Raw genomic sequence first — 115,343 nt, 5'->3', positions numbered from 1 at the left:
TATTCCCGCACCGACACCGTCGCTTTCCCGGCCGCGCCACACACGACGACTGCACGCACCGCCCCGGCCCGGTCGAATTTCAGCTTCGTGCCGACGGCGGCGCTGCGCAGCGCTTCCAGTTCCTCGATCCGTGCCACGGCGAGCTTGCGCACCGCGCCGGACACATAGACCGGCAGGAACACCAGTGCAATGAAGATCGACACCGCGTCCTTCGACACGCTGTCGAGCATCGGCTGACCCGACAAGACGAGCGACAGCGACGTCGCCGAGACGAAGATCGCGAGGACGGTCGCGCCCACGCCGAGCGACGAGAACCGCTCGGCTGTCTTCTTCGTGCGCGCCTTCACGAGCGCTCGCGTCGTCGGGGAGCTTATGAGCCATTCGTGTTGCGCGCCGTGGAACCCGGCGAAGCCGAGGGACAGCGTCGCGGCCGCACTGATGGCGATGCCGCTGTACAGCGCATCGACCATGACGCAGACAAATTCGAGCACGAACACGACGACCAGCGGCACCAGCAGCAAACGGAACGAATAGCCGTCGCGGCCGTGCCCGCGGATCCACCATTTCATCGGCGGCCACCGCCAGAAGCGGCTTTCCCTGTCAAACGAACGTTCTTCGTCGTCGCTCATTTCTTCACCTGTGGCGTTCTGTGCCGTTGCCCCGAACCGTCGGCCGCTCGCGCATTTTCCCAGATACGCGCGGCCTCGACGACGGGGCCCCGGAGAACGACGGCCGCGCGTCGTCGCCGGTTTCCCTTTCCCGCCCTCCATCGAATCTCCATCTTTCCGCATAAAAAAATCCATCGGGCGCACGCAGACTGCGAACCGAAAATGCGGGCCGTCGGGTGCCCGCGTCCGATGGAGTCCACATGAAGAATCAGAAACGATGCTGCCACGGCGCCGTCTGCGCGCTGGTGGCGGCGATGCTGGCGGGTTGCGGGCCCGCCGAGCAACCGGCTGCCGCACCGCCCACGCCGGTGGCGGCGATGACGCTGACCGCCTCGCGCCTCGACGTGACCGAAGACCTGCCGGGCCGCGTCGCGGCCGTGCGGATCGCCGAGATCCGGCCGCAGGTGAGCGGCATCGTCCAGCGCCGACTGTTCGAGCAAGGTACCGAAGTCCGTATCGGGCAGCCGCTGTTCCAGATCAATCCCGCGCCGTTCAAAGCCGAAATGGACACCGCCGCCGCATCGCTGCAGCGCGCGCAGGCCGCGCTTGACCGCGCAAAGGTGCAGACGGCGCGCTTCAAGCCGCTCGTCGAGGCCGATGCGATCAGCCGCCAGGTGTACGACGACGCCGTATCGCAACGCGACCAGGCCGCGGCCGACGTCGCGCAGGCCCGCGCGACGCTCGCGCGCCGCCAGCTCGACCTGAAGTTCGCGACCGTCGAAGCGCCGATCGCCGGCCGCATCGACCAGGCGCTCGTGACCGAAGGTGCGCTGGTGTCGAGCAGCGACAGCCAGCCGATGGCGCGCATCCAGCAGATCGACCAGGTCTACGTGGACGTGCGCCAGCCGGCCGCGTCGCTCGACGCGCTGCGCGGCGCGCTCGCGGCGCAGCCGCAAGCGTCGGACGCCAATGGCGTGCCGGTCGACGTGCTGCGCGCCGACGACTCGCGCTACGACGTGAAGGGCCGCATGCTGTTCTCGGGCGTCAACGTCGATCCCGGCACCGGCGACGTGCTCGTGCGCGTGCTCGTCGACAACCCGAGGCGCGAGCTTCTGCCGGGCATGTACGTGCGTGCCCGCATCCCGCGCGCGCACTACGACCACGCGCTGACCGTACCGCAGCAGGCAATCGTCCGCGCCGGCGGCAAGCCGCAGGTCTGGGTGCTCGACGCCAAGGGTACGGCCCACCTGAAGGCCGTCGAAGTCGGCGAACTGTCGAACCGCAATTACCGCATCAAGTCGGGGCTGCAGGCCGGACAGAAGGTCGTGGTCGAAGGCATGGAGCGCCTGAGCGAAGGCGCGCCCGTCGCGGCGAGCCCGTGGCAGGCGCCCACGGCGGTCACGACCGCCTCGTCGCACTGAGTCACGCGGAGCATCCAGTCATGTCTCAATTCTTCATCCGACGGCCGGTGTTCGCATGGGTGATCGCCCTGTTCATCATCCTGCTCGGCCTGATCGCGATCCCCGAGTTGCCGGTCGCGCGCTATCCGTCGGTCGCGCCGCCGACCGTCACCATTACCGCCACCTATCCGGGCGCCACGCCGCAGACGATGAGCGACAGCGTGCTGAGCCTCATCGAGCGCGAGCTGTCCGGTGTGCGCAACCTGCTGTACTTCGAATCGTCGGCCGATACCTCCGGTCAGGCGCAGATCACCGTCACCTTCAAGCCGGGCACCGATCCGGCGATGGCGCAGGTCGACGTGCAGAACAAGCTCAAGTCGGTCGAGCCGCGCCTGCCGCCCGTCGTGCGGCAGAACGGCGTGATCGTGCAATCGGCCGCCACCGGATTCCTGTTGTTCGTCGGCCTGAAGTCGGAGAGCGGCCGCTACGACGAGAACGCACTCGCGGACTACATGGCGCGCAACGTCGTCGAGGACCTGCGCCGCGTCGAGGGCGTCGGCAAGGTCCAGCTGTTCGGCTCCGAACAGGCGATGCGCATCTGGGTCGATCCGCAGAAGCTGATCACCTACGGCCTGTCGATGAACGACCTGACGACGGCCGTCAGCCAGCAGAACGTGCAGATCGCGCCGGGCAGCCTCGGTGCGGCGCCCGCGCTGCCCGGCCAGCGCGTGACGGTGCCGCTCACCGCGCAAGGCCAGCTGACGACGCCCGAGCAGTTCGCGAAGATCGTGCTGCGCGCGAACGCGAACGGCTCGAAGGTCGTGCTTGGCGATGTCGCGCGCGTCGAACTCGGCCCGCAGTCGTTCACCTTCGTCAACAGCGAAAACGGCAAACCCGCCACCTTCGCGGGCGTGCAGCTCGCGCCGGGCGCCAACGCGGTGAAGACCGCGCAGGCCGTGCGCGACCAGCTGGACATGATCGCGAAGACGATGCCGGCCGGCATGACCTACTCGATTCCGTTCGACACCGCGCCGTTCGTGAAGATCTCGATCGAGAAGGTCGTGCACACGCTGCTCGAGGCAATGGTGCTCGTGTTCCTGGTGATGTACCTGTTCCTGCAGAACGTGCGCTACACGCTGATCCCGGCGATCGTCGCGCCGGTCGCGATGCTCGGCACCTTCACGGTCATGCTGCTGACCGGCTTCTCGATCAACGTGCTGACGATGTTCGGCATGGTGCTCGCGATCGGCATCATCGTCGACGATGCGATCGTCGTGGTCGAGAACGTCGAACGCCTGATGGTGGAAGAAGGCTTGTCGCCGAAGGACGCGACGCTCAAGGCCATGAAGGAAATCACCGGCGCAATCATCGGCATCACGCTGGTGCTGACGGCCGTGTTCCTGCCGATGGCAATGTCGAGCGGCTCGGTCGGCGTGATCTATCAGCAGTTCACGCTGTCGATGGCCGTGTCGATCCTGTTCTCCGCCCTGCTCGCGCTGACGCTGACGCCGGCCCTGTGCGCAACGATGCTCAAGCCGATCGAGCATGGGCACCATGAGAAACGCGGCTTCTTCGGCTGGTTCAACCGTCGCTTCGATCGCCTGACGCAATGGTACGAGACGCGCGTCGGCCGCCTGGTCGGTCGCACCGGTCGCGTGATGCTGCTGTTCGTTGCGATCTCGATTGCGCTGGTGTTCGGCTTCCGCATGCTGCCGTCGTCGTTCCTGCCCGAGGAAGACCAGGGCTACTTCATGACCGGCTTCCTGCTGCCGGCCGATTCGACCGTCGAGCGCACGGGTGATGTGGTCAAGACGCTCGAAAAGCATCTCGCGTCGCGTCCGGCGATCCAGTCGAGCATCTCGATCATCGGCTACGGCTTCTCCGGCCTCGGTCCGAACGCGGCGCTGAACTACGCGGTGCTCAAGGACTGGAACAAGCGCGAGGGCTCGTCCTCGACCGAAGAAGCGATGCGCGCGCAGGCCGCGATGGGTGGCGTGACCGAAGGCACGGTCATGAGCCTGTTGCCGCCGGCGATCGACGAGCTCGGCACCAGTTCGGGATTCACGATGCGCCTGCAGGATCGCGCGAACCAGGGCTACGCCGCACTCAAGGCAGCCGAGGCGAAGCTGCTCGAACTCGCCGCGCAAAGCAAGGTCGTGACGGGCGTCTATCCGGACAGCCTGCCGGCCGGCACGAGCGTGAAGCTGGAGATCGACCGCGACAAGGCCGAAGCGCTCGGCGTGTCGTTCACGACCATCAGCGACACGTTGTCGGCCGCGATGGGCTCGACCTATGTGAACGACTTCCCGAACGCGGGCCGCATGCAGCAGGTGATCATCCAGGCCGATGCGCCGGCCCGCATGCAGATCGACAACGTGATGAAGCTCTATGTGCGCAATGCGGCCGGCGGCATGGTGCCGCTGTCGGAAGTCGTGCATCCGGTCTGGTCGGAGACGCCGCTCCAACTGGTGCGTTTCCAGGGCTACCCGTCCGCGCGGATCTCCGGCGGCGCCGCGCCCGGCCACTCGAGCGGCGCGGCGATGGCCGAGATGGAACGTCTGGCCGCGCAGTTGCCGCCCGGCTTCACGGTCGCGTGGACCGGCCAGTCGCTGCAGGAGCGCGAATCGGCCTCGCAGGCGCCGATGCTGATGGCGCTGTCGATGGTCGTCGTGTTCCTGGTGCTGGCGGCGCTCTACGAGAGCTGGGCGATTCCGTTGTCGGTGATGCTCGTGGTGCCGCTCGGGCTGATCGGCGCACTCGCCGCGGTGATGCTGCGCGGCCTGCCGAACGACGTGTTCTTCAAGGTCGGGATGATCACCGTGATCGGTCTGTCGGCCAAGAACGCGATCCTGATCGTCGAATTCGCAAAGCAGTTGCGCGAGGAAGGCAAGGGGCTGATCGAGGCGGCCGTGCAGTCGTCGAAGCTGCGCCTGCGCCCGATCCTGATGACCTCGCTCGCGTTCGGGCTCGGCGTGGTGCCGCTCGTCATCGCCTCCGGCGCGAGCTCGGAGACGCAGCACGCGATCGGCACCGGCGTGCTGGGCGGCATGATCGCCGCCACCGTGCTGGCCATTTTCTTCGTTCCGGTGTTCTTCGTGTTCGTGATGAGCGTGCAGGAACGTCTCTCGGCATGGCTCGCATCGGGCAGGAAGCGCGCCGCCGCCACCCACGAACAGGAAGGTTGATGTGATGCGACTGCTTATTCTCTCCGCTGCGGTGTCCGCCGCCCTCGCGCTGTCGGCGTGCTCGATCGCGCCGAAGCTGGTCAGGCCGGCGATGCCGGTGCCGGGCACCTATACGGCCGCGACCGCGGCCGCCACCGCGCAGCATGCGAACGCAGCCGACCTCGGCTGGCGCACGATGTTCGGCGATCGCCGCCTGCAGCGCCTGATCGAGCTCGCGCTCGACAACAACCGCGACCTGCGCCTCGCTGCGCTGAACGTCCAGGCGGCCGAGGCGCAGTACGGCATTCAGCGCTCGGCGCGCCTGCCGTCCGTCGGCGCCGGTGCGAGCTTCACGCGCCAGCGCACGCCGGCCAACGCCGACATGAACCCGCCCGTGCCCGAGTCGATGCAGACGCAGTACGGCGTGAACGTCGGAATCAGCGCGTTCGAGATCGACCTGTTCGGTCGCGTGAAATCACTGTCCGATGCGGCGTTCGCGCGCTACCTCGCGACCGATCACGGCCGCCGCGCCGTGCAGATCGCGCTCGTCGGTTCCGTCGCCAATGCGTACTTCGCCGAGCGCCTCGCGCAGGAACAGCGCGCGCTGTCGGAACGGACACTGAACGACTGGCGGCAATCACTCGATCTCGCACGCCGGCTCAAGCAGGCGAATCAGGCCAGCGGCGTGGACATCGCGCAGGCCGAAGGCCAGGTCGCGAGCGCCACGGCCGATCTCGAGGCGCGCTCGCGCGCCGTCGAGCAGGCGCGCAACGCGCTGCGGCTGCTGGTCGGCACCGAACTGCCGAAGGACCTGCCCGAGCCGCTGTCGCTCGAGCGCCAGCCGGTGCCGACGCAGCTGCCGGCCGGGCTGCCGTCGGAACTGCTGTACCGCCGCCCGGACATCCAGCAGGCCGAACAGGCGCTCGTCGCGGCCAACGCCGACATCGGCGCGGCGCGCGCGGCGTTCTTCCCGCGCCTGTCGCTGACGTCGACGATCGGCTTCCTGAGCCCGGCGATGGGCAGCCTGTTCGCCGGCGATCACCGTACCTGGGCGTTCGCGCCGCAGATCACGGTGCCGATCTTCGAAGGCGGCCGGCTGCGCGCCGAGCTGCGGCTGGCCGAGGTCCGCAAGTCCAGTGCGGTCGCCGAATACGAGCGCGCAATCCAGACGGCGTTCCGCGAAGTGGCCGACGGCCTCGCCGGACGCGAAACCTTCAGCCGCCAGATCGAGGCACAACGCGACGTCGTCAGGAGCGCGGAGCGCCGCACCGACCTGGTGAACCTGCGCTATCGCGCCGGCATCGAGGATCGCCTGGAGCTGCTCGATTCGCAGCGGCAACTGTATGCCGCGCGCCAGGCCTTGCTCGACCTGCGCAGCGCCGAGCTGAGCAACGCGGTCGCGCTCTACAAGGCGCTCGGTGGCGGACTGGTCGACACCGATGTCGGCCCCGCCGCCGGCGCGGCCAAGGGCTGAACGCGCGATCGTCGCCGGTGCGCCGGCGGCGACCGCGCCCGCCATACCGGCCGTGCCCGCCCGGCATCGTCCGCTCATCCACCGGTCTCCCCTTCGAGTGACGCCGATGAACCCTTTGATCCTCATTGCCGACGACGAGCCGGAAATCGCCGAGATCCTCGACGCCTATCTCGCTCATGACGGCTTTCGCACCTGCTGCGTCGGCAGCGGGCAGGCCGTGCTCGACGTGCAACCCGTGCTGAAGCCCGACCTGATCCTGCTCGATATCCGGATGCCGCAGAAGGACGGCTGGGAAGTGCTGGTCGAACTGCGCCGCCGCGGCAACACGCCGGTCGTGCTGCTCACCGCGCTCGACCGCGAAATCGATCGCTTGCAGGGGCTGCGCTTCGGCGCCGACGACTACATCACAAAGCCGTTCAACCCGGCCGAAGTAGTGGCGCGCATCCGCACGATCCTGCGCCGGCTGGACGCGGTCACGCCCGGACGCGTCATGAAGGTCGGCAACCTGGAAATCGACGCGGAGAGCTACCTCGTCAGGGTCCGCACCGAAGCCGGGGAAACCGGCGTCGCGCTGACGCTGACCGAATTCAGGCTGCTCGCGCACATGGCCGGCGCGCCGAGCCGCGTGTTTACGCGCGGCGAACTCGGCGACGCATGCCTCGCCGATGCCGACGCGCTGGAGCGCACGATCGACAGCCATATCAGCCGGCTGCGCAAGAAGCTCGAATGCGCCGGCGCGACCGGCATGCCGGAAGTGATGCGCGGCGTCGGCTATCGGCTGCGGAGTGCCCGGTGAATGCGCGTGATGAAGCGCTGCCGGGCGTTGCGCGAAGCGTCGGACTCCTGGCGAGCGCGATGGCGCTGACGATCGCGACCGGATGGTTCGTCGTCCATGGACTGATCGTCGTTGCTTCGTCTCGCGCCATCGACTCCCCGATCGCGGAGGTGATCCATGCGACGCCGAGCTACCTGCTCCTCGCCACCCTGCTGCTCGCCCGGCTGGGCTGCACGATCGTCGCGCTCGTCAAAGCGGTTCGCCGGGACGTGTCGTAATCCGTTTCGCTGCGTGCGCCGAAACTGCCGCGCGCCTGCTTCCCGGAGCAAACCGCGGCGCGCTGCATGTCAAGGCGCGCCGCTTCATGCTGCCTGCGTCATCACGCACGCGCCTTATTCCCGCGTCCAGCCGTTCTGAAAAAGCTGCCCGGCCAGCACACCGAGGCGCGACGCGAGAATATAGTTCTCGCCGTCCTCGATCAGCGCCGATCGCACGTCGCGGAACAGCTTCTCGATCGGGAATTCGCGCGTGGTCCCGTTACCGCCGAACAGCTGGAACGCCTCGTGGGTAATCTTCATCGCTTCTTCCGTCACGCTCACCTTGGCCTGCGCGGTCGCGTACGGGTGGCTCTGCGGCGACATCCGCGAGAACGCCAGACTGCGGCGTGCGATCGCGCGCGCCATTTCGAGCCGGCGCAACATCTCGCCGATGCGCAGGTGCGTCATCTGATGATCCATCAGCAGCGCGCCGCCCTGCCTGCGCTCGTGGCAATACGCGAGCGCGAGTTCGAACGCCGCGCGCGCGACGCCGACGAACACCTGGCACATGTGCGTACCCGCATACGACCACGTCGAGGCGAGATTGCCGAGATAGTCGTCCTTCAGCGCAATCGCGAAGCGCTTCGGCACCTTCACGTTGTCGAAATAGATCTCGCCCTGCGGCAGCGAGCGCTGACCGATCTTGTCGAGCGGCTTGCCGCGCGACACGCCCGGCAGGTCGAGCGGCAGGATCATCGCGATGCCGTGGGTGAACTGGCTGCGCTCGCCTTCGCCGTAGAAGCCGTCGCCATAGTCGGCCGCCATGTACGCGAGCGCGACCTGCGCAACCGAGCCGTTCGAGATCCACGCCGAACTCTGTCCGTTGATCACGATCTCGTCCGCGCCGACCTTCGCGGTCACGTTGCCGACCGGCTGCCGGCCGCGCGCGTCGAGTTCCTGCCGATACAGGATCGCCGCGTCCGACCCGCGATCGGGCTGCGTGTTCATCCAGCAGCCGACCTTGCCCGCGCACATCTCGATCAACTCCCGATTGCCGACCGTCTGCGCCATCATCAGCGGCATCGTTGCCGCACCGATCGACACCGCGAGGCCCGCGTCGCCCCAGCCGAGTTCCTCGCCGATCAACGACTCGATGCGCACCGCCGTGTCAGGCGGAAACTGCGCGATCAGCTGCGGATCGAGCCCGAGCTTCGCGCTCTCGACGATCGCCGCCCAGTACGGCGACCCGGGAGCAATCACCTCCTCCGGCGTCATTCGGTCGAGCTCGCGACCGATCGGCCGCAGCACGTCGCGCGCAAAACGGTGAACCGTATGCTGGATCGCGCTTTCCTCTTCGCCCAGCGGCGTCTCGAAGCCGGTCAGGCCGACCGCGGGCAGCGCCGCGGACTTGTTCAGACGAATCATTTCCGTTCTCCTCCTGCACTCCAGTCACGTCGACCAGGCAACAGACCCACCCGGCCGTCCCATACCTAGTAACACATACCAAACATAGGTCATCATGACAAACACAGGAAGCAAAAAAAAGACAGGGTATTCCCCTGTCTCCATGCGCGTGGCCGCTGCGGGCGCGCGCTTACTTGCCGGCCGGAACCAGCGTGCCGTACGCGATCGCGCGCGACGTCGCCGCGAAATACGCGTCGAGCGCCTGCGTGTGCCGTCCGAGGGTGCCGTACTGCATCGCGAGGCCGTCGGCCAGCGCGATGAGCATCGTGGCCGCATGCCGGCTGTCGGCCGCGCTGAAGGCGGGCGTAAGCGCACGCACCAGCTGCGCGAGGTCGCGCGTGAGCGCCGAATACCATTCGTCGCACAGCTTCATGCATTCGGCGTCGGTCGCCGCGAACGACAGGAAATGCCGGAACAGTGCGTTGTACTTCTTGTCCTTCGCATCGGTAACCGAGCGCAGGATGATCTCTTCGAACACGTCGCGCGGCGATGCATCGCTGCTGATCGCGCGCTTCATGTCGTCGAGATACGCCACGATGACCGGCTCGACGACGGCTCGCAGCACGGCGATCCGGGTCGGGAAGTAATACTGGAGATTGCTGACGCTGATCCCGGCGGCAGCGGCGACCGCGCGCTGCGAGAATTCCAGCGGGCCGCCTTCGAGCAGCAACTTGCGCGCGACGCGAATGATCGTGTTGCGTGTGCGCAGGCCCTGCGCCCGCAAACCGTCGGGGTTGCTCGCTGCTGCGGTGGCAGTCGAAGTGCGCCGCTTTCTCGTGCTGCGCTGCTCGTTGGACACTGTCATCGTGTTCGTCGTGAAGATAGCGTTTCGGCTTCGTCGAAATGGTGCTCCGTACCTTACGGAGCACCAACGACTATACCCGATGCGAGCCTCATTTTCCATCGAGGCGCCTCTCTGCCGGGCGGCCCGGCCGAATGCGCGTTCCCGCGTCGTGACGAGCGCGCGTGCCGCTACATCGACTTCGCCTTGCGGTTCACGCGCTCGTCGAGCAGGTTCGCGACGCCGAGCATCGCGCTCATCGCACACCAGCGCAGCGGCTCCGGCGGCACCGACGGCGTGCGGTGCGTCAGCGCATCGAGCAGCGGCGATCGCCCGTCGTGAATCCGCTCGGCCAGCACGCGTCCGATCAGCGACTGCGTACCGACGCCGTGCCCCGAGCAGCCGGCCGTAAAGAACACATTGCCGTGCGCGCCGCCCGCGCCGACCACCGGCAGCGCGTCGCCCGCGAACGAGATGTAGCCGCTCCAGCATGCGCGCACCGGCACGTTGCCCAGCTGCGGAAAGCGCGTCTGCAGCGCCTTGGCGAGCGCACGATACGCGTCGTCGTCGGGCACGTTGGGCGTCCGGGAACCGTACACGTAGTGCAGCCGCTTGGTGGTCAGCAACAGCGTGTTGCGCGCCGTGAGGCGGTGGCTTTCCATCGTCAGGTGCGAGGTCACGATCCCTTCGCGGTTCGGCCAGCCCAGTGCGTCGAGCTGCGCATCGGACAGCGGCTCGGTTTCGAGCGCGGACACGCGCAACGGCATAACCTTGTCGCCGAGCAGGCCGAGTTGCGGTGTATACGCATTGGTCGCGAGCACCAGCGTCGACGCGCTCGCAGTGCCGCGCGCGGTACGCACGCGCACCGTCGGGCCTTCGTCGAAGCCGAGCACCGCGGTGTTCTCGTAGAGCCTCACGCCGGCCGCAAGCGCCGCGCGCCGCAGCCCTGTCACGTACTTGCCGGGGTCGAGCGTACCGCCGCCCGGCACGTACGCGCCGAACAGGAACGCCGGCGGAATCCCGCGCGCGCGCATCGCAGCGCCGTCGAGAAACTCGGCGGGCGAGCCGAGCTCGATGCCGGTCTCCATGCTTTCGCGCAGCCGCTTCTCCTGCGACGGATGCACGCCCGCGCGGATGATGCCCGATGCACGGTAGTCGCAGTCGATCGCGTATTCGGCGAGCTTGTGCTCGACATACGCCACGCCTTCGTCGTAGAAGCCGACGATCCGCTTCGCCTGCTCGCGGCCGACGCGCTTGACGAACAGTTCGTACTCGAGTCCCTGGCCTCCAGCGAGATAGCCGGCATTGCGGCCGCTCGCGCCGAAGCCCGCGAACTCGCGTTCGAGCACGACGACGCTGGCCCCGCGCGCGGTCAGTTCCAGCGCGGTGGACAGGCCGGCAAAGCCGGCGCCGACCACGACCACGTCCGCATGCACGTCGCCCTCGAGCGGCGGCTGCACGTCGGCCGGCGCTTCGATCCAGCCACCAATCGGACGATATTTCTGCAACGCGGCGTCCGCACGGAATTCGTCGCCCCATCGCGCGAACGGGCCCGCGTCGGTCCCGGCCGCCTGCATCGACGCCGCCGCGCCGCCGGCTGCGTGCGCCGTGCTCCCCGCCGGTCCGGCCGTCGTCGTGCCATATGCGTCGCTCATGTCAGCCTCCGTCAGTTCTTGCTGAGAATGTGAATGGCCAGCGCCGCTTCCTCGATGCCCTGCAGGCCGCCGCCGTTTTCCTGGATCGCATGCCGCGCGCCCTGCACCTGACGCGCACCGGCTTCGCCGCGCAATTGCGTGACGAGTTCGTACAGTTGTCCGATGCCGGTTGCGCCGAGCGGATGGCCCTTCGATTCGAGTCCGCCCGACGTGTTGATCGGAATCCGTCCGCCGAGCGTGAACTCGCCGCGCTCCGCGGCCGGGCCGCCTTCGCCGAGCGGCACGAAGCCGAGGTTCTCCGCCTGGATGATCTCGCCCATCGCCGATGCGTCGTGCACTTCGGCGACGTCCATGTCCTCCGGCCCGAGGCCCGCCTGCTCGTACGCCTGCAGCGCAGCGAGCCGGCCGATGTGCTTGTACGGCTCGTCGATGCGACGGCGCGTGAAGCTTCGGATCACGCTCGCGGCAATCCGGATGCAGCGGCTGCGATCGGCGCCGATGCGCGCGAGCCCTTCCTCGGTACAGAGAATCGCCGCGGCCGCACCGTCGGACAGCGGCGCGCACATCGGCAGCGTGATCGGATACGTGATCGGCGGCGCCGCCAGCACCTCGTCGATCGTGAACGGCTGGCGAAACTGCGAGTACGGGTTGTGCACCGAGTGCCCATGGTTCTTCGCGGACACGGCCGCGATCTGCCGCTGCGTCGTCCCGTACGTGCGCATGTGATGCCGGCACATCGCCGCGTAGATCTTCATGAAGCGACTGTACGGACGTCCGGATTCGGAGCCGGGCGGCGGCTCGATCCCTTCGCCGAGCCGCGCGAGCGTCGCGAAGTTCTCGTCGACGCGCGCGACGTCCCAGCCGGCCTCGAACAGCGCGAACGACTTCGCCTTGTCCGCGACGTTCATCTTCTCCGCGCCGAGCGCGAGCGCGACGTCGCACGCGCCCGACTGCAGTTCGCGCACGGCCAGGTGCACGGCCGTGCTGCCGGATGCGCACGCATTCTCGACGTTGAACATCGGAATGCCGTCGAGGCCGATCTTGCTGAACACGACTTGGCCGGGAATCGACAGCTGCCCTTGCAGCGCGCCGTTGGTGATGCCGGAGTAGAACGCGGCGCGGATCGCGTCGGCATGACAACCGGCGTCGCGCAACGCACGCTGCAGCGCTTCGCGCGCGAGGTCGTCGACGCTGCGGTCGGGATGCTTGCCGAACACGGTCATCGCAATGCCGGCGATGTAGAGCTTGGTCATCGTCTGAAATCCCTGTCGATCGCGTTCAGATCCTGCGCGCCTGGCCTCGCCAGTACCGTTCGCGCAAGTCCTTCTTCAGCACCTTGCCCGCCGTGCTGCGCGGCAGCGCGGCGATGAAGTCCACGCTCTTCGGCGCCTTCACCGAGCCGAGCTGCGCCTTGCACAGCGCGATCAGTTCGTCCGCGCTCACCTGCTGGCCCGCATTGAGCTCGACGACGGCCTTCACGGCCTCGCCCCACTTCTCGTCGGGCACGCCGATCACCGCACAGTCCTGCACCGCCGGATGCGACCAGATCACCTGCTCGACTTCGCTCGGATAGACGTTGAAGCCGCCGCTGATGATCATGTCCTTCTTGCGGTCGGTGATGTGCAGATAGCCGTCGCGATCGAGGTGGCCGATGTCGCCGGTATGCAGCCAGCCGTCGACGATCGTCTCGGCCGTCTTGTCCGGCGCGCGGTAATAGCCCTTCATCACGAGGTCGCCGCGCACGCAGATCTCGCCGGTCTCGCCCTGTTTCAGCACCTCGCCGCGCTCGCCGACGATCTCGACGCGCACCAGCGGATTCGGGCGGCCGACCGATGCCAGCCGTTCGTCCGGCGCCAGCGCACCGTCGACGAAATGCTCGGCCGGCGTCAGGTACGAGATCGATGCGGGCGCTTCGGTCTGGCCGTAGCCGCCCGTCATCACCGGGCCGAATACGGCGATCGCGCGCTTGAGCTTCTCGACCGACATCGGCGCGGCGCCGTACAGGAAGTAGCGCAGCGACGAGAAGTCGACTGTCTCGATGCCGGGGATGTCGAGCAGCCGATAGATCACGGTCGGCGGCAGGAAGAACTCGGTCACGCGATGCTTGACGATCGCGCCGAGCAGCAGCGCCGGGTCGGGTTTCGGCAGCACGACGACCGTGCCGCCGCGCGCGGTGCACGGCAGCGACATCATGCCGGCGGTATGCGTCATCGGTGCCGCGGCGAGATTCACCGGCCGCGCGTTGCCGTACGACATCGCGATCATGAAGTTCGCGAAATACGTCTGGAACGAGCGGTGCGTGTTCATCACGCCCTTCGGCAAGCCGGTCGTGCCGCCGGTGGCCGACAGCGTGACGACATCGTCCATCGCATAGTCGACGACCGGCGGCGTGGCCGGCTGCCCTTCGCTCCACGTCGCCAGCGATGGCGCCCACGGCAGGTCGGCGTCGATGCAGACCCACAGCCGCACCTTCGGCAGGCTCGACCGCAGCGCATCGATCGCAGCCGCGAACGCGTGATGGAAGAACAGCACCTCGCAGTCGAACGCGTCGAGCGCGTACTGGTTCTCGGCCGGCGCATTGCGCCCGTTGACCGGGATATACGCGAGCCCTGCTCGCCACATGCCGAGCGCGCAGCACCACCCGGTTACGTCGTTGTCCGCCCACACCGCCGCCTTCGCTTCCTTTGCGAAGCCGGCGGCGAGCAGTCCGTTCGCGATGCGGCACGACAGCTCGCCGATTTCCTGAAACGTGTAGCTGCGCTCGTCCTGGATGTATGCGATGCCGTCGGGATTGATGCGCCACCCGCGGTCGTAGAAATCGATAATGGCCATGTCAGGTGTTCCGTTGAATGGGGTTCGGCACCGCGGTCGCCGTCACAGTTGCGTGATGGTCGCGCGTGCGAGCCCGCGCTGTTCGAGGAAGCCGAGCAGGTAGCGATGGCCGAACGCCTTCGAGCCCGATGCGAAGCCCGTGCGCGCGACATCGCCGTCGAGCAACTTGAGCACGCCGGCCGTATGGATCGCACCGGTCGAGATGTACGGCGTGATGCCATGCACGGTCGCGCGCACCGAGGCGAGCTGGCCGCGGCCGATCGCGAAGTCGACGCTGCGCTGGATCGTCGTGCGCTCGCGCGGCGGCATCGTCGGCGTGGTCGACGCGACGACCTGCTTCAGCACCTCGTCCTGCTGCTCGCGCGGCAGGTGCTTGTATTCGGCCTCCCACTTCTGCCCGAACTGGTGCACGAGCTTCATCACGTTGTTGTCGTAGAAGCCCACGCAGGAGATGCAGCTGCGCACGCGCGGATCGCGCTCGAAGTAGACGGGCAGCGAGGTGCCGCCCCACGGCAGGCAGAACACCGGCTGCATGAGTTCGGGCGTCGCGACCGTGAACGACGCGTCCGGCGCGTGCGGCACGAGCGCCTTCTCCCACAGGTAGCAGGACTCGTGGCGCGCACCGTCGAAGATTGTCGCGGTCGAACCGATGCTCACGCCGGCCGCACCGCGTGGCCCGCGGGTCAGCGTGGCCGTCTCCAGCGCGTCGATGCCCGGCGTTTCGAGCGCGAGTTCCGCGGCGATCTCGGCGAACGTGTACATGTACGCATTCGACGACGACACCAGCAACCCGGCCTGGCGATACAACTCGCCGAACTGGTCGCGCACCTGCCGGATGTACGACTGCTCGCCGGTCGTATCGAGATGGTGGCAGCCGGCCTTCAACGCGGCCTCGACGCCGACGAGCCCGAAGCTCGAGAACGGCCCGACGGTGTTGCAGACCACCTTCGCGCCGCGAAACGCGTTCACGAGTGCATCGACGTCGTGCTCGGCTTCGATGAGTTCGTATTGCGCGGATTCGAGGCGCACGACGCGCTGCGCCATCATTTCCTTCGCGCGGCCCGCGTTGCGCGCGACCGCCGTGAACGGGATGTTCTGGTCGATCAGCCAGTCCATGATCAACATGCCGGTGTAACCGCTTGCGCCATAAACGACGACGGGATGCTTGGCCATGCTTGTCTCCTGAAACGTAAGTTGTCGAAAATCGGTTCGGCCGGCCGGCCACTACTGCTGCTTCACACTCGCGTACTCTTTATAGAACACGTTACCAATCTTAGGTCACTATGACAAAGTAGTGAGCAAAGAAAAAGGCAGGGTATTCCCGGCCCCGACATGCCGTCCGCATCATCGGGACGAGCCGCCTGTGCCGCCCGCGCCGTCCGGCGACAGGGCGGCCAGATAGTGCGCAATCGCGCGCCGGTCGTCGCCCGACAGCGTCGCGACCACGCCGTTCATCGCGCCGGTCGGATCGTGGCGCCGGCCCGAGCCGAATGCCGCCAGCTGGGTCTCCAGGTAAAGCTGACCCTGACCCGCGAGGCGAGGCACGTGATCCTTGCCCTCCAATGTCGCACCGTGGCAGGCCTGGCAACTTCGCGCGGCGACCAGCGCCATCCCGCGCCTGGCAAGCGCCTCGTCCGCCGGCACCGCCTCGTTGCGTGCGGGCGCCTGCCGCGCGAAATAGGTCGCCAGTGCGTCGATCTTCGCGTCGTCGAGTTCGCGCGCGAGCGGCCCCATGTACGCATTGGGGCGCGTGTCGTTCGCGAACGCGCGCAGCTGCGCGGCGATATAGCTTGCGGGCTGCCCCGACAGCGACGGATACCACGCGTTGCGCGACTGCCCGCGAGGGCCATGGCAGAACGCGCAGGTCTCCTGCGGTTGCGGCCACGCGCCGCCATTGGTTCTGTCCGCGTCGCCGATCGCGGCCATCGCCTTCTGATAGCGCATGCCGTCGAGCAGATCGGGACCGTACATCGTGCCGGCCGTCGCGACGCCCGCGATCACCACCACCGCGCCGATCACCCAGGTTCGTTTCATTCAGGCCTCCGCGCCGCGCCCGGCCAGCTTGCCGAGCGCCTGCAGTGCCGCGCGATGCCCCGAACGCACCGCACCGTCCATCGCGCCGGCCCACAGATCGGCCGTCTCGGTGCCCGACCAGATCAACCGGCCGGCCGCCGGACGCAGGAACTTGCCCCATTTCGTCCAGAAGCCGGGTGGCAGCGGATGGATGCACTGAAGTGTCCAGGGATCGACGCGGCCCCAGTCGTAGTCGTGGAACTGGGTCGGATGCAGCGCCTTGTCGCCGAGCGCGCGTGCGAACACGGCCGAGAGCGCCCGTTCGGCAGCCTTCGGCTCCGCGGGCAGCGCGCCCGGTGCGACGAACGCGGCGAGCACGCCGACCGAACCGTCCGGCGGCGAATTGTCGTACGCCATGAAGACCGGACCGCCCACCTCGAAGATCTGGCCGTTATAGCCGTCGTCGCGCCAGAACGGCCGGTCATAGACATGCACCGTCTTGCGCATCGGCGCATTCGCGGGCCAGTTGCGCTGCAGTTGCGCGCGGCCGGCCGGCAGCGGCGGATCGAACACGATCTGCTCGCAGAGCGCCGGGTTGAGCGCGACAATCACGCGTCGTGCGCGGAACACGCCGCGATCGGTCTGCACGTCGACGACGTCGCGATTCCAGCCCGAGATCCTGCGCACCGGGCAGGACAGGCGCACCTTCGTGCCGAGCTCGCTCGCCATGCGCAGGCTCAACACCTGCGAACCGCCGACGAAGCGCGTTTCCTGTGCACCGCCCTTGGTCGACTCGAGCTTCGCGTAGTCGCAGTCCGCACTGTTGATCATCGACAGGTAGTGCAGCAGCCCGAGCTGCGCCGGTGCGCCGCCGAGCGACAGCTTCGCCGCAAGGCCGAGGAAGTAGCCATCTTCGTAGGTCACGCCCTGTCGCAGCAGCCAGTCGCCGTAAGTCAGCTTGTCGAGTTCGGCCGCGTGCTGCGCAGTCCACGGCTCGCGCGACGGCACGCCGCGCGCGAGCGCGCCGAGCTTCGCGCCGATCGCGTCGTCGCCGCCGGAGCCGCCGTGGAAATCCTGCGCGACACGCGTGTCGCCGGCGAGCACGACCGTCCTGCCTTCGTAGAAGGTGGGGAACGTGTCGACACCGAGTTCCCTCGCCAGGTCGGCAATCGCCGTCTGACCGGGGCCGATCCACTGGCCGCCGGCTTCCGAGACGACACCGTGCCCGAGGTCGTGGTTGTAGGTACGCCCGCCGACGCGGTCGCGCGCCTCGACGACGACGAACGCGTCGCAGCCGGCGCGCGTCAGGTCGCGTGCGGCGGTGAGCCCCGCGAGCCCGGCGCCGACGATCACGACGTCGAGCACGCCGCCCGCGGCTGCGGCAGCGGTCGCACCTTGCGCGAACGGGATCTCTGCGGCCGCGAGCGATGCGGCGCCCGCCGCCGCGACACGCAATATCTGGCGCCTGGCCTGCGGATCCGGCCGGTGCTTGCTGTTCATGTCGAACGCTCCATCTTTCGTTGCTCTTTCAGTCGCAGATTCATTTCATCGTGCAGCCAGCACGCCATCCTGCGAAAACAGGATCGGCTTGCCGCGCGCGTCGATCAGTGCGGCGGTCAGCGTCGCGCGATCCTCGCGCTGCGCCACCTCGACCGGACCGCCGGCAACGCGCTGCGCGAGTGTCAGCCCGTCGAGCCCGACGCCGACCAGCCCGCCGCCGGTCGCGACGAGATCGGTGATCGAGCTGCGCGTGCCCGTGTTCAGGGCGGCCCACGTCGCACCGCCGTCGCGGCTCTCGAACAGGCTGCCGAGCAGGCCGCCGACCACGAGCCGGCCGTCGGGCATCGCAACCCCGGACCACAACGTGCCTTTGCCGCCGGTCGGCAGATAGGACCAGTTCGCGCCGGCATCGACGGACTTGAGCACCATCCCCTGTTCCGACACGATGTAGAGCGCATGCGCGGCATCGGCGAACACGTGGTAGAGGTTGCGGTCGGCCTTGCCGCCGCCGGGCGGCTTCGGCAGCGTCGTACGCGTCCAGGTCCGGCCGCCGTCGTGGGTCTGCAGCATCAGCGACCACAGTCCGACGGCGATGCCGTCCTGCGCGCTCGTGAACAGCACGGAGAACAGCGGCTGGTCGACCGACGTATCGAGCCGTTGCGTGACCCACGTATCGCCGCCGTCGTCGGTCGCGAGAATCGCGCCCCACTGGCCGACGGCCCAGCCGCGCTTCGCGTCGACGAACGACACGGCCGACAGCGTCGCCGACACCGGCACGCGCCGCGCCTGGCGCCAGGTGTTGCCGTCGTCGTCCGACAGCAGCACGATGCCGTGCTCGCCGACCGCGACGATCCGCGCACCGGCGCGCGTCGCGTCCGTCAGCATCATGTGCGTCGGCACGGCCCATGCATGGGCGGGCTTCGCGGCCCAGGCCGCGACGGTACCTTCCGGTGGTTGCGCGAACGCCGCCGCGGCAGCGCAGAGCGCGGTACAGGCAACGAGCATCTTGATCATGGTGAGTCCCTGTGGTGGTGTATGCGGACGTCAGTGATTGAACAGATCCGACCAGCCGGCATGCGCTACGCCGAGCACCACGATGGGCGGCGTGTCGGCAGCCTGCCGCTCCGCGCTGCCGTCGTTCGGCAACGGGGCACGTTCCGGTTCGGCGGCCGTGGCGTGATGCACGACGACGCGTCCGGCATCGGTCGCGAATGCCCGAGCCGGCGCAGGCCGGCCCGCGACCGATGCGGAAAATCGCGGAACGGCAATCGCCGCGATGCCGAGTACGGCGCAGACAGCGAGCGTCTTGACCATGGCTGAATCTCCGTCGGAATGTTCGTGCGCGTCAGTGACTGAACAGGCCTGGTGCGCGCGCGGGCTTGCGACGCGGGAACCAGCGTTCGAGCAGCGACGCGAGCGCGGGCAACGCGGTCATCGCCATCACGAGGTTCACGACGAACATGAACGCGAGCAGCTTGCCCATGTCGGCCTGGAACTTGAGCGCGGAGAAACTCCACGTTGCGACGCCGATCGCCAGCGTGATCGCCGTGAAGATCGTCGCGACGCCCACTTCGAGCATGGCGTGCCGGACGGCCTCCACGATGTCCTGCCCGCCCGCGAGATGCACCTGCAGCCGGTTGTAGATGTAGAACGCGTAGTCGACGCCGATGCCGACGGCGAGCACCATAACCGGCAACGTTGCGACGGTCAGCCCGATCTGCAGTTCCTTCATGAACCAGTAGCCGATGAAGGTCGCGACCGACAGCGGCACGCAGCAGGCGAGCATCGCGCGCCAGTCGCGATAGGCGAGAAACACGAGGATCAGGATCGCCGCGTACACGTAGAGCATCATCGGCAGCTCGCTCTTCGCGACTTCGTCGTTCGTGGCAGCCAGCACGCCCGCGTTGCCGGCCGCGAGCCGGATCGTGATGCCCGGGAACGAATGCGTCGCGCGGTACTGCTTCACGTCGTCGAGGATCCGGTTGATCGTCGTCGCCTTGTGGTCGGTCAGGAACAGGTGCACGGCCGTCATCCCGCAGTCGCGGCTCATGAAGCCTTTCACGCGCGACACATCGACCGACACCGCGCCGTAGTTCTCCGCATCGATCGGCACGACGTTCATCTTCGGGTAGTCCTCGTTGTAGCCCTGGTTGTAGGTGCGCAGCATCGCCGAGTACGACTGCACCGACACCACGCCCGGCTCGGTGCGCATCGCGGCCGAGAAGTCGTCCTCGTAGAGGCCGACCGCCGGGTTGTCGCATGCCTTGCCGCTCGATTCGATCGCGGCCGTCAGCCAGTCGAGGCCCATGTCGTAGTGGCCGGCGATCGACGTCGCGTCGCGGTTGAAGCGTGCGTCGGCGCGCAGCTCCGGCGCGCCCGGCTGCAGCGTGCCGATCACGCGATCGCGGCTCTGCCATGCGGCGAGCGCGAAGATCGCGACGGTCAGCGCGACGGTCAGGCCCGCGTACCGCGGCTCGGCCACCCGCGCCAGCGCGCGCAGCGGCTTCGCGCGCTGCTGCGCGCGCTTCAGCGCGTTGTCCGCATAGGCCTTCGTGAAGTTGAAGCAGGAGGCCGCGACCGGCAACAGGATCAGGTTCGTGACGATCTTGTATGCGACGCCGAGCGACGCCGTGATCGCGAGCTCGCGCACCATCGGGATCGGAATCAGCAGCAGCGTGACGAACGACACGAACGCGGTGACCAGCGCGAGCACGCCGGGGATCAGCAAGCCGTTGAAGCTGTGGCGCGCCGCATCGAACGAACTCTGCCCGTGCGCGATCTCGCGCACGATGAAGTTCACCTGCTGCACGCCGTGCGACACGCCAATCGCGAATACGAGGAACGGCACCAGCACCGCAAGCGGATCGAGGCCGAAGCCGAGCAGCTTCAGCGTGCCGAACTGCCACACGAGCGACGTCAGCGAACACGCGATCAGCAGCACGGTGAAGCGCACCGAATGGCAGTACCAGTACACCGCGAGCGTGGTCAGCAGCAGCGCGACCGCGCAGAAGCCGAGCACGGCCGTCGCGCCGTCGGCGATGTCGCCGATCTGCTTCGCGAAGCCGATGATCTGGATCTCGTAGCCGGCATCCTCGAACGGCTTGCGCACCTTCTGTTCGAGCAGATGGTTGAACGCGACGTAGTCGAGCACCTTGCCGGCGCTGTCGCGCTCGTTCAGCTCCGCCGTGATCATCGCGCTGTCTTCGTTGTGCGACACGAGCGTGCCGACGTAGCCGCCGAGCGTGGTCGCGCGGCGCACGGCGGCGACGACGCCCGGCGTCAGCTGGTCGGGCGTGACCATGCCGGGAATGATCGGCTCCGCGCGAAAGCCTTCGTCGGTCACTTCGTTGACGAACGCGTTCGGCGTCCACAGCGAACGCACGCCGATGCGGTCGACGTTCGGCAGATACGTGACGGCCTGCGTGACGTCGTACAGCCGCGTCAGCCCTTGCTTCGTCCAGATCGACCCGCGTTTGGCCCGCACGACCACGGTGACCCGGTTCGCGCCGAGCAGGTCGTTGCGATACTGCTGGAACGTGCGGATGTACTCGTGTCCGATCGGCATCTGCTTTTCGAAGCCGGCGTCCATGCGCAGCTGTACCGCGAACACGGCCATCGCGACGGTAAACAGGGCGATCGCCGCGAGCACGATCGCGCGATGACCGAAAAAGAGCCTTTCCAGGCGGCTGACCAGACGATTGAGCACGACATAACCCCTTGATGATTGGCGGCGGCGCACGGCGCGCGCCGCCCGTAAGCACATCGGCATCAGAAATTCCGCGTGACGAACAGCCCGACGAAATTCCGGTCCGCGTACGGCTGCCCCACCGTGTTGTGGCCGCCGAAGAACGCGGTGAAGTTGATGCCCGCCTGCCAGTTCGGCGGGTTCTGGTTGAACAGCACGTAGACGTTCACCGACTTGGCGCCCTGCATGTAGTTCGCGGTGAAGGTCGGCGTGTAGCCGTACAGGCCGTCCGAGAAGGTCACGCCAGGCGTGACCTGCCAGCCCGGAATCAGCGTGCCGTCATAGGTCCAGTTGAAATCGATCGTCGCGCCGACCGAGCTCGCGGTGCCCTGGCCCATCCCGATCGGATAGCCGAGCGCAGAGCCGTTGTTCAGCCACGGCAGGTAGCCGGCCTGCGGCACCTGGGTAACGGTCTGCCCGTCGATCGTGCGCGTGACGCCGCTCGCGCTCAGTCCGGGGTAGTAGATCCAGGTGAGTTCCCACGTGAGCGCGGCCGAATCGGCGCCGAGCCACTTCAGGAACGGATACTCGCTGCGCGTGAGGGCGAGCAGCCCGTTGATGTCGTACTGGAATTTCTTCTTGTCGACCCACTGCGAACAATTGATGCCCGCCACGCCGTTCGTATTGACGTCGAGCGGGCCGCCCGCGCCATAGCAGCTGGACAGCGCGACGGCGTCGCGCGGCCGGTACGACAGCTCCGTGCCGATCGCCCACGGGCCCAGCCCGAAGTTCGCGCTGACGCCGAACAGCTGGCGCCGGCCGAGATACGACCATTGCTCGGTGCCGTTCGCGAGCGACGCGAGCACCGGGGATTTGTCGGTGTAGTTCAGGTAGTAGAACGCGAAGTTCGCGTCGAACGAGCGCGGCGAATAATTGAACTTCACGCCGAACTGCGGCCGGTATTTCGCCGGCAGGTTCGTGACCGACGGCAGGCCGATGTCGTTGAAGGGCGGCCCCGCGTAGTCGCCGTTCACGAGGCCGTTCTTGATCGCGTTCAGCGTGCCCTGATTGCCTGCCGCCGCGCCGCCGCCGATCGCGTTGGCGATCGAGCCCGCACTCGGTCCCGTCACGTTCAGGTTGCCCGTGTTCAGCGTGAACGGCTCCGCGCCGCGACCGAAGCCGTTCGTCACCGACCAGTACGAGCCGACCGGCGGATAGCGGTTGCCGTTCCACTGAAACTGGTAGTAGGCCTCGGTGCTGAACCCGTGCGACAGATCGGCCGCCATGCTCACCATCGGCGCGGGCAGCAGCGCCTGCTTGAGCTGCGAGCCGGGAATCAGCAGCTTCTGCACGTCGACCGAGTTGGTCGCGTTGATCCCGCTCTGCGCGAACATGCTCTCGCCCCAGTTGATCACCTGGTTGCCGAGCCGCACGTGCGCGTTGCGCCCGGCGATCGTGAAATCCTTCTGCGCCCACAGGTCGAGCAGCTGCGCGTTGTAGACCACCTGGGCCGAGGCGGTGCTCGACAGCGGCGTTCTCGCCGTATTGCCGGCGAGGAAGTCGTACATGCCGGTGCCGCGCACCATGAACTTCAACCCTTCGCTCGGCATCTTCAGCAGCAGTTCGCTGGTCGCGCTGACGTAGGTGCTGAACGGCTGGCCCTTGCGGTAGTTCAGGTCGCCGTTGTCCGCGTAGCCCCACTGGTTCGTGTTCGCGGCCGCGCCGCAGCCGTAGGCGTTCGGGTCGCCGGTGAGCGAGCAGCTCGGGCTCTTGGTGCGGATGCCGGCGCCTGCCGTCAGGTTCGTCACCCACGATCCCTGCAGGTCGCCGATGCCCGTCGTGAAGTCGTAAGCGTACGCACCCGATGTCGCGGCGCCCGCGAGCGCGATCGACATCGTAGTATTCCTGATCAACCTTGCCGATTCCATGGTCCGTCTCCTCCCCTGTCCGACGCCGGCGCACGTTCGTTGCGCACGCCGGTCCGTTGACGTTCAGCCTGCGGCGCTCACCGTTCGCTCACCGAGCGCAGCGATTCGGCCGTGTAGAAGTCCTGCCTGAAGCGCGGATCGTCGGCCTGCTCGAGCCAGCGGACATCCTTGCCCTGACCGATCGACGACGCGTCGAACACGTAGCGGCCGTTGTTCATGTCGTACTGCGCGAGCGGTTCGTTGTCGCAGGTGCCGCCCAGTTCCCACACGGGAATCGGGTAGCTTTCCCGCACCTTCCAGAGCTTGCCCTGCGCGTCGTAGTCCTCGCCGACGAGCGCGAGCCAGCTGTCCTCGTCGAGATAGAACACCTTCTTCGACGCGACATGCCGCGCGCTCGGCTTCAGCGACGCCTCGACGACCCATACGCGGTGCGTCTCGTAGCGCCGGTTCGCAGCCGCGATGCCGTCCGGCGTCGCGACGTCGTGCAGCTTGCTCTTGAACCGGTACATGCCGAACGCGTTGTACGGGACGATCATTTCCTTCTTGCCGACGAGCTTCCAGTTGAAGCGATCGAGCGAACCGTTGATCATGTTCCCTTCGTCGATCAGGTACTGGTTTTCGAAGCCGATCAGCGGCGCGTCGTGCGTGTACGCCGGCATGCGTCGCACGCGGCGCTGGCCCGGGAAGTAGTAATACGTCTCCGACGGCTTGTCGAAGTACTGGCGCTGCACGAACGCCTGGCCGGCCAGCGCGGCCGGCGAGTTCATCTGGAAGTAGACGGCTGCGCTGAGCTGGTCGACGTCCTGCGGAGAGCGCTTGCCGAGCTTGCCCGACGGGAAATAGAGCGTCTGCGGGCCGACCGCGTCGATCCATTCGCTGCTGCCCGGACGCGGCGACACGGTCGTCGCGACCTGCGCCCAGTCGACGCCTTCGCCGCGATAGCGCATCTCGTAGTTCAGGATCGCCTCGATCCCGCTCTTCGGCTGCGGAAACGGCACGCCCGGCAGCACGGCCGCCGCGAGCGCGTCGCCGGCCGAGCCGAGCTTCGCGGCCGTCTGGTTCGCCTTCGAGTTCTGCTCGACGACGTCCGGCAGCTGGCACTCGCGATGGGATGGATAGACGTCCATCCGGTAGCCCTTCTTCTGCTTGATCAGCGCGACCTGCCCAGGCGACAGCTTGTCCTCGTACTTGTCGACGTTCGCCGCATCGATCGAGTACAGCGGTTTCTCGTTGCGATGCTTCCAGAAGTCGGCGCGCACCTTGCCCCACTCCCAGCCGGCGTCGGGCGCCTGTTTGCCGGCGTAGGCCGGCACCGCGCCGTCCTTGCTCGCCGAGCGGTCGGCGCCGGCCGGCGTCAGGTCGTCCGCCGCGACGGCGGTGCCGATCGCGAGACATGCCGCGGCCGCGAGTGCGGACACGGTCCAGATTCGATGCTTGCTCATCATGGTTCTCCTTCCCACCGCGCGTTCGATCGCCCGTCATGGGCTTCGCGCCATCACTTCGTCCGCTTTCGTCGCACGACGATCGCGTCGCTCCCTGAGAGCGGCCGTCCGCAGCGACGGCCGGCCGCCTGCCCGTTTCGATACCCTTTCGTCATTCGATCAGGACTGCGATTCGTCAAGGACGCTGATCCGGAACGAACGACGCACCACCGCCTCGCTCAGTCCTTGCCCGAGCCGGCCACCGCCACCGCGCGCACCTCGACGCACAGCCCCGGCACCGCCAGCTGCGACACGCCGACTGCCGTCCACGACGGGTAGCGGTTCGGGAAATACGCGTCCTTGACCGCCGCGAAATCCTGCGTCTCGTGCTGAAGGTTCGTGTGGAAGGTCGTCAGTTCGACGACGTCGGCAAGGCTCGCGCCGGCCGCTTCCAGGATCATCTTCAGGCTCTCGAATGCGATCCGCGCCTGCGCCGCCACGCCGTCGGCCGGCTGCATCTGCGCGTCGAGACCGACCTGGCCCGACACCCAGATCGTGTCGCCGACGCGCGTGGCCGGCGAGAAGTGGTACGCGTCGTACCAGGGCTGGAACGGTGGCGGAACGATGGACTGCCGCTTCGGGGTAGCTGACATGATTGACGACTCCTTGCTCAGACGAGTTGACGAAAACATGGCGCACGGAACGGGTCGCCGGCCTTCAGCCCGGCGAGTTCCTCGACGAACAGCACGCCGGCCGGCGTGAAGCCCGAGCGGCTTTGATCGGGCAGCGGGCTGAACGTCGCGTCGTCGCCGAAGAAGCGCAGCACCAGCGTGTGGCGGTCGGGGAACGCGGCATCGACGGCGCCGCCGCCGTGCAGCACGCCCGGATGCAGCAGCAGCACGTCGCCCGGCTTCGTTTCCCACGACACGATGTCGTATGCATCGGGCGCCGTCCGGCGCTCCGCTTCGATATTCGGCAGTCGCGGCCACACGTCGCCGCCGTGCAGCGGGTCGGTCGGATCGTCGGCGTTCTGGAACGTGGTGCCGTCGTGGCGCACGCCGCGATGCGAGCCGCGCACGATCTCCAGCGCGTTGCGTTTCGGCACGTGCTCGAAGCTGATCCACGCATTGCCGAAGTGCATGCCTTCCCACGGCAGGTAGGACGTGTCCTGATGCCACGGCGAGCGCGCGCTCTTGCCGCCGGCCTTCATGAACAGCTCCTCCGCGAAATACCACACGTGCTTCGAGCCCCACAGATCGGCGAACAGCCTGCCGAACGGCAGCGTCGCGACCAGGTCGTCGAGCCGCGCCTTCGCGTAAGGGTTCGCGTTGTCGTTGTGCGACCGGTACTCGGTGCCGTCGAGCAGCGTCGTCGACATCGGGCCGGGGTTTTCCATCCCCCAGTCGAACACGGCACGGCATTGCGCGAGCTGCGCCGGATCGAGTACGCCTTCGACGAGAACCGCGCCGTCCTCGAAGAAGGCCTTGCGCTTGAGTGCATCCATTCTGGATCTCCTGATTCGTCCAACCACTGCCGGCCGCGATCGGTCACTGCCGGCGCCTCAGTAGAACATAGTGACAATGTTAGGTCATCATGACAAAAATACGGAAAAGAAAAAGACGAGGTATTCCCTGTTTCGTCTGCATGTTCGAACCTGCGTCGCGACGATTTGCCGGTTTGCCATGACAAGCCGCTTTCAGCTTTCATACAGCCGGGCGACGACACCCGGCCGCAGCGTTGCCGCTACGTCATCCACGGTCGCGATCGAACAGCGTATGCGCGAGGAAACCGACCAGCACCGCATCGGCCAACGTGTCCGCGCCGCTGCGCGCGTGCGCCGCGCAGCACGACTGCACACCGTCGCACAACGCGGTCAGGCCGAACGCCAGCACGTGCGCGGGCAGCCGCAGCGACACGCCGGTGCGCGCTGCGAATGCGTCGATGCACGCGGCCGCGAGCGCCTGCCGCTCGCGCAGGAACGCATCGAATTGCGCGCGGAACCGCGCATCGCGCGCCGCCTGCAACTGGGCATCCAGCCATATCAGTCGCGACGCGTGTCGCGCGGCACGCCCACGCCAGTAAGCGAGCATCGCGCGCTGAGCGTCGGCGGCGGAACCCGCCGGCATGCCGGTGATCCGCTGCAGCGCCGTCGCGGCATCGGCGTGATCGCGCCGCAACAGCTCGAACAGCATCTCCGTCTTGCTGCGGAAGTTCGAATAGAACGCGCCGCGCGTATGCCCGGCCGCCGCCGCGACGTCCTCGATGCTCGCGGCCGCATAGCCCTTCTCCGCGAAGACGGCGCGCGCCGCGTCGAGCAGGCGCTCGCATGTCGCCTCGCGCCGCCGGGTGCGAGTCGGGCGGACCGTACTCATTCGCGTGCGCCGCGACCGTTCACCGACTCATGAGCATGACTACTCATTTCGAATACGACAATGTGCTCGCGTTCGCGGTACCGCGTCCGGCGTCGTGCTCCAGTGCGCCATACGCGTAATAGAGCGTGGCGGTCAGGTACGACCAGGTGAGCAGCGCCAGCACGTAGAAGTTGAAAACGACGTTGGTTTCGTCGCCCGGGATCTTGTAGAAGTCGTAGATGCACGCGATCGCCTGCGAAGCGACGAGCGCGATCGTCGTCGTCAGTGCGTGGAGCGCGTGGCCCGCACGCACGAGCCGCAGCACGAAGCCGGCGAGATAGATCGACATCAGCGTCCACATCGCCACGTAGAAGTACGGCAGCGCGTTCTGCAACACGCCGGCCACGAGCGCGACCGTCCCGAGCGTCGCGAGCACGAACAGCATCACGTCCTGCCACATCGACGGCCGGTAGCCGCGCGTGACGGCCATCAGTCCGGCGACCGCGATCACCGGCATCCCGAAGCCGCGCGAGAACGCGTCGAGGAAGTGCGAGATGGCATACGACACCGGCGATTCGGTCGCGAAGAAGATCACCGCATTGGATGCGGAGATCGTCACGATCCACCACTCGAAGCCGAGCAGGAAATTGCGCTTGCGAACGAACTTGAAGCCGTACACGCCCGTCGTCGCCGCGAGCGTCGCGCTGGAAAGACAAAGTGCAAGTGATCTGTGATCCATGGTTCGAACTCCCGAGGTCGATTGCTGCCGTTGATTTACTGCCTGACCGGGCGAAGGCTGGCGAGATAGGTCGCCACCGCTGCCCGATCGTCCGCCGACATCGCCTGCGCAATGCGCTGCATCGTGCCGGTCGGCTCGCTGCGCGCGCCATTCGCGAACGCGTCGAGCTGCGCGCGCAGGTACGCGTGCCCCTGCCCGGCCAGCCGCGGAAACTGCGCCTGGCCCGTCAGCTGCGTGCCGTGGCAGGCAACGCATGCGCCGCCCGTCACAAGTTGCTCGCCCTTCGCGCGCAGTTGCGCGTCCGGCTTGAAATAGCGATTCCCGGATGGCGCCTGCTTCGCGTAATAAGCCGCCACGCGCGCGATCTCGGCTTCGCTCATGGTCATCGCGAGCGGCCCCATCGTCGGGTTCGCGCGCTGCCCGCTCGCGAAGGCGTGAAGCTGTGCGGCCACGTATTGCGCGGGCTGGCCGGCGAGGCTCGGATACGCGTCGTTCAGCGAGTTGCCCTTCACGCCGTGGCAGCCCATGCACACGTCGGTTGTGCGCGGCCACGGGCCGCCGTCGGCGTCGTCCGCCTGCGCCGTCTCGTCGACATGGCGCTGCAGGCGATAGAAACCGAGCAGCGTGGGGCCGTAGACGGCGAGGAGCGCGCCGGCGACCACCAGCACGGCGAGCAGCAACATGCGTTTCTTCATCTCGAGTCCCCTATGCGCGGCGCAGTGCATTGAGCGCCTGAAGCGCGGCCTGATGGCCCGAGCGGACCGCGCCGTCCATGTAGCCGGCCCAGATGCTGGCGGTCTCGGTGCCCGACCAGATCAGGTTGCCGCACGGCGCGCGCAGCGCTTCGCCGTGTGCGGTCCAGAAGCCCGGCGGAATCGCCGAGACGCATGTGATCGTCCATGGGTCGGCGAGCCCCCAGTCGCGATCGTGGTACGACACCGGCGCACGTGCGTCGTCGCCCCAGGCCTGCGCATAGAGGTCCATGTGCATCTGCTTCGCGGCCTGCGGGTCGGAAGGCATCAGCGCATTGCGCACGAACGCGTTGATCACGCCGATCTCGCCGCCCGGCGGCGAATTGTCGTAAGCCCAGAAGATCGGGCCGTCGGTCTGGATGATGTGGCCGTTCAGCCCCTTGCCGCGCCAGAACGGGCGGCGATAGACCATCGCCGTCTTGCGCGCCGGCGAATGCGCGGGCCACGCGCGCTGCAGTGCGTCGCGCTTGTCCGGCAGCGGCGGATCGAACCGGACCTGGTGGCAGAGCGCCGGATGCAGCGCCATCACGACCTTGCGCGCGCGCACCGTGCCGCCGTCCGTGTGCAGCGTGACGACGTCGCGATCCCAGCCGACGATCCGGCGCACCGGCGACGACAGCCGCACCTTGTCGCCGAGCTGTTGCGCAATCCGGATGCTGAGGATCTGCGAGCCGCCGACGAAGCGCGTTTCCTGGGCGCTGTGCCGGATCGAGTCGAGCTGTTCGTAATCGCAGTCCGCCGAATTGATCATCGACAGGAAATGCAGCAGCCCCATCTTGGCGGGTGCAACGCCGCCGGACAGCGAGATCGATGCATTCCAGCCCATCCGGTCCTCGGGCTTGATCCCTTGCTGCGCGAGCCAGTCGCCGACCGACAATCGGTCGAGTTCGGCCGCCTTCGGCGACGTCCAGGGCGCGCCCGACGGCACGTCGCGCGACAGTCGGCTCAGCTTCGCGGCGACCGTCTCGTCGGTGCCGAAGGTGCCATGCAGGTCGATCTCGACGCGCCCGTCGCCGCCGAGGATCACCGTCTTGCCCGTGTAATAGCTCGGGAACGTGCCGACGTCGAGCTCGCGCGCAAGGTCCGCGACAGCCGTTTGACCCGGGCCGATCCATTGACCGCCGACTTCGGTCACGTAGCCGCCGCCGACGTCGTAGTTCAGCGTGCGGCCGCCGACCCGGTCGCGCGCTTCGAGCACGACGAACGACTCGCAGCCGGCGTAGCGCAGGTCACGCGCGGCCGTCAGGCCGGCCAGCCCTGCGCCGACGATCGCGACATCGAGCACATCGCCGTCGTTGCCGGCGGCAGGCGCCGTATCGGCACTCGCCCGCGCTGCGCCGAGTGCAAGGCCGCCTGCGGCAATCGACGCACCCGCCACCTTGAGCAGATGCCGGCGCTGCAGGTCGGCCGTTCCGTTGATGGATGACTTCCTGGACATGATGTGTGGTAACCGTCTGCAAATGACGCGAGCGGCGGCGGCCCCGAAGGCTCGTTGCCATCGCTCGCGCGGAGTTTGACGACTGGACGCGACCTCGAATCGCTGCACCTCTCTCGCCGGCGCGCCGCGATAAGCTTGGCGAATCCGCTTCGCATTCCTGCCTGTACGCGGCCGTATTGCCTTGTACCGGCGAGGGTTTTCCGGCCTCCGTAATTAGTACATGCTGCAAAAGATAGGTCATAATACATAACACGCGAGCAAAATAAAAAGACAGGGTATTCCCCTGTCATGCAGCATCTTGCAGCTCGAAAGCTTGTGGAAAGAAAAGGATCGCTGGCCGGCGTCACGCAGGCGGCGCAGCTGACGCGCCGACCATCCTGTGCCGCGCACGTGCTTGATAGCGCCGACGCCGAAAGGCACGCGCGAATCGACCGATTTGTTTGCGCTTAACCCACCGCGGGGTTGGGTCGATCATCCGGGAACACGACCGGGCTGGACGTTCCCGCGCCGAACCGGTCGACCACAAATTCAGTAAAACTACGCAGCTTCGGCGACTTCTGCCGCTCCTGCAAATACAGCAGGCTCATCGACCGTTCCGGAGCGGCAAAGTCCGGCATGATCTCGACGAGACGCCCCGCGCGAATGTCCTCGCGGATCAGCATGGAAGGGAGCATCGCGATGCCCAGTCCTCTCAATGCCGCCCGGCGCAATGCTTCCGCGCTGTCGATTTTCAGCCTGCCCTCGACGGAAATGTGCAGCGGCCCGTCCGGTCCTTCCAGCACCCATCGAGATTGCGCGGTGTGCCATTCCGATCGCGGCGGATAGGCATACGTGAGGCATTGATGTTGGCCAAGCGCGTGCGGCGTAGTCGGTGCGCCATGTTCGTCGACGTAAGCGGGTGACGCACACAGCACCAGTCGATATGGCGCCAGCGGACGCGCCACCACATCGGGGCTGGACAGGACACCGATGCGAATGGCTGCCTCGAACCCTTCGTCGAACAGATCGGCGAGCGAGTCGGTGGCGACGATATCGAGCTTGACCTCGGGGTAGCGCCGGTAATAATCCGCGAGCGCGGGAATCAGGCACTCGTTCGTAAACACGACGGGCGCGGTCACGCGCAGACGTCCGCGCGGCTGCTTCAGATGATCGAGCGCCAGCCGCTCGGCGTCGTCGACCAGACCGAGGACTTCGACACATCGCTCGTAGTAGGCCTGACCGAATGCGCTGACTTTCTGTCTGCGGGTCGTGCGGTGAATGAGGACCGTACCGAGCCGACTCTCCAACGCCTGAAGATGGTTGCCGACCATGGTCGGCGACAGATTGCACGCCTGCGCCGCCGCCGTCAGGCTACCCGTTTCCACGATGCGGACGAATACGGTCATCGCCTTGAGGAGATCCATTGCGCAATGGTACTGGATTCTGTTTCAAGGCGCGGCGCGTTTATCCGCCGCCGATTTGGCAATACCTTGCGACAGGCGAGCGAAAGGAGGACAGACATGCTGTACGAATTCACGACGTTGTCGTGCCCGCTTCTGGAGCAGGACAAGGTGTCCGGCGGTGCGCATCGCTGGGTATCGGATGCCGACGCGGGCGGGCGGCTGCTCGGCGCCTGGCGCACGGAAATTGGCGAGCTATCGCGGGTTGTCGTGCTGCGCGGCTTCGAGACGATGGACGAGCTGCAGCACGAACGCAATCGGGCATTGCGCGCCGAGCAACCGTTCGGAATCGAAAGCGCGTCCGTTCGATTGAGCATGGAAGGCCACGCGCTTTTTCCTTTTCTGCCCGACATCGAACCCGGCGCATTCGGCGACTTCTACGAAATCCGCCGCTATTGGCTGAAGGCGGGCGGACTTGCGCCGACCCTTGCCGCTTGGGAACGCGCGGTGGGACCGGCCGAGGCCTACACCTCGCATCTCGTTGGCAACATGTACGCGCTCGACGGGCCGCCGCGCATCACGCACATCTGGGGATTTGCCAGTCTGGAACAACGCATGGCCTTGAGAAAGCGGCACTACGCGGAAGGCCTCTGGCCGCCGAAAGGCGGTCCGGAACAGATCGACAGGGCGACGTCGACGATCGGCTTGCCGGAGATGTGGTCGCCCTTGCGTTGAATGCACTGCCGGCGCGCCCCTCGTCGAGCGAATCGCGCATGCCGCTGCACCGTGACGGGGCGCTACTGCTCCGGCCATCCGAGTTCCTGCGCGCGGTCGAGCGAGGCGCGCACGACGAGGCGATGGAAAGGCGCGATCACGCCAAGATAGGCGCGACCCAACGGACGATTGTAGAAAACGACGGTCGTGACGGTCAGTCGCCGAGGCAGGCCATCGGATGCAGGCTGCACGAGAACCGAGACGCGGAAATCGAGATGCCGGTCGTCCTCGCCGAGAATGATCTCGTCGTGATGTCGTTCGAACACACGAAAAATACTGATTCGGTCGCCCTTCGCGGCCTTCAGTTCGACCGTTCCCTTCAGGCCGAGCGGCCACACGGCCAGATCCCGGACTCGCTGCAGCAGCGCGATCCATCCGGGCTGGCCGGTAAAGACGTGTCGGGCGAGAGACGCCGCGTCGTTGCAGGCGGTCGCCGGCAAGGCCACCGAAAATGCGTCGGCAAAATCGGCCCTGTCGTATGACCGGCTCAACCTGGAGTTCGCCGGGAGGCCGACCCGTTCGGCTTTCTTCGAATTCGCCTGCATGCCAGTTTTCCACGCCTTCACGGTGTCCGGTTAGCCCTGCGCAGCGTCGCGAGAACGGTGGGCCTGCTCATCCTGCGGAAGCGGCGCAGCGCTGCACGCTGACCTCTGCCAGCGCCTCGAATACGGCCGCCGAACGTTCCAGACGAGCGATCGTTCGAGCGCCTTCCAGCGCGGCGACCAGCGCGGCCGCAGTGGAGGAGGCGCGCGCCGCAGCGAAACCGCACTCCCTGAAATGCGCCGCAATGATCCCGGTCGAATCGGCAAATCCGCGCGCCACCCGCTGGGTCAACTCGGCGTCGAGCGCGGGCAATTCGTTCGCGAGGTTCTGCATGAGGCATCCGTACTGGAAATCGGTGGCGACCATTTCGGCCGCGAAGGTGCTGAAGATCTGCCGGACGAAATCCAGTGCACTACCCGTCGTATCGGCCGAGATATTCCTCAGGATAGCGATTCGCTGCGTAACGTAACGATCGATCGCTTCCTCCGCGAGCTGTGCCTTGCCGCGTGGAAAGTGAAAGTAGAACGATCCTTTGGGCGCACCGCTTTCTTCGAGGATCTGGGTCAATCCGGTCGCGGTGTAGCCCTGGATGCGAAACAGCCGTTCGGCCGTGGCAATCGCGCGATCGCGCGCGTCAGTCTTGCGTGTCATGGCGAAAAAGTATCACGTTTGGCTTGACCCGACTATGGTGACCGCCATACTATGGTGATCACCATATTCCGGAGTTCGTCGATGCCCGCGGACAAAAGCCAGCCCTCGTCGTCGCGACGAACCGTCCTGGCGATGGGCGCGGCCGGTCTGGTCGCCGCCGTGCTTCGGCCTGCCCGCGCAACCCCTACGGGAGGAAGTGATTTGGCCGCGCCAACCTATGCCGAAGGAACGCTTCCCGCGGGGATCCGTTCGCGCATGATCCACGGGGTGAACGGCCTCGATGTCCATATTCTCGAGGCCGGTCATGAAAGCCCCGGCCGGCCGCTCGTGTTGCTTCTGCACGGCTTCCCGGATCTGGCTTATGGCTGGCGGCATGTCATCCCGATCCTGGCCGACGCGGGATACCACGTGGTGGCGCCCGACCAGCGGGGTTTCGGACGCACTATCGGTGGGTCGAACGACTACGACGCGCCGCTCGCGCCTTTCAGCCTCTTGAACATGACGCGCGACGCCCTCGCGCTGGTTTCGGCGTTGGGGTATCGGCGTACGGCAATGCTGGCGGGACACGACCTCGGCTCGCCGGTGGCGGCGTATTGCGCGCTGGCGCGACCCGACGTGTTTCCATCTGTCTTACTGATGAGTGCGCCGTTCCCCGGTCCGCCGGCGCTGCCGTTCGACACGGCGCAAAGCGAGCCATCGCCGGCTCGACCGAGCAGTGAAGGTCGAAAGCTGGCGGCGGCGCTTGCCGCGCTCGATCCACCGAGAGCCTATTACCAGCAGTACTTAGGCACACGGAAGGCCAACCATGACATGTGGCGCCCTCCGCAAGGTCTGCATGCGTTTCTTCGCGCATTTTTCCACGTCAAGAGCGCCGACTGGCCCGGAAACACGCCGCATCCGCTGAAGGCGCTCACTGCCGCCGAGCTTGCGCAAATGCCGACGTACTACGTCATGGAGCTCGGCAAGACGATGCCCGAAACCGTCGCTCCGTTCGAGCCTTCCGCCGCCGAGGTCCTCGCCTGCAAGTGGCTTACCGACGCGGAGCTCGCCGTGTACACGGCAGAGTACGGCCGCACCGGATTTCAAGGCGCCCTTCAGGCTTATCGCGTCCTTTCCGATCCCGACCTGAACGCCGAGCTGCGCCTGTTTTCGGGCAGGACGATCGACGTCCCGTCGCTCTTCATCGGCGGAAAGAGCGATTGGGGCACCTATGCGGCGCCGGGCGCACTTGAACTGATGAGAACGAAGGCGACGACGAGAATGCGCGGCATCGAGCTGATCGACGGCGCAGGTCACTGGATCCAGCAGGAGCAACCGGACAGACTCGGCGCGTTGCTGCTTGCTTTCATGAGGCAGTGAAGCGGCGCAAGCCGCTCGCTCGTCGTCGCAGGCATCGTGGCCGAACGCCCCGCCCTCGAACGAAGCCGCCCCGTCCTTGCGCCATTCACTTCGCGACGAGGTCGCGCGCCATCCGCCCGATCAACGAAACGAGGCCGGCGCGAACGACCGTCGTCAGTAGCCGCCGCGGGCCCAGAACAGCGACGCCCGCGAGCACCACCGCAACCGCCGCGCCGGTCGACCCGCCGAGGCTCGGCAGCCGCATCGGCGCATGTACCGCAGTGCTGCCGCGGGAAATTCTCCCGGTCATTCCGATGACGTGGTTCGACGCAGACAGTTCAGCCCGCGTCGCCGCCATCCGCGCGAGCAACGCACGTCGCTGCGTTTCCGGCGCATCGGCCGGCGCTCGTGCCTTCATCTCAGGCTCTCCTTGATGGTCTGGACGTCGCGCTGCAATTCCTCTCTCAATATCGACAGGGTGCCGCGTCGCGCGCTGACGCGCACGGCGATGAAGGAACCGATGGACGCGAGTATCCAGAAAGCGGCGACCGCCCATGCAGTCTCGGTGAGATAGGGCGTCCTTGCTGCCGTGACGATCGCCGCCATGCACGCGAATGCGAGGCCGAACGTCGCGCTCAGTCCGACGACCGCATAAAGGACCATGTCGCGCAGGAAGGACTTCCGTGCGACCTCCAGCTCGATCGCCGCGAGCGTGGCGTAATCGACCAGACGCGACGCCGAGAAGTGGGCGATGTTCTGCCATCTCCTGATTCTCGAAAACAAACCCATGACATGCTCCCGTGACGACTCCCGCGCGCGCCTGCCGCTTCTCTACGGACGATCAACGCTTCGACCACAGCGTGCCGATCAGGAAGCCCACTGCCGCAACCGCCGCGAGCGTCGCGATCGGGTTGCGCGATGTCACGTCGCGCAGTTGCTCAAGCGCTTCGCCGTAGGATTCCTGCACGCCGCCGATCACCTGGCGAGCCATCCCGTCGAACTGCATCCCGGTGCTGTCGGTGACGTCCCCTACCGCTTCCTGTGCCTTTCCCGCCATCTTCTGCACCGTGCCTGCCGTCTTTTCAAACATGATCGACCTCCTGGTTTATTTAGGATTACCGCATACATGGACGCGATCGGCTCGTTCCGTCGTGGAAGCCAATCGCTATCCCGTATCGCAGTGTAAAGACCTCCGCGCCCGCTGCGTCATGTTCAAATGCGCCAGCGCAATTAGTGCATTTGCATGATCGCCGCCGCCCCTTCGGCGAGCACTACGGCGGTCTTTGACGGAGTAGAAGGAGGTGAAACGGTGCAATCCAGCCCGCAACTTTCCGGGCAGTTCGGGCAGCGGCCCGCGGAGCCGCTGCCCGAGACACGACGTTCGCTGCATCGTCGGCAGTTCTGCAGCCGACGAGAAGCTGCCCGTTACTTTGCCTGTTCCGCCGTGTTCGTAATCGCCTTACCGCCAGCCGAGACATCCTGGCCCGCACCAGCGATCGTATTGCAGCCCGTCAACACAACGGTCAGAGCCAATGCCAACATTGCGATTCTTGCCATTTTCCTCTCCATGTCAGGATGATTTGCACGTCGTACTGCACGCGCCTGCTTCGGCCTCTTCGCAGCATGACGATGCGTCGCTGCCGCAGCACGCGATTCCATGCCGCGACCGACGACAGGGCAGCCTAAGCCCGGACTACCGTACCTGTCGGGCATTCGGCCGCCTACGCCGAACGACCACCATCACACGAAACATCGCCATGCCACCGGTCCCTGCACGTACTTTCGTTGTCCTCCTCAAATGCACGCGCGACCGGAAGGCCGCGTCATTTATATCACATCGACCGGACGCCAATATCTGAACAATAATTCCCGGCATTATTTAATTTCGGCAGCGAGACTCCATTCTCACCACAATCGGACATCAATCCTCTCGCATTCGCCGCGCGCAATCGCGGCAACGCATTCGACACACCTCCGTCGTGCGCATCCGATTTGAATATCAACGAAATCGCATTGATACGCGACTCTGGTACGAGCGCGCCGGCCTTGGCTCCGCGTACCGACGATACAAGACTTCGACCCATCACATTTCGGTCCGGGCTGCATAGTTACCTAGTGCATTTGTAGGTGTTTCCCGCAAGCCAGGCCATGTATATTCAATCAGCTTTCATCCAAATAGGGGTTATCCCACAACCCGATTCAAGGAGAGCTGCGCATGGCAAAGATAGCCAAGAGTCGATCCGATACACGTTCCAATAAGAACAACGAAAACGGCGACAGCCATTTCGGCACGGGAGACGAATTGCATCAGACGGCCGGCGGCAAGCATCCCCCTCTGACGTCCAATCAGGGCGTTCCGGTCTCGGACAATCAGAACTCCCTTCGCGCCACGCCGCGCGGTCCGACCTTGCTGGAGGACTTCATCCTCCGCGAGAAGATCACGCACTTCGATCATGAGCGGATTCCGGAGCGCATCGTGCATGCGCGCGGATCGGCGGCCCACGGCTACTTCGAGCTGACCCGCTCGCTGAGCCGCTACACCACCGCCAAACTATTTACCGAAACCGACCGCAAGACGCCGGTGTTCACGCGCTTCTCCACCGTCGCGGGCGGTGCCGGTTCGATTGATACGCCGCGCGACGTGCGCGGTTTCGCGGTCAAGTTCTATACGACGGAAGGCAACTTCGATCTCGTCGGGAACAACATTCCCGTGTTCTTCATCCAGGACGCGATGAAGTTCCCCGACCTCGTCCATGCAGTCAAGATGGAACCGGACCGAGGCTTCCCGCAGGCGGCCAGCGCGCACGATACGTTCTGGGATTTCATCTCGCTGACGCCCGAGTCGATGCACATGATCATGTGGGCGATGTCGGATCGCGCGATCCCGCGCTCGCTTCGCATGATCGAGGGATTCGGCATCCACAGCTTCCGGCTGATCAACGCCAAGGGCGAATCGACGTTCGTGAAGTTCCATTGGCGTCCGAAGCTCGGACTGCAGTCCACCGTGTGGGACGAGGCCGTGAAGATCGCCGGCGCCGATCCGGATTTCCATCGGCGCGACTTGTTCGAGGCGATCCAGCGGGGCGATTATCCGGAATGGGAGCTCGCGGTGCAGTTGTTCACCGAAGAAGACGCCGCCAAATTCCCGTTCGACCATCTCGATCCGACCAAGCTGATTCCGGAAGAACTCGTGCCGCTGACCGTCATCGGGCGCATGGTGCTGGACCGCTGGCCGGACAACTTCTTCGCCGAGACCGAACAGGTCGCGTTCTGCCCGGCCAATATCGTGCCCGGCATCGACTTCAGCAACGACCCGCTGCTGCAGGGGCGACTCTTTTCCTACCTCGACACGCAGCTGTCGCGGCTCGGCTCGCCGAACTTCCATCAGATCCCGATCAACGCGCCCAAGTGCCCGTTCGCCAACCTGCAGCGGGACGGCCACATGCAGGTCCACGTGCCCAAGGGCCGTGTGAACTACGAGCCGAGTTCGCTGATGCCCGACAGTCCGCGCGAAACGCCCGAAGGCTTTCGCAGTTTCCCGCAGCCGGCGGACGATGGCGCCAAGGGCCGCGTGCGCGCGGAAAGCTTCGCCGACCACTACAGCCAGGCCCGGTTGTTCTATCGCAGCCAGACGGCGCCGGAGCAGGCGCATCTCGCTTCGGCACTGGTGTTCGAACTGTCGAAGGTCGAGACCGAACACGTGCGCACGGCCGTGGTCGGCCATCTTCGACATATCGACGAGAGCCTGGCGAAACGGGTCGCCGCCGGACTGGGACTGGACGCCTTGCCGCCCGCGCCGCCCGCTGCCGTGCAGCCGATCGATATGCCGCCGTCGCCTGCGCTGCAACTGATCGGCAAGTCGAAGCCCACGCTGCAGGGCCGCTGCGTCGGTGTGCTGGTCGACGACGGAAGCGACGCCGCGACGCTGCGTGCACTGCGCAAGGCGGTCGAAACGGCCGGCGCGGCGATCAAGATCGTCGCTCCCAAGGTGGGCGGCGCCAAGCTCAGCGACGGTCGTCGAATCGCCGCGGACGGACAACTCGCCGGCACGCCGTCGGTGGTGTTCGACGCGGTCGCGGTGCTGCTGTCCGCCGATGCGGGGAAGCAACTCGCGAAAGAGGCGGCAGCCGTCGACTGGGTGCGCGACGCATACGGCCACCTCAAGGCGATCGCCAGCGACGAGGGCGGTCAGGCGCTTCTCACCGCCGGCAGCATAGCCAAGGACGCCGGCGTAGTCATGGCAAGCGACACGCGAGCATTCCTCGAAGCCGCCGCGACGCGTCAATGGGAACGCGAACCGAAGCTTCGGCTGCTGGCGTGATGTCGATGTCGAGGCTCCTTCGGGAGCCTCGTCCCGTGAATCAGATAAAGGGTCTCGTATGGCGGAAACGATATTCGACGCGCTGCGCGAAAGTCACGAAATCCAGCGCTCGCTGATGCGCCGCTTGTTGCGGTCGCAGCCCGGTGAAGTGCGCGGCGCGCTGTTCGAACAGTTGCGCATCGAACTCGGCGCCCACGAAGCGGCCGAGGAGCGCTTCCTGTATGTGCCGATGCTGATGGACGATCGCGGCCTCCACCCTTCCCGGGACGCGCTCGCGGATCATCACCGGATGGATGAAATCGTCGAAGACCTGCGCGGCCGCGATCCGGGTTCGCGCGGGTGGCTCGCGACCGTCAGGAAACTGTCCGCCGAATTGCACGATCACCTGAAGGAAGAGGAGAAGATCTTCTTCCAGATCTCGGGAAAGATTCTGCGGGCATCCGACAAGACGGCGCTCGCGAAACATTACCGGACCGACTACCTTCGCATGCATGCGACGCTCGCCGACGCATAGCGGTCGCGCCGCTTTGTCGCGGCGCGGGATGACCACCGCATTCATTTACGCTGACCGCTCACATGAAAACCTTCCATTGCAGCCGATGTTCGCAACTGGTGTTCTTCGAGAACACGAAATGCGAGCGCTGCGACGCGTTGCTCGGCTATCTGCCGGACGTCGGCGAGATCGGGGCATTCGAACCGGTCGGCGACGGCAGGTGGCGCAGCCTGCATCCGGCGGCGGCCGGGCGTCTTTATCGGCAATGCCGCAATTACGCGATCGAACAGGTTTGCAACTGGATGATTCCGGACGCATGCGGCGATGCCCTCTGCCAGGCATGCGCGCTGACCGAGACGATACCGAACCTGGCGTCTCCCGATAACCGGCTGCTCTGGTATCGGCTCGAATCGGCGAAGCGACGGCTGCTATACACGCTGCTCGTACTGGGCCTGCCGGTCGAATCGCGAGCGGCCCATCCGGAGCGCGGGATCAGCTTTGCGTTCAAGGCGTCCACGCCCGCCGAAGCCGTGATGACGGGCCACGCGAACGGTCTCATCACCGTCAACCTGGCCGAGGCGGACGACGTGGCGCGCGAACGGATCCGTTCCGAGATGCGCGAGCCGTATCGCACGCTGCTCGGCCATTTCAGGCACGAGATCGGTCATTACTATTTCGAGCGCCTGGTGAGCGGCACACGATGGATCGAACCGTTTCGCCACTGCTTCGGCGACGAGCGTTCCGACTACCAGGCGGCGCTCGACGCGCACTACGCGAACGGCTCGCCCGAAGGCTGGGAGAACGCATACGTCAGCGAATACGCGACGATGCATCCGTTCGAGGACTGGGCGGAGACGTGGGCACATTATCTGCACATCGTCGATACGCTCGATACGGCGACCGCGTGCGGCCTGGTGCTCGCGCCCGACGACGCGAGCCTGCCGACCCTGTCGGACCAGACCTCCGTCGACGAGGCGAGCTTCGGCAACCTGATGCGGCGCTGGTTCCCGCTGACCTATGCGCTCAACAGCCTGAATCGCAGCATGGGCATGCCGGATGCGTATCCGTTCGTGCTGGCGCCGGCCGTCGTCACGAAGCTGCGCTTCGTTCACGACCTCGTGAGCGCATCGCGCGATGAAACATCCGGGTCGTCGCTCGTCGCGCATCCGGCCGGGAGCACTGCAGGCCCGGAGTCGCCGCAGTCGCGATAGGCCGCGCAGCCGAGTGCGCAAATATGCAGGCGGCTGGGCCCGCACCGGCAGGAGATGGCTGTTGTTTGTGATTTTTGATAAACGCCTGCGCGGGATCGGCTCGCGCGGGAAACCTCTTTATAAGGTGTATTGACGATGAAGATCCTTTCGATTGCAGCAGCGAGTGTCATCCTGATCGCCGCATCCTTTTCTGCACAGGCAGCGGGATGTTTGAAAGGCGCGGCAGTGGGCGGCGTCGCGGGCCATGTCGCAGGTCATCACGGCGCAGTGGGCGCGGCGGCAGGCTGCGCGATCGGCCATCATCATGCAGCGAAGAAGGCCAAGGCGGCGAGCGCGGCGGCCGCGTCGGGGCAGTGACGGCGTAAGGCCGGGATGCCGGTCGCCGGTTTCCCGGCCCGAGAAACCGGTCGGCCGCGGCGCGCGATGCTTCAGCGACCGTGACGGTTGCCTCGCCTCAGCGCGCCAGCATCTTCTTCATTGACGGCGAGAGGTGCGGCACATACTGCTCTCGCTCATAGAACGGGATCGCCTCCGGCCGCGCGTCGAGGAATATCGCGGTCATGCCGCGAGCACGCGCGTCGATTTCCGCATATTCCATCAACGATCGTCCCACGCCGCTGCCTCGGCCCGTCGCGTCGACCACGAGATCGTCGATATGAAGATGCGCGCCGCGCGCCAACGTGTGAACGGGCCTCATGCCCATCACGCCGATGATCTTTCCATCCCGGAAAGCCGCCACCAGCTCGTAGCCCGAATACGATTGCCGGCGGACCCGCTCCAGGAATTCCGCTTCGTCGAGCGCCCGGAGTTGAGCGACGACCGGGTAGGCACGTGCCCATTCGGGCGGCGCCAATCTTCTGATGTCGAAGCTGTTGTGGCGATGTTCAGTCATGGCTGAAATCGATCCATCCTCGCATGAAAGCCACGATTATTGCATGGCGCCGCGTCGCGAGAATCCTTGATGGGCCGTGCGGCGCCTTGGTCCTCCACGCCAGCTTCCGCAAGCGACCTTGCCCTTCCCAAAACCAGCGGCACGCGTTTCTCGCCTTTGCAAACCCTCCGTCGAGCAGGCACGAGACTTGCGCTCGTAACAAACCCGAAGGGAGGAACGCATCATGCGCGATACCAAGATTGACGAGTCCGGTCCGATCGAAACGGACCCGAGCGCCACCTCGTGGCTCCGGCGCCTCGGGCCGGGGCTCGTCACCGGCGCCGCCGACGACGATCCGTCCGGCATCGGCACGTACTCGCAGGCAGGCGCGCAGTTCGGCTTCGAACTGTTGTGGACGCTGTTGCTGACCTACCCGCTGATGACGGCCATCCAGCTCGTCAGTGCGCGCATCGGCCGCGTGACGGGCAAGGGCCTCGCGTCGAACATGCGCGCCCACTATCCGCCCTGGCTGCTCTACGCCACCGTGGTGCTGCTGATCGTTGCGAACGTGATCAATATCGCGGCCGACCTGTCGGCGATGGGCGCGGCGGTCGACCTGCTGCTGCACGGCCCGCAGCAGCTCTACGTCGTGTGTCTCGGCGGCATCTCGGCGGCGCTGCAGATCTTCGTGCCGTACGACCGCTACGCCCGCCTGCTCAAATGGACCGCGCTGGTTCTGCTCGCGTACGTCGCGGTCGCACTTATCGTGCCCGTCCCGTGGAGCGAGGTCGGGCGGGCGATCGTGCGACCGCACATCCAGCTCTCTGCCGCCTACCTCACCACGGTGATCGCCGTGCTCGGCACCACGATCAGCCCGTATCTGTTCTTCTGGCAGGCATCGCAGGAAGTCGAGGAACTGCGCGCCGTGCCGGAGCAGCGCTCGCTGCGCGGCGCGCCGCACCAGGCGCCCGCACAGCTGCGCCGGATCAGCTTCGATACGTGGGTCGGGATGGGCGTATCGAACGTGATCGCATTCTTCATCACGCTCACGGCGGCCGCCACGCTGAACCTGCATCACATCGACGTGAAGACGTCGGCGGACGCCGCGCGGGCGCTCGAGCCGATCGGCGGCCACTTCGCATACGTGCTGTTCGCGCTCGGCATCATCGGCACCGGCCTGCTGGCGTTGCCGGTGCTCGCGGGCTCGGCCGCCTATGCCGCCGCGGGCACCTTCCGCTGGCGCAACAGTCTCGCGCTGCAGTTCGGCGTCGCGCGCGAATTCTATGCGGTCATCGCGCTGGCGATCATCGGCGGCGTCGCGATCACGTTCATGCATTTCGATCCGATCCGCGCGCTCTACTGGAGTGCGGTCATCAACGGCGTGACCGCGGTGCCGATCATGGTCGTGATGATGCTGATGGCCGGCAGCGGGCGCATCATGGGCAAGTTCGCCGTCACCGGCGCGCTGGCCTGGGGCGGCTGGCTCGCGACGTTGGCGATGGCGATCGCGGCAATGGGCGTGTTCGTGCCGGGTTGAACCCGCTCCGCTTCGCCGTCGCGACGACGCCGCTCCGAAGCAAGGTCGCCGATCAGAAGGAGAACCTATCGTGGCAAGCAAAACATCGGGATCGGCACGGCTGCCGTCCAGCGAGCAGCGCGCACATATTCTCGCGAACCTTCGCAGCCGCAAGATGGCGCGCTCGATCCACTCGTACACGCGCGGCAGCGCCGAGCGCTTCTACGCATGGCTGGCGGACCACCGCGCCGGCACGCTGCCCGACGGCCCCGCGATATGGATCGGCGGCGACTGTCATCTCGGCAATCTCGGGCCGGTCGCGGCAAAGACCGGCGAAGTGGCCGTGCAGATTCGCGATCTCGACCAGAGCGTGATCGGCAATCCCGTTCACGACGTGCTGCGTCTCGGCTTCTCGCTCGCGACCGCGGCGCGCAGCTCCGATCTGCCGGGCGTGATCACGTGGCGGATGATCGAAGCGCTGATCGACGGATACGAGCGCGCGTTCGACAGCCGGCGCCGCGCCGAGCTCGACCGCATGCCGCGCCCGACCGCCGTGAAGATCGCGATAAAGGCCGCGCTGCACCGATCGTGGCGCAAGCTGGACCGGCAGACGATCCGCAACGCCACGCCGCACATTCCGCTGGGCAAGCGCTTCTGGCCGCTGTCCGAACCGGAGCGGAGCGCCATCCATACGCTGTTCGAATCGACGCCGGTTTCCCCGATCGGCGCGGCACTCAGCCGTGCGACGCGCAGCGACGCCAGGATGAAGGTGCTCGACGCCGCCTATTGGGTGAAGGGCTGCAGCTCGCTCGGCCGGCGCCGCTTCGCGGTCATGCTCGATATCGACGACGCCTGCTCCGACGGCCATCCGCCCTACCTGATCGACATCAAGGAGGCCGCGCCCGCCAAGGCGCCGAAGCATCCGGGCGTGCGCATGCCGCGCGATCCCGCACAACGGGTCCTCGAAGGCGCCCGGCACTTGTCGCCGATGCTCGGCAGCCGGATGTGCGCGGCACGCCTCGACGGGCGATCCGTCGTCATGCGCGAACTGATGCCGCAGGATCTTAAGCTGGAAGCGGAACGGCTGTCGGAAGCCGACGCGGTCGCAGTCGCGCGCTATCTGGCGCTGGTGATCGGCCGTGCGCATGCCGCGCAGATGGACCGCGCGACGCAACGTGCGTGGCGCACCGAGTTGCGCAGCCAGCGGCCGAAGACGGTCGACGCGCCGTCATGGCTGTGGCGCAGCATCATCGAACTGATCGTCGCGCACGAGGAGGCGTATCTCGAACATTGCCGACGCCATCTGCTCGGCAGCGCCGACCGTTGAAGCCGCCGCGTCCTGCGACCTTTTTTGCAATGTCCGTCGAACGAGTCACACCCTCGCGCAGACATGCGGCACCAGCGCGCAGACGGGCTGCACCAGCAAAACGACGTTCAGCACGCAAATGACGACCATCGCGCCGATCGCGGCCCAGTGCGTCGCACGCCCGTTCGCGAATGCGCCCATGATGTCCCGGCGTCCGGTGAAGTAGACCAGCGCAAGCATCGGCACGGGCAGCACGAACGACAGCACGACCTGGCTGATCACGAGCGCCTGCGTCGAATCGACGCCAAGCGCGACGACGACGAACGCCGGCACCATCGTCACGAGCCGGCGCAGCCAGACGGGAATCCGGAAACCGACGAAGCCCTGCATGATCATCTGCCCCGCCATCGTGCCGACGACCGAGCTCGACAGGCCGGAGCTCATCAACGACACCAGGAAGAACGCGGCGGCGGCGGTACCCAGCAGCGGCGTCAGCGTCCGGTACGCAGTCCCGATCTCGGCGACATCGCGATAGCCGGCATGAAACGCCGCGCTCGCCATCACGACCATCGCCATGTTGACGAGGCCGGCAACCGACAACGCAACGACGACTTCGCAGTTGGAAAAACGCACCATGAGCCGGCGCTGCGCCGCGTCGAGTCCCGCCACGCGCCGCTGCGTGAGCCCGGAATGCAGATACAGCGCATGCGGCATGATGGTTGCGCCGACGATGCCCACGGCGATCGTCAGCGCCTCGCCGCGCGGCCAGGCCGGCACGACAGCATGCCGCCCGACCTCGGCCCATGCGACCGGTGCGATGAACATCTCGGCCAGATAGCACAGCCCGATGACGCCGACCAGCACGCCCACCGCGATCTCCATCGGCCGGAAGCCGTTGCGGTCGGCCAGCAGGATGCCGTAGGTCGCGACGGCCATCACGCCCATGCCGGCGAGCGTCGGCCGATCGAACAGCAGCGACAGCGCAATCGCCCCGCCGAGAAATTCCGCGAGCTCGGTCGCCATCGCGGCAAACTCGCTCACGATCCACATGCCGACGACCACCGGCTGCGGGAAATACGCGCGGCAGAGTTCGGCGAGATTCCGGCCGGTCGCGATCCCGAGCTTCGCCGACAGCGCCTGGAACAGCATCGCGATGACGTTCGCCAGCAACACGACCCACAGCAGCGCATAGCCGAACTGCGCGCCGGCCCGGATGTTCGTCGCGAAATTGCCGGGATCCATATAGGCGACCGACGCGATGATCGCCGGGCCGGCGAACAGGAACGCCGCCCCCGGTCCGCGGCTTCTGCCGGCAAAGACGTCGCGCATGCCGGTTGCGGTTCGCTCCGTCAACGCATTCCTGTCGAGCGTCGCCATCCGCCCTCCCTCGAGAAATCGGCGTTGCGCGCGGCGCCGCCGATGCAGCCAAAATGACAAACCCTTGTAAGCCCGGCAATCCGCGCCGCGGTCCGGCCGCCGTCGAGCGGCCGCTGGCCGGACGCGTCGCCGCGACGAGTACATCGACGCGCCGGGGCAGCGCGACGCCGGCACCGACTGGTTTCCGCCGCAGCCGACGACGCCACCGCAAACGTGATGATCGTCGTGGCGGCCTCGACGACGAGCCGCCCCGCATCCGAATGAGCGCCGATCCTCGGACAGCCGACCTTGCCTTCACGGCAGCAGCCGACACGAATGCGCGCGACGACCAGCGCGACCCCCGAGCATCGCCCATGCCCGACACCGCCCCTCATCCGTCCACTGTGGGATCGCTTCGTGCTGTTTCGCCACCGCGAATGTCGCGCAACCCTTTCCACGGAGGTGACATGTTCATCCACAACACACGGCTTCAGTACACGGTGCGCGTCGATGCACCGAATCCCGGCCTTGCGAACCTGCTGCTCGAACAGTTCGGCGGACCGCAGGGCGAACTTGCCGCCGCGATGCGTTACTTCACGCAGGCCGTCACCGAGGAGGATCCGGGCCGCAAGGACATGCTGTTCGACATCGCGACCGAGGAACTGAGCCACCTCGAGGTGATCGGCTCGCTCGTCGCGATGCTGAACCGCGGCGCGAAGGGCGAGCTCGCCGAAGCGGTCGACGAGCAGGCCGAGCTGTACCGCAAGCTGCACGGCGCCGGGAACGACAGCCACGTAACCCAGGTACTGTACGGCGCCGGCTCGCCGCTGATCAACTCCGGGGGCGTGCCATGGTCGGCCGCCTATATCGACACGATCGGCGAACCGACTGCCGACCTGCGTTCGAACATCGCCGCCGAGGCGCGCGCGAAGATCATTTACGAGCGGCTGATCAACGTGACCGACGATCCGGGCATTCGCGACGCGCTGGGTTTCCTGATGACCCGCGAGGTGTCGCACCAGAAGTCGTTCGAGAAGGCCCTGTATGCGATCACCGCCAACTTCCCGCCGGGCAAGCTGCCGCCGGTCGAGCCCTACGATCGCGTCTACTTCCGGATGCAGCCGGACGCGGAACCGCTGCCCGGGCCGTGGAATCGCGGCGACGACCTCGAAATCCGCTCGGCCGAACCGGCGGTCGACGGCGGCACCGGCATTCCGGAGGGCATGCTCGAACCCGAACAGGCCGAGGCAATCGACGCGATGTCGCGGCGGCTCGCATCGGATCCGGACAGCGATCCGATGACCGGCGCGGAGCTCGGCGCCGGCGCGCCGGTCCCGCAAGACGCCGGCGAACGCAAGCCGGACGGTGCATGACCGCTGCCTGACAGGCGTCCGCTCCGGGAGCCGGACGCCGCGTCGCGCCGAACGGAGAATCCGCGTCCGGCCGTGATCGATGGCCCGCTTCGCTTGTCGCGGAGCGGGCTTTCCTTGTGCCGCGCGCGCTCCCGGCGCCGGCCTGCGAGGGGCCGCCCGTTACGGTCGCCCGTCGTCGTCGGTCGGATCGGGCAACGACGCCGCAACGCGTCCGCGCCTCACCGCCTGATCGACAGCAACTGACGGGCCGAAGTCGTCAGACGCGACCACGGCCCCGCGCGCCGCTCGGTCGCCTGTTCGGCGCAACCGCCGAGCGCGGCCTTCATCATCGCGAGCTCGCTCGCCAGCACCGCATCGCACCCGAAGCTGCCTGCCGCCGCGAGATCGACGATGCGTATCGCCTGATCGACGCACGCCTGCGCATGCGTCATCCCGGGCCCGGTGCCGGCGCGCGCGCTCAGCGTCGCCTCGGCGAGCTTGCTCGCCCATAGCGCGAGCGCATCGACCGGCGCGTTGCCGTCGCGCACCAGCGACTTGCCGACCTCCATCGCGGCAAGATGGACATCGTCTTCCAGAAGCGGCGGCGCGTAATCGCGCACCGCGCGGTTCCGGTGCGCGGCGCGCATCGACGGCGTCAGTCCGGTCAGGTTCGCGATCCACGCCTCGGCTGCGCGCAGGTACGCATGCGAGCGGATGGCCAGGTCGCAATCGAACACCGCGTCCGCATGCGTCGTCGCATGCCGCATCGCGAGCAGCCAGCAGCCGAGAAACGCGCGATACGACGAAGCCGGCCCGACATAGGCCACGTGTGCATTGAAGAATTCCGCGCAGCGATCGACGGTCCGGTCGCCGACGCATGGAAAGTCGTCGGGTAGATCGATGCGCAGCCCGGCAATCACGCGTTCGGCAGCCGGCACGCTGCGGCTGCATGCGAGCGCGAGAAACGGCAGTGCGATGCCGTGCGCATCGCGCTGCATGACGAACCGGTCGCGACAGGATTGCCACTGCACGAGCGGATTGCGCGCGACGACGACATGCACGACATCCGGAAACGTGCGGCGCATCCAGGCGAGGCGGCCGAGCGATTCGCCGAACCGGAATACCGGCAGGCGGTCGCGATCGAAGGCCTGCGCCATCAGCATGCGCAGGAAGTATTCGATGTCGCTCGCGTATTCGGGCGTCGCATCTTCGAACTGGTTCGCCGAAAACGCCAGCTCGACGAGCGACAGGCCGAGTGCGTCGCGCCGCAGCGAATCGGCGATGTCCGGATGCGGCAGCGGCGCTGCGGCCGCGTCCACGCCGGCGACGCCGTTGGCCGGGCCGCCTTCGTCGTCGTGGGAAGCGACCATCGCGCGCAGCGGTTCGTCATAGGCGGTCACGCCGTCGAGATCCCGGAGGCAGGACCAGAGCCAGCCGTCGGCCGCGCCGTATCCGGCATGCAGAAACACCGCTTGTGTCGAGTTCATCGGAGCCGTGAGATCGTTGCGTTGAGATGCATCCATCACATCGGTTCAGTGTAGGTTCCGGCCGGATTACCGGCGTTACACGAACCGTTACCGCGATTTACCGCGGTGCGCGAACGCAAGGCACACGTGCCGCGCACGCGCTCGTCCATATCCCGCCTCTACAGTCGCGCTTTCATTACCGCATTTGACGCAGGAATACGCTCGCGCTCGCGACTTCACTCCGTCGAACCGGCGTTCGCCATCAACGGCACGCCGTGCGGCGCGGGTTGCGCCGCGTCGCGCGGCATTCGCGAGCAGCGTGCAAATTTATTGCGCACGCAACCATCTGATTACACGGGCACCTCGTTGAAACCGACGGTAAACCCTTCGTTGCGGATTCCCAACGGTCGGGAAATTGTGTCGTGACCTAATGGCGGCTCCTGACGACAGCCCGATCGCGTCGCCAGGAACGCATGCAGTCCCGTTACATGCCAGGAGAGTTCATGATGAAAGGGTTCTTGAAGAAATCGCTGTTATCGCTCGCAATGCTGACCGGCATTGGCGCCGCGCACGCGCAAAGCACCGTGACGCTGTACGGCGTCATCGACGAGTCGCTGCAGTTCACGCACAACGCCACGCCGGCCGGCGGCAACCAGCTCGGCCTCTATTCCGGCAACCTGTCCGGCAGCCGCTGGGGGCTGATGGGCAGCGAGGATCTCGGCGGCGGCCTGAAGGCGATCTTCCAGCTCGAAAACGGCTTCGACGTCAACAACGGCAAGATGGGCACCTATAACGGCACGACCTCGCTGTTCGGCCGCCAGGCTTACGTCGGCCTCGCGAGCAACCAGTACGGCACGCTGACGCTCGGCCGCCAGTACGATCCGCTCGTCGACCAGGTCCAGGGCCTCACCGAGGACAACTACTTCGGCAGCACCTTCGCCACTGCCGGCGACGTCGACAACTACGACAACAGCTCGCGCACCAACAACGCGATCAAGTATCTGTCGCCGAGCTATGGCGGCCTGCAGGTCGAGACGATGTACGCGCTCGGCGGCGTCGCCGGACAGACCGGGTCGGGCCAGACCTGGTCGGTCGCCGCCGCGTACAACAACGGCCCGTTGTCGGTCGCAGCCGGTTACTTCGTGGCCGACAACGCGAATTCGACCGTCGCGCGCACCGGCTGGTCGTCGACGTCGGACGGCACGTTCGACGGCCCCGTCAACTCGGGCTACGCGACGGCGAAGTCGATCAACATCGCGCGCGTCGCCGCGCGCTATATCGCCGGCCAGTACACGTTCGGCCTCGCGTACAGCAATGCCGCGTACAAGGCGGATGCGCAGTCGGTGTTCGCATCGACCGAGAAGTTCAACACCGGTCAGGCGTACCTCAACTATCAGGCGACCCCCGCACTGCTGCTCGGCCTCGGCTACAGCTATACGCATGCGAGCGGCGATACCAACGCATCGTATAACCAGGTGTCGCTCGGCGCCGACTACAGCCTGTCGAAACGCACCGACGTCTATCTCGTGGGCGCATGGCAGAAGGCGAGCGGCACGCAGTTGAACGCGGACGGCACCGTATCGAGCGCCGAAGCGTCGATCGGCTCGTACGGCGTCGCCGGCACGAACAGTCAGGACATGGTCAGCCTCGGCATTCGCCACCGCTTCTGATCGCACGGTCCGCCGGCTGTTTCGTCGACACAGCCGGCAAAGACGCGCCGCCCGCGCACTTTTCCGCAATCGTTTGAAATATTGCGCGGTCGGCCGCGACGAAAAGCCGTTTTTCGCCGGGCGATTCGTCGATTGACCGTCCCGCATGCGCGATCACGCGGCATCGATTACCGATCGCGCACATTGCCCGCTGTCACGCTCGCCGAATATCTCAATAATGACCGCGCATTTTTGCGCGCGGTCGCATTCATTCCGATTACGATCGGGTCGGCAAGACGTCCTGAATATGATGAAACAATCCTGAAATTTATTTGACGGGCGCGTGACCTATGCTTCCGTCACGCCGCACCGGTCACGCCGGGGGCGGTAGTCCTCCCCGACAGTGAAAGGCCCGATCATGTACCACACGATGCACATGGAAGTCTCCAGCGAATCCGGGAATCCAGTGATCAAGTTTACGATCGACGGCCGCACTTCGGTCGTCGGCGTATCCGACATCGACCAGATGATCCGGCAGCTCGCCCACGCACGGGCCGCGATGCAGCCGACGCATCCGGTCGAGCCGCCGGAAGGTCAGTACCCGCTGCAGATCGATCCGTGCTGGCGCGTCGACCGGCTTGCCGACTTCGACGGCGCGGTACTGTCGATACGTCATCTGGGCGTCGGCTGGATTGCGTTCGCGCTGCCGACCGTCAACCTGATGAGCCTCGTCGACGCGCTCACTTCCACGCCGGAAACGACATCCCGCGCGAGTCACGCGATGTTGAACTGACGCGCGATCCGGGGCGGCCGGTTCCCGAAACCGGTGCCGTCTCCACTCCCGCACTCAACCCGGTTTACTTCGCATTACGAATCGTTATGTCGATCCGGACGATCGCGAGCCGATAACGACGTTTTTTTCCAGGAAGCACCTATCATGCGAAACCCTGCCCTTCCCGTCGCGCCCGCGCTTCATGCGCGCGCCTATGCATTGCCCGGCGGCCTCGGCGCCCGTGGCTGGTGCCTGGTTCCGGGCGATCTGCGGCAAGCCGCGTCGATCACCGGGAGCTTCGGCGCGCGTCCGATGTTCCGCTGCCGGCTGACTGCGCGCTATGCGCCCGGACTGTCGCTGAACGTCGTCTGCGGCAACGGCTATGCCGCCGTCCGGCAGTGCGCGGCATCGCATGTCGATGCGGTCTCGCGCCTGCTCGTCCGCGACGCGGACAACGATACGGAACACCGCGTGCACGCTTTCGACGAAGGGATCGGCTGGCAGTGAAGACGCTTTCGACGAGGTTTGGCCGGCTTGCCCGGCTCTGCTGGCTCGCGCCCGTGGCGCTGCCGGCCCATGCGCAAACGGCGCCGGCTGCACAGTCGGCGCCCGACACGCCGGCGGCATCCGGCTTCGCGATCCAGGACATTCGCGTCGAGGGACTGAAGCGCATCGAGCCCGGCACGCTGTTCGCGTACCTGCCGTTCAAGCGCGGCGACACCTTCACCGACGACAAGGCATCGGCCGCGATCCGCGCGCTCTACGCGACCGGCTTCTTCAGCGACGTGCGGATCGCGACCGAAGGCAACGTCGTGATCGTGCACGTCGCCGAGCGTCCGGTGATCGGGACGATCGATTTCGCCGGCCTGCACGAGTTCGACAAGGACGCGATCGAGAAGGCGATGAAGTCGGTCGGCCTCGTGTCCGGGCACACCTACGATCCGTCGCTCGTCAGCAAGGCGGAACAGGAACTCAAGCGGCAATACCTGACGCGCGGCTACTACGCGGCCGAGGTCACGACCACCGTGAGCCCGCTCGACAGCAACCGCGTCGGGCTGTTGTTCTCCGTGATCGAAGGACCGAGCGCGAAAATCCGGCAGGTCGAATTCATCGGCAATCACGCGTTCGACGACGCAACGCTGCGCGACGAGATGCAGCTGTCGACGCCGAACTGGTTCTCCTGGTACACGAAGGACGACCTGTATTCGAAGGACAAGCTCGCCACCGATCTCGACGCGGTTCGCGCGTACTACCTCGATCGCGGCTACCTGGAGTTCAGCATCGAATCGACCCAGGTGTCGCTGTCGCCGGACCGCAAGGACATGGACCTGACGATCGCCGTCCACGAAGGCGCGCCATACACGATCTCCGGCATCCGGCTCGCCGGCGACCTGCTCGGGCGCGACGCCGAACTGAACCGGATCGTCCAGATCCGCGCCGGCGAGCGGTTTTCCGCGGCAAAGCTGAAGGACACGACGCAGGCGCTGATCGACAAGCTCGGCGAATACGGCTACGCGTTCGCGACGATCAACACCGTGCCGCAGATCGACCAGCAGCATCACAAGGTCGATCTCACGCTGCAGGTCACGCCCGGCCGTCGCGTCTACGTGCGGCACATCGACATTTCCGGCAATACGCGCACGCGCGACGAGGTGATTCGCCGCGAGATGCGGCAGATGGAGGACGCGTGGTTCGATTCGTCGCGGCTCAAGCTGTCGAAGGATCGCATCAACCGCCTCGGCTACTTCACCGACGTCGACGTCACGACCGCGCCGGTCGAGGGCACCGCCGACCAGGTCGACGTGCACGTGAAGGTGACCGAGAAGCCGACCGGTTCGATTTCGCTCGGTCTCGGCTACGGTTCCGGCGAAGGCCCGATCATCTCGGCCGGCGTGTCGCAGGACAACGTATTCGGCAGCGGCCAGGCGCTCGCCGTCAACGTGAGCACCGCGACGACGACGCGCACGCTGACGGTCTCGCAGACCGATCCGTACTTCACGATCGACGGCATCAAGCGGATCACCGACGTGTACTACAAGACGACGCAGCCGCTCTACTACTCGAGCACCAGCGACACGAGCTTCCGGATCATTTCGTACGGCGCGGACACGAAGTTCGGCATCCCGTTCTCCGAGAACGACATGGTCTATTTCGGACTCGGGCTCGAACAGGATCGCCTCGACATCGATTCGACGACGCCGCAAAGCTACATCGATTACGTCAACACGTTCGGCCGCGTGTCGAACGTCGCGCCGGCCACCGTCGGCTGGTCGCGCGACATGCGCGACAGCGCGCTGATCCCGGGGCGCGGCTACTTTCTGCAGGCGAACGCGGAATACGGCACGCCGATCGGCAGCGTGTCGTACTACAAGACCGACGTACAGGCGCAGTACTACCACTCGTTCGCGCGCGGCCTCGTGCTCGGGCTGAATTTCCAGGCCGGCTACGGCAACGGCCTGGGCGGTCAGCCGTATCCGATCTTCAAGAACTACTTCGCCGGCGGCATCGGATCGGTGCGCGGCTACGAGCCCGGTTCGCTCGGTCCGCGCGACGCGACGACGGGCGACCCGATCGGCGGCTCGAAGATGGTGGTCGGCAACGTCGAGATGACCGTTCCGCTGCCCGGCACCGGCTACGACCGCACGCTGCGCGTGTTCACGTTCGTCGATGGCGGCAACGTCTGGGGTACCGAAGGCAACAGCGTCGGCGCGAACGGTCTGCGATACAGCTACGGCATCGGGCTCGAATGGATCTCGCCGATCGGCCCGCTGAAGATCGACTACGCGCTGCCGATCGTCCACCACACCGGCGACCAGTATCAGAAGTTCCAGTTCCAGATTGGCACGTCGTTCTGAACGCCCCGGCCGCGTGCGAACCCGGGCGCTCGCGCTGCTCGCCGACATCGCACTGTCGATCGCGCTCTGCACGCCGCGCGACGTCGCTGCGCAGCTGGCCGGCGCCGCCGCGCAACCCGACCGGCTCGACGACGCGTGGGGGCTGCGGATCGCGTCGCAACTCGTCGAACATCCGCTCGCCGCCGGACAGGTCGCGACGACGTTCGGGATCGGCACCGCGATGTCCGGAACCGCAAATCAGGACCTGTCGCTGCGCGGCAATGCGGAGTTGCGGCGCGGCACCTCGGTCGTGAAGGCCGACGCGATCCACTACGACGTCGACACCGACACGGCCGACGCGTATGGCCACGTGCGGATCGTCCACGACGGCAACGCGTTTGCGGGCCCCGACGCGCATCTGCAGGTCGGCAGCGTCGCAGGCACGATGACGGCGCCGCACTACCGCTTCAACCTGACGGGCGGATCGGGTTCCGGCACACGCGTCGACCTGCTCGACGACACGCGCCAGATCGTCCACGACGGCACCTACACGACCTGCCAGTGCACGCACGACCCCGCGTGGTATCTGCGCGCGTCGCGCCTCGATCTCGACGAGGCCGCCGGCGAAGCCGTCGCGCACGACGGCGTGCTGTATTTCGCGGGCCTGCCGCTGTTCGCGTCGCCGTGGATGTCGTTTCCGCTGAACGGCGATCGTCAGAGCGGATTGCTGCCGCCAACCTTCGGAATCAGCTCGACGAACGGATACGACTTCGCGCTGCCGATCTATTTCAACCTCGCGCCGAACTATGACCTCACGATCACGCCGCGCGTGATGACCAAGCGCGGTGCGATGCTGACCACCGAATACCGCTACCTGAGCCCGACGTACTCGGGCGACCTGTCGGTCAGCGTGCTGCCCGACGACGCGATCACGCACACCAACCGCTACTCGATCACGTTCCAGCATCGCGAGAACCTCGGTAACGGCTTTGCCGCCTACGCGAACTACAACCGCGTGTCCGACGCGTCGGTGCCGTCCGACTTCTCGAGCGCGAACTCGCTCGTCATCGGCTCGCAGACGCTGTTCCAGCAGGAAGCCGGCGTCACCTACGACCACGGCCCGTGGTCGGTGCTCGCGCGCGTGCAGAACTGGCAATCGTTCACGACCACGCCGCCCTACAACCGCGCACCGGAACTCGATGCGAAATACACGCGCTACAACGTCGGCGGGTTCGACTTCGGCGTCGAGGCCAATGCGACGCGCTTCACGATCCCCACCGCCGATTCGACCGAGGGCAAGCGCATGACGCTCGACGCGTCGGTCAGCTATCCGATCGTGACGCCCGGCTGGTACGTGACGCCGAAGCTGCAATGGCACGCGGCCTCGTACGACCTGAGCTCGATCGGCAGCGACGCGCCGGCCGGACAGCCGAAGAATTTCACGGTCAACGTGCCCACCGCGAGCGTCGACATGGGCGCGACGTTCGAGCGCCCGGTCCGGCTGTTCGGCATCGACATGATCCAGACGCTCGAACCGCGGCTGTACTACGTCGATACGCCGTACCGCAACCAGACCTTCGCGCCGGCATTCGACACCGCGCCGCTCGACTTCGGCCTCGCCGAGGTCTTCACGAGCAACCGCTTCGTCGGCGGCGACCGCGTCAGCGACATGAACCGGCTGACGGCCGGCATCACCACGCGTTTCGTCGAGGCCGGCAACGGCGTCGAGCTCGCCCGTTTCGTACTCGCGCAGGAGTACTACTTTCGTGCGTCGCAGGTGACGATGCCCGGCGACGTGCCGCCGAGCGTCGGCCCGTCCGACGTGATCGCGGGCGCGGCACTGCACGTCGGCGGCAACCTCGAACTTCAGCAGGCGGTCGAGTACAACCAGTCGAGCAGCGAGCTGACGCAGGCGACGGCCGGCATCGACTGGAAGCCCGCAGCGGGCAAGGTCGTCAATCTCGCCTACCTGTACGCGCGTGCCAACGCGACGCTCGACGACGAACAGGAAAACCAGGTGCTGCTGTCCGCACAATGGCCGCTCACGCATGCGCTGTCGGGCGTCGGCTCGGTCGACTACGATCTCGCGGCTCACCGGCTGGTGAGCGGACTGCTCGGCTTCCAGTACGCGGCCGAGTGCTGGGCCGTCAGCGTCGCGCTGCAGAAGTACACGAACTACAACGGCACGACGTCGCCGACCACCGGCACGCGTGTGCTGGTCCAGCTGCAGCTCAACGGCCTGAGCCGCATCGACAACGGGCTGCTTCAGCAATTCCGCGCGAACGTGCCGGGCTATTCGACGCCGACGCTGCCCGCGCCGACCTCACGCTTCACCGACTATCCGTGATCGACGGCCGCGATTGGCGGCCCGCATGCCCGGAACCTTACATTTCGTTTTCGCGCCCAATCGTCGGATAAAACGACGCCCGCGCGAATGTTTACCCAGTTGCAACAATTATTCACTGGAATGCGTATTTCCGACCGGTAACGCGATCGCTACGATGCAATCAACCGCTGAACGCCGCAAGCGAAGCGAGAAATCAACGAAACCGGAGGTCACCATGAAGTCGTTCATCTACGCTGCCATCGCAGCCACCGCCCTGTCCGCGTCGTATGGCGCATTCGCGCAGTCGAACCCGTCGGGCGAACTGACGCGTGCGCAAGTCCGCGCCGAACTCGTGCAACTCGAACAGGCCGGCTACAAGCCCGAAGTGTCCGATCCGCACTATCCGCGCGCGCTGCAGAACGCGCAGGCTCGCGTGACGAATGCCGACGAAACCGGCTACGGCGCGCAAGCTGCCGCCGGCGTGCGCGCCGGCCGCCTGGTCGCAGTCAAGCAGAACGCACGCGACTCGATCTACTTCGGTCAGTAACAGGCAGCACGACTACCCGCGAGCGTACGCTCGCCGCCGCAGGCAACACCCCGCTCCCGTTCACCGGGGCGGGGTGTTCGCTTTTCCGGATACCGCCGACACCGCGTACCGAAGCATCACGCAGGCGCCTCGCATTTGCGCATAGAATGGCCGCGTGGTCGGCGCCGGCCGCAGCGCACGCGAGCGGAACCCCGAACCGCCGGGCATGCCCCGATCGTCGTCGCGCTCGCTGGCCGGCTCCGATGCCGCACTCATGGCATTTTTCGAAAAGGAGCGGTTTCATGTCTCAAACATCCGGTTCCATGATCACGTTTCGCCGCCCGGACGGCCAGGAACTGCAGGGCTACCTCGCCACGCCCGCCCGGACCGAAGGCGCGCCCGCGGTCGTCGTCATCCAGGAATGGTGGGGGCTGAACGACCAGATTCGCGGCGTCGCGGACCGCCTCGCGCGATGCGGCTACTTCGCGCTCGTGCCCGACCTGTATCGCGGCAAGTCCACGGTCGAGGAAGAGGAGGCGCATCACCTGATGACCGGGCTCGATTTCGGCGACGCCGCGTCGCAGGACATTCCCAGCGCGGTGCAGTACCTAAAGACGCGCGCCGAGCGCGTCGCGGTGACGGGCTTCTGCATGGGCGGTGCGCTCACGCTGCTGTCGCTGCAGTTCGCCGACGCGGACGCAGGCGTCACGTGGTACGGCTTCCCGCCGCTCGACTACCTCGATCCGGCGAAGATCAAGGTGCCGGTGATGGGCCACTGGGGCACGCAGGATGCGTTCTTCGCGATCGACCAGGTCGATGCGCTGGAGAAGAAGCTGACCGATGCGAAGGTGAACGTCGACTTCCACCGCTATCTCGCGCATCACGCATTCGCAAACGAGACGGCAGTCGGTCCGGGCCGCATTGCGGGCACGCAGTTCGATCCGGTGTGGTCGCAGTTCGCGTGGGACCGCACGCTCACGTTCTTCGGCCGCACGCTGTGGACGAAGCCGGCACGCTAAGCCATCGATAGTCGCGGCGCGGGCGATCGCGATCCGGAAGGCCCGAGCGGCCGGACGCGTATCCGCCCGCTAGCCGATGCGCATCGTCACGCGCCGCGGGTCTGGCGGAAACAGGTGCCACGCGCCGTCGTCATGCCGAAAGAAGCAGATTTCGACCGCGCCGTTCGGCACCGTCGCCTCGACGCGTACGCAGCGCCCGCCCGCAGCATGGCGCTGCGCGTGCACGCGGACAGGAACCGCCCGGTTCGGCGCGAGCCAGCTTTCCACCCGGTCGCGCAGCGACCTTCCCGCCGTTTCCATCTCCGTCTCCGAAATGCATGCATGGCTCGACAGGCATCGACGGGCATTCGAACCGGCATGGGCTGCCATGCATCGGATGAATCGCTCCGGTTCGAGACTTGCGTCCGCATGGTTGAACGAACGCCGCGATGCCTTGTTCCTATCGTCGATCCATGGACGCGGGCGCGTCAACGACGCTTCGCAATGCGTTCCGTACTTTGGACGATCCGCTGCGTGACGGACACGCTGTCATTCGGTGCGGTCACGCGAGCCGGCAGGTTTCGCGCAGGTTCGTGCAAGCGGCGCGGCGCGCTTCATTCTTCACACCGATCGCGTCCGCCCGCCCGAGAGAATACGTTTCGAAGTACGGAATAAACCGTCTATCGACGAGCACGCGATGTGCGAGCCGCGCCGTCACGCGAGCGCGGGCGGCGCCGCCTGACTGACGTCGACCGGCTTCGGCAGGATGCCGGCCCGGTAGAAGACATCGGCGATACGCTGCTGATAGGCGAGCGTCTCGCGCGTCACGGGCTCGACGCCGAAGCGCGCACGGCGGAACGCCAGCGCCACGGTCGGCTCCGGAATTCCCCACAGCTTCGAGAACTCCGCGGCACCCTGCACGCGATTCGCATCGAGCCAGCGCTGGACCGCGGCCAGCTCTGCCACGGCCACGTTCAGTACGTCTGCGTTGCGCTGCGCATAGGCGCGCGACGCAAAATAGTAGCCGCGATTCTCGACGAGCCCCGTGCCGTCCGCGACGATTCGCGCATCGAACGACTGCTGGACGGCCGCGAGAAACGGATCCCAGATGATCCATGCGTCGACCGAGCGATTCTCGAATGCCGCCCGCGCATCGAACGGCGACAGCCACACCGGCGTGACGTCCGCGCGATCGAGTTTCGCGGCCTGCAGCAGCTTGACGAGCAGGAAGTGCGTGTTCGAGCCTTTGGTCAGTGCGATGCGCTTGCCGCGCAGGTCGGCAAAGGTCCGCACCGGCGAGTCCTTCGCGACGACCACCGCTTCGGATGCGGGTCCGGCCGGCGTCTGCGCGTAATAGACGAGCGGCGCGCCGGCCGCCAGCGCGAAGATCGGCGGCGCCTCGCCGACATCGCCGAAATCGATCGACCCTGCATTGAGTGCCTCGAGCTGCGGCGGCCCCGACGGGAACTCGGTCCACGCGACGTTTACCCCAAGCGCCGCGAGCCTGTTCTGCAGCGTGCCGCGCGCCTTCAGCAGGCTGAACGGTCCTTTCTGATAACCGATTCGCAACGTGCGTGCACCGGCCGCATTCGCGAGCGCGATACGCGGCGAGGCGGCGGCACCGGCCGCGAGCGCCAGACCCGCGCCGATCAGCCGGCGGCGGGATATCGAGAGTGTGTCTGCCATGTCGTTCCGTATTCGAGCGAAATCATCGAATCGATTCTAGGGGTTCGACACTCGACATCGAACCAACGATGCTCGATATCGAAAGCAGGCGTCCTGATAAGCGGGTGGCGACGTTGTCGTTCGGCCTCGTTGCGATTGAGGAATGCGTGGCATTTTTCAGGGGCAGCCGGTCGATTTATCGAGCAGCAGGCAGCGGGCATCGCAATGCCGATTTCTGGATATAAAGGAATGCAGATCAAACGACGCGAAACGACAGCGACGCGAAACGACAGCGACGCGAAACGACAGCGACGCGAAACGACAGCGACGCGCGACGGCAAGCCGCGCGTCGCATCGGGCAGGCGTCGCCGCGCCGAATTACGCCTCGCAGGACCCGCGCAACGCGGCCTCGTCGGCGGCCAGCATTTCCGGCACGCACTCGCGCAGAAAATCGACGAAGGTCCTGATCTTCGCATCGAGATACTGACGCGACGGATACAGCGTATAGACCGTCAGCTTCTGCAACCGGTATTCGGGCAGCACGCGCACCAGTGCGCCGCTCGCGAGTGCGGGCAACGCGGTCGACATCGGCAGCGAGCCGATGCCGAGGCCGGCGCGCAGCGCGGCGCCGAGCGCGTCGGCGATATTCACCTGGAAGTCCGACGCGGGCAGCTCGAACGTCTCGCGGCCGTCGGGGCCGTCGAGATGCCAGCGGTCGCGCGGAAACACCGGCGTGACGAGTTGCAGGCACGCATGCCCTTCGAGGTCGCACACCGTCTGCGGCGTGCCGCGCTCCTTCAGGTAGGCGGGCGACGCGCACAGCACGCTGTGCACCTCGCCGAGCCGCTGCGATACGAGCCCCGAATCGGGCAGCTCGGTCGCGCTCAACTGCAGCGACACGTCGTAACCTTCGTCGATGATGTCGGGCACGTGCTGCGACAGCGTCAGCTCGACCGCCACCGACGGGTAGCGCTGCCGGTATCGCACGACCGCGGGCACCACGTAGGTCTGGCCGAAGCTCGTCGTCGCGTGCACGTGCAGGCGCCCGGACGGTTTCGCCTGCGCGTCCGCCGCCTCGGCTTCCGCCTCGTCGATATAGGCCAGGATGCGCTGGCAGCGATCGAGATAGCGCTGCCCCGCATCGGTCAGCGCAATGCGGCGCGTGCTGCGATTGAGCAGGCGCGTGCGCAGATGCGTCTCGAGCTGCGCGACCGACCGCGACGCATACGCCGTCGTGATGTCCAGGCGCTGGGCCGCGCTCGTAAAGCTGCCCTCCTCCGCCACCCGGACGAAAATGCGCATCATCTGTAACGTATCCATCGCGATGTCCCCGGGATTGAAAGCGCGCCGCGGCCGCCCGCGTATGCCCGCCAGTGCAGACGGCGGCTCCGGCACGAGCCGGTCCGGCGCGAATTGTGCGGAACAGTACAGCAGCGATGCAGGCGTGTCCAGCGTGCCGTGCGCGATGTCGTCCGGATGACGAATCGTGCCGGACAAAGGCGTTCGCGCGTGTCGTTACGTCTTCATGCCGGTGGCCGCGATCGACCGGCGCGCAGGGTCAGGCGGCCGGCGCCGGATCGAACGGATTGCGCAGCACGATCGTGTCGTCGCGTTCCGCGCCGGTCGTGATCATCGACACGGGCGCGCCCGCGACCGCCTCCACGCGCTGGATGAAATCCTGCGCGGCGCGCGGCAGCGCCGTGCGCTCGCGCGCGCCCTTCACCGTGCCGGGCCAGCCTTCGAACCGTTCATAGACCGGTTTCGCGCGCGCTTGCGCATCGAGGCTCGCGGGCAGATGGTCGACCCGCACGCCGTCGAGTTCGTAGCCGATGCACAGTTCGATCGACTCGAATCCGTCGAGCACGTCGAGCTTGGTCAGCGCCAGCGAATCGATGCCGGAGATTCGGACGGCCTGACGCAGTTGCGCGGCGTCGAGCCATCCGCAGCGCCGCGGCCGCCCTGTATTGACGCCGAACTCCTGTCCGCGTGCACGCAGCGTTTCGCCGGTTGCATCGCTCAGCTCGGTAAGGAACGGGCCGCCGCCGACGCGGGTCGCATAGGCCTTGGTCACGCCCAGCACGTGGCCGAGCTTCGACGCGCCGAGCCCGGTGCCGGCCGCCGCGGCCGACGCGACGGTGCCCGACGACGTCACGAACGGATACGTGCCCCAGTCGATGTCCAGCATCACGGCTTGCGAACCCTCGAACAGGATCCGTTCGCCGCGATCGGTCGCGTCGTTGAGTTCGGCCCACACGGGACGCACGAACGGCAGGATCTTCGGTGCGAGCTCGACGAGCGTCGCCAGCATCGCGTCGCGCGAGTACGGTTCGAGGCCGAGGCCGCGGAACCAGGCGTTGTGATGGTCGACCAGCACGTCGAGCTTGTCGGCAAGCCGGTTGGGCTCGGCGAGATCGCCGACGCGCAACCCGCGACGCCCGACCTTGTCCTCGTAGGCCGGCCCGATGCCGCGCAGCGTGGTGCCGATCGGCTCGCGGCGCAACCGCTCCTGCGCCTGGTCGAGCGCACGGTGGATCGGCAGCACCAGCGTCGCGTTCTCGGCAATCGACAGGTTGTCGGGCGTCACCGACAGGCCCAGCTCCGCCATCCGCGCGATTTCGGCGAGCAGCGCCTCGGGGTCGAGCGCCACGCCGTTGCCGATCACGCCGCGCTTGCCGCGCACGATCCCGCTCGGCAGCAGCGCGAGCTTGTACGTCTTGCCGCCCACCACGAGCGTATGGCCGGCGTTGTGGCCGCCGTTGTAGCGCGCGACGAGGTCGGCCTGCGCCGCCAGCCAGTCCACGACGCGTCCCTTGCCCTCGTCGCCCCATTGGGCGCCCACCACCACCACGTTCGACATGCTCGCACTCCATGTGAGAAATTCAGACGCGCATCTGGCCGATGCAGCCGTTTGTGTGCCATATTGGCGAAGCTCGATCCGTCGATCAAACGATTAAACCTGAACCATCGCGTGAGGAAATTTCACGTGAAATCGCACCATGGCCCGACGCCTTCCTCCGCTGAATTCGCTGCGTGCATTCGAAGCCGCCGCCCGCCTCGGCAGTTTCACGCTCGCCGCCGACGAGCTGTGCGTGACGCACGGCGCGATCAGCCGGCACGTGCAGCAACTGGAGGCGTGGCTCGGGCGGCCGTTGTTCGAGCGGCACAACCGGCGCGTCGAGCTGACCGACGCCGGCCGCGGCTATCTTGCCGAAGTCGGCGCGTCGTTCGACCGCATCGCGCTCGCCACCGCGCAGCAGTTCGGGCACGGTCAGCAGCGCGTGCTGCGCGTCAGCGCGCCGGCGACGTTTTCGCTGCGCTGGCTCGTGCCGAAACTGTCGTCGTTTCAGGTCGCGCATCCGTCGATCGAGGTGCGCCTGTCGACGTCGAACGAGCCGATCGAGAAACTGCGCGACAAGGTCGACCTGATCGTCCGAGGTGGGCCGCAGGCCGTCGACGGCTATGTTTCGGAGGAGTTCCTGTCCGAGGTTCGACTACCCGTCTGCGCACCGAAACTGCTCGAACGCACGCCGCTGCGCACGCCGGCCGATCTGGCCGACTTCACGCTGCTGCATGCGGCCACCTATCCCGGCATGTGGCCCGAATGGCTCGCGGCTGCCGGGCACGCGAACCTCGTGCCACGGCAATCGCTGACGCTCGAGCATTTCTACCTGACGCTGCAGGGCGCGCTCGACGGCCTCGGCGTCGCGATGGGCCCGATCGCGCTCGTCGCGGACGACATCGCAGAAGGCCGCCTCGTACAGCCGTTCAGCGAGCCCGCGCTGCCGCCGTGGCGCTATTTCACCTACGTGGCTGCGTCACGCGCGGACGACGATGCCGTTCGTGCGTTCAAGGACTGGTTGAAGCTGGCGGGAAACATGGTGACGTCGGGCGAGCGGCGCTGAGGGAAACGACTGGAGTCGGGGCTTTGGAGATTCGTTGCGCCTCGTATGGAACAGCGGCACTTGATTAGTGTCCCGAATCATATCGGGCTGCATTTCGATCGATGAGCACCGGTTGTTCCGTACCCCGGAATCGACGATATCGTGTCGGCTTCTCCTTCTTGAAAGGAAGGATTGCCAATCAATTGGCGCGGACTTGAAAACTTTGCGGCCGGGTATTCGATGAAGGAGTTTTATTGATGGCGGGTGCGTCGCGGCACCGTTGCACATGCGACAAGCCGCGGATCCTCCGCGGCTTGCAATCCGGTCGGCGCTTACTGGCCGGAGCCTGCGGCCTTCTTCTCCGCGTTCTGGAGGTTCTGCGGATAGTTCGGATCATTGGCAGCCGGCTTGTACCCGGCGTCCTCGAGTTTCTTCAGCTCGGCGGTATTTTTCGCGCGTGCTGCCTTGCGTTCGGCTTTGCGCTTCGCGCGAGCGGCCTTGCGCGCCTCGCTTTTCGCCGCCTTGGCATCCTGCGCAGCCGGTGCGCTCGCGTCGGTCTGTGCGAACACAGGCGCCGCCGAGCCGAACAGGAAGGCTGCTGCGGTAGCAGCCAGCGTGAGTTTTCTGATCTTGATTTGCATCGCGGAACTCTCTTGTCTGATTGGTCACGGATTGAAAGCACATCGAGATACCACCCCTGCCCCCGGCCGACAGTCTTGTCGATCGGGGCTTGTGCATCATAACCGTGTTACGAAAAATTTGGTGCCAACGTGCAACGGCGTTGGGGATACGTTTATGGGATAGCTTCTGCGGTCGATCGTGACGGCGGGCGACGCGGGAGCAGGCGCTATTGGGCGGCGTATGCAGGCCGAGAGACGGCAACGCCGTGTCTCGCGTTTTCGACGCGATTGCGGTTTGTGCTGCCAGGCTGATGGTGCAGAGAATCATCAGCGAGCGTACACAGCGATTCGATTGCGGGTGGAGGCAGCGCGCTTGTATCGGGGCGTTTGTTCTACCTATGGGCTCATGACCGGCTTCACAGATGAAATCGTCGGCCTGTGGTGCTTGCGCGGATGCGGCACAGGTCGCGACACGGTTTTCTCCCATAACCGGTCACGATTCGGCTGAGACTCGTTCTCGCGTTGCGTTGCCGCCGTTATCCGGCAGAGATGAGGCATCGGTACGAGCCCCCTGTGTGGATAGGTTGCGTGATGGAGGGCGACCGGGCTTATCCCCAAACGGATCAATTTGTATGATTGTAGCCTCGCAACGGATCTCCGCTGACGTGGTCGGTTCACGCGGGTGAGTAAAGGGACTCGTATTCGGTGAAGGTGTCGTGCGAGCGGTGACCCACTTGATTCGTAATGCTCGTTCTCTAGCCGATGGCTTCGGGCGCTCGGTTCCGACGTGTCTGAGCACTCGCGTGCACTCTGATGAACGATGTGGGTCGGTGAGCCTTTGCAGGATCCGAAAAGTTTCGACGGTGAGTGTTTTCGGGAGTGGCCTGGGAGCGAGGCCGAGTTTGATTTGTCGTCGGGACCGTATCGATATCTGTGATGTCGACAAGCGAGCGAATAAACCTGGTTCGCGTAGCGGGAGAATCGGCACGCTTCCAATCCGAGTCCGTGAGTACCATTGCGCCGCGAACCGCCGACCGACTCACAGGTATTCGATTCCTTGCTGCTCTCCAGCGAAGCCGCCGACTAGCGGATCGAACCGATCCAAAGGTAGAAATCTGCGGGCTTTGAAACCGCTCGGCGAGCACCCGCTGTGTTTCTTGTACACAGTTCACAGCGCGAAAATTTGACTGGCTGCGCCGAGTAAGACACGGCTCGTTCACAGCGATCGGTGTCCGAGCTTCGCAGGACGGCGGGGTGACGCGTTCCGCCGGCATCGAATGACTGTGACGCTGTGCCGACAGGGTTGGTCGCAGGACCCGCACCCTAGCCCGAGTACGGTCACCGGCTCGAATCTCCACCCTGGAGCAGCCCCCTGAAACGCCGGACACAGTCACCCACTTACAATAACGGGTAGGCATAAGACTGTGTTTTTGACTAACACCAGGCAGGAAGTGATGGAAGTGTTGACGGGCCCGGAGCGCCGGCGGCGCTGGACGGCGGAGCAAAAGCTGGCGATGGTTCGCGAGAGTTTCGAACCAGGGAAGTCGGTTTCGATGGTCGCGCGGCAGCACGGCGTGAACCCGAACCAGCTGTTCCACTGGCGCAAGCTGTACCAGGATGGGAGCCTGTCAGCGGTCAAGGCTGGCGAGGAAGTGGTTCCGGCCTCAGAGCTGGCCGACGCGCTCAAGCAGATTCGCGAGCTGCAACGGATGCTCGGCAAGAAGACCATGGAGAACGAGATTCTCCGCGAAGCAGTCGAGTACGGCCGGGCAAAAAAATGGATAGCGCACTCGCCCTCGCTGCCGGAGGACGACCAGTGAAACTGGTTTGTGAAGTTCTCGGCGTGTCGCGCTCGAACGTATCGGCACGACTGTCGCGTCCGGCGACGTGGCGCGATGGCCGTCAATCGCGGCAGACGGACGATGCGAGCGTGGTCGAGGAAATCCGCCGAGTCGTCGGCGATTTGCCCAGCTATGGCTATCGCCGGGTGTGGGGCTCGCTGCGCAATGAACGCATTGCTGCCGGACAGGTGCCGTTCAATGCGAAGCGCATCTATCGCATCATGCGCACTCACGGTCTGCTGATGCAACGGCGTCCAGCCCCGCCTCGGCCGCAACGTCGGCACGATGGCAAGGTGGCCGTCGCGCGCAGCAATCAGCGATGGTGCTCGGACGGCTTCGAGTTCCGCTGCGACAACGGCGAGCCGCTGCGGGTGACGTTTGCGCTGGATTGCTGCGACCGAGAGGCGATGAGCTGGGCAGCCACGACAGCAGGTCACAGCGGCGACATCGTGCGCGACGTGATGCTGGCTGCAGTGGAAAATCGGTTTGGCAACGAACTGCATACCCCGTCCGAAATCGAGTGGCTGAGCGACAACGGTTCGGGCTACACGGCCGACGACACGCGCCGGTTCGCAGTGGCCATCGGCCTGAAGCCATTGACCACACCGGTGTGCAGCCCACAAAGTAATGGGATGGCAGAGAGCTTCGTGAAGACGATGAAACGCGACTACGTCGCCTTCATGCCGAAGCCGGACGCAGCGACTGCCGCACGCAACTTGGCCATCGCGTTCGAGCATTACAACGAGAAGCATCCCCATAGCGCGCTGAAATACCGCTCGCCTCGCGAGTTCCGGCGCTCGATGGATTCAGCAACCTTAGTGTGATGCCGTGTCCGGGATTACAGGGTCAACTCCACACCCCGATTTCGATCCCATAGACAGGAACCTATACGCCGAAACCGGTGGTTCTCTCCCATAGGTTTCTACTTTTCGAGGGATGTGAGTATGTACTCACCCTCACCTGGAAGCCTTGTCTGGCCTAGATGGCCTCCCGAACGGTGGGGATTCGCCCATAAACGGTGACCTTGATAAGGCTCCTTCCACGCTCGCAGTGGCAGTCGGCTCGCTTTGGTAGTGGTTTATGGGGGTTGTCTTTCTGCTATCGGACACGTGTGTTTACAACTTTAGTAAGCAACGTTTACTTCTTTAACTACTTTTAGCAGGCTCAAAGCCTTATCCATCAAGGGTTTGCGCGATGATCGGTACCCATTTATGGGAGCACAGGTAGACAGGGCTGGGGGTTCAGGTCTGTGGATTTGGGGACTTGGGTAGCAGGCTGTGGGGAATCGGGGTTGTGGATATGGGACGAGCGTACCCGTTTATGGGATTTCGGGCCAAAAATGCCGTGGGTAGCCGTCCATGGGATTCCCCATAGGTAGCCGTTTATGGGCGCTTTTTTCGCGGATCCGGGAATATCTGGGTGCACAGCGTTTCGGGTCGAGTGTCTTTGGGTAGCCGTTTATGGTGCGGATCAAAGGTAGCCGTTTATGGGCCCCGGCCCGCGTGCTTCGGTTGCGGTTTGGCAGGGATCCCGGCGCGGCTTCCCATGAACAGGATCGGTGTATCGCGTAGGTAGCCTTTTGTGGGAGCGCAGAAAGGTTACCTTTTATGGGAGTCATTTGTCTGATCGGCTCGGAAATGCGCGGGAGTTTCGAATAACGGTCCCCGTCGAAAGGTACCCTTTCATGGGGAGTCTAAAAGGTAGCCGGTTATGGGGGAAAAGCGGGTGTGCTGCATGGCAGCACAGACCGGGTTCGGGATGCTGGTTTCAGTCTATGGATTCCCATGAACGGGTACCTTTTGAAGGGCAAGTCCCGTGCCGGGATTCGCTGTTCGCGCTGAAAGGTAGCAATTTCTGGGAGGCTTTTCGGCGCAAAGGTATACGGTTATGGGGCCTCGAACTGGCAAGCTTATAAAAATTTTTCCTTTCGTGTCGGCAACTTAGCGGTGAATGTGCAAGTGATGCGAGAACAAGGGCGTTGCTCCCCGCCACGAAAAGGTATAAAGTCCGCCTTCAATACGGTCACCTTATCCGGACACCACGATGCCGCGCAAGCCAGCAAGCAAAGGCTCCGACAAGCAGGTTTCGCTGTTTCAGACACCCGAGCCTCCCGATCTGCTGCGCAAGGCGGTCCAGGCGATTCATATCGCCCCGAAGTCGGGAAAGATCGGTCTGCAGCAGCGCAAGATGTTCAGCTCCTTGATCAAGAACGCGCTCCGGCAGGAGGCCTTCGAGCCCGGCCGCACGAGTTTCTCGATCTCGATCGCCGCGCTGTCGCACGAGAGCGGGCTGAACAGCAACAACACGAAGTACGTGAAGGACACGGTCAACTCGCTGATCAGTACCGTCGTCAACTGGGACTACCTCGCCGCCGACCGCTCGACCGTCTGGAAGGCATCGGGCCTGCTTGCCGGGGCGGAGCTCGAGCAGTCCGTATTGAAATACAGCTTTTCCGATCAGATTCGCAGCGAACTGCTGAACCCCGAGATCTATGCGCTGATCGATATGCGGATCGCGCGCGAGTTCCGGCGCTCGCACTCGCTTGCGCTGTGGGAAAACACGGTGCGCTACGAAGGGATCGGCATCACCGCGAAGATCCCGCTGCCGAAATTCCGCGATCTCATTCTTGGGCAGGATAAGGCGTCGCAGTCGTACAAGGAGTACAAGCTGTTCAAGAGCAAGGTCCTGGTGCCGTGCATTCAGGAGGTGAACGAAGTATCGGACCACACGCTCGAGCTGATCGAACACAAGTCCGGCCGCAGCGTGGAGGCCGTTCAGTTCAAGGTCATGCGCAAGCCGAGCGCCGATACGGTCGAGGAAGGCGATGTCAAGAACGAAGCGCTGGTCGAAGAGGTCGCGAAATTCGGCATTCCGCGCTCGGAAGCGCGCCGGCTGATCACGCAATACGGCGTGCAGCGCATCAAGGCGGCGATCGCCTATACGCTCAATCGGACTACGAAGAAGAATGCGGCACCCGTCGACAACGTGGCCGCGTATTTCCGCAAGGCGCTGACGCACGGCTACACGCTGTCCGACGGGCAGGCCACGGAGACGGCCGCGCCGGCGGCGAAGGAATCGGCGCAGAGCAAGCAGGAACAGATTCGCGACAGGTATCTCGCTGCGAAGGTCGAGGAAGCCGGCGCGTATTTCCGTGAGCTCGAGATCGACGATCAGACCAAGCTGATCGAGCGCTACAACGAGACCGTGGCAGGGTCGAAGGACCTGACGCTGTCGCCGAAGAAGAAGGCGAGCAAGCTCGCGCAGACCAGCTTCTTCCGGTGGCTGGCGCTGGACACGTGGGGCGAGCCGACGTCGGACGACCTGCTGGAATTCCTGCTCAAGAGCAGCCTCGCGGGCAACTGAACGAGACCTCGCAGCCGACGGGAAGTCGTGTGCCGGACCGGTCCGGCTTCACGGCGCCATGCGGATGCGAGGTCTTCTGCTTTGGGGCCCTTACTTTTGCGCGGTCGCCAGCTCGGCGACGTATGCATCGATGACGGTCTTGAGTTTGTCGGCGAGCGCTTCCTGCTGGGCGGCGTCGACGCCCTTGAGTTGCAGGTCGAGACGCCCGTCCGGATAGGTCTTCAACTGACCGATCGCGCGCGATTCGAGCGCGAAGTCATGACGAACGCTGTAGCGCGTGCGGCCCGCCTTCTTGCTGCCGTCGCTCTGCGCGCGCAGGAAGTTTTCGAGATCGCGGACCGACTTCTTCCGGTCGATCACGGCGGTGAGCAGCCGGTCGGCCGTCGGTTCGCCCAGGCGCTCGAAAATCAGCTTCAGGAAATATGCGGCTTGCAGACCGACCACGTCGTTCGCGGCGGCCATCCGCTCGAGCAGCGTGTTGGGCAGCGCATTGAGCGACAGCGTCTTGCTAATCGATGCCTTGTCCTTGCCGATTTTTTCCGCCAGCGTGTTCTGGTCAGGGAAGACCTTTTCGTCGAGCAGACGCTTCCATGCCACGGCGTCGTCGAAGATCGTCTGGCGCTCGTGGTCGTGGTTGGCCCGATAGGCGATCGTATAGAGCTGCTCCGGCGTGTGATCGGTGCGGAACGTTGCATTGATCGTCTCGTCGCCGTTGATGCTGGTCGCACGCAAGCGACGCTGCCCGTCGATCACGACGAGCTTGCCGGGGAACTCCGGCAGCCGCGTGACCTTGATCGGCTCGATCTGCCCTTCCCGTTTCAGCGTCAAGGCGAGTTCGTGCAGGCTCGATTCCGAATAGAAGACGCGAGGGTTGAACGGGTTCGGGATGCAGTCCTTGACCGCCACCTTTTGCGGCGCACCGAGATCCAGCGCGTCGGCGGGCGTGGCAGCGGCAGGCGCGGCGACGGGCGACGGCTCAGCGGCTGCGGGCGGTGCGGTCAGCGGCTCGGGCAGTCGCGTTTCCAGCGCTGCGTTTTCCTGCGCGAGCCCGCGCAGCAGGCCGGCCGCGAGATGCAGGTTGCCGGTCGGTTTCTTTTCCTTGGACGTGTCCTTAGCCATGTGCGGTTCCGGTAGCGCGCGTCGACGCGATGTATTGGGCCATTTCCGTGACCAGCTTTTCGATTTCCGCGCGGGCCTCCTTCAGGCCCTTCAGATATCGATTGTGGTGATGGATCGTGGTGCCGAGCGCGAACGTCTGACGATAGACCTCGCGCTGCGCGATCTGGCTGTCGAGCAGATGCTCCCCTATTTCTTCTGCCATTAGAATTTTTAAAATTTCTTCACGCATTTTAGTTTTTCCATTGACGCTATTGAGCATCAAGGCGGAAGAAAGATTTGGGTTACGAACGGCTCGCATCGATTCGATCATGCGAATCATGGCGACGGTGCTGTACAGGTCGGCCGGCGATGGCGACAGCGGCACGAGGCAGAAATCCGCGACTTCGAGCACGGAAGCGATACGCGGGTCTTCGAGGTTGCCCGGGCAGTCGACCACGATGACGTCGAAGTTTGCGTCCTGCTTTTTGATCTCGCCGCCGATACCGCGCCCGGCAGGCGCCAACGAAAGGACGGTCATCGGCAGTGTGTTCTCGCCGCTGGTGACCCATCTGACGGAAGTGCCCTGGGGGTCGGCATCGATCAATGCGACCTTGTTGCCGCCGGCTTCGAAGGCAGCGGCGATGTTGACGGAGATGGTTGTCTTTCCAGTACCACCTTTTTGATTACTAACGGCGATCTTGAAAGCCATTAAATTCCTCCACGGAGTTTTGCGTAATATATGCAGTTGTTATCGGAATGTCCAGAAAAAAGAGTTGAATCACTAAAAGAATCGCTCGGGTGGTTGTTACGTGACAAGTCGGCCGGACGGGTAGCTGACTGTTTTGCGTCTGTGCAGGGAAGAAGAGAAATCAAAATACGTTTCCCGAAGACGGTCACGAAGACGAAAAATCCGGTTGAAAAGAACGGCGCTCAGCGTTTCGTCGATCAGGCGTCCGAGTTTCGCGGACGCCCAATGTCACTCTGCTAGCTAGCCTTGCACGAGGATGTAGTTGTCACGTGACAAGCCGACGGCTCGATATCGCCTGACATGAAGGTTTCCCTGACTTGGTCGTCACGATCGGCGAGGATTCGGCGAGGGGCGATGTCGTCTTTTCGACTAAATGTGCTCGCTGAGGGCATAAGAACCCGTCATCGGCCCGAGTTGTTACGTGACAACGCCTACAGAATCCACACCGGAGACAAGTCCGTGCTTTCTTTTACGGTAGCCCAGTCATCGGCCGACAAGCGGTTAGGTTTTAACTTGATTCAAAACTGTCTTACAAGGCGCTCTCTCCCATGAGTTGTCACGTGACAACGCGTTTGGGTCTTGGGCCCCTGTCAGTTACGAGTGCGCGTACTGGTACTGACCAGCGTTGCATGTGGAGGCTTCCAGGAGGTAACAGGCTCGTCGAGAATAGTCGGCAACGCGCGGATCGGCCGTATCATCCTCGTCCAGACGGCGCGGCCGATTGCAGGCCGGCCCAGAGACGTTCGGATATTTGGTCTTTGACGCCTCGGAGTGTTAGGCCTCGATGATGTGTCCCCATTATTTGGCGCCGGCAATGCCTCGCTCTACGCGGGGTAGGGGAGGGTTGAGCGAATATTGCAACGGACGGCGGATCGCTGCGTTCCAATGGAGGTGGTTTCATTGCCCGGGAAAGGCTATGGTTGACGCGAAATACACGCCAACACCCGTCATTGGCGACAGGCGCCGCGCTGCGCGTGAAACATCGTCCAAAAATGAGGGGTCGCCGGAGATCCTTATGGGACAATGGTTTACGCGCTATTCTTGATGTTGTTTCACGCAAAATCGGCCTCGAAACCGCGAAAATAGGGGCGAAAGATGTTTCGGTGCGACGCTCTGCGGAACGCAGCTGTCGAGATGAGATTTCGTTCTGTTTGATACGTGTTTCGTGATAAATGATACGATTCGTGCTGCTTCCCAATTCCGGACAGCTCGCATGACATCGCATTCTAAAGAGAACTATTCATTGGCCCGGGCGGTTGTCACGTGACAACGCGCGTTGAGTGCAGGGTCATATCCAATCTTACGGCGCACGAGTCGGTCGTTTGATTCGATGCCGAGAATTCATGAACTGCCGAAATGGAGCGGTGGGGCAAAGAGTTGCGAGCGCCGCTGGTGGCGCATCCGTTGAGCGGCCGTTCGCGATCACGTTGACGCTTGAGGCGTTTGCTTCTCTCGCTCGCATATCGAATCGATCGCCGCTTCGATCCGGTGGCGGGCTGTTTGGGACGCCGCTTCGCCAAAGCACGGAGTTCGTACTGGTGAAGCGCGGGAAACGATGATGGAAGGCTGAGCCGCTTGTCCGAGCTTGTGCGGCGAGATCGTCGACTCTTAGCGATTCGTCGCAGTGTGCTCGCAATCGTAGATCGGCCGACACGCGACTGCCCTGGCTGCCGCCGGCCGCGATCTATCGCGAGCGCGCCCCCTGACTTCTCGTCGACGGGCGATAGTAGATTTCCCGCTCAATATGTAGAGCAAGCGCCGGAAGGGCGTCGTCCAGCGATGTCAGCGATCGATTCAATGCTGCCCCCGGCCTTACCGGACCGGCAGACAGCCCAGCAATCACTACACGCACCGCCGCCATCGAACTTGACCGGGAAAGCAGCCGTCGCGACACGCTCTCCCGGGATAAAACAACTTACACGGCGACCTACTTCGTCGTCTGCGACGCGCACAGCTGCCACCGGCGCGATTTCGTCGTCGGCGCTTTCGCGGGCGCCTCGGCGGTGCGCCACCACGGCTCTCCGCGATACGGCTGGTTCAGATCGAGGCGTTCACCCATACGCGGCGTCGACAGCGCGACGCCGCGCATCAGCGCCAGCGCCGTTACGCGTTCGAACGGCTCCTGCCAGCGATGCATCGCCAGATCGAACGTGCCGTTGTGAATCGGCATCAACCGGCGCCCGCGCAAATCGATATGGGCCTGCACGGTTTCTTCCGGCTGCATGTGCACGTACGGCCACTGCGCATCGTAGGCGCCCGTTTCGATGAACGTCACGTCGAACGGACCGAATTGCTCACCGATCTTCTTGAAGCCGTCGAAGTAGCCGGTGTCGCCGCTGAAGAACATGCGCAGGTCGTCGTCGACGATGACCCACGACGCCCACAGCGTACTGTTGCCGTCGAACAGGCTTCGTCCGGAGAAATGCTGCGCCGGTGTTGCCGTCAGCGTCAGCCCGTCCACATCGATGCTTTGCCACCAGTCGAGCTGGCGCACCTTCTGCGCATCGATGCCCCATTCGATCAGGCGGTCGCCAACGCCCAGCGTCGTGACAAACACACCGGTCGTGGCGGCGAGCGCGAGCACGGTGTCGCGGTCCAGATGGTCGTAGTGATCGTGCGACAGGATCACGCCGCGCAGCGGCGGCAGATCGTCGAGCGCAATCGGCGGCGGATGGAATCGCTTCGGACCGAAATGCCGAAAGGGCGACGCACGCTCGGCGAAAACCGGATCGGTCAGCCAGAACTCGCCGCGCAACTTCAGCAGCAGCGTCGAATGCCCGAGCCGGTACAGGCTGCGGTCGGGTGCAGCATCGAGTTGCTCTCGCGTCAGCGCATCGACCGGCAGTACACCGGCGGGCACCGTGTCGCGCGGTTTGTTGAGAAGCATGTTCCACGCGATGCCCAGCATCTTGCCGAGACCTTCGACAGGGCGCGGCGCGACATTGCTGAAGCGCTCGCCGTCATGCTGCGGCGAACCGTCGGCGTGCTGCGTGCGGCCGCGCCTGGCAGCCGTCAGGCCCAGAACACGGTGAATGAAAACCAGAGGCGATGCCATGTCGGTTTGTCCGGAAATAAAAGTACACCGATCAGTGTAGTTTATTTCCATGGAAAGTAAACTAACCGGTGTAAAATTTTGAGATGGATACGAGCACTCCCCCTCAGCGCCTGACTGACCGAAAGCGCACGGCCATTGTCGAGGCCGCGATCGAGGAATTTCTGGCAGCAGGTTACGACGCGACCAGCATGGACCGCATCGCCGCGCGCGCCGGCGTGTCGAAGCGCACGATCTACAATCATTTTCTGGGCAAGGAAACGTTGTTCGCCGCGATCCTCCACAAGCTGTGGGACGCCAGCCAGACGGGCGGGGCGACTGCGTACCGCGACGAGCTGCCGCTGCGCGGCCAACTGCTGGCGTTGCTGAATCGCAAACTGCAGCTGTTGAACGACGGAGCGTTTCTGGCGCTCGCGCGCGTCGCAATCGGGGCCGCGATCCATTCCCCGGAGCGCGCGAGAGAGATGGTCGAGCGCCTCGGCGAACGAGAGGAAGACTTGACGGTATGGATCCGCACCGCGGCATCGGCGGGGCGCCTTTCGATCAGCGATCCGGTCTTTGCCGCCCAGCAATTGCACGGCATGGTGAAGGCGTTTGCATTCTGGCCGCAACTGACGATGGGACAGCCGCCGCTCGGCGAGCCGGAGCAGCGGAAAGTCGCAGAATCCGCCGCGGACATGTTTCTCGCATGCTACGCATGTCCCGATGCCGACGTTGCGGCCGACGCCGCACGCGAATGACTACACGGCGTATCGGCGACGTACGCAGAGGGAGCATGCAAAGGACACGATACGCTCCGGTCTGCTCGCGCGGTGCTACCGTAGAAGCCCGCCTGAAAATCGCCTGAAGTGGAGAAGCGGATGAAATGGAGCCCCAGCGAACGCCGATGAAAACGCTGCTGATCGTCTATCACACGATGACCGGAGGTACGCGGCAGATGGCCGAGGCTGCCGCTGCCGCCGCGCGCGAGCAGTCCGGCATCGACGTCAGGCTGCAGCGAGCGGACGAGACGACCGCCGACCACGTGCTGACGGCCGACGCTTATCTGTTTGCGACGCCGGAAAACCTCGCCGCGATGTCGGGGGTGATGAAGGATTTCTTCGATCGCTGCTACTACGCCGCGCTCGATCGCGTGAACGGTCGTCCGTATGCGGTGATGATCTGCGCGGGCAGTGACGGACAGAACGCGCTGCGTCAGATCGATCGCATCGCGACCGGATGGCGGCTCAGGAACGTGGCGCCCGGCCTGATCGTCTGCACGCATGCGCAGACGCCCGAACGCATTCTCGCGCCCAAGACGATCGGCGAAGACGAGCTTGCGCGTTGCGCCGAGCTCGGCGCGGGGATCGCAGCAGGTCTCGCGCTCGGCGTTTTCTGACGGCGCACGCACGTGCGTGCTGCGACAGACGAAACGCGACGTTGCTCGCCGCGCCACGACGGCCGCCACGGCCGGCGGCCGGGCCGCATACGCGCACGCGCCTTCGCTCAGTCGGCGTCCGTCGACGCGGCCGGCCGGTGATACTCCGGCCACAGACGCTTCACGAGATCGCGCGAAGCGCCATAGGCATAGCAACTGTCGATCTTGACCGGCTTTCCTTCGCCGTCGCGCAGGTTCAGCGACGACGGACGGATTCCGACCATCGTCTGATACGCCACCGTCGCAACCGGCGTGAGGATCTCCTTCAGATGCGTACAGGTATCGCACGACGGCAGGCGCTTGCGGATCTCGCTGTTCCAGCCGGCGCCGATGCGCAGCCCGACGAGCGCCTGCAGCGTATCGCCGCCGCCCGGACACTCCGCATACGGGTGCGCCTTGATGAACGTGGAAACCGCGCGAACGATCATGTCCTCGTCGAAGACCAGCGTGACGCCGAGATCGTGAATCGGCGACTGCGCCGGAACCATCCGGGCGTCGCCCGGCGGCGTGAAATCATACGTCTTGCGGTCGGTGAGACAGGCCGCGACTTCGAACAGCCCGTCGCTGCGCCGATAGCCGCGCATGTCGATTTGCCGATGATGGATTTCCTCGCGCGTGATGCCGTCGTGCGAGATGTCGTGTCGGGGAACCATGTATCCGCTCCGTTTCGTACAGCCGGTTTTTCGTTTGTCGTGACGCGTCGTCGGCTGAACGGAACGATGGCAACCCACAGCGCAACGGGCGCCGACGGCGTCGGTCCGGCCATACTACGCACTTTCCCGTTTTTCGGCGCGATGCGTCCGTGATTGCAGATCGATGTGGACGCAACCAACCGCGCATGGACGGCCGCGCCGTTGCGCCATCGTGCGCTTTCGTTGTGCATGCTGTGCGATCCGTTTGCCGCGCGAACGCACGTGTCCAATATGATTGAGCCGCACGTCGTCGCACACTGCAAGAATGCAATGCGCGATGTTCCGTACTTCGATATCGTCGAGGGCCGTCTTTCCATCGATCCGGTCCATCGACAGGCAACAGCTCCGATTCTGCACGATGAAACGCGCCGCACCGCGCAATGCTGCGCGGTGACGGAAGGCCGAGATGCCTCCGGCTTCGATATCCGATTCCGGGGCGATCGCCAACGTCGCCGTCCGCCGGGAAAACGGTAACGACAGGCGGCGCCGGATGTTATTCGCGACCGATCACTGCCTGCGTACCGACCGCGTCGGTGCATTTCGGATTCGTGCGCTTCGGCAAACGCAGACCGGCGAGTCAGCCGACTTCCCGCGCGTACCGGTATACTTCCACTCCTGCCTTGTCCGGCATCGTGGCCGGGTGCCTGAAACAGTGGTGTGCGCGACGCGGTCCGCCGTGTTCGCGCGTCGGCGGCAGCGTCGTCGCCAATGCGCGGCTCGACCGCACGAACCACGCCTTACATTCCTGGTGGATTGAATTTATGGGTTTTGAACAACTTGCCGAATTGCGGGCGCAGCTCGCAGCCAAGGCCAAGCAGGAGCGGAACGCGAAGCGGCCGGCGACCCGCCCGGAGGCCGGCGCGAAGCCGTCGTCCGGCGATCGGCCGGCCCGCGGGGCCAAATCGGGCGTCGCGTCCAAAGCCGCACCGGGTGCGAAGCCCGCGGCGGCAAAGCCGTCGAAGCCATCGGCGCCGGTCGATCCGGTCATCGTCGCGATCGGCAAACTGCAGCGGCGTTTTCCGCGCGCATTCCCGAAGAATCCGGCCCCGAAAGTGCCGCTGAAGGTCGGCATCTGGGACGATCTCGCGCGTGAGGCACAGGCCGTGGGCCTGAGCGAAGCCGAGCTGCGCGATGCGATGACGACGTGGTGTCGCGGCAACCGCTACTGGTCGTGCCTCGTCGAAGACGCGGTGCGGGTCGATCTGCAGGGCAACGAAGCAGGTCGCGTGACGCGCGACGATGCGGCGCGTGCGCGGCGGTTGAAGGCGCGTCGCCCGGGCAAGGGTGCGCAGTCGGCGAAGGGCGCGCCGCAACAGCAGCAGCCGAAGGCCGATGCGCCGCAGCCGGAAGCGTCTGCCGTGCCGCAACCGGAAAACGTGGACGCGCAGCAGGCCGACGCGGCGACGCAGGCCGAGCAGCCGCAAACGACCGCAAACGAGTAACAGCCGACACGACCGTCGCCGTGCGATCGCGCGGCGGCGGGCATGCCGGGCCTGCTTGCCGGTTCGACTGCGCGCCGGGGCGATGACCGGAGTCGCTGCATCAAGCCCCGTGCATTGCTGGCTCGTACGGCGCTCGGTGGTTTTCTCCGTCCGGGCGTCGATCCCTCGTCCAGGCGAACGTGCCACCCGAATGCTTCGGTTTCCTTATCGAATGCTTTTCGCGGGTTCCTGATGTCTGTCGGCCATGTAACCGGCGCATATTGCCCGCATCCGTTGACGGTTGCATCCAGTCGTGACGACGACGGCACGCATGCGACCGACACTCGTACCCGCTTCCGGCATCGCATCCATCAGTCGCAATACTGTCTAGTCTTCGGCGCGAATCAAAGCGGATCAGCGAGCCATCCGCCCGTACCGCCCCGCGGCTCGCGTGCCGGTGGTTTTCTCCGGCACGCCGTCCGCCAGCATCGCATTCAAGAACGCGCGGACATCGTCGAGACGAAAACAGCGATTGAACCAGCTCGTCACCGGATCGAGATCGGGCTGAGGGAAGAATTCCAGCAACAGGTCGCCGCGCCGCAGAATCATCCAACCGTCGTCACGCGATGGCGGATTGGAACTCGCAACGTCGATCGACAGGGAATTCCGACGGTCGGGCGAAACAGCGCGTGCGCATGCACATCCCGCGCAACCGTCCCGCATGGCGAGTCGAGCGACCGGAACAGCCGCGCCCCCCCGCCCCAGTCACGCCCTTTGCTGCGCCGGAAAACAGAAACCGTAGTCCTCGCAGCCGGGACAGCCGGGTGCGGGCCCGGCTGGAACGCCGAGCGACATCGCCGTCTGCTGCGCAAGGAATTTCTTCCAGCGCAGGTTGGCGACATTGCGCGCGGCGAGCGCGGGGAAATAGCGCTCGAGCATTGCCGACACCGCGTCGCGTCCGTCGAGACCGAGGTCGCGCCACAGATGATCGGGCCGCAGACAGGCATGCGCGACGATCGAGGCGATGCAGTCGGCGTCGGCTGCCGCAACCGCCGGATTGGCGTCGCGCATCAGCAGCGCGTGCAGTGCCGTGACGAAACTTGAATGCGCGGGCGGCAGAACGGGAACGCAGCAAGGCGACACGAATGCCGCGGCATCGTTGGACGACAGACGCGGAAAATGCCGTGCAAGCAGACCTGCCAGCTGTTGGCGGGACAAGCCCAGCAGCGCGAGTTCGTCGCGACACGCGCGTGCCGCGACGAGCGCGCTGAACAGACGTGCATCGCAATCCGCCGCATCGGCCGCGCCGGCCAGCAGCGTCCGTCGCGTCGGTTCATCGCGCGACCCGGCGCAATCGGGCGTATGCGTCATCGCGCGCGCCGCGCAACGCGAGCCGCGCGCATGTGTACCGACCGCCGAAGCGCGATCATGGATCGCCGCCTGCTTACTCGACGCCGACGATCACGCTCGACGCCTTGAAGATCGCGGTCGCGGCGCTGCCGCTTGCGAGCCCGAGGCGTTCGACGCTGTCGTTGGTGACGATCGCGATGATTTCGGTCCCGCCGGCGGCCCTGATCGCGACTTCCGAGTTGACGGCGCCCTTCGCGACCGAGGCCACGGTGCCCGCGATGCAGTTGCGCGCCGACACCTTGCTGCTGTCGACGTCGACCATCACGATGACCGACGACGCCTTCACGAGCGCGAACGCTTTCGTGCCGGCGGCCAGGCCCAGCGACGCGGCGCTGCCGTGCGTGATCACGGCGACGATGTCGAGGCCGTCCTGCGTGCGCAGCGTGATCTCGTCGTTGACGGCGCCGGGTTTGACGGCGTTGATCTGACCTGTGAAATGGTTGCGGGCGCTGGTTCGCATGCTGGGTCTCCGGGGACGGGCCGCCCGACGGGCAGCGGAAGAAACGGAAAAGGTGCGGACGAGTTTACCGCCAACGCGGGCCGAGCGCGGGCCCTATTCACGATATTGCAAACGCCGCTGTCGACGACGACGCGCCCGCCGTGCAGGCTCGTCCCGCCCCTGCGTCGCCGCTTACTGGCTCGCGCCGCTGCCCGCGTTGCCGGCCGCTGCGCCAGCCCCGCCAGCCGTCTGCGTCTGTTGCGACGCAGCGGCTGCCGTGTCGCCTTCCCAGCCGCCGCCGAGCGCGAGGAACAGCCGCACCTGGTCGGCCGCGACCTGTCCTTCGGCCGCCGCCACCTGCGCATGCACGCCGGTCAGCGTGCGCGTCGCGTCGAGATCAGCGAGATACGACTCGCGACCCGCGAGGTAGAGACGGTGCGTTTCGTCGGCGGATTTGCGCGCCGATTCGTAGGCCGTGTGCAGCGCATCCGCGCGCTGCACGTCGGCCGCATAGGTCGCGAGGCTCGACTGCGTTTCGCGCAGCGCGTTCAGCACGACGCCGTCGAAGTGCGCGAGCGCGCCGCCCGTCGCGGCCTCGGCTTCGCGCACGCGGGCGCGTTGACCGTTGACGGGGAACGACCAGCTGATCAGCGGTCCGAACGACCAGCGGTTCGTGGTGGACGAGAACAGGTCGGCGGCGACGCCGACCGAGCCGGCCGACGCGCCGATGCTGATCGACGGGTACAGCGCGGCGGTCGCGACGCCGATCCGCGCGGTCGCCGCGGCGAGCTGCCGCTCGGCGGCGCGTACGTCGGGGCGGCGGCGCAGCAGCGCGGCGCCGTCGCCGATCGGAATCGGCTGGCGCAGCCGCGGCAGCCGTTCGCATTCGACGACCGCCTTCGGCAGGTCGGCCGGCGCACGCGCGAGCAGCGCGGCGAGCTGGTATTGCGCGACCTTGCGGCGGCCTTCGAAGCGCGGGATGTCGGCAATGAGCGTGCGCACCTGCGTCACGCCGCGCGTCACATCGGTCTGGTTGCCGCGCCCTGCGTCGCGCAGGCGCTGCGACAGCGTGACACGCTGCTTCTGGAGCGCGACGGACTCCTTCGCGATCGCGAGTTCTTCGCCGGCCGAGCACGATTCGACATACGCGCGCACGACGTCGGCGACGACCGTGATGCGCGCCAGGTCGCCGGCCGCCTTGACGGCCTCGCTGTCCGCGCGCGCGGCTTCGACGCCGCGCCGCAGCTTGCCGAACAGGTCGAGCTCGTACGACACGTTGACGCCGACCACGCCTTCGTTGACGACCGGCAGCTTGTTTTCCAGCAGGTATTGCTCGGCCGATTCCTGCGCGCGCTGCACGGCCGCTTCCGCGCTGCCGGAGAAGCCGCCCTGTTCGCTCGCGACCTGGAGCGCCGCGCGCGAACGCGCGAGGTTCGCCGCCGCGACGCGCAGGTCGGTGTTCGATTTCAGCGCGCTGCGGACCAGATCGTCGAGCACGGGATCGTCGTAGAGCTGCCACCAGCTGCCGGGTACGGCGTCGTGCGACACGAGCGTGCCGTTTGCGTCGTCGAGCGCATGATTGGCGAGCGGCGCGTTGACGTAAGCCTGTTGCGGCAGCTTATAGTCGGGGCCGACCGACTTGCACGCGCCGAGTGCGAGCGCCAGCGGCGCGAGCGCCGCCGCGACGCGAAGTCCGTGCCGTTTCATTGCGACGCCCCCGCTGCGCTCGCGGCCGTGCCCGATGCCGTCGACGCGCCGGCGGCCGGCTTCGCGCCATCGTTGCGGCGCTTGTCGGGCGCGCGCATCGCGACCGTCGCGGTGCGGCCCGCGATCATCCGGAAATCGTCGGGCACCTCGTCGAGCATCACGCGCACCGGCACGCGCTGCGCGAGCCGCACCCAGCTGAATGCCGGGTTCACGTTCGGCAGCAGGTTCGACCCCTGCGTGCGGTCGCGATCCTCGATCGCCGCGACGATGCTCTGCACGTGGCCGCGCAGCGCATGCGGCTCGCCCATCACGATGATGTCGACGGGCTGGCCGATGTGGATGCCGCGCAGCTTGGTTTCCTCGAAGTAGCCGTCGACGCGGAACGAATTCCGGTCGACCACCGACAGCACCGCGCGGCCGGCCGGCACGTATTCGCCGACGCGCGGCGCGCGATCGTTCAGGTAGCCGTCGACGGGGCTCACGATGGTCGTGCGCTGCAGGTTCAGCTTCGCGGTGTCGAGCGACACCTGTGCGTCGGCGACGGCCGCTTCGCCCTGTTCGACGCGCGTGCGGCTTTCCTCGACCTGCTCGCTCGCGACGAGGTTGCCGAGCTGCAGGTTGCGCGCGTATTCGCGCTTGGCCTGGGCCAGCGTCGCGCGGCGCTGCGCGAGCGTCGCTTCGGCGAGCCGCTCCGCGAGCGCGTAGCGCGCCTGGTCGATCACGAACAGCACCTGCCCGCGCTTGACCGCCTGGTTGTCGGCGACCTCGACCGAGGTGATCAGGCCCGACACGTCGGGCGCGACCTGGATCACGTCGGCGCGCACGTGCCCGTCGCGCGTCCACGGCGAGAACATGTAGTAGTTGATGATCCGCCACAGCACGAGGGCGGCCACGACGACGACGATCAGGGTAAGCAGGATCTGCCCTGCCGAGAGCCAGGTTTTTTTCACGTTCAGTTAGGTAGCCACGAAACGGTGGGACACGATCACGACCGCGGCAAAGACGAACACGTAGATGCCGAGATCGAAGATCGAACGATGCCAGACGAGGCGATAGAAGCCGACGCGTTCGAGCGCGGCGCGCACGACGACGTTGATCAGATAGGCGATCAGCATCAGCACGAGCGGGGCCGGCACGAAGACGCCGAGGATGTCGATTTCGCCGATCATGGTCGCGGTCGGAAAGACGGGTTGGAAAGTCGGATCATGCCTGCGCTCCGTCCGGTGCCTGCGGCGCCCGCGCGGCGGAGGCCGGATACAGCGACAGGCGCAGGCCGACCAGCGCGTGCAGCGAATCGCGCAGCCAGCGATGCATTGCGACGGGCGTCGGCGCGGCGGGGGTGGCGTCGGCCGCCGTCGCCGGCGCAGCCGGCAGATTGCGGTTGGCCACGCGGCGCAACGCGTCGTCGATCGATTCGAGCAGCGCCGGCGGCGCGGGCTGGCGCGCGTTCGAGGCGGCGCAGCGCGTGTAGTGATCGGTGACGCCGGCCAGCACGCGGTCGATCGCGTCGGGCACGTCGCCCGACAGCTTGCGGCGCGAGCGGCGCAGGTCGAGCGCGTTCAGCGCGATGCGCAGGTCGCGGAAGCTCTCGATCGACGGGTGGCGGTGGTCGTCGGATGCGCCGAGGCGCGGCAGCAGTTGCGTGACGCGGTCGAGCATGCGCGACGCGTGATTGCGCTGGTCCTCGAGCGGCTGCGTCGACGCGGAGCGCGCGACGTCCTCCCAGCCCGAGCGCAACAGGCGCCGGACGGCGAGTTCGGCGCCGAACGGACGCGTCGCGCGGGTCCACAGATACGCGAACAGCAGCCCGGCGATGCCGGCGAGGTTGCTGTTCAGGAACACGAAGAAGTCGGCGTCGTAGGCGCCCTGGATGCTGATGAAGGTCGCGGTGTTCACGGCGACGAGCATCGTCACCATGTTGAACTGCGGGCGCGGCAGCAGCGTGCCGATCAGGATGAACGGGCCCGCGAACATCAGCACGAGCATCGGGAAATCGTGCACGTGCGGCAGTGCGACGAACAGGTACAGGCCCGCGAACACGACGCTGGCGGCCGTCGACAGGAAGAACTTGAACACCAGCGGCGCGGGCTCGTCGAGCGCGGCGAAGAAGCTGCACGCGACGGCCACGAGCGTGACGGCGCCGGCGCCGTCGTGCCAGCCCGAGCTGATCCATAGCCAGCACGCGAATACGATCGCGCCGACCACGGTCAGCGTCGAGAACAGCATCATCCCGCGGTCGAAGAAGCGCTCGGTGCCGCCGAGCCGCCAGTGCCGGTAGCGCGGCTGCCAGACGCCCGATTCGTTGCCGATCAGCGCGCGCAGTGAGCGGCAGTCCTGCCAGATGTCGATGACCTGGTGCAGTCGCCACAGCGCGTTCGACAGCAGCGCGCCTTCCCAGCTCGCGAGCGCGTCGTCGGCGGGCTGCAATGCGGCGATGCCTGCGCGCAGGCGGTCCGCGACCGGGTCGTCGGCCATGTCGCCGTCGGTGCCGGCCTTCACCGCGGGCAGCGGCGCGTCGAACCATTTCGCGGCGTCGGCGAGCAGCGCATCGAGCTCGGGCGGGCGCACCTGCAGGTCGCGCATCAGCGCGATCAACGGATCGGCCAGCGACGACATCAGCGGCAGGAACAGCTGCATCCGGCCCGCGAGCGCCTGTGCGCGCGCGAGCACGCGCGGATGCGCGTGGTCGTAGCTCAGCTGGCTCAGCAGGAATTCGAGGCCGGTGATCGTCGACGCGAGCCGTTGCCGGCAGGCGGTCAATGCCTTGCCGGCAATGTGCCCGGACAGCGTCTCGCGGCCGTAGAACGCGGCGTCCTTGAACCAGGCGTCGGTGCGCTCGATCAGCGTCGGCGCGAGCCGGTTCGGAAAGATCGTGCTGCCGACCACGCTTGCGCAGACGATGCCGAGCACGATCTCCTCGGTGCGCGCGATCGCGACGTCGAACACGGAGCCCGGATCGGTGACGGTCGGCAGCGCGATCATCGGCATCGTGTAGCCGGCCAGCATGAACACGTAGCTGCGCGCGGTGCGGTCGGAGATCGCGAGGTACAGCAGCGTGCCGCACCAGGTCGCGACGATGATGCTGAACAGGATCGGCGCCTCGACGAACGGCGGCACGAAGAACACCGCCGCGGCCGCGCCGAGCGCGGTGCCGAGCGCGCGATACAGCGCCTTCGAGCGGGTCGCGCCGACGAACGGGTTCGACACGATGTAGACGCTCGCCATCGCCCAGTACGGACGCGGCAGCTGGAAATACAGGCCGAGGTACAGCGCCAGCATCGACGCGGCGAAGGTCTTGACCGAGAACAGCCAGTCGCGAAGGCTCGGGTAGGTCATGACGCGGAATCGGCGACGGGACGCGGGTGCGGCGCGGGCGGGTGCGCGTCGTAGGCGTTGAAGGCGTTGAGCACGCGCAGCGCCGCCTCGAGATCGTCGCGCGGGATGCCCTTGAGCACCTGCGCGCGCAGCACGCGCAGGTCGTCTTCCATCTTCGCGGTGACCGCGCGGCCGGCGGCCGTCAGCGAGATCGTTTTCGCGCGGCGGTCGTGCGGATCCTCGTCGCGGCGCGCGAGGCCGGCCGCGCACAGCTGGTCGAGCAGGCGCACCAGCGACGGCCCTTCGATGCCGACGTGTTCGGCCAGCGTGCCCTGGCGCACGCCTTCGCCGAGGCGGCCGGCGATCAGCAGCGGCGTCGCGCAGGCCTCGGAGACGTTGTACGCGGTCAGCATGCCGTCGCTCGTGCGGCGCCACTTGCGCGCCGACAGCACGAGCAGGCTGCTGACGGCGAGGCGGAGGTCGTGCAGGTTGGTCATGGCCGAGATGATAGTGGCAAAAACGTTCGGTAGCAAACTATCGGTTTTGTCACCCGGGTGTCACGGGCGCACGCCCCGGCCGGTGCCGCATGGACGCAATGTAGGCGGCTCGCGGAGGATGGTCAAGACACAGCGGCGGCCGGCCCGCGGCGATCGAAGAAGGCTGAATGTAAGGATGAGGCGGCGGCCGGACCCGGGCGGCGCATCCCGCGCCGCGCGTCGCGGGCGGGCGCCGTCAGTCGATCTGCTTTTGCCAGACCGCGAATGCGCCGGCGACCACCGCGATGCCGGCGATGAAATAGAAGCCGTCGAGCGCACTGAGGAAGCTCGCCTGCTGCGACACCATGCGGCCGATCTCGGCGAGCGCGAGGGCCTGCGCGTCGCGCGCCGCGTGACCGGCGCCCTCGAACCCGCGGGAGAGCGCGTCGAACGTATCGCGGTAGAGCGGATTGAACGGCGTCACGTATTCGATCAGGCGGGTCTGGTGCACCGCGATCCGGTGCTGTTCGAGGATGATCATCGTCGCGGTCGCGAACGAGTAGGTCAGCTGCTTGAGGATGTTCTTGAAGCGGTAGCCGTTGTGGAATTCCTCGATCGCGAAGATCCGGAACGTGACGTTCGCGGTCGGCAGCGCGATGAACAGCAGCAGCAGCCCGCGCGCGACGAGCGGCGGCACGATCCACGCCATGCTCGCGTCCGGCGGCATGTGGATCATCCAGGCGCCGATCAGTGCGGCGAGCAGGAAGCCTGGCACGATCATCCACTTCTTGTGCGTGACGCGCGCCGAATAGCGGAAGTAGACGAACGCGGCCGCGACCGACGCCAGCGACGTCAGGCCGGTGAGCCGGCCCGCGTTCTCGACCGGGTAGCGCAGCCCGCCTTCGAGGAAGCGCGACACGAGGTAGCCGAGCGCGTTGCTCATGTAGTAATAGCAGACGTACAGCAGCATGCCGGCCTGGAAGGTCCGCTCGCGCAGCGCGTGCAGCCGTACCAGCGGCTTCGGGTGCCGCCACTGGTGGCGCACGAACCAGCCCAGCGCGAGCACGCCGGCGACCGTCAGGATCACGAGTTCGGGCGAGGTGCTGAACAGTTCGAAGCGGACCTGCTGCATCACGATCTGCAGCGCGCCGAGCGCGCACGCGAAGATCAGGTAGGGCCACAGATGCGCTTCGCCGCGATGCTCGGGTGGCAGCCGTCCCGACGGCGGCACCGCGAACAGCGTGAACGCGGCGATTGCGCAGCCGCCGGCTGCGGTCGACAGGAACACCGCGCGCCAGCCGAAGTGGGCGACGAGGTAGCCGCCGATCAGCGGCGCGAGCGCGCTGCCGAGCAGGATCATCGTCAGGAACTGGCGGGTCGCGGCGCCGCGCCGCTGCGGCGTGAAGCTGATCTGCAGCAGGATCCGGCACGCGCTCATCATCGGGCCCATGAAATAGCCCTGCACGCCGCGCGCGACGGCCAGTTCGAGCGACGATTCCGACAGCGCGGCCGCGACCGACGCCGCCGCGAACAGCAGCAGCGAGCCGCTGACGTAGCGCCGGTAGCCGAGCCGCTCGACCCACCATTGCTGCTGCAGGATGCCGAGCACGGATGCGACCGCATAGGCGCTTGCGGCCCACACGAGTTCGTCGGGCGACGCGTTGATGCCGCCCGCGATGTAGCTGGTGAAGAACGAGAACGACGCGTTGTCGAAGTAGTCGAGGCCCGTCGCGATCGCGATGGCGAGCGGAAACAGGTCGTCCTGCAGCCGCGCGAGGTTGCGCAGCGGCTGCCGGGCTGGCGATGCGTTCATGCTTTCGGGCCTTCGCCGCCTCGTCGTGGCTTGCGCTGCCCGCGCTCGGCCAGCCGCTGCGCGATCAGCGTCTCCGAGCTTTCGCCGGCGATGCGGCGGCGCAGGTAGTCGCGGTCGTACTCGAGCTCGTCGCGCACGGCCTGCGCTTCCTTCAGTTCGCGCCGCACCGATGCGATGCGCGCGTCCAGCGCGTCGATCTGCTGCGTGAGCGCCGCCTCGACGGCCTGCAGCGACTCGGTCGAGTAGCCGCGGCGGCCCTCGCCGGTCGTTTCGAGCGGGCGCTTGAGGATCTCGACGATGCCCTGCAGCGAGAAGCCGATCGACCGCAGGCGCAGGATGCGCGCGAACCGTTCGAGGTCCTGCTCGCTGTACAGCCGGTAGCGGCCGTCGCTGCGCGTCGGCGTGACGAGGCCGAGCTCTTCGTAGTAGCGCAGCGTGCGCGGTGTGACGTCGAGCCGTTCGGCGGCGTCGCGGATCGTGAGGAGGGTCGGGTCGGCAGACATCGGGGCTGCGGCATTCGGGTAAACGTTGACGTGAATGTAGCACAACATTGACGTTGACGTAAATGTTTGGGTTGGCGGGGCCGGACCGGATGCCGGATCGACGGGTGCGCGGCGAAGGCTCAGGCGGACGTGGAGGGCGTCTCAGGGAAAGATGGCTTGGCGCGACGCGGGGCGGCGTGCATATTGGCGCTTTCGAACGCATCGGGGGTTTCGCCGTGTCGACTCCATCCTCCCGCCCGGACGCGCCGGCGTCGCTCGACGCATGGCTCGGCAGGACCGAAACGCTCGCCGACCACATCACCGTGTTTCCGCTGGACGCGCTGGCCGCGACGCTCGATCGCGCGGCGCCCGGCGAGGTCGTGCCGCCGCTCTGGCACTGGCTCTATTTCCTGCCGGTCGCGCCGACGGCGGAACTCGGCCCGGACGGGCATCCGCGGCGCGGCGGCTTCCTGCCGCCGGTGCCGCTGCCGCGCCGGATGTGGGCAGGCGGCCGCTTCACGTTCCATGCGCCGCTACGTGCAGGCCGCCGTGCGACGCGCGAATCGACGATCGCGCATATCGAGGACAAGACCGGGCGCAGCGGCCGGCTCGTGTTCGTGACGGTGCGGCACCGGATCGAGTCGGACGGCGGCCCGTGCATCGACGAGGAGCACGACATCGTCTATCGCGATGCGCCGCAGCCGGGTGCGCCGGCGCAGCGGCCCGTCGCGGCGCCGGCCGGCGAAGCGTGGTCGCGCGTCGTGACCGCCGACACGGTGCTGCTGTTCCGCTATTCGGCCTTGACCTTCAACGGCCACCGGATCCACTACGACCGCCCGTACGTGACGCAGGAAGAGGGCTATCCGGGGCTGGTCGTGCACGGTCCGCTGATCGCGACGCTGCTCGTCGATCTCGTGCACCGCGAGCGGCCCGATGCGACGCTGGCGAGCTTCGCGTTCCGCGCGGTGCGGCCGACTTTCGACGGGCAGCCGTTTACGCTGTGCGGCAGGCCGTCCGACGACGGCCGGACGATCGAGCTGTGGGCGAAGGATCGCGACGGCTGGCTGACGATGCAGGCGACGGCGACGCTGGCGTGAAGCTCACCCGGGCGCCGGCGCGGCGATCCGCGGTTCGGGTTCGGTTCGCATATCGCAGCGTGCGGCGCCCGACCCGATTGTTAGGCGTGGCCCACCAGTGTATTCGGCTGAACGGGATCGCACGCGTCGCGCGCGACGGCTACCATGTGTCGGCCGCATCGCATGCGGACCATCGCTGCCCTGCGCGGGGGTACGCCGCGCATCGGGCCCGTTCATCGCTGTCACCGGGAGCATCCATCTTGGCCACCTATATTGTGTTTACGCGGGAAAGCACGCAGGACCAGCACGAACTCGACATCTACCAGCAGAAGGTCGGCGCGACGCTTGCCGGCCATCCGGTCAAGGTGCTGGCCGCCTACGGTCCGCAGGAGACGCTCGAGGGCGAAGGCCCGGAAGGCGTCGTGATCGTCGAATTCCCTTCTCGCGAAGCCGCGCACGCGTGGTATCACGGCCCCGATTACCAGACCGTGGTCCAGCACCGCTTCAAGGGCGCACGCTATCGCGCGGTGCTGGTCGAAGGCGTCTGAGCGCGTTCGCTGCGCTGTGTCGGGCGCGCCGATGGCGCCCGGTTTTCCTCCGGTTTCCCGCCTGCTCCGGCCGGACGGCGCGCGCCGCCCGGCCGTTTCCGTCACCCCGTCTCTACCGGGCACGCTCGATGCGTGCGCCGATCCCGCCACGGGCGTCCTGCTTTCGCACGCAATTGCACTAGGACAATATTTTCCGGGTGTCTTTCTGGGCGACCATGCGCAAGCAACGACGGAGACATCGAGATGGGACGGACCGAAGTATCGGCAAGCTGGCACGAAGCGATCGGCGCGGTGCACGGCATCGAGTCGAAATACAAGCGGCTCGTGAAGGCGATCGCCGCCGACATCGAGAATGGCGCGCTCGCACCCGGCGCACGGCTCGCGCCGCAGCGCGACGTCGCGTCGAGCCTCGGCGTCAGCGTGCAGACCGTCACCAACGCGTACAAGGAACTCGAAAGACAGGGCCTGATCCGCTGTGAAGTGGGGCGCGGCAGCTTCGTGGCCGCGCGCGTGACCGAGTCGATGTCGAACTACATGCTCGATACGACCGAGCGCGAGCTGGTCGATTTTTCGATCGCGCGCATTGTGCACACGCCGGAGCACGACGCCGCGTGGCGCGCCGTCTGCGCGACGCTGGCGGGCACCGACGACCAGCCGTGGATCCGCTCGTTCCGCCCGATCGCGGGGCTCGATGCGCACCGCGAGGCCGGCGCGGCGTGGCTCGCGTCGCTGAACATGCCGGTCCATCCCGAATCGCTGCTGATCACGAACGGCGCCGCGCACGGCATCTTTCTCGCGCTTGCGTCGATCGTCGGCCCGGGCGACACCGTGCTGTGCGAGAGCCTGACCGATCACGGCGTGATCGGCTCCGCGAACGTGCTCGGGTTTACGCTGAAGGGGCTCGAGATGGACGAGCACGGCATCCGTCCCGAACACTTCGAGGAGATGTGCGACGGCGAGCGGATCAGCGCGCTCGTCTGTACGCCGACGCTCAACAACCCGACCGTGTCGATGATGTCCGATTCGCGGCGGCGCGCGATTGCGCGCATCGCAACGCGCTACGGCGTGTACGTGATCGAGGACGACGTGTACGGCGCGCTGCCCGCGAAGACGGCCACGCCGATCGCGAGCCAGATTCCGGATCTCGGCTTCTACTGCACGAGCATGACGAAATCGGTGCTGACGGGCTTGCGCACCGGCTACCTGGTGATGCCGAGGCGGCTCGCGCTGCGCGTCGAGAGCGTGCTGCGCGTCAGCAGCTGGATGGCGACGTCGCCGATCGCGGAGATCGCGACGCGCTGGATCGCCGACGGCACCGCGCAGCGGCTGGTCGAACTGCAGCGCCAGCGGCTCGCGCTGCGCCAGGAGATGGTGAGGGCCGCGCTCGGCCCTTACGTGCTCGGCGCGCATCCGAACGCGCTGTCCGCGTGGCTGCGCGTGCCCGACTACTGGCAGGCGGACCGGCTGGTGCGCGAACTGCGCAATCGCAAGATCGCGGTGACCTCGCCCGATCCGTTTCTCGTCGGCGGCACCGAGCGGCCGAATGCGGTGCGCGTGTGCATCGGCGCCGAGACGACGGATGCCGTGTGCAAGGCCGCGCTCGAGACCATCGCGGGCGTGTTCGAGCAGTATCCGCACGTGCACGATTTTCACTGAATCGACGCCGACGTCGCGCAGGCTGCGCGCAATGTATCAGGACATTCGAAAGCGCGATTTGGAACATTAGACTGGTTCGCATCACATCTGTCGCGAGGCCGGTCTTCCATGTCGTTCCTGTCGCTGTCCGACGTCTATCGTGCACGCCGTCGCCTCGCGGGGCATGCGGTCGCCACGCCGCTCGTCGCATCCGCCACGCTGTCCGCGCGAATCGGCGCGCCCGTATATCTGAAGCTCGAGACGCTGCAGCCGACCGGCAGCTTCAAGCTGCGCGGCGCGACCAATGCGCTCGCCGAACTCGCGGCGCAGCGCGTGACGCGCGTGGTCACCGCATCGACCGGCAATCACGGCCGCGCGGTTGCGCATGCGGCGCGTGCGCTCGGCATCGAGGCGGCCGTCTGCATGTCGTCGCTCGTGCCGGCCAACAAGGTCGACGCGGTCGCGGCGCTCGGCGCGCGCGTCGTGATCGCCGGCAACAGCCAGGACGCCGCGCAGCTTGCCGCACGGCGCATGGTGCGCGACGAAGGCTATGCGTACGTGCCGCCGTTCGACGATCCGCGGATCATCGCCGGACAGGCGACGATCGCCCTGGAAATCCTCGAAGCGCTGCCCGACGCCGGCACCCTCGTCGTGCCGCTGTCCGGCGGTGGGCTGTTCAGCGGCGTCGCGTATGCGGCCAAGGCGATCCGGCCGGCGGTCGCGACGATCGGCGTGTCGATGGCGCGCGGCGCCGCGATGCATGCAAGCCTCGAAGCCGGGCATCCGGTCGAGGTCGACGAGCAGCCGACGCTCGCCGATTCGCTCGGCGGCGGCATCGGCCTCGACAACCGCTACACCTTCGAGATGACGCGCGCGCTGGCCGACGACGTCGTGCTGCTCGATGAAGCGGCGATCGCGCGCGGCATCGCGCACGCGTACCGCGACGAACGTCTGGTCGTCGAAGGCGCGGGCGCAGTCGGCCTCGCCGCGCTGCTGGACCAGAGAATCGCGCGGCGCGACGGCCCGGTCGTCGTCGTCGTCAGCGGCGCGAACATCGACATGGCCGTGCATCGCCGGCTTGTTTCGGAGCACTGACATGGCGCATCCCGTCACCCTGCTCGGCGAGGCGCAACTGCGCGCGCTGGTGCCGCTCGATCTCGCCGCGATCGACCAGGTCGAGGCCGCGTTCGCGTCGCTCGCGACCGACGCGGTCGCGATGCCGCCGATCCTCAATCTCGCGCTGCCGGAGCGTCACGGCGAAGTCGACGTAAAGACTGCATACCTGCCGCGTTTCGACAGTTTCGCGATCAAGGTGAGCCCCGGCTTCTTCGACAATCCGTCGCTCGGACTGCCGAGCCTGAACGGGCTGATGCTCGTGCTGTCCGCACGCACCGGCCTGACCGAGGCCGTGCTGCTCGACAACGGCTACCTGACGGCCGTGCGCACCGCAGCCGCGGGCGCGGTGGCGGCGCGCCGGCTGGCGCGCAGCGATGCGCGCCGCGCGGCGATCGTCGGCGCGGGCGAACAGGCGCGGCTGCAGCTCGACGCGCTGCGGCTCGTGCGCGAGATCACGCACGTGACGGTGTGGGCGCGCGATGCGGCGCGCGCGGCGCGCTTCGCGGCCGACGTGCGCGCGGCGCACGGGATCGACGCGATCGTCGCGCGCTCGGTGCATGCGGCGCTGGCCGACGCCGACATCGCGGTGACGACGACGCCGAGCCGCGAACCGCTGGTTCACGCGGAAGACCTGCATCCGGGGCTGCATGTGACCGCGATGGGTTCCGACGCCGACTACAAGACCGAACTCGCGCCGTCGGTGTTCGGCGTCGCGCGCTACTTCTGCGACCGGCTGCAGCAGGTGCGCGTCGCGGGCGAGCTCGCGCATGCGATCGCGGCGGGCGCCGTCGCGGCCGACGCCGTGTTTCCCGAACTCGGCGCCGTCATCGCCGGGCACTGCACCGGCCGCACGCATGCCGACGACATCACGATCTGCGACCTGACCGGCACCGGCGCGCAGGACACCGCAATTGCGGTGCTCGCACTGCAGCGCGCTCGCGCGGCGGGCGCGGGCACGATTTTCCACAACGACCTCACGACCTGAGAGGAGACAGATGTCCGCAGTCATCGAAACCCACGAAGCCGCGCCGCGCCTTGCGTTCGCGCGCAGCGAGTACGCCGCGCGCATCGCGAAGACGCGCGCGGCGATGGAGCGGGCCGGCATCGACCTGCTGATCGTTACCGACCCGACCAACATGGGCTGGTTGACCGGCTATGACGGCTGGTCGTTCTACGTGCACCAGTGCGTGCTGCTGCCGATGGACGGCGAGCCCGTCTGGTACGGCCGCGGCCAGGACGCGAACGGCGCGAAGCGCACCACGTTCATGGCGCACGAGAACATCGTCGGCTATCCCGATCATTACGTGCAGTCGCCCGCGCGGCATCCGATGGACTACCTGTCCACCGAGGTGATCGCGGCGCGCGGCTGGAGCGCGCTGCGCATCGGCGTCGAGCTCGACAACTACTACTTCAGCGCGGCGGCCTACGCGTCGCTGCAGAAGCATCTGCCGGCCGCGCGCTGGGTCGATGCGACGGCGCTCGTCAACTGGCAGCGCGCGGTGAAGTCGCCGCGCGAGATCGAATACATGCGCGTCGCCGCGCGCATCGTCGAGCGGATGCATGCGCATATCGTCGAGACGATCGAGCCCGGCATGCGGAAGAACGACCTGGTCGCGCAGATCTACGCGACCGGCATCGGCGGCGCGGACGGCTTCGGCGGCGACTATCCGGCAATCGTGCCGCTGCTGCCGACCGGCGCCGATGCGGCCGCGCCGCACCTGACCTGGGACGACACGACCTTCGCGCGCGGCGCAGGCACCTTCTTCGAGATCGCCGGCTGCTACCGCCGCTATCACTGCCCGCTGTCGCGCACCGTCTATCTCGGCAAGCCGCCCGCGCACTTCATCGAAGCCGAGCGCGCGATCGTCGAGGGAATCGAAGCGGGGCTCGCCGTCGCGAAGCCGGGCAACGTATGCGAGGACATCGCGAATGCGTTCTTCGCGGTATTGCGCAAGGCGGGCATCGACAAGGACAGCCGCTGCGGCTATCCGATCGGCGCGAGCTATCCGCCCGACTGGGGCGAGCGCACGATGAGCCTGCGCCCGGGCGATCGCGCGGTGCTCGAACCCGGCATGACCTTCCACTTCATGCCGGGCCTGTGGCTCGACGACTGGGGGCTGGAGATCACCGAAAGCATCCTGATCACCGAAACCGGCGTCGAGACGTTCTGCAGCACGCCGCGCAAGCTGTTCGTGAAGGAGTAGGCGATGCGTGACTCTCCGATCACCTCGACCGTCGATTTCGATGCGGACGGCGAACGGCACGGTTTCCTGAAACTGCCGTATTCGCGCGACGATTCCGCGTGGGGCGCAATCATGATCCCGATCACCGTCGTGAAGCGCGGCGACGGGCCGACGGCCCTGCTGACCGGCGGCAATCACGGCGACGAATACGAAGGGCCGGTCGCGCTCGCGAAGCTCGCGGGCACGCTGAAGGCCGACGACGTGACGGGCCGCGTGATCATCGTGCCGTTCATGAACTACCCGGCGTTCCGCGCGGGCACGCGCACCTCGCCGATCGACGCGGGCAACCTGAACCGCAGCTTTCCGGGCCGCCCGGACGGCAGCGTGACCGAGAAGATCGCCGATTACTTCCAGCGCCACCTGCTGCCGCTTGCCACGCATGTGCTCGACATCCATTCGGGCGGACGCACGCTCGACTTCCTGCCGTTCGCGGCGATCCACGTGCTCGCGGACCGCGACCAGGAAGCGCGCTGCGAACGCGCAATGCGCGCGTTCGGCGCGCCGTATTCGATGCGCATGCTGGAGCTCGACAGCGTCGGCCTGTACGACAGCGCGGCCGAGGCGGCCGGCAAGGTGTTCGTGTCGACCGAACTCGGCGGCGGCGGCACGTCGACGGCGGCCAGCGTCGCGATCGCCGAACGCGGCGTGCGCGGTTTTCTCGCGCATGCCGGCGTGCTGACGCGGCGCGAGATACGAACCGGCATGCGGACCGCAGACGACCGCGCACCCGCCGCGCCGCGCACCACCACGCTGCTCGACATGCCGGACGGCTCGTGCTTCACGCTCAGCGAGCACCGCGGCCTGCTCGAGATGTGCCGCGATCTCGGCGACGAGGTCGAGGCCGGCGACGTGCTCGCGCGCGTGCACGACATCGACCGCACCGGCGTCGCGCCGGTCGACTACGTCGCGCGGCGGCGCGGGCTGCTCGCGGCACGGCATTTCCCGGGCCTCGTGCAGGCGGGCGACACGATCGCGGTGGTCGCCGACATCGTCGAGCGCAACATCCCGGTAGCCGCATAGGGTGACGCCAACCGTGATCAAGCTCGACCGATACGACCTCGCGATCCTGCGCATCCTCGAGCGCGACGGGCGCATCACGAAATCGAAGCTGGCCGAGGCCGTGAACCTGTCGATCTCGCCGGCGTGGGAGCGCGTGCGCAAGCTCGAGGAAAGCGGCGTGATTCGCGGCTATCGCGCCGACGTCGACTGGGTCGGCATGGTCTCGGGCAGCCGCATCGTCGTCGAGGTGACGTTGTCGCGTCACACCGCGCACGACATGCGGCGCTTCGAGACGCGCGTGAGCGCGGCGCCGGAGGTCGCGCAGTGCTATGCGACGGGCGGCGGCGTCGACTACGTGCTGCACGTGGTCGCGCGCGACATCGACCATTACCAGCGCTTCATCGACACGCTGCTGATGGAAGACCTCGGCATCGAGCGCTACTTCACCTACATCGTGACGAAGGTCGTGAAGTGCGAGCCCGGCGGCGCGCCGGACTGGCACTGAAACTTCGCGCCGGCACGCTGCGATTCGGAAAAAACCGCAAGCGCCGCGCGCGCAAACCGAAATTATGCCGGGCGGGCGCGCGACACAATGAAGTCCGTGCCCACCCATCAGGAGACGTAGCATGCTGCCCGGACACCCCGTTCTCTTCAAGTCGACCTGTTACGTCGACGGTCGCTGGATCCACAGCGACAGCGCGGCGACGGTCGCCGTCGTGAACCCGGCCGACCAGACCGTGATCGGCCACGTGCCAATGCTCGAACGCGCGCAGATCGTCGCGGCCGTCGACGCCGCGCAACGCGCGTACGACACCTGGCGCTGGACGCCGCAGCACACGCGCAGCGCGGCCTTGCTGCGCTGGCATGCGCTGATCCTGCGCCACCTCGACGATCTCGCGGCGCTGCTGTCGCTCGAGCAGGGCAAGCCGCTCGCCGAGTCGCGCGGCGAGATCCGCTATGCGGCGAGTTTCGTCGAATGGTTCGCGAACGAAGCAAAGCGTCTCGCGGGGCGCACGATCCCGACGCATATCGACGGCGCGCATCTCGGCACGGTGATGGAGCCGGTCGGCGTCGCCGCCCTGATCACGCCGTGGAATTTCCCGGTCGCGATGATCACGCGCAAGGCGGCCGCCGCAATCGCCGCGGGATGCACGACGGTCGTGAAGCCGGCGCACGAGACGCCGTTCTCGGCGCTCGCGCTGGCGCAGCTCGCCGACGAGGCCGGCTTGCCGGCCGGGGTGTTCAACGTCGTGATCGGCGAGCCGCAGATGGCGATGGAAACGCTGGTCGGCGATGCGCGCGTGCGTGCCGTGAGCTTCACGGGCTCGACGCGCGTCGGGCGGCTGGTGACCGAGGCCGCCGCGCGCGCCGGGATCCGCAAGCTCGCGCTGGAACTGGGCGGCAACGCGCCGTTCATCGTGACCGAAGACGCGGATCTCGACCGTGCGGTCGAGGTGGCGGTCGGCGCGAAGTTCCAGACCTCCGGGCAGGACTGCTGCGCGGCGAACCGGATCTTCGTTGCGCGACCGCTGTACGAGGCCTTCGTCGCGCGCTACGCAGAGGCGGTGCGCGCGCTGAAGACGGGCCCCGCGTTCGAGCCGGAGGTCGACGTCGGTCCGCTGATCCACCAGGCCGCGTTCGACGCGACGGTGGCGCGCGTCGACGATGCGCGCGCCCGCGGCGCACGCATCGTGGCCGGCGGCCGTCCGCACCGGCTCGGTGGCTGGTTCTTCGAGCCGACCGTGATCGCCGATGCGGCGCCCGGCATGCGCGTGTACGACGAGGAAAACTTCGCGCCGATCTCGGCGGTGTGTGCATTCGACACGCTCGACGAAGTCGTGGCGAAGGCGAACGACACCGAGTACGGCCTGGCCGCCTACGTGTGCGCGACGCGCATCGACACGATCTTCCAGCTGGTGCGGCGGCTCGACTTCGCGATGGTGTCGGTCAACGGCGTGAAGTTCACCGGCGCGCCGATCCCGTTCGGCGGGATGAAGGCGTCGGGGCTCGGGCGCGAAGGCGGCGCCGAAGGCTTCGAGCCGTTCGTCGAAACCAAGTATTTCTGTCTCGGCAATCTCGGCCTGCCCGTCGCGGCGACGGCCTGACCCATTCAAAGGAGCTCATCATGAAACCATCGCTCGACACGCTGTTCGACCAGGACCGCGCACACTTCATGCACCCGTCCACGCATGCGTACGACCACGCGAGCGGCGCGCTGCCCGGCAAGATCGTGCGCGGCGGCCAGGGCATCCGTATCGAGGATCACCAGGGCAGGCGCTATATCGACGCGTTCGCGGGCCTCTATTGCGTGAACATCGGCTACGGCCGCACGGAAGTCGCGGACGCGATGTACGAACAGGCGAAGCAGCTCGCGTACTACCACACCTATGTCGGTCACTCGTCCGACGCGATCATCGAGCTGTCGTCGCGCATCATCGACTGGTCGCCGGCCGGGATGAAGAAGGTCTACTACGGGATGTCGGGCTCCGACGCGAACGAGACGCAGGTCAAGATCGTCTGGTACTACAACAACGTGCTCGGCCGGCCGAACAAGAAGAAGATCATCTCGCGCGAGCGCGGCTATCACGGCTCGGGCATCGTGACGGGCAGCCTCACGGGCCTGCCGAGCTTCCACCAGCATTTCGACCTGCCGATCGATCGCGTCAAGCATACGGTGTGCCCGCACTGGTATCGCAAGGCGCCGGCCGGCATGAGCGAGGCGCAGTTCGTCGCGTACTGCGTGGACGAACTCGAAAAGCTGATCGCGCGCGAAGGCGCGGACACGATCGCCGCGTTCATCGCGGAGCCGGTGATGGGCACGGGCGGCATCATCGAACCGCCGGCCGGCTACTGGCCCGCGATCCAGCAGGTATTGAAGAAGCACGACATCCTGCTGATCTCGGACGAGGTCGTGTGCGGCTTCGGGCGGCTCGGCTCGAAGATGGGCGCGCAGCATTTCGGCATCGAGCCCGACCTGATCACGGTCGCGAAGGGGCTGACGAGCGCGTATGCGCCGCTGTCGGGCGTGATCGTCGGCGACAAGGTGTGGGACGTGATCGCGCGCGGCTCGCAGGAGCACGGGCCGATGGGGCATGGGTGGACCTATTCGGGCCATCCGGTCTGTGCGGCGGCCGCGCTCGCGAACCTCGCGATCATCGAGCGCGAGAACCTGGTCGGCAACGCGGCCGAGGTCGGTGCGTATTTCGGCGCACAGTTGCGCAACGCGTTCGGCGCGCATCCGCTCGTCGGCGAGGTGCGCAGCGTCGGCATGCTGGCCGCGCTGGAGTTCATGGCCGACAAGGACGCGCGCACGCCGTTCGATCCGGCGCTGAAGATCGGCGCGCAGGTGTCGGCTGCGGCGCTGCAGCGCGGCGTGATCGCGCGGGCGATGCCGCATGGCGACATTCTCGGTTTCGCGCCGCCGCTCGTGATGACGCGCGCGGAAGCGGACGAGATCGTCGGGATCGTGCGCGAGGCGGTCGACGAGGTCGCGGAGCGGACGCTGTCGACTGCCGGTTGAGCGCAGCGTCGGGCGGCGTCGACGCGCGCCGCGATGCATGACGGGACGCCGTCGCACGATCGGTGCGACGGCGTTTTTCGTTACGCGATGCCGAACGGGCGCTGACCTTCGGTCGTGTCCTCGACGCGCCAGCCCTGTGCGCGCAGCCTGTCGCGGATCCGGTCGGCGCTCGCCCAGTCCCGTTCCGCCCTGGCCCGTTCGCGCGCGTCGAGCAGCACGCGCACGTCCTCCGGGATGTCGAACGAAGCCGCCGTCCAGTCGCGCAGGCCGAGACCGAGCACGGTATCGAAGCTGTCGACGGTCGCCTTCAGCGTCGACGGCGGCAGATCGCTCCTGACGAGTTCCCACAGCACCGCGAGCGCCCTCGGCAGATTCAGGTCGTCGTTCAGCTCGGCATCGAAGCGCGCGGCGAAGGCCGGATCGACGCGGCCGCCGTCCGGCCACGCGGCGTAGAGCTGCCGCAGCCGGTTCAGCGCGGTCTGCGCGGCGTCGAGCGATGCCCACGTGAAATGCAGCTTGCTTCGGTAATGGGCCGTCAGGCACAGGTAGCGATACGCAAGCGGATCGACGTTCCGCTCCTGCAAGGTCTGCAGGCGAACGAAGTCGCCGCTCGACTTCGACATCTTCGCGTCGGCGTCGAGCGTCAGAAAATGGCCGTGCAGCCAGTAGTTCGCGAGACGCGTGCCGTGCGCCGCCTGCGTCTGCGCGATCTCGTTGCTGTGATGCACGGCGATATGGTCCTCGCCGCCGCAGTGGATGTCGAACAGCGTCCCGAGGTACTTCGCGGACATCGCCGAGCATTCGATATGCCAGCCCGGAAAGCCTCGACCCCACGGGCTGTCCCATTCCATCTGCCGCTTGACGCCGGCGCGGCTGAATTTCCACAGCGCAAAATCCGTCACGCTCTGCTTGCCGCCCATCGCGACGCGCTTGCCGGCCTGCAGCCCCGCGCGGTCCAGCCGCGCGAGATGGCCGTAGTCGTCCTGCCGGCGCGTGTCGAAGTAAAGGCCGTCGTCGGTCCGGTACACGTAGCCGGCCCGTTCGAGCGTTTCGATGAACGCGATTTGCTCGGCGATGTGATCGGTCGCCCGGCACCAGATCGTCGGCTCGAGCAGGTTGAGCGCGCGCCAGTCCCGGACGAACGCGTCGGTGTAGCGCTGCGCGATGGCCCACGCCGATTCCCCGGTGCGCCGGCTGCCTTTTTCCATCTTGTCTTCGCCTTCGTCCGCATCCGACGTCAGGTGCCCGACGTCGGTGATGTTGACGACGTGCCGCACCGCGTAGCCGTTGCGCGTCAGCACGCGGCGCAGGATGTCCTCGAACACGTAGGTCCGCAGGTTGCCGATATGCGCGTCGTCGTAGACCGTCGGGCCGCAGCAGTACATGCCGACCCGGCCGGGGCGGATCGGCGTGAACGGGCGGACGGCCCGCGACCAGGTGTCGTACAGCTCGAGCGGCATCGTGCATCTCCGTGCCGAACGCGTCGGCTCAAAAAACAAAAAGGCCGCCTGTTCGGTATGACAGGCGGCCAGCAGGTGATTGCTTCAAGGTGGAGCGATTTCGCTACACGCAACTTTCCCCTGGCGCATCGCGACAACATGCGCGGATCGACGAAACGGGGAGCGGGGCGTGATTCAGCATGCGGACGATGCTAGCGCCTGTGGGCGGCGCAGGTCAATACCGGGGCAGTCGGCGTCGGGCACGTTCGCCGTCGAAAAGAACATCGCCCGCCGTCCGTTGTCGGATGGCGGGCGATGCGTTCGACGAGCATCGATGGCGATGGCGATGAACCGGCGCGTCAGCTCGTCTTCCCCGGCACGCTGTCGCCGCGCAGCGAGCACCCGCGCGTCTCGATCACGCCCGACAGTGCGACCAGCCCGATCGCGCAGGCCGCCATCATGTAGTACGCGGGGATCATCGTGTTGCCGGTCTTGCCGATCAGCCAGTCGTTGACGATCGGCGCGGTGCCGCCGAACAGCGAGGTCGATACGTTGTACGCGATCGCCATCCCCGCATAGCGCACGTGGGTCGGGAACATCGCCGGGAACATCGCGGAAATGGTCGCGAGCTGCGGCACGTAGAGGATGCCGAGCACCGCGAAGCCGATGAATGCGCCGAGCACGCCGTGCGTCATCATCGTGAACATCGGCACGGCCGCGACGAACAGGCCGACCAGCGAGATCCACCACATCGTCTTGCGGCCGACCTGGTCCGACAGCCAGCCGGCGAACGGCAGCAGCACCATCATCGCGAGCATGCCGATCAGCGGAATCAGCAGCGACATGTTTTCGCCGACGCCGAGCTCCTTGTGCATGTAGGTCGGCATGTACGCGAGCAGCACGTAGTTGACGACGTTCAGCGCGACGACGAGGCCGCCGAGCAGCAGCAGCGGCCGCGCATAGCGGACCAGCAGCTGCCCGACCGGCAGCGCGACGGCCGCGGCGCTTTTCTCGCGGCGCTGCGCCTGTTCCTCGAGCTCGCGGAACACCGGCGTTTCTTCGAGGCGCGAACGCAGGTAGAAGCCGATCAGCCCGAGCGGCGCGGCGACCAGGAACGGCAGGCGCCAGCCCCAGGCGTGCATCGCGTTGTCGCCGAGCAGCAGCGCACTGCCGAGCATCAGCAGCGCGCCGAGCGAGAACCCGGCCAGCGTCGCGAATTCGAGGAAGCTGCCGCACAAGCCGCGCCGCGAGTCCGGCGCGTACTCGGCGATGAAGGTCGCCGCGCCGCCGTATTCGCCGCCGGTCGAGAAGCCCTGCACCATGCGCAGCACGATCAGCGCGGCCGGTGCGAGCCAGCCGGCCGTCGCGTAGGTCGGCAGCAGCCCGACCAGCAGCGTCGCGCCGGACATCGTCAGCACGGTCAGCGCGAGCACGCGCTTGCGCCCCAGCCGGTCGCCGAGCGGCCCCCAGAACAGGCCGCCGAGCGGACGGATCAGGAACGAGATCGCGAAGGTGCCGAGCGCGAACAGCGTCGCGCTGGCGGTGCTGCCCGGAAACAGGGCGGCCGAGATATACGCGAGCCCGTACGCGTAGATGCCGTAGTCGAACCATTCGGTCGCGTTGCCGAGCGCGGCGGCCGCGATCGCGACGCGCGGCAGGCAGTGCGGCTCGTCGCCGCGGTGTTCGGAAACCGTCTCGTCGGGCACGGACGGAGCGGGAGAAACGGAAGTCCACGATGGCACGTATCGCATGAGGGATCCTCGCTATCAGCATGCGCCCGGGTGGGCGCCGACGAGGATCAAAGTAATCCCGCCAATTCGCGCGACCGGATGTCATAGGACGATGTCGGGATCGGGGTTTTCCCCGTACTGCGGGCGGGCGGCGCGGATCGGCAGCGATGCGCACCGGATCAGTGCAGGCTAGCGATACCGTTCGTTATCCGTACCGGATCGGTTTGCGGGGGCGGGCGGCCGTCGCGTGCCGTCATGCGCCGGCGGACGACGTCGCAGTCGCCGCTGCCCCGCCGCCGTTCGCCAGCGCGTACGCCGCGCATCCGGTCGTCGGGGTACGGAACGGCGAAGCGCCGCGCAACGCGTGGCAGAATCGCCGGTATCGCTTTCTGTCTGACGTCGGTGAAAAAAATGAAGACATTCCGGATGTCGCATGCGGTACGGATTCCGGCACGAGCGTCTGCGCTTCGTGCGCCGCTTTCCGCCTCCGAGGGCGCCGCGCCGGCGGCGCGTCGTCGATGAACACGCTGGCCCGATCCCCCGTCGAGCGCGCGCCGATGGGGCGCCCGGCCGCGATCTCGCTGGCGGTCAGCGTGCTGTTCTATCTGGTCGCGATGGTCACGACGCCGTTCAGCACGGGCGGGCCGCCGTCGCAGCCGTGGGCGGACGGCTGGGAAGTGCTGCTGACGGGCTGGCTCGGCGTGCTCGGCGGTATCTATGCGTGGCTCGCGAATCCGCTGGTGTTTTTCGCGTGGGCGGCCACGCTGCGGCGCAGCCGCACGCCGGCGGTCGTTGCGGCCGTGCTCGCGCTGCTGTTCGGGATCACGTTCCTGTCGCTGCGCCGGATTGCCGTCAACGAGGCCGGCGATGTCCAGCCCGTTCATCTCGATGCGGTCGGCTACTGGTGCTGGCTCGCGAGCTTCGGTTTCGCGCTGGTCGCTGCGGTGCTGCTGCCCGGTCGCGCGAAGCCGAACGGCGCGGGCTGAAGCAGGAAACGGCGATATACCGCATCGCACCGCGGTTCCGGTCATGCGGTGCGATGCGATTCGCCGTGCGGTCGTTCCATGCGCGCGCGAACGCGCGGCTCCTCAGCGCGCGGCCGTGCTCAACGCGCGCAGCCAGCACGCCACCGCGACGGCGCCGCCGTCCGGCGTGCCGATCGCCCGCTCGCCGAGATAACTCGCGCGCCCCGCGCGCGGCGTCATGCGCGCCGTTTCCTGCGCGCCGCGCTCCGCCGCGTCGGCCGCCGCCCGCAACGCGGCCGACGCGTCGAGGCCATCGTCGAGCGCGCGGTCGAATGCGGCAACGGCCGGCACGAGCGCATCGAGCATCGTGCGGTCGCCGGCGCGCGCGCCGCCCAGTTCGCCGATCGATTCCACCGCGCGCCGGAACGCGGCGGCCCAGTCGCGTGCGGACGGTTCTGCCGCATCGGCGAGCCGGCGCGACGCGCGCAGCACCGCGGTCGCATAGAACGGCCCCGAACTGCCCGCGATCGCGCGTCGCAAGGTGGCGCCGAGCGCCGCGAGCGCGCCGGCCGGCGTGCCGTACGCGGCGTCGGGCAGCGCGAGCACGGCCTGCGCGGCGCGGTGCATGCTCGCGCCGAGATCGCCGTCGCCGGCGGCCGTATCGAGTTCCGTCAGCGTCGCCTCGTGGTCGATCAGCGCGTGCGCGACGGCGTGCAATGCCGGCTGCAGGCGCGCGGCCCATGCTTGGCCGGCCGCATCGAGCGGCGGGAACGGCGCGTCGGGCGTGTGCGCGGTTTCGATCCGGATCTGCCGGTTCACCGCGCCGCCGCCCGGCCACGCGCGCGCCTGCGTCGGCGCGTCGAGCAGCGCCGCGCGTTCGTCGCTCAGCCGCAGCAGCGAAATCGAGCAGCCCGGCATGTCGAGTGCGGACAGGAACGTGCCGGCCCATGCGCGCTCGACCACGATGCCGCGCCGGCTCAGGTTGTCGTGCGCGGCGCGCAGCACGATCGCCAGTTCCATCTCGGGGGTCGCGCCGAGCCCGTTGACGAGCAGCGCGACGCGTTCGCCGCGGTCGAGCACGAGGTCGCCGACGATGTTCGACAGCAGCGTGTCGGCCAGCGCGTCGGCCGGCAGCGGCGCCCTGCGCTCGACGCCTTTTTCGCCGTGGATGCCGAGCCCGAGTTCGATCTCGTGATCGGCGAGGCTGAAGCCGGAACGGTCGGCGCCCGGCAGCGTGCAGCCGTCGAGCGCGACGCCCATCGTGCCGAGATCGGCTGCCGCGTCGCGCGCGATCGCCGCGACGCGGGCCAGCGACAGCCCGCGCGCGGCGGCCGCGCCGGCCAGCTTGTGGATCAGCACGGTGCCCGCGATCCCGCGTCGCCGGGCACGATCGACGCGGCCGCGCAGCGATACGTCGTCGGCGACGACGACCGTCTCGACCGGAATGCCTTCCGCGCGCGCGAGCTCGGCGGCGAGCCCGAAATTGAGCCGATCGCCGGTGTAGTTCTTGACGACCAGCAATGCGCCGTTCGGGCCGGCGGTCGCGCGGATCGCGGCCAGCACCGCGTCGGTGGACGGCGACGTGAACACTTCGCCGCAGACGGCCGCACTCAGCATTCCGTCGCCGACATAGCCGCCGTGCGCGGGTTCGTGGCCGCTGCCGCCGCCCGACAGCACGGCGACGGGCCGTTGCGACGGCTCGGGCAGGGTGCGGCGCACGAGGACGTGTGCGTCGCCGAGGATCGCGACATGCGGCGACTGTCGCGCGATGCCTTCGAGCATTTCACGCACGACGTCGGACGGGCGGTTGACGAGCTTTTTCATGGCAACGAAATCCAGGCAGATGGAAGACGCCGCGCCGGGCGCGTGCTGACGTCGGGCGCAGGCTTCGTGCCACGATACATCAGGTTCGCGCGTTCTTCCACGAACGGGGACAAATCGCGACGCCGCCTCGCGCCGCGCAGTCGCCGCGCGAACGCGCCTACTTCAGCGCCGCGATCTGCTTCGCGCGGATCAGTCGCGCGCGCAGCACGTTGCGGCTGATGCCGAGCAGGCGTGCGGCCTGGATCTGGTTGCGGTGACTGAACTCGAACGCGACGCGCATCACCGTGTCCTCGATGCGCTCGTACAGGTTGCCGTGATCCTCGTCGAACAGTTCGCGCAGCGCGCGTTCGAGCGCCGCCTGCGCGCCGGCGGGCGACGCTGGCGCGGTGGCGGCCGCGTTCGCGGGCGGCAGTCCGGACGACGACAGATGCAGGTCGGTGTCCTGCAGCGATTCATGACGGCTTACCAGCAGCGCGTGATGGATCACGTTCTCCAGCTCGCGGATGTTGCCGGGCCAGCAGTGCGCCTCGAGCTTGCGCTCGGCGCGCGGATCGATGCTGCGCGGCCCGTAGCCGAGACGGCCGCGATAGTCGTCGAAGAAGTAGCGCGCGAGCGGCAGGATGTCGCCCGGCCGCTCGCGCAGCGTCGGCACCGCGAGCTGCACGACGTTGAGCCGGTAGAACAGGTCGCCGCGAAAATGCCCGGCCGCGACCGCATGCTGCAGGTCGACGTTGGTGGCGGCCACCACGCGCACGTCGATCGGAATGCCCGTGCGCGAGCCGAGCCGCACGACCTCGCGTTCCTGCAGCACGCGCAGCAGCTTGACCTGCATCGACAGCGGCAGGTCGCCGATCTCGTCGAGAAACAGCGTGCCGCCGTTCGCGGCCTCGAACCAGCCGGGCTTCGCGCTGAACGCGCCGGTGAACGCGCCTTTCTCGTGGCCGAACAGTTCGCTTTCGACCAGCGTCTCGGAGAACGCGCCGCAGTTCACCGCGACGAACGGGCGGTTCTGGCGCTGGCTGAGGCTGTGCACGTGGCGCGCGATCAGCTCCTTGCCGGTGCCGGTCTCGCCGACGATCAGCACGTTCGCGTCGCTCGGCGCGACGAGCCGGATCCGTTCGAGCAGCGCGAGCGAGCGCGGATCGACGAACACCTGCGCGCGGGCGCGGATCGAGGTCGCGAGCGCGTGGCGATCGGGCAGCGTGAGGACCGGCGCGGCTTCGGTCGTGGCGAGTTCGGCGGTGTCGAGCCACGCCGGGTCGGAAGGGGAATGGTTCATGAGTAGAAGCCCGGCGTCGGACAGGTTTGCTTGAGCGCCCATTCGCCGATCTCGCGAATCTTGTACGCGAGCGGATCGTGGAGCGTATGGGTGCGCAGGTTGCGCCAGTGGCGGTCGAGCCGCAGCGCGCCGTGCGTCGCGCGCGCGCCGGCCACGTCGAACATGCGCGTGCAGAGGTCGAGCCCCGTGCGCGCGGCCGACACCTTCGCGGTGGCCGTGGCGAGCGCGACCTGTCCGCGCTCCGCATGCGTGAGCGCCGCGTCGCGCGCCCACGCGGCGTCGAGGCGGTCGGCGGCGCGGTCGGCGAGCACGCGCGCGGCTTCGAGACCGATCCAGAATTCGCCGTACTGGCCGAGGATGTACGGATCGTCGCCGGTACTCGCGACTTGCGCGCCCGGCCACGGCCGCGCCTCATGGAGCGTGTAGTGGCGCGCGTCGTTGAACGCGGCCTCGGCGATGCCGAGATACACGTTGGTCAGCACGAGCTGCGCGACGAGCGGCCGCAGGCAGGCGAACGGCGTCGACAGCGGGCCCGGGTCCGCGAGGATTTCGTGATCCTCGATGCGCACTTTCTCGAACGTGACGGTGCCGCTGTCGGTCTGCCGCTGGCCGATGTTGTCCCAGTCGTCGGCGATCGAGATGCCGCTGCGCTGGGTCGGCACCGCGGCGATCAGGAACGCGCGTGTCTCGGCATCGTGCGCGGACGCGATCAGCATCTGCGAGTCGAGCGCGCCCGAGCAGAAGCTTTTCTGCCCGCTGAATTCGCGCCACGCGCCGCGCGTGCGGCTGATCGTGCGCTCGTCGAGCGGGTTCAGCGCATTGCCCCAGAACCATTGATGGCGCGCGGTGCGTTCGAACCACGATTCCCATTGCGCGGGCGCGCCGAACAGCCGCACGGTCGCGAGCATCAGGTGATGGAAACCGAAGACATGCGCGAGCGAACTGTCGGCGGCCGCGAGCACGCGAACGATGTCGAGCGTCGTGCGCCAGCTCGCGCCGAGGCCGCCGTAGGCGGCGGGAATGCTCAGCGCGAGCAGGCCGCTTGCGCGCAGCAGGTCGCGCTCGGCCTTCGGCGTGCCGCCCTTCAGGTCGCGTTCGGCCGCCGTTCGCGCGAAGCCGGCCGCGAGACGTTCGGCGGTCTGCCGGGCGCCGGGTTGCCCGGGCTCGTCGTCGCGCGACGGGGCGATCGTGTGCGGCAGGTCGGCGGCGCGCGGCGGTGCGGAAAGGAGGGTCATGGCGATGAAGGTGTGGTGGCCGCATCGCGCGGACCGATGCTGCGGTCCGCGCTGCTGCCTGATCAGCAGAGTGTTCAATGTTTTGCGCTGTCCGGGAAACATCGATTTCTGATAACCAAAGGCGGATTGCTGCGCAGCAGGCAGCGGGTTGTCGCAACCGATGCGCGTGCGACGATCAAGCAGCGGTTCCGATGTTGCGGCAAACGGATGAAGCCGGGCCGCGATCGCGATCGCACGACGCCCGGTGCGTGCGCGCACGGGATCGATCGATAACGCCGCTGCCCGCTTCGCGCAATCCACGCAGAAACGGAAATCCGGCTGAGCGACACGTTGTGCTGCTGGTGGAGCAGCAGTGAATCAGCAGCCCTGTTTCCTGCGGTTCATCTCGCTGCGGAATATGGTTCTGACGCGTCAGCGGGCACGCTTATCAGCCTGACGCGATCGACGCGCATGCCGCGACAAGCCGTCGTTGGCGAGGTATTTCGTTGTCCGGACGACGGGCGCTCGTCGCCTTCGGCGAATTGGCACGCTCCTTGCTGACTCCGTTCGTGACGGATGCGCTCGCATCCGCTTCGACAACGGGAACGCAACAGATGAGCAATGCAATCAAGGTGGTCGCGATATCGGGCGGCCTGCAGCGGCCGTCGCGCACGCTCGCGCTGACCGACGCGATCGTCATGGCGCTCGGCGACGCGCTGCCGATCGATGCGCAGCGCATCGAACTCGGCGAGATCGGCGCGCGGCTGGCCGGCGCGCTGACGCGCGCGCAGGTGCCGGCCGATCTCGATGCGCAGCTGCGCGCGATCGAGACGGCCGATGCGCTGGTGGTCGCGAGCCCCGTGTATCGCGCGTCGTATACGGGCCTTTTCAAGCACCTGTTCGACCTCGTGCATCACGACGCACTCGTCGACGTGCCCGTGCTGCTCGCGGCCACCGGCGGCAGCGAGCGCCATGCACTCGTGATCGACCATCAGCTGCGGCCGCTGTTCAGCTTCTTCCAGGCGCGCACGCTGCCGATCGGCGTGTACGCGTCCGAAAGCGATTTCGACCGCTACGAGATCGCGAACCCGGCGCTGCGCGCGCGCATCGCGCTCGCCGTCGAACGCGCGGCGCCGCAGCTGCGCCCGCATGCGCTTTCCGTCGCGGCCGCGTAGTCGCATCCCTTTCCTTCTTCGACCAGGACATACACATGAGCGTGACCGAACCTTCCGACGCCGGCGTCAAATTCGCGTACTGGGTGCCGAACGTCAGCGGCGGCCTCGTCGTCAGCACGATCGAGCAGCGCACCGACTGGAGCCTCGACTACAACCAGAAGCTCGCGCGTGCGGCCGAGGCGGCCGGCTTCGAATACGCGCTGAGCCAGATCCGCTTCACGGCCGGCTACGGCGCCGAGTACCAGCACGAGTCGGTGTCGTTCAGCCAGGCATTGCTGCACGCGACCACGAAGCTGAAGGTGCTCGCCGCGATCCTGCCGGGGCCGTGGCATCCGGCCGTGGTCGCGAAGCAGCTCGCGACGATCGACCACATCTCGAACGGGCGCATCGCGATCAACGTCGTGAGCGGCTGGTTCAAGGGCGAATTCACCGCGATCGGCGAGCCGTGGCTCGAACACGACGAGCGCTATCGGCGCTCGAAGGAGTTCATCCAGGCGCTGAAGGGCATCTGGACGCAGGACAACTTCACGTTCAAGGGCGACTTCTACCGCTTCAACGACTACACGCTGAGCCCGAAGCCGCTGCAGAAGCCGCATCCGGAGATCTTCCAGGGCGGCAGCTCGCGCGCAGCGCGCGACAACGCGGCGAGCGTGTCGGACTGGTACTTCACGAACGGCAACACGCCGGAGAACCTGAAGGCGCAGATCGACGACATCCGCGCGAAGGCTGCCGCGAACAACCATCGCGTGCGCATCGGCGTCAACGCGTTCGTGATCGCGCGTGACACCGAGGAGGAAGCGCGGGCCGTGCTCGACGACATCGTCCGCCATGCGCACGTCGAGGCCGTGCATGCGTTCGGCGATGCAGTGAAGGAGGCCGGCAAGGCGTCGCCGGAAGGCGAGGGCAACTGGGCGAAATCGACGTTCGAGGATCTCGTGCAGTACAACGACGGCTTCCGCACCAACCTGATCGGCACACCGCAGCAGATCGCCGAACGGATCGTCGCGCTGAAGGCGATCGGCGTCGATCTCGTGCTGGCGGGGTTCCTGCATTTCATCGAGGAAGTCGAGTACTTCGGCAAGCGCGTGCTGCCGCTGGTGAGGGAGCTCGAGGCGCAGCGGCAGGTGGTTGCCGCGTGACGCGCGGTGCAGTGTTTCGGATTTCGAAACAGGCGATCGGCTTGAGCGTCTCGTGCGCCGCCGGTCGGTTCATGGGTTTTGCCGGAAATTTCATGTCTACGGAAATCATTGAAGCAAACGCGGCCGATCACGCGGCTGCCGTCACCGTTCCCGTCATCGGCTCCGACGCCGAGGCGATCGAGGTCGCGCACAAGGTCGCGGCGCAACTGTCCGCGCACGCGGCGTTGCGCGACCGCGAACGCAGGCTGCCGTTCGACGAGATCGAGCTGTTTTCGTCGAGCGGCCTGTGGGGGATCACCGTGCCGCGCGAATACGGCGGCGCGGAGGTATCGAACGTCACGCTGGCCGAAGTGATCGCGATCGTCTCCGAGGCGGACCCGTCGATCGGCCAGATTCCGCAGAACCACTATTGCCTGATCGAGGATATTCGCCTCGAAGGCAGCGACGCGCAGAAGCACTTCTTTTTCGACCTCGTGCTGAAGGGCACGCGCTACGGCAACGCGTTTTCCGAAGCCGGCGGCAAGAACGTGCTCGACATCCGGACGCGCGTGCGCCGCGACGGCGACGGCTTCGTGCTGAACGGCCGCAAGTTCTATTCGACCGGCACGCTGTTCGCGCACTGGATTCCGGTGCTCGCGCTGGACGAGGACGACCAGGCCGTGCTCGCATTCGTCCGGCAGGGCGCGCCGGGGCTGACCGTGGTCGACGACTGGAGCGGCTTCGGGCAGCGCACGACGGCGAGCGGCACGGTGATCGCCGAGAACGTGCGCGTGAGCCCGTTCGAGATCTTCCATACGCAGCGTTCGTACGACCGTCCGACCTTCGCGGGCCCGTTTGCGCAGATTACGACCGCCGCGATCGACCTGGGCATCGCGCGCGCGGCGCTGCAGGACACGATCGACTTCGTCCAGCAGCATGCGCGCCCGTGGATCGATAGCGGCGTCGAGCGCGCCAGCCAGGATCCGCTGACGATCGCGCAGATCGGCGACATCGCGTACCGCGTGCACGCGGCCGAAGCGCTGCTGGCCCGCGCGGGGCGCTTCGTCGATATCGCGAAGCGCGAGCCGGACGAGCAGACGGTCGCGCAGGCCGCGATCGCGGTCGGCGAGGCGAAGATCGCGACGACCGAGGTGTCGCTGCTCGCTGCGAGCAAGCTGTTCGAACTCGGCGGCAGCAAGTCGACGCTCGCGAAATACAACTTCGACCGCCACTGGCGCAACGCACGTGTGCATACGCTGCACGACCCCGTGCGCTGGAAGTACCACGCGATCGGCAACTACTACCTCAACGGCGTGAAGCCCGCGCGCCACTCCTGGAACTGACCCGCGCGCGGGCCGCGGCCCTTCGCCGGCGGCCCGCGGCGGCCGTCTTCAACGCAACGAAACAATGGGCAAGGAAATCAGGCTGAACGCCTTTACGATCAACAGTCCGGGCCATCTGTCCGCCGGCTTGTGGCGGCACCCGGACGATCAATCGCACCGCTATACCGACCTGCGCTACTGGACCGCGCTCGCGACGACGCTCGAACGGGGACTGTTCGACGGCCTGTTCATCGCCGACGTGCTCGGCGTGTACGACGTCTACGGGCAAAGCGCCGACACCGCGCTGCGCAACGCCGCGCAGGTGCCGATCAACGACCCGTTGCAGCTCGTGTCGGCGATGGCCGCTGCGACGCGCCATCTTGGCTTCGGCGTGACCGCGTCGGTGTCGTTCGAGCATCCGTATCCGTTCGCGCGCAGGATGTCGACCGCCGATCACCTGAGTGGCGGCCGGATCGGCTGGAACATCGTGACGTCGTACCTGGAAAGTGGCGCGCGCAATCTCGGGCAGGCAGCACAGCTCACGCACGACAACCGCTACGAACTGGCCGACGAGTATCTCGAGGTCTGCTACAAGCTGTGGGAACGCAGCTGGGCACCGGGCGCGGCGGTGCGCGACAAGGCGCGCGGCGTCTATGCGGAGCCGGATCGCGTGCGCGGGATCGGCCATCACGGCCGCTTCTTCACGGTGCCGGGTTTTCATCTGAGCGAGCCGTCGCCGCAGCGCACGCCGGTGCTGTACCAGGCTGGCGCGTCGTCGCGCGGGCGGCAGTTCGCCGCGCGGCACGGCGAGTGCGTGTTTGTCGCCGCGCCGACGCGCGCGATCCTGCGCGCGCAGGTCGACGCGCTGCGCGCCGAAGCCGTCCGGCAGGGCCGCGCTGCGCGCGATCTGCTGATTTTCAACCAGATCACCGTGGTCGTCGCGCCGACCGATGCGCAGGCTCGCGCGAAATTCGACGACTACCGGCGCTACATCAGCCGGCCCGGCTCGCTTGCGCTGATGTCGGGCTGGACCGGCCTCGACCTGAGCCGCTTCGCGCCCGACCAGACGCTCGAACACGTCGACAGCAACGCGATCCAGTCGGCCGTCGAAGCGTTCACGTCGGCCGATCCGACGCGTCGCTGGACCATCGACGAGATCGCCGACTACTGCGGGATCGGCGGCGACGGGCCGGTGCTCGTCGGCTCGCCGCGCACGGTGGCGGACGCGTTGCAGGGCTGGCTCGACGACACCGGCGCGGACGGCTTCAACGTCGCGGCCGTCGTCAATCCGGGCAGCTTTGCCGACATCGTCGAGTGGCTCGTGCCCGAACTCCAGCGGCGCGGCGTCTACAAGCGCGCGTACCGCGACGGCACGCTGCGCGAAAAGCTGTTCGGACGCGGCGCGGCATTGCACGACACGCATTACGGCGCGCGCTTTCGCGTGGAGGCGGCCGTGCCCGACGCCGCCGCGCCGCTTCATTCCTGACGAGGTGAATCGATGAATCATCCAGCAACGTCTGCGCCGGCCCCGGCCGCGCAGCGCGCCACGCCGCATGCGGGCGGCCTGCGGCGCAACTACCTGAGCCTGCCCGAGCTGATTGCGCAGTCGATCGGCCTGGTCGGCGTGTCGGGCGGAATCGGCGTGCTGATTCCGGCCGTGTTCGCGACCGCGGGCAACGGCACCTGGCTCGCATATCTGTTCGCGATCGTCGCGCTGCTGTTCTCGTCGTGGAGCATCGCCGTGTTCGCGCGCGACTCGGCGTCGCCCGGCGCGCTGTACGCGTACGTGTCGGCCGGCATCGGGCCCGTCTGGGGCGCGATCTGCGGCTGGTCGCTGCTGATCGCCTATACGGTGGCCGCCTCGGGCATCCTGCAGGGCACCATCAACACGTTCCTCGTGCTCGGTCGCGAAACGGGACTGCTCGGCAGCACGACGCCGCTCGGCACGGTGCTCGGCCTCACGGTCGTCACCGCGCTCGCCGCGTGGTACATCGCGTTTCGCGACATCCGGCTTTCCACGCGTTTTACGCTGCTGGTCGAACTGGCGACCTTGCTGCTGATCGCCATCGTCGTGATCGGCACGATCGCGTTCGGCGGCCATCCGGTCGACCGTGCGCAACTGACGCTGGAAGGCGTGAAGCCGACCGAGCTTCAGCTCGGGATGGTGCTCGCGTTCTTCAGCTTCACGGGCTTCGAAAGCGCGACCGTGCTCGGCGCCGAGGCGCGCGATCCGTTTCGCGCGATTCCGCGCGCGGTGCTGATCAGCGTGATCGGGCCGGCGATCCTGTTCGTGATCGGCGCGTACGGAATGGTCGGCGCGTTCCACGGCCAGACACCGCCGCTAGATCGCGTCGACGGCCCGCTGGCGGTGCTCGCCCACCGGCTCGGCGCCGGCTGGATCGGCGTGCTGATCGACGCGGGCGTGTCGTTGAGCTTCTTCGCGGCCTTCTTCTCGTCGATCAATGCAGCGGCGCGGATCGTCTATGCGTTCGGACGGCAGGGTGTGCTGCACGCATCGACCGGGCGCGCGCACGAGACCAATGCGACGCCGCATGTCGCCGTGGGCCTGATCGCGGTGCTGGCGCTGACGATCGCACTGGTGCTGACCGCGCGCGGCACCGCGCTGCTCGATTCGTACGGCTATCTCAGCTCGATCGCGACTTACGGCTGGCTGCTCGCGTATGTGCTGGTCGCGATCGGCGCGCCGCTTTACCTGCGGCGCCAGGGCCGGCTCAAGGCCTCGCATGTCGCGATCAGCGCCGTCGCGGTCGTGCTGCTGGCGATCCCGCTCGCGGGCAGCGTGTATCCGGTGCCGGACGGCGTCTATGCGTGGCTGCCGTACGTGTTCGCCGCGTTGCTGTTGATCGGGCTCGCATGGTTCGTGGTGCTGCGGGTGTGGTTTCCGCAGCGCTTGCGCGAGCTGGAAGCGGAGTTGCTGACGAAGTGACGCAGCCCGTTACGCCCCGCCCGCCAGCCTCGCCGCATCGACGACCATCTGCACGCCGAGGCCGCCGAGCACGGCGCCCATTGCCCAGCGCTGCGCGAGCAGCCACTTCGGTCGGCCGTGCAGGAACTTCGCGATGCTGGCCGAGCAGATCGCGACCAGCCCGTTGGCCGACGCAAACGCCGCGATCAGCAGCGAGCCGAGCCAGATCGACTGGCCGAACACGCTGCCTTGCCGGTAGTCGATGAACTGCGGCAACAGCGATACGAACAGCATGGCCAGTTTCGGATTCAGCACGCTGGTCGTCGCGCCCATCGCCAGCAGCCGGAACGGCTGCTCGGCCGGCAGCGCACGCACCTCGAACGGCGAGCGGCCGCCGGGCCGCACGGCCCGCCACGCGAGATAAAGCAGATAGGCCGCGCCGATCGCCGCCAGCACGGCGGCCGAGTACGGCACGCTCAGGAACAGCGTCGTGACGCCGAACGCGGCGCCGAACATATAGAAGAAGTAACCGATCATCACGCCGGCCAGCGAAATGAGCCCGGCGGCCCGTCCCTGCGCGAGCGAGCGCGACATCACGTAGACCATGTTCGGCCCCGGCGTGATCGCGAGCATGCCGCCGATGACAAGAAATCCATAGATCGAAGCCGGGCTGTGCATCTGGGCGCTTCCTGAAACGCGGGTTGACGGATGCATTGTCCGACCGCGGGGCTGCGCAGTAAAACGCGTTAAACTGAATCGATTGATCAGATTTTCTGAATGACATGAAAAAGCTCGACCTGGACGTGCTGGCGATGGTGGTCGCCGTGGCGGACACGGGGTCGTTCGCCCAGGGCGCGCAGCAGGTGCATCGGTCGCCGTCGGCGCTCAGCATGCAGATCCGCGCGCTCGAAGACGCGCTCGGCAAGCCGCTGTTCGTGCGCGATACGCGCAATGTGTCGCTGACCGACGACGGCCGCACGCTCGCCGACTACGGCCGCCGGATGCTGGCGATGCGCGACGAAGCGTGGGCGTCGGTCGTGCGTCCGGAGATCAAGGGCCGCGTGACGATCGGCGTGCCCGACGACTACATGTCGTCGCTGCTGCCGCAGGTGCTCGGCAAGTTCGCCGCGACGCATCCGCGCGTCGAGGTGCGCGTGATCGGCTTGCCGAGCAGCGCGCTCGTGCCGATGCTGAAGGACAACGCCGTCGACCTCGCGTGCCTGACGCGGATCAAGGGCGTCAGCGGCGAGCTGATCCGCCGCGAGCCGATCGTGTGGGCGGGGTCGTCGACGCGAAAGGTGTGGGAGGAGCGGCCGTTGCCGGTCGCGTTTTTCACGCATGGCGGCAGCATGGCGCGCGATCATGCGATCAAGGCGCTGAACCGCAGGCACATCCGGTTCCGGATGTCGTACGAAAGCCCGAGCTTCCTCGGGTTGCTCAGCATGGTGGAAGCCGGTCTCGCCGTCGCGCCGCTCGCGCGCTGCAGCATCCCGGAACACCTCGTCCAGCTGTCGCAGGGCGACGGGCTGCCGCCGCTCGGCGAGCTCGAAGTCGTGCTCGCGCGCAGTGCGCAGTCGGCGCGGCCGCCGTGCGATTACCTGGCCGAGCAGATCCTCGGCGAATGGCGTGCGTGACTGCCCCTGATCGCGTCTGTTCGCGCCGGGTCAGCAGGATTTCAGCAGCCAGTCGCGGAACGCGGCCAGCGACGGCAGCGTCTCGTTCGCCGGCGGGTACACGAGGTAGTAGCTGCGCTGGCTGGTAATCGCGTCGCCGATCGACACGAGTTCGCCGCGGCCCAGTTCGTCCTCCACCAGCACCTTCGGCACCAGTCCGATACCCATCCCGGCCCGCACCG

The 115,343-nt window shown here is 66.7% G+C and carries 102 protein-coding genes (2 of these 102 only partly in view); 46 read left to right on the top strand and 56 right to left on the bottom strand.

Annotated elements, in window-relative coordinates:
* Positions 1–629 carry the 5' portion of a hypothetical protein gene (locus WS57_RS18945; RefSeq protein ID WP_069244717.1) on the bottom strand. It extends 58 nt beyond the left edge of the window, so only the first 629 of its 687 coding nucleotides appear in the window; the start codon lies at positions 627–629; its stop codon lies off the left edge, out of view.
* A gap of 239 nt (positions 630–868) precedes the next feature.
* Between WS57_RS18945 and WS57_RS18940 the strand changes: the two genes are divergently transcribed.
* From WS57_RS18940 to WS57_RS18920, 5 genes are all read left to right on the top strand, one after another.
* The gene (locus tag WS57_RS18940; protein ID WP_069244716.1) at positions 869–2,029 is read left to right on the top strand and encodes an efflux RND transporter periplasmic adaptor subunit; all 1,161 of its coding nucleotides are present in this window, start codon (positions 869–871) and stop codon (positions 2,027–2,029) included.
* Positions 2,030–2,049: 20 nt separating this feature from the next.
* Positions 2,050–5,193 carry a multidrug efflux RND transporter permease subunit gene (locus tag WS57_RS18935; RefSeq protein ID WP_069244715.1) on the top strand — a complete coding sequence of 1,048 codons (3,144 nt, stop codon included), beginning with the start codon at positions 2,050–2,052 and terminating at the stop codon, positions 5,191–5,193.
* Between the two features lie 4 nt (positions 5,194–5,197).
* On the top strand, positions 5,198–6,646 hold the full coding sequence (locus WS57_RS18930; RefSeq protein WP_069245455.1) for an efflux transporter outer membrane subunit: 1,449 nt from the start codon (positions 5,198–5,200) through the stop codon (positions 6,644–6,646).
* Positions 6,647–6,752: 106 nt separating this feature from the next.
* Positions 6,753–7,442 (top strand): response regulator, encoded by a 690-nt coding sequence (locus WS57_RS18925; protein ID WP_009693174.1) that lies wholly within the window; start codon positions 6,753–6,755, stop codon positions 7,440–7,442.
* A complete protein-coding gene (locus WS57_RS18920) occupies positions 7,439–7,699 on the top strand; it encodes a hypothetical protein (RefSeq protein WP_009693175.1) in 261 nt (86 codons plus the stop codon). Before WS57_RS18925 ends, WS57_RS18920 begins: the two co-directional genes overlap by 4 nt.
* 114 nt (positions 7,700–7,813) lie before the next feature.
* Here WS57_RS18920 and WS57_RS18915 read toward each other — a convergent pair whose 3' ends face one another.
* From WS57_RS18915 to WS57_RS18820, 20 genes are all read right to left on the bottom strand, one after another.
* Positions 7,814–9,103, bottom strand: a complete 1,290-nt coding sequence (locus WS57_RS18915; RefSeq protein WP_059600680.1) for an acyl-CoA dehydrogenase family protein — start codon at positions 9,101–9,103, stop codon at positions 7,814–7,816.
* A 169-nt stretch (positions 9,104–9,272) separates the two neighbouring features.
* A complete protein-coding gene (locus WS57_RS18910; protein WP_196494536.1) occupies positions 9,273–9,947 on the bottom strand; it encodes a TetR/AcrR family transcriptional regulator in 675 nt (224 codons plus the stop codon).
* Between the two features lie 167 nt (positions 9,948–10,114).
* Entirely contained in the window at positions 10,115–11,578 is a 1,464-nt protein-coding gene (locus WS57_RS18905) for an NAD(P)/FAD-dependent oxidoreductase (protein ID WP_069244714.1), read from the bottom strand.
* An 11-nt stretch (positions 11,579–11,589) separates the two neighbouring features.
* Positions 11,590–12,831, bottom strand: coding sequence for a thiolase family protein (locus tag WS57_RS18900; protein WP_060336726.1), 1,242 nt, complete (start codon positions 12,829–12,831; stop codon positions 11,590–11,592).
* A 25-nt stretch (positions 12,832–12,856) separates the two neighbouring features.
* On the bottom strand, positions 12,857–14,410 hold the full coding sequence (locus WS57_RS18895) for an AMP-binding protein (protein WP_069244713.1): 1,554 nt from the start codon (positions 14,408–14,410) through the stop codon (positions 12,857–12,859).
* 42 nt (positions 14,411–14,452) lie between these two features.
* Positions 14,453–15,583: a saccharopine dehydrogenase family protein gene (locus WS57_RS18890; RefSeq protein ID WP_059517601.1), complete on the bottom strand. Its 1,131-nt coding sequence runs from the start codon at positions 15,581–15,583 to the stop codon at positions 14,453–14,455.
* A 171-nt stretch (positions 15,584–15,754) separates the two neighbouring features.
* Entirely contained in the window at positions 15,755–16,444 is a 690-nt protein-coding gene (locus WS57_RS18885) for a c-type cytochrome (protein WP_009687097.1), read from the bottom strand.
* Positions 16,445–17,923: a flavin monoamine oxidase family protein gene (locus WS57_RS18880; RefSeq protein ID WP_059517605.1), complete on the bottom strand. Its 1,479-nt coding sequence runs from the start codon at positions 17,921–17,923 to the stop codon at positions 16,445–16,447. It lies immediately after the preceding gene.
* Between the two features lie 45 nt (positions 17,924–17,968).
* Entirely contained in the window at positions 17,969–18,937 is a 969-nt protein-coding gene (locus WS57_RS18875) for a WD40/YVTN/BNR-like repeat-containing protein (RefSeq protein WP_059517607.1), read from the bottom strand.
* A gap of 30 nt (positions 18,938–18,967) precedes the next feature.
* Positions 18,968–19,237 carry a hypothetical protein gene (locus WS57_RS18870; protein ID WP_069244712.1) on the bottom strand — a complete coding sequence of 90 codons (270 nt, stop codon included), beginning with the start codon at positions 19,235–19,237 and terminating at the stop codon, positions 18,968–18,970.
* 31 nt (positions 19,238–19,268) lie between these two features.
* The gene (locus WS57_RS18865) at positions 19,269–21,629 is read right to left on the bottom strand and encodes an efflux RND transporter permease subunit (RefSeq protein ID WP_069244711.1); all 2,361 of its coding nucleotides are present in this window, start codon (positions 21,627–21,629) and stop codon (positions 19,269–19,271) included.
* Between the two features lie 62 nt (positions 21,630–21,691).
* Complete coding sequence (locus tag WS57_RS18860) at positions 21,692–23,536, bottom strand: DUF1302 domain-containing protein (RefSeq protein WP_059517614.1); 1,845 nt, start codon at positions 23,534–23,536, stop codon at positions 21,692–21,694.
* Positions 23,537–23,613: 77 nt separating this feature from the next.
* Complete coding sequence (locus WS57_RS18855; RefSeq protein WP_059517615.1) at positions 23,614–24,981, bottom strand: DUF1329 domain-containing protein; 1,368 nt, start codon at positions 24,979–24,981, stop codon at positions 23,614–23,616.
* Positions 24,982–25,196: 215 nt separating this feature from the next.
* Positions 25,197–25,610 carry a RidA family protein gene (locus WS57_RS18850; protein ID WP_059517617.1) on the bottom strand — a complete coding sequence of 138 codons (414 nt, stop codon included), beginning with the start codon at positions 25,608–25,610 and terminating at the stop codon, positions 25,197–25,199.
* A gap of 17 nt (positions 25,611–25,627) precedes the next feature.
* On the bottom strand, positions 25,628–26,461 hold the full coding sequence (locus WS57_RS18845) for a phytanoyl-CoA dioxygenase family protein (RefSeq protein WP_069244710.1): 834 nt from the start codon (positions 26,459–26,461) through the stop codon (positions 25,628–25,630).
* 244 nt (positions 26,462–26,705) lie between these two features.
* The gene (locus tag WS57_RS18840; RefSeq protein ID WP_069244709.1) at positions 26,706–27,329 is read right to left on the bottom strand and encodes a TetR/AcrR family transcriptional regulator; all 624 of its coding nucleotides are present in this window, start codon (positions 27,327–27,329) and stop codon (positions 26,706–26,708) included.
* Positions 27,330–27,372: 43 nt separating this feature from the next.
* The gene (locus tag WS57_RS18835; protein WP_069244708.1) at positions 27,373–28,047 is read right to left on the bottom strand and encodes a hypothetical protein; all 675 of its coding nucleotides are present in this window, start codon (positions 28,045–28,047) and stop codon (positions 27,373–27,375) included.
* 35 nt (positions 28,048–28,082) lie between these two features.
* Entirely contained in the window at positions 28,083–28,742 is a 660-nt protein-coding gene (locus WS57_RS18830; protein WP_069244707.1) for a c-type cytochrome, read from the bottom strand.
* Positions 28,743–28,752: 10 nt separating this feature from the next.
* Positions 28,753–30,237 carry a flavin monoamine oxidase family protein gene (locus WS57_RS18825; protein ID WP_069244706.1) on the bottom strand — a complete coding sequence of 495 codons (1,485 nt, stop codon included), beginning with the start codon at positions 30,235–30,237 and terminating at the stop codon, positions 28,753–28,755.
* Between the two features lie 446 nt (positions 30,238–30,683).
* Complete coding sequence (locus WS57_RS18820) at positions 30,684–31,640, bottom strand: LysR family transcriptional regulator (protein ID WP_069244705.1); 957 nt, start codon at positions 31,638–31,640, stop codon at positions 30,684–30,686.
* A gap of 96 nt (positions 31,641–31,736) precedes the next feature.
* Here WS57_RS18820 and WS57_RS18815 point away from each other — a divergent pair, with 96 nt between their 5' ends.
* On the top strand, positions 31,737–32,351 hold the full coding sequence (locus WS57_RS18815) for an NIPSNAP family protein (protein ID WP_069244704.1): 615 nt from the start codon (positions 31,737–31,739) through the stop codon (positions 32,349–32,351).
* 62 nt (positions 32,352–32,413) lie between these two features.
* Here WS57_RS18815 and WS57_RS18810 read toward each other — a convergent pair whose 3' ends face one another.
* Together WS57_RS18810 and WS57_RS18805 are read right to left on the bottom strand one after the other, a co-directional pair.
* Positions 32,414–32,935, bottom strand: coding sequence for a DUF2867 domain-containing protein (locus tag WS57_RS18810; protein WP_009687114.1), 522 nt, complete (start codon positions 32,933–32,935; stop codon positions 32,414–32,416).
* Positions 32,936–33,002: 67 nt separating this feature from the next.
* Positions 33,003–33,584 carry a TetR/AcrR family transcriptional regulator gene (locus WS57_RS18805; protein WP_009687115.1) on the bottom strand — a complete coding sequence of 194 codons (582 nt, stop codon included), beginning with the start codon at positions 33,582–33,584 and terminating at the stop codon, positions 33,003–33,005.
* A 255-nt stretch (positions 33,585–33,839) separates the two neighbouring features.
* On the opposite strand from WS57_RS18805, the gene WS57_RS18800 reads away from it, so the two are divergent.
* Entirely contained in the window at positions 33,840–34,943 is a 1,104-nt protein-coding gene (locus WS57_RS18800) for an alpha/beta fold hydrolase (RefSeq protein WP_069244703.1), read from the top strand.
* Between the two features lie 85 nt (positions 34,944–35,028).
* Here the strand turns inward: WS57_RS18800 and WS57_RS18795 are convergent, their stop codons facing one another.
* The 4 genes from WS57_RS18795 to WS57_RS18780 form a co-directional block, all read right to left on the bottom strand.
* On the bottom strand, positions 35,029–35,340 hold the full coding sequence (locus WS57_RS18795; protein ID WP_009687117.1) for a hypothetical protein: 312 nt from the start codon (positions 35,338–35,340) through the stop codon (positions 35,029–35,031).
* Entirely contained in the window at positions 35,337–35,711 is a 375-nt protein-coding gene (locus WS57_RS18790) for a phage holin family protein (protein WP_009687118.1), read from the bottom strand. Before WS57_RS18790 ends, WS57_RS18795 begins: the two co-directional genes overlap by 4 nt.
* Positions 35,712–35,763: 52 nt before the next feature.
* Positions 35,764–36,012, bottom strand: coding sequence for a CsbD family protein (locus WS57_RS18785; RefSeq protein WP_009687119.1), 249 nt, complete (start codon positions 36,010–36,012; stop codon positions 35,764–35,766).
* Positions 36,013–36,347: 335 nt separating this feature from the next.
* The gene (locus WS57_RS18780; RefSeq protein ID WP_009687120.1) at positions 36,348–36,479 is read right to left on the bottom strand and encodes an entericidin A/B family lipoprotein; all 132 of its coding nucleotides are present in this window, start codon (positions 36,477–36,479) and stop codon (positions 36,348–36,350) included.
* A gap of 658 nt (positions 36,480–37,137) precedes the next feature.
* Here WS57_RS18780 and WS57_RS18775 point away from each other — a divergent pair.
* From WS57_RS18775 to WS57_RS18760, 4 genes are all read left to right on the top strand, one after another.
* Positions 37,138–39,243, top strand: a complete 2,106-nt coding sequence (locus tag WS57_RS18775; protein ID WP_059517631.1) for a catalase — start codon at positions 37,138–37,140, stop codon at positions 39,241–39,243.
* Between the two features lie 58 nt (positions 39,244–39,301).
* Entirely contained in the window at positions 39,302–39,757 is a 456-nt protein-coding gene (locus tag WS57_RS18770) for a hemerythrin domain-containing protein (protein ID WP_009687122.1), read from the top strand.
* A 62-nt stretch (positions 39,758–39,819) separates the two neighbouring features.
* Positions 39,820–40,947 (top strand): zinc-binding metallopeptidase family protein, encoded by a 1,128-nt coding sequence (locus WS57_RS18765; protein WP_069244702.1) that lies wholly within the window; start codon positions 39,820–39,822, stop codon positions 40,945–40,947.
* Between the two features lie 135 nt (positions 40,948–41,082).
* A complete protein-coding gene (locus tag WS57_RS18760; RefSeq protein ID WP_038455328.1) occupies positions 41,083–41,304 on the top strand; it encodes a hypothetical protein in 222 nt (73 codons plus the stop codon).
* A gap of 97 nt (positions 41,305–41,401) precedes the next feature.
* Here WS57_RS18760 and WS57_RS18755 read toward each other — a convergent pair whose 3' ends face one another.
* Complete coding sequence (locus tag WS57_RS18755) at positions 41,402–41,839, bottom strand: GNAT family N-acetyltransferase (RefSeq protein ID WP_009687125.1); 438 nt, start codon at positions 41,837–41,839, stop codon at positions 41,402–41,404.
* A gap of 223 nt (positions 41,840–42,062) precedes the next feature.
* On the opposite strand from WS57_RS18755, the gene WS57_RS18750 reads away from it, so the two are divergent.
* Both WS57_RS18750 and WS57_RS18745 read left to right on the top strand, forming a co-directional pair.
* On the top strand, positions 42,063–43,355 hold the full coding sequence (locus WS57_RS18750; RefSeq protein WP_059600649.1) for an NRAMP family divalent metal transporter: 1,293 nt from the start codon (positions 42,063–42,065) through the stop codon (positions 43,353–43,355).
* Positions 43,356–43,425: 70 nt separating this feature from the next.
* On the top strand, positions 43,426–44,661 hold the full coding sequence (locus WS57_RS18745; protein WP_059517637.1) for a DUF2252 family protein: 1,236 nt from the start codon (positions 43,426–43,428) through the stop codon (positions 44,659–44,661).
* Between the two features lie 45 nt (positions 44,662–44,706).
* On the opposite strand, the gene WS57_RS18740 is transcribed toward WS57_RS18745, so the two are convergent.
* Positions 44,707–46,017 (bottom strand): Nramp family divalent metal transporter, encoded by a 1,311-nt coding sequence (locus WS57_RS18740; protein ID WP_059517639.1) that lies wholly within the window; start codon positions 46,015–46,017, stop codon positions 44,707–44,709.
* A 446-nt stretch (positions 46,018–46,463) separates the two neighbouring features.
* On the opposite strand from WS57_RS18740, the gene WS57_RS18735 reads away from it, so the two are divergent.
* On the top strand, positions 46,464–47,369 hold the full coding sequence (locus WS57_RS18735) for a manganese catalase family protein (RefSeq protein ID WP_009687129.1): 906 nt from the start codon (positions 46,464–46,466) through the stop codon (positions 47,367–47,369).
* Positions 47,370–47,587: 218 nt separating this feature from the next.
* Here the strand turns inward: WS57_RS18735 and WS57_RS18730 are convergent, their stop codons facing one another.
* Positions 47,588–48,835, bottom strand: coding sequence for a hypothetical protein (locus WS57_RS18730; RefSeq protein ID WP_069244701.1), 1,248 nt, complete (start codon positions 48,833–48,835; stop codon positions 47,588–47,590).
* Positions 48,836–49,317: 482 nt separating this feature from the next.
* On the opposite strand from WS57_RS18730, the gene WS57_RS18725 reads away from it, so the two are divergent.
* The 7 genes from WS57_RS18725 (at position 49,318) to WS57_RS18695 (ending at position 57,940) form a co-directional block, all read left to right on the top strand.
* A complete protein-coding gene (locus WS57_RS18725; RefSeq protein ID WP_420481041.1) occupies positions 49,318–50,484 on the top strand; it encodes a porin in 1,167 nt (388 codons plus the stop codon).
* A 397-nt stretch (positions 50,485–50,881) separates the two neighbouring features.
* Positions 50,882–51,256 carry a hypothetical protein gene (locus WS57_RS18720; protein WP_009687132.1) on the top strand — a complete coding sequence of 125 codons (375 nt, stop codon included), beginning with the start codon at positions 50,882–50,884 and terminating at the stop codon, positions 51,254–51,256.
* A 144-nt stretch (positions 51,257–51,400) separates the two neighbouring features.
* Entirely contained in the window at positions 51,401–51,742 is a 342-nt protein-coding gene (locus WS57_RS18715; RefSeq protein WP_069244700.1) for a hypothetical protein, read from the top strand.
* 53 nt (positions 51,743–51,795) lie between these two features.
* Positions 51,796–54,090 carry an outer membrane protein assembly factor BamA gene (gene bamA / locus WS57_RS18710; protein WP_081337697.1) on the top strand — a complete coding sequence of 765 codons (2,295 nt, stop codon included), beginning with the start codon at positions 51,796–51,798 and terminating at the stop codon, positions 54,088–54,090.
* Positions 54,074–56,416: an LPS-assembly protein LptD gene (locus tag WS57_RS18705; RefSeq protein WP_236871948.1), complete on the top strand. Its 2,343-nt coding sequence runs from the start codon at positions 54,074–54,076 to the stop codon at positions 56,414–56,416. The genes bamA and WS57_RS18705 overlap by 17 nt, the downstream gene beginning before the upstream one ends.
* A gap of 214 nt (positions 56,417–56,630) precedes the next feature.
* The gene (locus tag WS57_RS18700; protein ID WP_009688879.1) at positions 56,631–56,942 is read left to right on the top strand and encodes a DUF4148 domain-containing protein; all 312 of its coding nucleotides are present in this window, start codon (positions 56,631–56,633) and stop codon (positions 56,940–56,942) included.
* A 281-nt stretch (positions 56,943–57,223) separates the two neighbouring features.
* Complete coding sequence (locus tag WS57_RS18695; protein ID WP_069244699.1) at positions 57,224–57,940, top strand: dienelactone hydrolase family protein; 717 nt, start codon at positions 57,224–57,226, stop codon at positions 57,938–57,940.
* 69 nt (positions 57,941–58,009) lie between these two features.
* Here WS57_RS18695 and WS57_RS18690 read toward each other — a convergent pair whose 3' ends face one another.
* Together WS57_RS18690 and WS57_RS18685 are read right to left on the bottom strand one after the other, a co-directional pair.
* On the bottom strand, positions 58,010–58,240 hold the full coding sequence (locus WS57_RS18690; protein WP_038455953.1) for a hypothetical protein: 231 nt from the start codon (positions 58,238–58,240) through the stop codon (positions 58,010–58,012).
* Positions 58,241–58,633: 393 nt separating this feature from the next.
* Entirely contained in the window at positions 58,634–59,605 is a 972-nt protein-coding gene (locus WS57_RS18685) for an aliphatic sulfonate ABC transporter substrate-binding protein (protein ID WP_069244698.1), read from the bottom strand.
* 68 nt (positions 59,606–59,673) lie between these two features.
* On the opposite strand from WS57_RS18685, the gene WS57_RS37170 reads away from it, so the two are divergent.
* Positions 59,674–59,829, top strand: a complete 156-nt coding sequence (locus WS57_RS37170; RefSeq protein ID WP_155774328.1) for a hypothetical protein — start codon at positions 59,674–59,676, stop codon at positions 59,827–59,829.
* 133 nt (positions 59,830–59,962) lie between these two features.
* Here the strand turns inward: WS57_RS37170 and WS57_RS18680 are convergent, their stop codons facing one another.
* Together WS57_RS18680 and WS57_RS18675 are read right to left on the bottom strand one after the other, a co-directional pair.
* Positions 59,963–60,904, bottom strand: a complete 942-nt coding sequence (locus WS57_RS18680) for a LysR family transcriptional regulator (RefSeq protein WP_069245451.1) — start codon at positions 60,902–60,904, stop codon at positions 59,963–59,965.
* A gap of 238 nt (positions 60,905–61,142) precedes the next feature.
* On the bottom strand, positions 61,143–62,441 hold the full coding sequence (locus WS57_RS18675; RefSeq protein WP_069244697.1) for an adenylosuccinate synthase: 1,299 nt from the start codon (positions 62,439–62,441) through the stop codon (positions 61,143–61,145).
* Between the two features lie 139 nt (positions 62,442–62,580).
* On the opposite strand from WS57_RS18675, the gene gcvA reads away from it, so the two are divergent.
* A complete protein-coding gene (gene gcvA, locus WS57_RS18670; protein ID WP_009688885.1) occupies positions 62,581–63,486 on the top strand; it encodes a transcriptional regulator GcvA in 906 nt (301 codons plus the stop codon).
* A 311-nt stretch (positions 63,487–63,797) separates the two neighbouring features.
* On the opposite strand, the gene WS57_RS18665 is transcribed toward gcvA, so the two are convergent.
* Positions 63,798–64,106: a hypothetical protein gene (locus tag WS57_RS18665; protein ID WP_059517654.1), complete on the bottom strand. Its 309-nt coding sequence runs from the start codon at positions 64,104–64,106 to the stop codon at positions 63,798–63,800.
* Positions 64,107–65,539: 1,433 nt separating this feature from the next.
* Between WS57_RS18665 and WS57_RS18655 the strand changes: the two genes are divergently transcribed.
* A protein-coding gene (locus tag WS57_RS18655) for an IS3 family transposase (RefSeq protein WP_155774291.1) occupies positions 65,540–66,750 on the top strand; the annotation gives its coding sequence in 2 pieces (ribosomal slippage) (positions 65,540–65,855 and positions 65,855–66,750; 1,212 coding nt in all).
* Positions 66,751–67,969: 1,219 nt separating this feature from the next.
* A complete protein-coding gene (locus WS57_RS18650) occupies positions 67,970–69,289 on the top strand; it encodes a replication initiation protein (RefSeq protein WP_009688887.1) in 1,320 nt (439 codons plus the stop codon).
* 90 nt (positions 69,290–69,379) lie between these two features.
* On the opposite strand, the gene WS57_RS18645 is transcribed toward WS57_RS18650, so the two are convergent.
* The 3 genes from WS57_RS18645 to WS57_RS18635 form a co-directional block, all read right to left on the bottom strand.
* A complete protein-coding gene (locus WS57_RS18645) occupies positions 69,380–70,408 on the bottom strand; it encodes a ParB/RepB/Spo0J family partition protein (RefSeq protein WP_009688888.1) in 1,029 nt (342 codons plus the stop codon).
* Positions 70,401–71,096, bottom strand: coding sequence for a ParA family protein (locus WS57_RS18640; RefSeq protein ID WP_059517656.1), 696 nt, complete (start codon positions 71,094–71,096; stop codon positions 70,401–70,403). Before WS57_RS18640 ends, WS57_RS18645 begins: the two co-directional genes overlap by 8 nt.
* 1,966 nt (positions 71,097–73,062) lie before the next feature.
* Complete coding sequence (locus WS57_RS18635; protein ID WP_059517658.1) at positions 73,063–74,190, bottom strand: MBL fold metallo-hydrolase; 1,128 nt, start codon at positions 74,188–74,190, stop codon at positions 73,063–73,065.
* 83 nt (positions 74,191–74,273) lie between these two features.
* Between WS57_RS18635 and WS57_RS18630 the strand changes: the two genes are divergently transcribed.
* Together WS57_RS18630 and WS57_RS18625 are read left to right on the top strand one after the other, a co-directional pair.
* Positions 74,274–74,927 (top strand): TetR/AcrR family transcriptional regulator, encoded by a 654-nt coding sequence (locus tag WS57_RS18630; RefSeq protein ID WP_059517660.1) that lies wholly within the window; start codon positions 74,274–74,276, stop codon positions 74,925–74,927.
* Between the two features lie 146 nt (positions 74,928–75,073).
* Positions 75,074–75,565, top strand: a complete 492-nt coding sequence (locus tag WS57_RS18625) for a flavodoxin family protein (protein ID WP_009688892.1) — start codon at positions 75,074–75,076, stop codon at positions 75,563–75,565.
* 107 nt (positions 75,566–75,672) lie between these two features.
* Here the strand turns inward: WS57_RS18625 and WS57_RS18620 are convergent, their stop codons facing one another.
* Positions 75,673–76,257, bottom strand: a complete 585-nt coding sequence (locus WS57_RS18620; protein WP_009688893.1) for a DUF2889 domain-containing protein — start codon at positions 76,255–76,257, stop codon at positions 75,673–75,675.
* A gap of 153 nt (positions 76,258–76,410) precedes the next feature.
* Here WS57_RS18620 and WS57_RS37655 point away from each other — a divergent pair, with 153 nt between their 5' ends.
* Entirely contained in the window at positions 76,411–76,770 is a 360-nt protein-coding gene (locus WS57_RS37655; RefSeq protein ID WP_009688894.1) for a hypothetical protein, read from the top strand.
* A gap of 287 nt (positions 76,771–77,057) precedes the next feature.
* Positions 77,058–77,738, top strand: a complete 681-nt coding sequence (locus tag WS57_RS18615) for a ProQ/FinO family protein (RefSeq protein WP_059517662.1) — start codon at positions 77,058–77,060, stop codon at positions 77,736–77,738.
* Positions 77,739–78,131: 393 nt separating this feature from the next.
* Here WS57_RS18615 and WS57_RS18610 read toward each other — a convergent pair whose 3' ends face one another.
* The 10 genes from WS57_RS18610 to WS57_RS18565 all read right to left on the bottom strand — a co-directional run bounded on the left by WS57_RS18610 (position 78,132) and on the right by WS57_RS18565 (position 87,380).
* Complete coding sequence (locus WS57_RS18610) at positions 78,132–78,326, bottom strand: hypothetical protein (RefSeq protein WP_069244696.1); 195 nt, start codon at positions 78,324–78,326, stop codon at positions 78,132–78,134.
* Between the two features lie 156 nt (positions 78,327–78,482).
* Complete coding sequence (locus tag WS57_RS18605) at positions 78,483–79,088, bottom strand: nitrogen fixation protein NifQ (RefSeq protein WP_069244695.1); 606 nt, start codon at positions 79,086–79,088, stop codon at positions 78,483–78,485.
* 73 nt (positions 79,089–79,161) lie between these two features.
* The gene (locus tag WS57_RS18600) at positions 79,162–79,587 is read right to left on the bottom strand and encodes a TOBE domain-containing protein (protein ID WP_009688898.1); all 426 of its coding nucleotides are present in this window, start codon (positions 79,585–79,587) and stop codon (positions 79,162–79,164) included.
* A gap of 171 nt (positions 79,588–79,758) precedes the next feature.
* Positions 79,759–81,273 (bottom strand): efflux transporter outer membrane subunit, encoded by a 1,515-nt coding sequence (locus WS57_RS18595; protein WP_069244694.1) that lies wholly within the window; start codon positions 81,271–81,273, stop codon positions 79,759–79,761.
* A complete protein-coding gene (locus WS57_RS18590) occupies positions 81,270–82,223 on the bottom strand; it encodes an HlyD family secretion protein (RefSeq protein ID WP_069244693.1) in 954 nt (317 codons plus the stop codon). The genes WS57_RS18595 and WS57_RS18590 overlap by 4 nt, the downstream gene beginning before the upstream one ends.
* A gap of 6 nt (positions 82,224–82,229) precedes the next feature.
* On the bottom strand, positions 82,230–82,442 hold the full coding sequence (locus WS57_RS18585) for a DUF1656 domain-containing protein (protein ID WP_009689404.1): 213 nt from the start codon (positions 82,440–82,442) through the stop codon (positions 82,230–82,232).
* 34 nt (positions 82,443–82,476) lie between these two features.
* Positions 82,477–84,609 carry an FUSC family protein gene (locus WS57_RS18580; RefSeq protein WP_059517666.1) on the bottom strand — a complete coding sequence of 711 codons (2,133 nt, stop codon included), beginning with the start codon at positions 84,607–84,609 and terminating at the stop codon, positions 82,477–82,479.
* On the bottom strand, positions 84,606–85,085 hold the full coding sequence (locus WS57_RS18575; protein ID WP_059517668.1) for a MarR family winged helix-turn-helix transcriptional regulator: 480 nt from the start codon (positions 85,083–85,085) through the stop codon (positions 84,606–84,608). The genes WS57_RS18580 and WS57_RS18575 overlap by 4 nt, the downstream gene beginning before the upstream one ends.
* A 235-nt stretch (positions 85,086–85,320) precedes the next feature.
* Positions 85,321–86,877 carry an MFS transporter gene (locus WS57_RS18570; RefSeq protein ID WP_059517670.1) on the bottom strand — a complete coding sequence of 519 codons (1,557 nt, stop codon included), beginning with the start codon at positions 86,875–86,877 and terminating at the stop codon, positions 85,321–85,323.
* Positions 86,874–87,380 (bottom strand): MerR family transcriptional regulator, encoded by a 507-nt coding sequence (locus tag WS57_RS18565; RefSeq protein WP_038455274.1) that lies wholly within the window; start codon positions 87,378–87,380, stop codon positions 86,874–86,876. The genes WS57_RS18570 and WS57_RS18565 overlap by 4 nt, the downstream gene beginning before the upstream one ends.
* Positions 87,381–87,595: 215 nt before the next feature.
* Between WS57_RS18565 and WS57_RS18560 the strand changes: the two genes are divergently transcribed.
* From WS57_RS18560 to WS57_RS18515, 10 genes are all read left to right on the top strand, one after another.
* Positions 87,596–88,456 carry an FAS1-like dehydratase domain-containing protein gene (locus tag WS57_RS18560; RefSeq protein WP_059517711.1) on the top strand — a complete coding sequence of 287 codons (861 nt, stop codon included), beginning with the start codon at positions 87,596–87,598 and terminating at the stop codon, positions 88,454–88,456.
* 239 nt (positions 88,457–88,695) lie between these two features.
* Positions 88,696–88,983 carry a DUF1330 domain-containing protein gene (locus WS57_RS18555; protein ID WP_009689908.1) on the top strand — a complete coding sequence of 96 codons (288 nt, stop codon included), beginning with the start codon at positions 88,696–88,698 and terminating at the stop codon, positions 88,981–88,983.
* A 243-nt stretch (positions 88,984–89,226) separates the two neighbouring features.
* Positions 89,227–90,639 (top strand): PLP-dependent aminotransferase family protein, encoded by a 1,413-nt coding sequence (locus tag WS57_RS18550; RefSeq protein WP_009689909.1) that lies wholly within the window; start codon positions 89,227–89,229, stop codon positions 90,637–90,639.
* A 108-nt stretch (positions 90,640–90,747) separates the two neighbouring features.
* Positions 90,748–91,713 (top strand): hydroxyectoine utilization dehydratase EutB, encoded by a 966-nt coding sequence (eutB, locus tag WS57_RS18545; protein ID WP_059517672.1) that lies wholly within the window; start codon positions 90,748–90,750, stop codon positions 91,711–91,713.
* A 1-nt stretch (position 91,714) separates the two neighbouring features.
* Positions 91,715–92,719, top strand: a complete 1,005-nt coding sequence (locus WS57_RS18540; protein WP_059517674.1) for a cyclodeaminase — start codon at positions 91,715–91,717, stop codon at positions 92,717–92,719.
* Positions 92,720–92,729: 10 nt separating this feature from the next.
* The gene (gene doeA / locus WS57_RS18535; protein ID WP_059517676.1) at positions 92,730–93,938 is read left to right on the top strand and encodes an ectoine hydrolase DoeA; all 1,209 of its coding nucleotides are present in this window, start codon (positions 92,730–92,732) and stop codon (positions 93,936–93,938) included.
* Between the two features lie 3 nt (positions 93,939–93,941).
* Positions 93,942–94,997 (top strand): N(2)-acetyl-L-2,4-diaminobutanoate deacetylase DoeB, encoded by a 1,056-nt coding sequence (gene doeB, locus WS57_RS18530; RefSeq protein WP_009693783.1) that lies wholly within the window; start codon positions 93,942–93,944, stop codon positions 94,995–94,997.
* A 13-nt stretch (positions 94,998–95,010) separates the two neighbouring features.
* Positions 95,011–95,481 carry an Lrp/AsnC family transcriptional regulator gene (locus tag WS57_RS18525; protein WP_009693782.1) on the top strand — a complete coding sequence of 157 codons (471 nt, stop codon included), beginning with the start codon at positions 95,011–95,013 and terminating at the stop codon, positions 95,479–95,481.
* A gap of 121 nt (positions 95,482–95,602) precedes the next feature.
* Positions 95,603–97,081, top strand: a complete 1,479-nt coding sequence (locus tag WS57_RS18520) for an NAD-dependent succinate-semialdehyde dehydrogenase (protein WP_059517680.1) — start codon at positions 95,603–95,605, stop codon at positions 97,079–97,081.
* 20 nt (positions 97,082–97,101) lie between these two features.
* The gene (locus tag WS57_RS18515; protein ID WP_038455259.1) at positions 97,102–98,496 is read left to right on the top strand and encodes an aspartate aminotransferase family protein; all 1,395 of its coding nucleotides are present in this window, start codon (positions 97,102–97,104) and stop codon (positions 98,494–98,496) included.
* 80 nt (positions 98,497–98,576) lie between these two features.
* Here the strand turns inward: WS57_RS18515 and cysS are convergent, their stop codons facing one another.
* Together cysS and WS57_RS18505 are read right to left on the bottom strand one after the other, a co-directional pair.
* Positions 98,577–99,956 (bottom strand): cysteine--tRNA ligase, encoded by a 1,380-nt coding sequence (gene cysS, locus WS57_RS18510; RefSeq protein WP_069244692.1) that lies wholly within the window; start codon positions 99,954–99,956, stop codon positions 98,577–98,579.
* 338 nt (positions 99,957–100,294) lie between these two features.
* Entirely contained in the window at positions 100,295–101,686 is a 1,392-nt protein-coding gene (locus WS57_RS18505) for an MFS transporter (RefSeq protein WP_059517684.1), read from the bottom strand.
* Between the two features lie 497 nt (positions 101,687–102,183).
* Here WS57_RS18505 and WS57_RS37160 point away from each other — a divergent pair, with 497 nt between their 5' ends.
* Positions 102,184–102,651, top strand: coding sequence for a hypothetical protein (locus WS57_RS37160; RefSeq protein WP_144397674.1), 468 nt, complete (start codon positions 102,184–102,186; stop codon positions 102,649–102,651).
* Positions 102,652–102,753: 102 nt separating this feature from the next.
* On the opposite strand, the gene WS57_RS18495 is transcribed toward WS57_RS37160, so the two are convergent.
* The 3 genes from WS57_RS18495 to WS57_RS18485 all read right to left on the bottom strand — a co-directional run bounded on the left by WS57_RS18495 (position 102,754) and on the right by WS57_RS18485 (position 106,968).
* Complete coding sequence (locus tag WS57_RS18495) at positions 102,754–104,454, bottom strand: dihydroxyacetone kinase family protein (protein WP_069244690.1); 1,701 nt, start codon at positions 104,452–104,454, stop codon at positions 102,754–102,756.
* Positions 104,455–104,611: 157 nt separating this feature from the next.
* The gene (locus WS57_RS18490) at positions 104,612–105,733 is read right to left on the bottom strand and encodes a sigma-54 interaction domain-containing protein (protein ID WP_069244689.1); all 1,122 of its coding nucleotides are present in this window, start codon (positions 105,731–105,733) and stop codon (positions 104,612–104,614) included.
* The gene (locus tag WS57_RS18485) at positions 105,730–106,968 is read right to left on the bottom strand and encodes an acyl-CoA dehydrogenase family protein (protein WP_081337696.1); all 1,239 of its coding nucleotides are present in this window, start codon (positions 106,966–106,968) and stop codon (positions 105,730–105,732) included. Before WS57_RS18485 ends, WS57_RS18490 begins: the two co-directional genes overlap by 4 nt.
* A gap of 593 nt (positions 106,969–107,561) precedes the next feature.
* Between WS57_RS18485 and msuE the strand changes: the two genes are divergently transcribed.
* From msuE to WS57_RS18460, 5 genes are all read left to right on the top strand, one after another.
* A complete protein-coding gene (gene msuE / locus WS57_RS18480) occupies positions 107,562–108,122 on the top strand; it encodes an FMN reductase (RefSeq protein WP_009695620.1) in 561 nt (186 codons plus the stop codon).
* Positions 108,123–108,157: 35 nt separating this feature from the next.
* Positions 108,158–109,261 (top strand): dimethylsulfone monooxygenase SfnG, encoded by a 1,104-nt coding sequence (sfnG, locus tag WS57_RS18475; RefSeq protein ID WP_009695621.1) that lies wholly within the window; start codon positions 108,158–108,160, stop codon positions 109,259–109,261.
* Positions 109,262–109,353: 92 nt separating this feature from the next.
* Complete coding sequence (locus WS57_RS18470; protein WP_059517717.1) at positions 109,354–110,583, top strand: SfnB family sulfur acquisition oxidoreductase; 1,230 nt, start codon at positions 109,354–109,356, stop codon at positions 110,581–110,583.
* A gap of 64 nt (positions 110,584–110,647) precedes the next feature.
* The gene (locus tag WS57_RS18465) at positions 110,648–112,048 is read left to right on the top strand and encodes an LLM class flavin-dependent oxidoreductase (protein ID WP_059517689.1); all 1,401 of its coding nucleotides are present in this window, start codon (positions 110,648–110,650) and stop codon (positions 112,046–112,048) included.
* Positions 112,049–112,060: 12 nt separating this feature from the next.
* Positions 112,061–113,509: an APC family permease gene (locus WS57_RS18460; RefSeq protein WP_059517691.1), complete on the top strand. Its 1,449-nt coding sequence runs from the start codon at positions 112,061–112,063 to the stop codon at positions 113,507–113,509.
* 9 nt (positions 113,510–113,518) lie between these two features.
* Here the strand turns inward: WS57_RS18460 and WS57_RS18455 are convergent, their stop codons facing one another.
* Positions 113,519–114,166 (bottom strand): LysE family translocator, encoded by a 648-nt coding sequence (locus tag WS57_RS18455; protein ID WP_069244688.1) that lies wholly within the window; start codon positions 114,164–114,166, stop codon positions 113,519–113,521.
* Positions 114,167–114,270: 104 nt separating this feature from the next.
* Between WS57_RS18455 and WS57_RS18450 the strand changes: the two genes are divergently transcribed.
* Entirely contained in the window at positions 114,271–115,122 is an 852-nt protein-coding gene (locus tag WS57_RS18450) for a LysR substrate-binding domain-containing protein (protein ID WP_060253738.1), read from the top strand.
* 30 nt (positions 115,123–115,152) lie between these two features.
* On the opposite strand, the gene WS57_RS18445 is transcribed toward WS57_RS18450, so the two are convergent.
* Positions 115,153–115,343, bottom strand: the final stretch of a protein-coding gene (locus WS57_RS18445; protein ID WP_069244687.1) for a LysR substrate-binding domain-containing protein. 691 nt of this gene lie beyond the right edge of the window; the window shows 191 of its 882 coding nt (coding positions 692–882); the start codon falls outside the window, past its right edge; it ends in the stop codon at positions 115,153–115,155.

Source organism: Burkholderia pseudomultivorans (genome assembly GCF_001718415.1).
GTDB lineage: Bacteria > Pseudomonadota > Gammaproteobacteria > Burkholderiales > Burkholderiaceae > Burkholderia > Burkholderia pseudomultivorans_A.
Note: the sequence above shows the minus strand (reverse complement) of the source record. Positions and strands in the feature narration are given on the sequence as shown.

Excerpts from the sequence above, each read along its gene's own strand:
- WS57_RS18790 (WP_009687118.1), bottom strand. The coding sequence starts at position 35,711 with ATGGGTTTGTTTTCGAGAATCAGGAGATGGCAGAACATCGCCCACTTC.
- WS57_RS18940 (WP_069244716.1), top strand. The coding sequence starts at position 869 with ATGAAGAATCAGAAACGATGCTGCCACGGCGCCGTCTGCGCGCTGGTG.
- WS57_RS18645 (WP_009688888.1), bottom strand. The coding sequence starts at position 70,408 with ATGGCTAAGGACACGTCCAAGGAAAAGAAACCGACCGGCAACCTGCAT.
- WS57_RS18680 (WP_069245451.1), bottom strand. The coding sequence starts at position 60,904 with ATGGATACGTTACAGATGATGCGCATTTTCGTCCGGGTGGCGGAGGAG.
- WS57_RS18520 (WP_059517680.1), top strand. The coding sequence starts at position 95,603 with ATGCTGCCCGGACACCCCGTTCTCTTCAAGTCGACCTGTTACGTCGAC.
- WS57_RS18875 (WP_059517607.1), bottom strand. The coding sequence starts at position 18,937 with ATGATCAAGATGCTCGTTGCCTGTACCGCGCTCTGCGCTGCCGCGGCG.
- WS57_RS18800 (WP_069244703.1), top strand. The coding sequence starts at position 33,840 with ATGATCCACGGGGTGAACGGCCTCGATGTCCATATTCTCGAGGCCGGT.
- WS57_RS18855 (WP_059517615.1), bottom strand. The coding sequence starts at position 24,981 with ATGATGAGCAAGCATCGAATCTGGACCGTGTCCGCACTCGCGGCCGCG.
- WS57_RS18630 (WP_059517660.1), top strand. The coding sequence starts at position 74,274 with ATGGATACGAGCACTCCCCCTCAGCGCCTGACTGACCGAAAGCGCACG.
- WS57_RS18815 (WP_069244704.1), top strand. The coding sequence starts at position 31,737 with ATGCTGTACGAATTCACGACGTTGTCGTGCCCGCTTCTGGAGCAGGAC.
- WS57_RS18740 (WP_059517639.1), bottom strand. The coding sequence starts at position 46,017 with ATGGCGACGCTCGACAGGAATGCGTTGACGGAGCGAACCGCAACCGGC.
- WS57_RS18485 (WP_081337696.1), bottom strand. The coding sequence starts at position 106,968 with ATGACCCTCCTTTCCGCACCGCCGCGCGCCGCCGACCTGCCGCACACG.
- WS57_RS18925 (WP_009693174.1), top strand. The coding sequence starts at position 6,753 with ATGAACCCTTTGATCCTCATTGCCGACGACGAGCCGGAAATCGCCGAG.
- WS57_RS18860 (WP_059517614.1), bottom strand. The coding sequence starts at position 23,536 with ATGGAATCGGCAAGGTTGATCAGGAATACTACGATGTCGATCGCGCTC.
- WS57_RS18575 (WP_059517668.1), bottom strand. The coding sequence starts at position 85,085 with ATGACCAACCTGCACGACCTCCGCCTCGCCGTCAGCAGCCTGCTCGTG.
- WS57_RS18840 (WP_069244709.1), bottom strand. The coding sequence starts at position 27,329 with ATGAGTACGGTCCGCCCGACTCGCACCCGGCGGCGCGAGGCGACATGC.
- WS57_RS18735 (WP_009687129.1), top strand. The coding sequence starts at position 46,464 with ATGTTCATCCACAACACACGGCTTCAGTACACGGTGCGCGTCGATGCA.
- WS57_RS18675 (WP_069244697.1), bottom strand. The coding sequence starts at position 62,441 with ATGTCGAACGTGGTGGTGGTGGGCGCCCAATGGGGCGACGAGGGCAAG.
- WS57_RS18450 (WP_060253738.1), top strand. The coding sequence starts at position 114,271 with ATGAAAAAGCTCGACCTGGACGTGCTGGCGATGGTGGTCGCCGTGGCG.
- cysS (WP_069244692.1), bottom strand. The coding sequence starts at position 99,956 with ATGCCGCTCGAGCTGTACGACACCTGGTCGCGGGCCGTCCGCCCGTTC.
- WS57_RS18455 (WP_069244688.1), bottom strand. The coding sequence starts at position 114,166 with ATGCACAGCCCGGCTTCGATCTATGGATTTCTTGTCATCGGCGGCATG.
- WS57_RS18650 (WP_009688887.1), top strand. The coding sequence starts at position 67,970 with ATGCCGCGCAAGCCAGCAAGCAAAGGCTCCGACAAGCAGGTTTCGCTG.
- WS57_RS18885 (WP_009687097.1), bottom strand. The coding sequence starts at position 16,444 with ATGAAACGAACCTGGGTGATCGGCGCGGTGGTGGTGATCGCGGGCGTC.
- WS57_RS18505 (WP_059517684.1), bottom strand. The coding sequence starts at position 101,686 with ATGCGATACGTGCCATCGTGGACTTCCGTTTCTCCCGCTCCGTCCGTG.
- WS57_RS18785 (WP_009687119.1), bottom strand. The coding sequence starts at position 36,012 with ATGTTTGAAAAGACGGCAGGCACGGTGCAGAAGATGGCGGGAAAGGCA.
- WS57_RS18580 (WP_059517666.1), bottom strand. The coding sequence starts at position 84,609 with ATGACCTACCCGAGCCTTCGCGACTGGCTGTTCTCGGTCAAGACCTTC.
- WS57_RS18720 (WP_009687132.1), top strand. The coding sequence starts at position 50,882 with ATGTACCACACGATGCACATGGAAGTCTCCAGCGAATCCGGGAATCCA.
- WS57_RS18935 (WP_069244715.1), top strand. The coding sequence starts at position 2,050 with ATGTCTCAATTCTTCATCCGACGGCCGGTGTTCGCATGGGTGATCGCC.
- WS57_RS18565 (WP_038455274.1), bottom strand. The coding sequence starts at position 87,380 with ATGTCTGCCGACCCGACCCTCCTCACGATCCGCGACGCCGCCGAACGG.
- WS57_RS18605 (WP_069244695.1), bottom strand. The coding sequence starts at position 79,088 with ATGACGCATACGCCCGATTGCGCCGGGTCGCGCGATGAACCGACGCGA.
- WS57_RS18615 (WP_059517662.1), top strand. The coding sequence starts at position 77,058 with ATGGGTTTTGAACAACTTGCCGAATTGCGGGCGCAGCTCGCAGCCAAG.
- WS57_RS18600 (WP_009688898.1), bottom strand. The coding sequence starts at position 79,587 with ATGCGAACCAGCGCCCGCAACCATTTCACAGGTCAGATCAACGCCGTC.
- WS57_RS18910 (WP_196494536.1), bottom strand. The coding sequence starts at position 9,947 with ATGACAGTGTCCAACGAGCAGCGCAGCACGAGAAAGCGGCGCACTTCG.
- WS57_RS18515 (WP_038455259.1), top strand. The coding sequence starts at position 97,102 with ATGAAACCATCGCTCGACACGCTGTTCGACCAGGACCGCGCACACTTC.
- WS57_RS18465 (WP_059517689.1), top strand. The coding sequence starts at position 110,648 with ATGGGCAAGGAAATCAGGCTGAACGCCTTTACGATCAACAGTCCGGGC.
- gcvA (WP_009688885.1), top strand. The coding sequence starts at position 62,581 with ATGGCCCGACGCCTTCCTCCGCTGAATTCGCTGCGTGCATTCGAAGCC.
- WS57_RS18830 (WP_069244707.1), bottom strand. The coding sequence starts at position 28,742 with ATGAAGAAACGCATGTTGCTGCTCGCCGTGCTGGTGGTCGCCGGCGCG.
- WS57_RS18750 (WP_059600649.1), top strand. The coding sequence starts at position 42,063 with ATGCGCGATACCAAGATTGACGAGTCCGGTCCGATCGAAACGGACCCG.
- WS57_RS18795 (WP_009687117.1), bottom strand. The coding sequence starts at position 35,340 with ATGAAGGCACGAGCGCCGGCCGATGCGCCGGAAACGCAGCGACGTGCG.
- WS57_RS37160 (WP_144397674.1), top strand. The coding sequence starts at position 102,184 with ATGAACACGCTGGCCCGATCCCCCGTCGAGCGCGCGCCGATGGGGCGC.
- WS57_RS18640 (WP_059517656.1), bottom strand. The coding sequence starts at position 71,096 with ATGGCTTTCAAGATCGCCGTTAGTAATCAAAAAGGTGGTACTGGAAAG.
- WS57_RS18700 (WP_009688879.1), top strand. The coding sequence starts at position 56,631 with ATGAAGTCGTTCATCTACGCTGCCATCGCAGCCACCGCCCTGTCCGCG.
- WS57_RS18540 (WP_059517674.1), top strand. The coding sequence starts at position 91,715 with ATGGCGCATCCCGTCACCCTGCTCGGCGAGGCGCAACTGCGCGCGCTG.
- WS57_RS18725 (WP_420481041.1), top strand. The coding sequence starts at position 49,318 with ATGATGAAAGGGTTCTTGAAGAAATCGCTGTTATCGCTCGCAATGCTG.
- WS57_RS37170 (WP_155774328.1), top strand. The coding sequence starts at position 59,674 with ATGCTCGATATCGAAAGCAGGCGTCCTGATAAGCGGGTGGCGACGTTG.
- sfnG (WP_009695621.1), top strand. The coding sequence starts at position 108,158 with ATGAGCGTGACCGAACCTTCCGACGCCGGCGTCAAATTCGCGTACTGG.
- eutB (WP_059517672.1), top strand. The coding sequence starts at position 90,748 with ATGTCGTTCCTGTCGCTGTCCGACGTCTATCGTGCACGCCGTCGCCTC.
- WS57_RS18490 (WP_069244689.1), bottom strand. The coding sequence starts at position 105,733 with ATGAACCATTCCCCTTCCGACCCGGCGTGGCTCGACACCGCCGAACTC.
- WS57_RS18625 (WP_009688892.1), top strand. The coding sequence starts at position 75,074 with ATGAAAACGCTGCTGATCGTCTATCACACGATGACCGGAGGTACGCGG.
- WS57_RS18760 (WP_038455328.1), top strand. The coding sequence starts at position 41,083 with ATGAAGATCCTTTCGATTGCAGCAGCGAGTGTCATCCTGATCGCCGCA.
- WS57_RS18780 (WP_009687120.1), bottom strand. The coding sequence starts at position 36,479 with ATGGCAAGAATCGCAATGTTGGCATTGGCTCTGACCGTTGTGTTGACG.
- WS57_RS18765 (WP_069244702.1), top strand. The coding sequence starts at position 39,820 with ATGAAAACCTTCCATTGCAGCCGATGTTCGCAACTGGTGTTCTTCGAG.
- doeB (WP_009693783.1), top strand. The coding sequence starts at position 93,942 with ATGCGTGACTCTCCGATCACCTCGACCGTCGATTTCGATGCGGACGGC.
- WS57_RS18775 (WP_059517631.1), top strand. The coding sequence starts at position 37,138 with ATGGCAAAGATAGCCAAGAGTCGATCCGATACACGTTCCAATAAGAAC.
- WS57_RS18850 (WP_059517617.1), bottom strand. The coding sequence starts at position 25,610 with ATGTCAGCTACCCCGAAGCGGCAGTCCATCGTTCCGCCACCGTTCCAG.
- WS57_RS18595 (WP_069244694.1), bottom strand. The coding sequence starts at position 81,273 with ATGAAACGGCACGGACTTCGCGTCGCGGCGGCGCTCGCGCCGCTGGCG.
- WS57_RS18665 (WP_059517654.1), bottom strand. The coding sequence starts at position 64,106 with ATGCAAATCAAGATCAGAAAACTCACGCTGGCTGCTACCGCAGCAGCC.
- WS57_RS18495 (WP_069244690.1), bottom strand. The coding sequence starts at position 104,454 with ATGAAAAAGCTCGTCAACCGCCCGTCCGACGTCGTGCGTGAAATGCTC.
- WS57_RS18635 (WP_059517658.1), bottom strand. The coding sequence starts at position 74,190 with ATGGCATCGCCTCTGGTTTTCATTCACCGTGTTCTGGGCCTGACGGCT.
- WS57_RS18845 (WP_069244710.1), bottom strand. The coding sequence starts at position 26,461 with ATGGATGCACTCAAGCGCAAGGCCTTCTTCGAGGACGGCGCGGTTCTC.
- WS57_RS18730 (WP_069244701.1), bottom strand. The coding sequence starts at position 48,835 with ATGAACTCGACACAAGCGGTGTTTCTGCATGCCGGATACGGCGCGGCC.
- WS57_RS18460 (WP_059517691.1), top strand. The coding sequence starts at position 112,061 with ATGAATCATCCAGCAACGTCTGCGCCGGCCCCGGCCGCGCAGCGCGCC.
- WS57_RS18870 (WP_069244712.1), bottom strand. The coding sequence starts at position 19,237 with ATGGTCAAGACGCTCGCTGTCTGCGCCGTACTCGGCATCGCGGCGATT.
- WS57_RS18470 (WP_059517717.1), top strand. The coding sequence starts at position 109,354 with ATGTCTACGGAAATCATTGAAGCAAACGCGGCCGATCACGCGGCTGCC.
- doeA (WP_059517676.1), top strand. The coding sequence starts at position 92,730 with ATGTCCGCAGTCATCGAAACCCACGAAGCCGCGCCGCGCCTTGCGTTC.
- WS57_RS18690 (WP_038455953.1), bottom strand. The coding sequence starts at position 58,240 with ATGGAAACGGCGGGAAGGTCGCTGCGCGACCGGGTGGAAAGCTGGCTC.
- msuE (WP_009695620.1), top strand. The coding sequence starts at position 107,562 with ATGAGCAATGCAATCAAGGTGGTCGCGATATCGGGCGGCCTGCAGCGG.
- WS57_RS18770 (WP_009687122.1), top strand. The coding sequence starts at position 39,302 with ATGGCGGAAACGATATTCGACGCGCTGCGCGAAAGTCACGAAATCCAG.
- WS57_RS18620 (WP_009688893.1), bottom strand. The coding sequence starts at position 76,257 with ATGGTTCCCCGACACGACATCTCGCACGACGGCATCACGCGCGAGGAA.
- WS57_RS18835 (WP_069244708.1), bottom strand. The coding sequence starts at position 28,047 with ATGGATCACAGATCACTTGCACTTTGTCTTTCCAGCGCGACGCTCGCG.
- WS57_RS18685 (WP_069244698.1), bottom strand. The coding sequence starts at position 59,605 with ATGGCAGACACACTCTCGATATCCCGCCGCCGGCTGATCGGCGCGGGT.
- WS57_RS18610 (WP_069244696.1), bottom strand. The coding sequence starts at position 78,326 with ATGATTCTGCGGCGCGGCGACCTGTTGCTGGAATTCTTCCCTCAGCCC.
- WS57_RS18895 (WP_069244713.1), bottom strand. The coding sequence starts at position 14,410 with ATGGCCATTATCGATTTCTACGACCGCGGGTGGCGCATCAATCCCGAC.
- WS57_RS18715 (WP_069244700.1), top strand. The coding sequence starts at position 51,401 with ATGCGAAACCCTGCCCTTCCCGTCGCGCCCGCGCTTCATGCGCGCGCC.
- WS57_RS18825 (WP_069244706.1), bottom strand. The coding sequence starts at position 30,237 with ATGTCCAGGAAGTCATCCATCAACGGAACGGCCGACCTGCAGCGCCGG.
- WS57_RS18915 (WP_059600680.1), bottom strand. The coding sequence starts at position 9,103 with ATGATTCGTCTGAACAAGTCCGCGGCGCTGCCCGCGGTCGGCCTGACC.
- WS57_RS18805 (WP_009687115.1), bottom strand. The coding sequence starts at position 33,584 with ATGACACGCAAGACTGACGCGCGCGATCGCGCGATTGCCACGGCCGAA.
- WS57_RS18880 (WP_059517605.1), bottom strand. The coding sequence starts at position 17,923 with ATGAACAGCAAGCACCGGCCGGATCCGCAGGCCAGGCGCCAGATATTG.
- WS57_RS18550 (WP_009689909.1), top strand. The coding sequence starts at position 89,227 with ATGGGACGGACCGAAGTATCGGCAAGCTGGCACGAAGCGATCGGCGCG.
- WS57_RS18905 (WP_069244714.1), bottom strand. The coding sequence starts at position 11,578 with ATGAGCGACGCATATGGCACGACGACGGCCGGACCGGCGGGGAGCACG.
- WS57_RS18755 (WP_009687125.1), bottom strand. The coding sequence starts at position 41,839 with ATGACTGAACATCGCCACAACAGCTTCGACATCAGAAGATTGGCGCCG.
- WS57_RS18820 (WP_069244705.1), bottom strand. The coding sequence starts at position 31,640 with ATGGATCTCCTCAAGGCGATGACCGTATTCGTCCGCATCGTGGAAACG.
- WS57_RS18695 (WP_069244699.1), top strand. The coding sequence starts at position 57,224 with ATGTCTCAAACATCCGGTTCCATGATCACGTTTCGCCGCCCGGACGGC.
- WS57_RS18890 (WP_059517601.1), bottom strand. The coding sequence starts at position 15,583 with ATGGCCAAGCATCCCGTCGTCGTTTATGGCGCAAGCGGTTACACCGGC.
- WS57_RS18930 (WP_069245455.1), top strand. The coding sequence starts at position 5,198 with ATGCGACTGCTTATTCTCTCCGCTGCGGTGTCCGCCGCCCTCGCGCTG.
- WS57_RS18570 (WP_059517670.1), bottom strand. The coding sequence starts at position 86,877 with ATGAACGCATCGCCAGCCCGGCAGCCGCTGCGCAACCTCGCGCGGCTG.
- WS57_RS18585 (WP_009689404.1), bottom strand. The coding sequence starts at position 82,442 with ATGATCGGCGAAATCGACATCCTCGGCGTCTTCGTGCCGGCCCCGCTC.
- WS57_RS18810 (WP_009687114.1), bottom strand. The coding sequence starts at position 32,935 with ATGCAGGCGAATTCGAAGAAAGCCGAACGGGTCGGCCTCCCGGCGAAC.
- WS57_RS18900 (WP_060336726.1), bottom strand. The coding sequence starts at position 12,831 with ATGACCAAGCTCTACATCGCCGGCATTGCGATGACCGTGTTCGGCAAG.